Here is a 98,844-nt window from a genome sequence, read left to right on the forward strand (position 1 = left end):
ATGCGGCACTAGCTCAGCTGGTAGAGCGCGACCTTGCCAAGGTCGAGGTCACGAGTTCGAACCTCGTGTGCCGCTCCAAACACTTGCTTTAGGTGTATAAACTAAAAAATGTAATGCAGCACTAGCTCAGCTGCTTCAGGTAAGGACGCGACCTAGCGTAGTTACCAACAAATCCAGAGCTAAATATGTGATGCGGCACTAGCTCAGCTGCAGTAGGTAATCAACGCGACCTTGCGTAATTACCGACAATATAATGAGCTAACTATGGAATGCGGCACTAGCTCAGCTGGTAGAGCGCGACCTTGCCAAGGTCGAGGTCACGAGTTCGAACCTCGTGTGCCGCTCCAAACACTTACTTTAGGTGTATAAACTAAAAAATGTAATGCAGCACTAGCTCAGCTGCTACAGGTAAGGACGCGACCTAGCGTAGTTACCGACAAATCCAGAGCTAAATATTGTGATGCGGCACTAGCTCAGCTGCAGTAGGTAATCAACGCGACCTTGCGTAATTACCGACAATATAATGAGCTAACTATGGAATGCGGCACTAGCTCAGCTGGTAGAGCGCGACCTTGCCAAGGTCGAGGTCACGAGTTCGAACCTCGTGTGCCGCTCCAACTCTCCTAAATATCCTTGTTTTTCAATCACTCTAAAAAAACCTTGCAGATATAGTCTTATTCCACCAATTTTTCATAACAAACTGATTGCTTAATTTTAATGCTACGCGTAAAATACGCGCTCTTTCGGCCTTACTATTGTCGTTCCTTGCCTTACCCCGACTGGCCGAAACGGGACAAGGCTATACTAACCGTAAGGAATATCCATGCGTCATTACGAAATCGTATTCATGGTTCACCCAGACCAAAGTGAGCAAGTACCTGGTATGATCGAGCGTTATACTGGTGCTATCACTGAAGCTGGCGGTACTATTCACCGTCTAGAAGACTGGGGTCGTCGTCAACTGGCTTACCCAATCGAAAAGCTTCACAAAGCACACTATGTTCTATTGAACGTTGAAGCACCAACTGAAGTAATCAACGAGCTTGAAACTTCTTTCCGCTACAACGATGCAGTGCTTCGTAACCTAGTTATGCGTACTAAAAACGCGGTAACTGAAGCGTCTCCTCTTGCAAAAGAAGAGAAAAAAGAAGCAGCTTCTGCTTAATCGTTGTTGATTTCGGATTTGACTAACCTTTCGAGGTAATGGTGAGTAATCAGGTTGACCTGTATACCAATCAATATCTGCTTTCGGGCGTGATTTGTAAAACACCTAAATTTAGTCAAAGCCCAGCTGGGATCCCACATTGCATATTTGTTCTTGAGCACAAATCAATGCAATTAGAGGCTGACCTTACTCGAAATGCCTACGTGCGTATTCAAGTGGTTGCCAGTGGAGAACAGTTCCGAAACCAAACTGAGCATTTATACGTTGGGCAAGCATTACAAGTTCGCGGTTTTATAAATCGCCACGAGAGCCGAAATGGCTTGAGTCAGCTGGTATTGCACGCACAACATATTGAAAGAATTAATTGAGGAAATTACTCATGGCACGTTATTTCAGACGTCGTAAGTTCTGCCGTTTTAAAGCGGAAGGCGTACAACAAATTGATTACAAAGATCTGGCTACTCTTAGAAACTACGTAACAGAAAGTGGCAAAATCGTACCTAGCCGTATCACAGGTACTAGCGCTAAATACCAGCGTCAGCTAGCAACTGCTATCAAGCGTGCTCGCTACCTAGCCCTTCTTCCATACACTGACTTACACAAGTAAGCAGCTGATTACTAGTTTTTAAAAGGTGTAGAGACATGCAAGTTATTCTACTAGACAAAATTGCAAACCTAGGTAGCCTAGGTGATCAGGTTAATGTTAAATCTGGCTTCGCACGTAACTTCTTATTCCCTAAGGGGAAAGCAGTTCCTGCAACTAAATCTAACATTGAAACTTTCGAAGCACGTCGCGCTGAGCTTGAAGCGAAAATCGCTGAAGAGCTAGTTGCTGCACAGGCACGCGCTGAAAAACTAGAAGCACTAGCTGAAGTAACTCTAGTTTCTAAAGCGGGTGACGAAGGTAAGCTATTCGGTTCTATCGGTACTCGCGATATTGCTGATGCTATCTCTGCAGTAGGTGTTGAGGTTTCTAAGTCAGAAGTTCGTCTACCTCTTGGTACTATCCGTGAGACTGGCGAGTTCGACGTAGCTATCCAAGTACACTCTGACGTTACAGCTACGATCAAAGTAATCGTAATTGCTGAAGCTTAATTTTTAATTGAGCTTAAAAAAGCCGTGTATTTTTATACACGGCTTTTTATTCACTTAATTTACCTAAATGATCCCGAGTTTCGGACAGTAAAGACCTAGTTAACAGATATTCTTAATGCCGAATGCATTGAATATTAAAAATATTGGCTTTGTTGGCATCCAAATCTTAGGCTGAATTAAGTAACCCCTCGAAGAAAATCATAATAATAATCTTATTCATACCAATTTAAGGTGTGACATGGATGATCCTCTCGCTCAAAGTTTGCCTTATATCAAAAGGCAATACTGCTGTAATGTGGTGTAATAAGTTTCCTTTTTAGAAACTTTCGCTCCATGTTATGTTTACATATTATAGGTTAATCCTTTTCTTTGTCTTTTGTCTGTCATAAAGTGGAATAAAATGACAGCGCTATCAATTTAGTGGTGGAATAATTAAATGTCTGTAAATAAAGGTTTTACGCTTACGGAGCTATTAATTGCCGTTGCAATAGTGGCGATCACAGCCAGCGTGGCATATCCGTCATATGTGGAATACGTTCAGGATGGACGTCGTTCGCAAGCACAGCAGCAAATGTTGGAAATGGCGGGGGTGATTGAACGCATATACAGCCGCAATAGTGGCTACCCTGATGCGAGTTTACTTACAGATTTGCCTGAGTCTAAATTCTACACGTTTAAATATATTCCCACTGATAAACCAAATGGCGCAGTTGGGCAATACCGTAACTTGGGATATCAATATACAGCCACGCCAATAGCGGGAAAAGCACAAGCGGCTGACAGGTGTGGTGTGCTAAGTATCAACCATCTTGGTGAACAAGGACCGAAGAACAATGATTGCTGGTAATAGATATTTAGGGTTTACCTTGCTTGAGCTGCTTATTGCCATGGCAATACTTGCAATTTTAGCTTCGATAGCTGCGCCAAGTTTTATAAAGCAAATTCAGCAAGACAGACTTACGACGCATGCTAATCAACTGCAGGCGATATATCGCTTGGCCCGTAGTGAAGCGGTTCGACGTGAGCAACAGGTATCACTGGTCGTTGAGGACAGCGACTGGGTTGTGAAAACCAATGAAAATGGCCAATTGACCGAAGTGGGGCGGTTTTCTATTAAACACAGCTCGATAGAAGTGGCACTGGCCGACCAAGTTGTGCGCGAAAGTGGCGAAGTGCTGGCGACAAACAATATATTGATCACCGACAACATTACCGATACCCAGGATTATCGTTTATGTGTGCTGGTCAGTGGTCAAAGTTGGTTAGCTGAGGCGGAACAAAATTGCAGTTAAGTAAGGGGTTTTCTCTCATTGAGGTCGTGGTGTCGATGTTGGTGGCTGGGCTAATGTTGCTTGGTCTTGCTGCGACGCAGCTTAAGTCATTACAGTTTGCCTCCAATAGCTTTCAATACACGATGGCGTTAATTCATGGCCAAAATGCAATTGAGAGGATATGGCCCTTGTTATGTGAATTGCAACACAACAACGATGATATGACACTTGCTAATCCACTTATTCAACAGCTGCATCCAGCGGATAGTCGCTATACGTTAGCGCTGCCTCCGGTATATAGCAATAACATGCAGCTTACAGTGAGTTGGGAAGATAAACGGGTAAAAAACTCTGCTGAAAACCAAATTTCTTTGACTACCAGTTACCCAAATGTTGAGGATACTTGTTCTCCACCACCAGGAGGAGGCGTATGAAACAAATAAAGGGATATACCTTACTGGAACTCATGGTCGCTATGGTTGTGGGGTTAGTATTGGTGATTGGGATTGCAACGTCATACACGTCGATAAAAGAAACGGTGACGACAAGCCAACAGCTCGCAACATCACAAGAGATTGTTCGCTATACCAATCGAGTGATGATGCGCAGCATCAAGCAAACTCAGGAAATCCCTACTGTGACGGCGACCGATATTACGATCCGCCAATTGGCTGGGGTGCCCGCTTGTGATGGCAGTGTCCCCACGGCTGACTATACTGAACGCTATTTTTTACAAGATGGGTATTTAGTGTGCGATCGCGGCACGGGTGATATCAATCTTTTGAAAGGGGTAACTGGACTCGCGTTTGCAACCGGTGCCAGTGGTCAGTTAATTACAGTCACAATACAAGGTAGTAGTTTTCCGACACAATACGGTGCTGGCATACAGATGAATTTTTACGCTGGATTAGGTAGCTAATACAATGAAACAACAACAAGGTTTTACACTGGTTAAAGTGATGCTGCTCGGCGGCATGGCTAGCGTTGTGGTATTCGCTTCCCTCAAGGAAGGTGTTGTACAAGAAAGATTAAGTGGTAACTTCCAAAAAGACATTAATGCAAGATTAGTGGCTGAACAAGGGATCAGAGAATATCGTCAAAAGCTGGATGCGGCATTAAGTGGTAACCCGCAAGATGTCAATGAGCTGATAAATGGTATTAGTAAAACAGGTAGTGGAACGATCACTGATTCGCAATATCAGATCTCGGTTAATGCCAATGGCAATGAGTTTGAAATTGAAAGCTTAGGTCAGCGTCATGGTGAGCACGCGAACCATCGGCTAGTTGCGCGCTTCGAGTTACAGCCAGCAGCGAAAGAGTCCATATTCCAAAATGCGGTGACTGGCTGTAAAGGTGTGAATCTATCTGGTAGTGGTTCTGTCGATAGCTATGACTCATCGAAAGGCACTTACGAAGAAACAAAAAGCCATGATGGTGATGTACACACTGTGGTAGGCGATGCAGATGTGGTGCTATCAGGTCACTCTCCGATTAAAGGCGATGTTGAAGCATCTGGTGTGATTTACTTAAAAGGCTCTTCACCTATTTTGGGTGACGTTAGGTCAAATACCGGGGTAGATATTTCGCCGTCATCAAGCGGTATTCGAGTGGAAGGTAATGTCTACAGCCGCGGCTTTTTTACGCATAGAGGCGGCAAGATCCAAGGTTATGTGCGCGCCATGGGTGACGCGAAAATGGAGTGGGGCGCTGAGATCATCAACCAAAATGGCGATGCGTTCGATATTCAATATACTGGCAGTGGTCAATTTAAAGATACTGGCTTGCAAGTTCAAGATGGTGTGCATTACTCCGATGCTAAATTTAGAGTCGCAGATTTAGTGGTTGAGCCGGTAAAAGTGTACGATCCAGATTCTCCCGACTATGACCCTGCAAAGCCTAATAAAGAGTGTGATCCTTTGGCGTTGCCTTTTAATATGGATAGCATTATCGATCCTCGTAATCGATTCACTCCTCTAAATGTAGGCGCGCAACAAATCTTACACTTTAAACCAAAACAGGCAGTGTATGAACGTAATGGCTCGAGTGTGTATGTTGCAAAAGAGCACACCATTTATTTGTTCCAAGGGGTGGATCAAAACCTCGGCACAGCGACAGAAAAAACGCAGCTTGCATTCCCATTTAAAGGGTTGAAGTTAGGATCGGATGGCAAAATCAAGATCTCTGGTGGCGATGTGATCTGGTTGATTGATGGTGACCTCACATTAGCTGGCGATACCCACATCTGGATAGAAAAGGAAAGTTCTCTGACCGTGTTCACCACTGGCAAAGTTTCTATTGGCGCAAGTGCTAAGGTTATTGCTGAGCAAGAAGGATTAACCAAGAAGAGCAAACTGCCGGTATTTAGTGTGTATTCTTCATTTGATGGTCCTAATGGTTTTGTATTTAGCGGCGCATCGTCACTATATGCTGCTATTTATTCACCGTTAACCTCTATTCTGTTGAATGGTAGTGGTCAGTTTTATGGTACGGTTCGAGGAGCATCGATTACTGGTACTGGTGGTACAGGGATCCACTTTGACCAAGCATTAAAAAGTGCAGGTATTGGCGTACAGCCACCGGGACAAAAGCCGACATTAGTCTTTAAAGGTTGGCACTATAAACCATATCAAGTAGCAGACGAGAGCGAAGCTAAAATCGCTGAGTAACTTTCCTAAGTGGAGCATCAGGCTCCACTTTTTACTGCCAAATAAAAAAAGTAAAATTTTTTTCAACTCTTTTAAACCATTTCTGGTTTCGCCCGCGTCTAAATAAGTACTTTATAAAAAAGTAGAAATTGGCAATTGAGCGTTGGTGACTTTGTTTGTTCCATTCGATATGCGAAGATGAAGGAATCAACCCAAAGGAACAGACGCATGATAATTAATGCCAAAGAGGCATTTACACAAGAACAAACCGATGCGCTAGTGGCTAGATGCCAGCAAGGGGATCAAGGTGCATTTCGCGAACTATTTGAGCAACATCACCGTCGCGTATATGCATTATGTCTTAGATTGCTCGCTGAGCCCGCTCATGCAGAAGATGCATGTCAGGAAGTTTTTGTGCAATTGTGGCAAAAGATAGACCAATTTAAAGGGCAATCACAATTTACGACTTGGCTTCATAGTGTGACCAGTAATATTGCTATCAGTTATCTTAGAAAGCAAAAAAACTGGTTACAAAAGGTCGTAAGCTTTGAACAATCCGGATTGGATGAGCAAGGTGCTGAGCAGCTAGGAGAGCTAAATGGCCTCGATAAACTTATTGTCAGATTGCCGGAACGTGCCAGGTTGGTCTTCGTATTACATGCTGTCGAAGGGTATCGCCACGAGGAAATTGCCAATATGTTAAACATGGCCGTAGGGTCGAGCAAATCGCAATATCACCGAGCACGTAACTTATTACAGGAGTGGTACAACAATGACTAAACCATCTTTTGATGAATTTATGCATACCGCACTGAATGACGAACAGTCGCAGCCAAAGCCACAACGTGACTTATGGCAAGGCGTTGAGCGTGCAATCAATCAAGCACAACCGATACAACCGCCAAAGCAAAATAATTGGCAAAAGTTATCTGGTATTGCGGCGTGTACTATTGCGGGCTTACTCGCTTGGCAAGTCATTATGAATCAGCCTAAGCAAGACTCACTGGCTAATATTAGCGCTTTTTTTGAGCAGCAAAAACAGTCTTTACTGGTTCAATATGAAACGCAGCCAGCGCTGACTTCTGATTGGCAGACACAATTGCAAGAGCTCGAGCAGGCGGAACAAGCGATTAAGTTGTCTTTAAAGCAAGATCCTGAGAACGCTGCGCTGTTAAAAATGTTAGCTCAGGTTTATCAGCAGCAACTCGACTTAATCAATAAGGTTCACCAACCTCGTTGGCAACAAATTTAGGAGAATTAGGATGAAAGCATTAATTATTAGCCTAGCGGCGCTACCTGCGATAGTGTTCGCCGGAGAATCTATCGATAAAGAACTGTCGGTTCCTGCAAATGGTAAAGTTGTCATCGAGAATCAGCGCGGTGACGTAACGATAAAAACATGGGATAAAAACGTTTTTAAAGTGACTGGCGAGTTAGACGATAAAGCCGAGGGTTATAAACTAGAAACCTCTGGTGAGGTAACCGAGTTTATCGTGAAGATGCCAAGACGCTATAAAAGTTGGGGCGGTGGTGATGGCTCTAAACTCACTATTTACATGCCTCGTAGCAGCGAATTAAATTTTGAAGGAGTGGTAGTTGACGTTGAAGCTGCTGATTTAACTGCGGGCGCCCGTATCAAAACGGTCAACGGCAATATTAAAGCGAGTAAAATCAGCGGTAAAATTGCACTAGAAACGGTAAATGGTGATATTGATAGTCGTGACTTAGATGGCAATATTCAGTTTGAAACCGTCAATGGGGACATTGAAGATATCGCTTCGAGCGGTAAGCTAAGATTTAACGCCGTTAATGGCGAAATTAAAACGCAAACCACCGCAACCGAGCTGCGCTTAGAAAACGTCAACGGCGAAGTCGAGTTGAAGATGGCTGAGTTAAAAGACTTACGCTTATCTACCGTTAACGGCGAAATAGCAGTATATGCAGCAAAGTTACTGGACAACGCCAATATAAATATGGACAGCGTTAGTGGCGATATTGAGCTTTATTTCCCTACGGATGTATCAGCAAGATTTGAAATCAACGCGCATTCAGGCGGCCATATCACCAATGAGCTAAGTTCAGATCAAGTTAAAAAAGCCAAATATGGCCCAGCTCGTTCACTTGAGTTTGTGCTTAACGGTGGTAATGCAGATGTAGAAATCGATACCGTTAGCGGCAATATTGAGCTAAAGCGTAACTAATACGCGCTTTCATCAAATAACAAAAGGCCAGAGTTTCCCCCAAACTCTGGCCTTTTGTTATTTGCACTTATGGGTAGACAAGATACAATAGAGGGCCTTCAATTTCTCAATGTTGTGATATGGCTAAACCAGATATACAAGTCGATACCTTAAAAGTTCCACCGCACTCAATTGAAGCTGAGCAATCTGTGCTCGGTGGCTTGATGCTAGATAATGAAGCCTTCGACCGTGTTGCGGAATTGGTGGTGTCTCATGACTTTTATACCAGAACCCATAAGCTGATCTTTGAAGCGATGGAAAAGCTGGTAGAGCTTAGTCAACCTATCGACTTAATCACGATTTCTGAGAATCTAGAAAAGAACAATCAGTTAGAAACCATAGGTGGTTTCTCCTATCTTGCTGAGATTGCTAAAAACACGCCAAGTGCTGCAAACATTGATGCATACGCGAGTATCGTCCGTGAGCGTGCGGTTGTTCGTGAAATGATTGGTGTGGCGAATGAAATAGCAGAGGCTGGCTTTAATCCGGAAGGGCGAGATAGTCATGAGCTGTTAGATTTAGCTGAGAGCAAGGTATTTAAGATTGCTGAGCAGCGCACTAAAAGCACTGAAGGTCCGCAAAGTATTCACAGCATCCTAGAGAAAACTGTTGATAAAATTGAAGAACTTTACCAATCTCCACAAGATGGTGTTACCGGGGTAAGTACAGGCTACGGTGACTTAGACAAGATGACGGCAGGACTACAGCCTTCTGACTTGATCATTGTTGCAGCGCGTCCGTCGATGGGTAAAACCACATTTGCGATGAACTTGGCTGAGCATGCCGCGATGACGCAAGATAAGCCGGTACTGATCTACTCGCTAGAGATGCCCTCAGAACAGATCATGATGAGGATGCTCGCCTCACTCGGCCGTATCAACCAAACCAAGGTACGTACCGGTCAATTAGATGATGACGATTGGGCACGTTTGTCATCCACCATGGGCTTACTGATGGAAAAGGGCAAGATGTACATAGATGATGCATCTGGTCTTACGCCAACGGATGTGCGTTCACGCGCTAGACGAATTGCACGCGATCACGGTGGGATCAGCATGATCATGGTGGACTACTTGCAGCTCATGCGCGTACCGAGCCTTTCGGACAATCGTACGCTTGAAATTGCTGAAATTTCTCGCTCATTAAAGGCGCTAGCCAAAGAGCTGCAGTGTCCAGTTATCGCGCTTTCTCAGCTTAACCGTACGCTAGAACAACGTGCAGATAAACGCCCAGTAAACTCCGACTTACGTGAATCAGGCTCTATCGAGCAGGATGCCGACTTAATCATGTTTATTTATCGTGATGAAGTTTACAACGACGATAGCCCAGACAAAGGCACGGCCGAAATCATCATAGGTAAGCAACGTAACGGTCCGATCGGTAAGGTTAGGTTAACCTTCCAAGGTCAATACTCTCGATTCGATAACTATGCGGGTCCAGCAATGGACGACGAATATTAACTGTCAATTGAGTAGTGAAATGCGACTAGCGAGTGCTGAAATCGATTTAACCGCGCTGAGAGAAAACCTACAGCTAACACAAAAACTGGCGCCAAAAAGTAAGATTATGGCGGTACTTAAGGCCAATGCTTATGGTCATGGTTTGGTTAAAATAGCTCAGCATTTGCAAGATGCGGATGCATTCGCTGTGGCGAGAGTTGATGAAGCGCTCGCGCTTAGAACAGGTGGCATCACTAAACCAATTGTCTTGTTAGAAGGTTTTTTTCACCCTTCTGATTTACCCATTCTACTTGCCAATAATCTGCAAACTATAGTGCATGACATTTCTCAGCTTGAAGCGATTGAGCGTGCTAATTTAGATGCACCGCTTACTGTGTGGCTAAAAGTAGATACCGGTATGCATCGTCTCGGCGTTGAGCCTGAAGAGTTTGAAGCATTCTATGCCCGCCTTAAGCGCTCAAAAAATGTTGCTGATAAAATCCACTTAATGACACACTTTGCTTGTGCCGATGATATCAAAGACAATAAAACCGAAGTACAGCAAGTACTATTTAAGTCGTTAGTTGGCCAAAGTCACGCACCATTGTGTTTGGCAAACTCCGCGGGGATCATAGGTTGGCCAGAATCTCATGGCGACTGGATCCGTCCGGGCCTAATGCTTTATGGCGTTTCACCTATGCTTGCGCGTGTTGGCCAGCAACACGGTTTAAAGCCTGTCATGCGCTTGACCACTAAAGTTATTGCCATCAAGCGGGTAAGAGCGCATCAGGCGGTAGGTTATGGCGGACGTTGGCAATGTGAACAGGACACCTATCTTGCCGTTATTGGTGTTGGCTATGGAGACGGTTACCCCAGACACGCTAAAATTGGCACTCCAGTGGTTATTGGTAACCAGCGTTACGGCATAGTCGGCACCGTGTCTATGGATATGATCAGTGTGAATATTGGTGATAATCCTAATGGTATTCAAGTGGGTGATGAAGTAGAAATGTGGGGACCAAACCTGCCCGTAGAAGAAATAGCGCAATATGCCGATACTATTCCATATGAGCTGCTGTGTAACGTCACCCCAAGAGTAAGCTACGAATACATCGAAGGCTAAGCGCTCAGCGCCTAGCCTTTTCTGTCACCTTGAAGCGTTGCGATAACGCGTCTTGCACCACCACGGTCACGATGCTCACCGAGATAAATACCTTGCCAAGTGCCTAAATGTAAGCGGCCCTCAGAAATGGGAATGGTTACTTCACATCCTAAGGTGCTGGATTTGATATGTGCTGGCATATCGTCATCGCCCTCATAGTCATGGCGGTAGTAGCTTTGCCTCTGTGGTACAAAATGATTAAAGTGGCTTTCCATATCCATGCGTACCGTTGGGTCGGCATTTTCGTTAATTGTTAGGCTGGCGGAGGTGTGTTGTATAAACAGGTGCAGCAGCCCTATACGATAGTCATGTAATTCTGGAAGCTGAGAGATAATCTCGTCGTCTACCAAGTGAAAGCCTCGTTTTCGAGGCTTCAAGGTAATTTGTTTTTGAGTCCAACTCATAAAGTAACGTGTGCTTTTAACTATTAGGCGAGTTTGTCGAAGCTGACTTCGATATTGGCATTACCGTCAGGAGAGGTGAATGGCATAATAAGTTTAGGGCCATCACATTTATGGGTGATAGTATGGCCTGGGCCTGAAACAACAACCGGTGTTGCCATATCAAACTCGTAGCCTTTTTCGCCGAGCAGGTTTTTAGCACCGCCAGTGACCATGTTGGTGATTTCACCAACCATATCAGTGACGTCTTCATTTATGGAATCTGGGCGCTCTCCAAGCATACGCTCCATAATGGTTAGCGCTAGGTTCTCTTCAAAGGTGATCGAAAATGACCCTTTTGTCTGTGGGCCAACCATGCCAATCAGACCTGATACATCACCTTGTGCGACTTCGTCTTTCTTCACTTTTGGCTTACCCGGCGTCAATTCTGTTTGCGCCATTGTAGCCAATACATTGATTAGAGATGATAAAAAGGGGTTGATGAACTCTACATTCATATGGACTTTCCCTTACGCATTTTTAATAAATTAGTGTCGCTCTTAGTGATAAGTGTAGTGGGCTTTTTTGCTCACTGCACTTAATCTTTACATTTTTCGCAACGGCCATGAGCCTCGATGGTTTGCTCTGTAACCACAAATCCAGTCTCAGCAGCTAGGTTGTTCAGTTCATGCGAAATCGTGTTTGAGTGTAACTCTTGAACGTTACCGCAACTATCACAGATCAGTAACTGCACTGGATGTGTGTGGTCGAAGTGGTGGCAAAGCATAAACGCATTCGTACTTTCAATTTTATGGATAAAACCCAACTCAGAAAGAAAGTCTAAGGCACGATATACGGTAGCGGGTTTTGCAGCCGCTTCCGTTAACTTGAGCTCTTCAAGTAAGTCGTATGCGCCAACGCCACCTTGTTTAGAGGCGAGTAGTCTAAATACTTTTTCTCTAATAGGAGTAAATCGTGCACCACGGTTGTCACATACTTGCTTGGCTTTGCTAACTAGTAACTCTATATTCATGATTCAAAATCCTTACACTGCCTTGCAATACTAACATATTATTTTTATTAGTCTTGTGTTTACCCTGATTTATTATCTCAAGTGGATATTCGGGCGCGATGTTGCTTTTACACTTTATTTTTCTTGCTAAGAAGAGCGTTTAACTGGTTCGATCTTAGTATGGTAAAAGGTTTCAAACTGTGCTGCAGAAAGCGGCTTGCTGATCAAATATCCTTGACCAAAGTCACATTCCAGCTGCTGCAATAAACGTAATTGCTCCAGCGTCTCCACGCCTTCGGCGACTACCTTCATCGATAAATTATGCGCCATGGCAATAATGGTTTTAACTAACGCTTTAGACTCGTGAGTGGCGAGCATATCGCTGATAAAACTGCGGTCGATTTTGAGTAAATCAAAGGGGTAATGACGGAGATAGTTCAGTGACGAATAGCCCGTACCAAAATCATCCAAAGATAATTTAAACCCTAACTGATGTAATTGGGTTAAGGTCTGTTTTACCTGTGCCTGTCCTGAGATCAGTACGCCTTCTGTGATCTCCAACTCGATAAAGCGATTGGCAATCGGGATGTCTTTTACTAATAGCTCTATCTGTTTCAATAAGTTAGGATCTTTAAACTGCCTAGGTGATAAATTGATTGCGATACGGATGTCGGAGTCTACGTGTTGCTGCCATTGGTGTGCTTGGTTAATAGCAGTTGAGAGTACAAACAATCCGATGTCGATGATCAAACCGCTTTGTTCTGCGACGGGAATGAACTCCGCAGGAGAGACATTACCCAGTGTTTTACTGTGCCAGCGGAGTAAAGCTTCCGCGCCAAATACATCACTGTCTTCAATATAAAATTGCGGTTGGTAAAACACTTCTAACTCGTTTTCATTCAGTGCTACGCGCAGTGCTTCCTCAATTTCAATGCGTCGAGATAACTGTTGACTCATCTTTTGATTAAATAGACAGTAGTTGTTGCGACCATTACTTTTGGCATTGTACATCGCGGTATCAGCGCAGCTAAGTAATTCTTGGGGGGAGTTCGCGTCTAAAGGATAGATAGCAACGCCTATACTGACTGAAATATTAAAATCTTTATCGTCGACAATAATGGGATGGTGAAAAAGTTTGATGAGCATATCGGCAACAGAGGTAATGTCTGCAGTGTGCTTAAACCCTCCCATCAACACAATAAACTCATCACCACTAAGCCGTGACACGGTATCTTGCTCACGTAGCGATTGCTTGAGCCTTTCTCCTGAAGCGATGAGAATTTGATCCCCCGTTTCGTGTCCGAGTGAATCATTGATCCTTTTAAAATCATCTAAATCAATAAAAAACACTACCGCAAGCTCATCGTTGCGTTCGGCATCAAACAGTTGCTGTGCTAGCCGCTCCATCGCTAAAAAGCGATTTGGTAAATCGGTCAATGAGTCATAAAAAGCGTGATGTAAAATGACTTCTTCTTGACGCTTTTTCTCGGTGATATCTCGCACTGCGATAACTAGCTGATCTGTTCCTGGAATAGGAGATAACCGAGCTTCGAATAGCTTCGCTTGATCAGCAATTGTCAGTGGATATTCTATTTGGGTTAATTGGTGGCGCTGATTGGCAGACTTGATGGCTTGGCTAAATTGTTTAGCTGCGTGGGAGGGCAGTACCTCCGCCATTTTCTTGTTGATAAACTGCTCAGGCGACATATACAAGTCGTCTGATTTTCCGGTATGGCATTCTAAGATGGTACCGTCCGTATTGATTATAAAGAATATATCCGGTAAAGCCTCAAAAACACTATTAATAAGAGCGTGACGGCGCTGTAATTCCTGAGTGCTTTGTAATTGTTGTTGCCAGTTTTTCTCTAACGTTTGTGCCATGACATTGAATTGCTTAGCAAGGACTCCAAGCTCGCCATGTCCCACGATGTCGGCTCTACTGCTCAAAGACTTTGTGGATAATGCATCGCCTACTTGGATCAGTCTTTTGATTGGCTTATGAATGAAGTAATGGGTAAAGCTTAGTAGCGCAATAATGATGAGTATCAAAAACACCGCTAAAATACTCGCCTTCGTTATCAATTGTTGCTTTAACGAAAGAAAAACGGTGCTTACGTCATAAATAGCAACCAGCCTAACTACATCAGCGGACTCAGCGACGGGCACTTTAGGTGAAATGGGAATGGCTGCGAGAAAGTGCTGCTGATTAGGGTCAAATGCCACAATGAGGTCAAGTGTGCGTAGTGTTGCTGTCGCTTGCGCCTGACTGATAACTTGATTAAATACTTGTAGTCCAATCGCTGAGTGCTGGGTCTCGTTGATGAGCGTTTCTCCTTGAATAAGGAAGAGTGCTTTATATTTACTGTCAGAATAATAATCCTCGAGAGTCAGGCTAACTTGATTATTGTTGCCCTCCACAAATTCAGTAAAAAGATGTTTACCTAAATGAGTTAAATTTTGTCTTAGTTTTGTCTCATAGCTTTCGAGCAGCATGTCTCGTTGGCTAACATATGAAATGGAGATAATAAGAGACGAGATCACCAAGCCACAGAGTACCGTGCCCCAAGTCAGCGTTTGTTTTAAATTTATAGAAATAACCCGATTACTCATAAATAACCAATTCAATTACCTCAATCCCGATTAGGATTTTCATTTCAATGCGATTACCCAGACCGTGCTTCTTGCTCTTACGCGAATGAACGCGTTTACTATTTTCTGCAGAGTGATCCATCACTAGTGTAGTCCAGCTGCAAAAACCTGTATCAAATTTGGGCGAATATTCACGTGGTAGAGCGAGTGCTATGGCAATGGATTGTTGAGTTTTCGCATTAGGTCCAATCTCGTTTTCTTTCGCTTTGACCGCAAATGAATTGCTGTAAGCAATTTGGCTTTTTATATTGGTTAAAAAGAAAACAATAAAAGAGAAAATAATGAATAAGGTAGTTAAATGCACGCTGGTAAGTATGCTTTGTGCATCAGTAAGCTCAGCGGCTCTCGCTTATGACAGGATCACCGGAAAAGCTTTTGCTAGCCGCTCTGAGGTGATTGCAACTCAGGGCATGGCGGCAACTTCTCAACCACTGGCAACCCAAGTCGCAATAGACGTATTGAAGCAAGGCGGAAGCGCCATAGATGCTGCAATTGCAGCCAATGCCATGCTTGGCTTAGTGGAGCCTACAGGTTGTGGTATCGGTGGCGACTTATTTGCGATTGTGTGGGACGCGAAGCAACAAAAGTTATTTGGTCTCAATGCTTCAGGGCGTTCACCAAAAAGCCTTTCGCTAGCAAAGTTACAGCAGCAAGGCGATACAATTCCAAGCTATGGACCGCTTCCCGTTTCTGTGCCCGGTGCGGTCGATGGTTGGTTTGAACTGCACAACAAATTTGGCAAACTGCCAATGAAACAGTTACTTCAACCCAGTATCGACTACGCTAGAAGCGGCTTTCCAGTTTCTGAGTTGATTGCTTATTATATGCAGCGCTCGGTGTCGGCCCGTGAGCAATATTCCGGATTTAAAGAAGTGTTTATGCCAGAGGGTGAAATGCCTAAAAAGGGGGAGATATTTAAGAATCCGGCACTCGCTAATACCTATGAGTTACTTGCAGAGAAAGGCCGCGATGCTTTTTATAAGGGCGAAATTGCTAAAGAAATCGACCGTTACATGAAGGCCAATGGTGGATACTTAAGTTACCAAGATTTGGCTGAGCACCACAGTGAGTGGGTTGACCCCGTAAGTGCTGATTATCGCGGCTACACGTTATGGGAACTACCTCCTAATGGTCAGGGTATTGCCGCCCAGCAAATTCTCAATATTTTAGAAGGCTATGATATCAAGGCAATGGGATTCGACAGCCCAGAGTATATTCACACCTTTGTTGAAGCAAAAAAACTCGCCTTTGCAGATAGGGCAAAATACTACGCCGATCCAGACTTTAATGAGATACCCGTCGCGACGCTTATTTCGCAAGCATATGCTGACGAAAGGCGTGCATTGATTGATCCAAATAAAGCAGCTAAACGCGATCATGCAGGGCCTGTAGAGGGGGATACCATTTATCTCACGACAGCCGATAAAGAAGGGAATATGGTGTCGCTGATCCAAAGTAATTTCCGTGGTATGGGCTCGGGTATGACTCCAGCTAAGCTTGGCTTTGTCTTGCAAAATAGAGGCGAGCTATTTGCGTTAGATAAAAATCATTACAACGGTTATGCGCCGGGAAAAAGACCTTTTCACACTATTATTCCAGCCTTTGTCACAAAAGATGGTAAACCATGGATGAGTTATGGCGTGATGGGAGGCGCGACGCAACCGCAAATGCATGCGCAGATCCTCATTAACATGATTGATTTTGGTATGAATCTACAAGAAGCGGGCGATGCGCCTCGAATTTTGCATAGTGGTTCATCGCAACCAACCGGTGAAATCATGACTGATGGAGGGTATGTTAGTCTCGAGTCTGGTTTTTCCATGGAAACCCGTAGAGAGCTGATAAAAAAGGGTCACAAATTACAACAAGCAGTTGGTCCCTATGGCGGTTATCAAGCGATTATGCGCGATGGTAAAACTGGAGCGTACTATGGTGCATCTGAAACAAGGAAAGATGGCCAAGCAGCAGGTTACTAAAAGCCTGATTGAGTGGTGAAATCAACACGAATTGTAACAGTTAAAGCGCTTCGCTTTTTGTTATCTTGATGTAATATCATTGTTGTTAAACGGAGATTTAAGGAACAAGAACATGACAAAAATAATAACAAAGCGAAGTGCCTTGTCGACACTCGTTGCGGCGCTTTTAACTACCCAAAGTTGGGTGGTATTTGCTGACACCATTACCAATAATGTTTACTCAGAAAAGGGCTTAGCAGGCACACTAACCCAAGAAAAAATAGACGAGCAAAACTATAAAGCCAAAATTGAGTTTGGCTGGAACAATCGTCGGATCTTAATTGATGAAACCTTAAAGTTGAATGAAAAAGGACTACCCATCAATTTTAGTCTTAAAGGACGTTCTGCTTTTGGCTCCACAATTGACGAAACGTTTAGCTATAACAGAGGCATTGCGCAGTGGAAAAGTGTCAATGAATCAGGCATTAAGGCTGATGCGACACTCGATTTCTACGTACCGTCTAATAACCACCTTGCACTAGATAACGCGACGATGCGTTATGTTCTAAAAAATAATAAATACGAATTAGATGTTTACCCTCAAGGTAAAATGCTTATCGAAAAAATGAAAACGATGAAGTTAGGGGAGCAAACCGTCCATCTATTAGTAACGAGTGGCCTGAGTCTTACTCCTAATTTTGCATGGTATGACGACGATGGTAACTACTTCGCACAAAGTTGGGGGCCAATGTATGTCTTGCGCGACGGCTACACCAAAGCACAGTTCGAAGAACTTGAGGCTATCCAAAAACAAGCCGAACAGCAGCATTTAGAAAACCTCGCAAGCAAGCTGACACATGATGTCCCTGCATTACTTATTGAAAATGTTGCTGTCTTTGATGGTGAGCAGAAAAAACTGCTGAAAAACCATGATGTATTGATTAAAGGTGGCAAGATTGTCGAAATCGCTAAACATATTAAAAAGCAAAATGGCGTGGTTAGCCTTGATGGAAAAGGGAAAACCTTGATCCCTGGGCTTTGGGATATGCACGGTCATTTATCAAAAGAGAACGGTATTTTAAATATTGCGAACGGTGTTACCAGCGTTAGGGACATGGGTAACGAGCACGACAATATTATGGAAATTGAAGCGCTCTTTAACACCAATCAGGTGCTGGGCTCTCGAGTGTACCGTGCTGGCTTTATGGATAAATACAGCGAAAACTCAGCGGGCTTAAGTGTGAAGTCATTGGAAGAAGCACTCGAGACGGTCGATTTCTTTGCCGATAATGGCTATGTTCAAGTAAAGCTATATTCTTCTATCGATCCGAACTGGGTAAAGCCTATTTCTGAACGTGCGCACAGTCGTGGATTGAGACTTAGCGGTCACGTGCCTGCGTTTATGACGGCAGAGCAAGCCATTGCAAATGGCTATGATGAGATTCAGCACATTAATATGCTTTTTCTTAACTTTTTAGCTGGTGAAGAAGTCGACACCAGAACACAAAAACGGTTTTCACTGATGGGAGAGCAAGCCTCTGGCTTATCACTTGATAGTCCAGAGATGAATGCATTCATCAAGCTACTAAGTGATAAGCGCATTGTTGTGGATCCTACTGTATCTACATTCAGAAGTTTATTGATGGCAGAAGATCAAAAGATCAATCCGGAATTTGCTGCTATTTCAGAGCATATGCCAATTGCATTCGCTCGTGGTTTAAAAGGGGCTGAGATGCATGTTGATGAACAGTTTAAACTGAGCTACCAAGAGTCGGGTGAAGCAATGCAAAAAATGCTGAAAAAGCTCTATGATGCTGGTGTTCCAATGGTACCTGGAACGGATAATATTGCAGGCTTTACCTTGATCCGTGAGCTAGCGCTTTACGTTGATGCGGGCATTCCTGCGGCTGATGTGCTGAATATGGCAACGCTAGAAAGCGCCAAATTGATGGGGGTTGCACATCAAACCGGTTCAATTGCCAAAGGTAAAGTGGCAGATCTAGTGTTGATCGATGGCGATCCACTTAAGGATATTACGGCACTGCAAAAAGCGACATTGGTGATCAAAGGAGAGCAAGCGTTTAAGCCTGCTGAAATTTACCAAGCGATTGGCGTGAAGCCGTTCACTACCTCGCCTTCGCTAAAGTAATATTAAGTACATTACAAAAGTAATAGTTTGATGCTGTAAGACCAGTGTAAATAAATATAAAACTTGCACTGGTCTTACTTTAGTTATCCCAATATCAGGCTAAATTGTATTTTTGAGTTCTACCAAAAGTGTTTCTAAAACAGAGGTTTGTTCAATAAGCAAACAAATCGTTCTGACTTTCCTGTTACTACCTAATTAAAAATTCCTAAAAACGGTTCGGTGTAATCTTGTGTAATGGATAAATTTACTTTTTTGTTAATAAAGCGGTTTATTTATCAGTTTCTTGTGCTAGCCTTTTTCAGTACAGATCATGAGTCGTTGATGTGAAGCCACACAAGTTGTGTGTGATTTACCAGCTTCAGTATGGTCTTTTTTATAACTCTATTTGAGACTTTGATGTCGTCACCCTCGCGTACAAGGATGGTAAAAAAGTTGCCATATTCAAGCGTTAAAGTGACAGTGAGTGATTACAGCAATGTTGTATATATGCTGCAAGCAAATAGCAAAAGGTGCTGTTGATTAACTTGGCTCGCGGTTTTAGCGGTTAGTTAACCTTTATAGATATACCCTACAAACGTTTTCCTACTTAAGTGGGTACTGTGTTTGTTGCGGTTAAGTAATTGATTGGTTTTTTACAACGTTACTGATGGTTAACTGTCGCAAGCCAAATTGATACTGCTCGCGCTGTTGCCAAAGGAATCCCAACCAAGTTATGGGGATGGCATGAATACAAATATTGTTACTATACTCGCGGGTTTAGCGCGTACTCGATCTCAAGATATTGCCTATCAGTATTTTTACGATGAGGCGTTACCAAGTAAAACTATTTCCTACCAAGAACTGCATGAGCGTGCAGCCTCTATTGCTGAGACATTGAGTGAATATTTTGAACCGGGTGACAGAGCATTATTACTGTACAACTCTGGATTTGAATTTATTGAAGCTTTTTTTGCTTGTTTATACGCAGGGATAATTGCGGTACCGGTTTATCCCCCTAAAAAGAATCAAAATGTTGATCGTCTGCGTGCCATCATCGAAGACGCAGGTGCCAAAGGTGCGCTTACCAGTGAAAAGATCAATGAAATCGCCAAGCCATTGCTTGATTCTGAGCCAAGTCTAGCGCAGTTAGCACTATTTACTACCGATAACATTGCACTTAAATCGACCACTCAACAGTGGCCTCGTGCACAACTCCTTGGTGAGCAACTGGCATTTTTGCAATATACCTCAGGCTCGACGGGCACACCTAAAGGCGTAATGGTAACCCACGACAATATTCTTGATAATCAGGCGCTAATGAAAGAAGCGTTTGGTCACGATAGCAACTCTTCGATTGTAAGTTGGTTGCCTCATTTCCATGATATGGGACTGATTTTTGGCATTATGCACCCAATCTACATCGGTGCGACAGCGGCACTGATGAATCCGGCTTATTTCCTGCAAAAACCACTACGTTGGCTAAAACTGCTTTCACAAACCAAAGCATTAACGTCAAGTGCGCCAAACTTTGCCTATGACTTGTGTGTGGACACCGTCAAAGATGAAGATCTTAAAGACTTAGATTTGTCCCATTGGCGCTCGGCATTAAATGGCGCAGAACCAGTGCGTGCCAGCACATTAGAGCGTTTTTATCAAAAGTTTAAAGTGTGTGGCTTACAAAGAGAGAGTATCGCACCTTGTTACGGCATGGCAGAAACCACCTTATTTGCAACTGGTGGACGTCTTCTAGAACAGCCAAGGATATTACGTATTGATGCGACCAAGCTACAGCAGGGTAAAGCCGAACGAGTCGCAGATGAAGATACAGTAGATACGTTTTATGCGTTAGATGTGGCTGATGAACAGCAGCCTTATTACGCCGTATCTTCCGGCGTGAGTTGGGGCGATCATTGCATTGCGATTGTTAACCCTGAGTCTTTTGAAGCCTGCAATGATGGTGAAACCGGAGAAATTTGGGTAACTGGCCCAAGTGTAGCAAAGGGGTATTGGAATAACCAAGCGGCAACCGAGGCTACGTTTCATGCCAGAATTAAAGGTGCTGACGAGCGGGCTTATCTGCGTACTGGTGATTTAGGCTTTATCCAGCGTGGGGAATTGTTCGTTACAGGACGCGCCAAAGACGTGCTTATCTTCCGCGGTAAAAACTACTACCCGCAAGATATAGAACTTACGGTTACAGAAGCAAGCGATAGCTTAGAACAAAATGGTGGTGCGGCGTTTTCGGTAGCTTCCAATGGCGATGAAGAACGTTTGGTGATCGTGCAACAAGTTAAGCGTACCGCGCTTAGAAAGTTAGATACTGATAAGGTATTGCAGCAGATCACCGCGGCGATAGTTGAGCACCACGGCATTACGCCTTATGACATCGTATTGATAAAGCCTGGTCGCATTCATAAAACATCGAGCGGTAAAATTCAGCGCCAGGAGAATAAACGCAGTTATGTAGCCAATAATTTTGAAGTAATTGCGCGTGCCCGTGAAGAAGCTACGCCACAACAAGCTGAGGTGCCATCACCCTCGTCGTCACTACAGCAAATTCAGCGGTTATTACAAGAGTTAGTCGCACAAGAAATAGATAAGCCCGCGCGTAGTTTGGATATCGACGCGCCATTCTTGGCATTAGGTGTAGATTCGATGAAAGCGGTACGGATCTCAGGGGAATTAATGGAAGTACACGAGCTAGATCTTGAGCCTACGGTACTTTACGAATATCCCTCAATTCGCGAACTAGCCCAGTATCTAAGTCAGTTTAGTACACTTACTCAAGCTCTAGGGCAGACAGAGCTTAACGAGTCGAAAGGCGCCACTGAGCAAGCGAATAAGACGCAAGCCTCTCGCCGAACTGAAGATATTGCGGATACAGATATTGCCGTGATTGGCATGGCCTGTCGTTATCCTTCAGCAAATGGACTCAATGCATTTTGGCAGCTGTTATGCCAGCAGGGCGATGGGATCACTACGCCAGATCCTAAGCGCCAGCAGCTTTGCCCTAACCTTGAAGCTGACCGGCTCGGTGGCTATTTAGAGAATGTCGATGAGTTTGACGCAGCATTATTCGGTATCTCGCCACTTGAATCTAAGCATATCGACCCACAACATAGATTATTGCTTCAAACGGCTTATCACGCCATACAGCACGCTGGTTACCAACCCGCCACGCTCGCTGGTAGCGATATTGGCGTGTATGTTGGTATATCGCAAAATGACTACTTTTTATTGTCGCAACAACAGCAAAAAAGTACCGCGTATTTAGGCACGGGCACTGCGCTGAGCATTGCTGCAAACCGCATTTCTTATAGTTTTAATTTTACCGGCCCAAGTGTGGCAATTGATACGGCGTGCTCGTCATCGCTGGTGGCGCTTCATCATGCAATTCAAGCTCTAAGAAATGGAGAAACAAACGCGGCATTGGTGGCGGGCGTTAATCTAATTCTGAGCGATGATGTGACTAAGGCCTGTGAAAACGCACAAATGTTGGCAGCTGACGGCCATTGCAAAACCTTTTCACAGGCAGCGGATGGCTATGTGCGAAGTGAAGGTGTTGGGGTGGTGATGTTAAAGCCGCTACAACAAGCCATGGCAGACAACGACCCGATTGTTGGTGTACTCAAAGGCAGTGCAACTAATCAAGACGGCCGCAGCAATGGCATTACCGCGCCAAATAGTGCCGCGCAACAGGCTGTGATCAATGCCGCCCTTGATAATGCCAAGATGCAGGCGGGAGATATCCACTATGTGGAAACCCATGGCACGGGTACGGAGCTTGGCGATCCTATCGAGATCACAGCATTAAACCGCACGTATGGAGAGCACCATAGTCGTCATGATCCGGTTATTCTCGGTGCGGTAAAAGCGAATATTGGTCACCTTGAATCCGGTGCGGGTATTGCTGGGCTTATCAAAACGCTACTGTGTTTACAGCATGGGCAAATTCCTGCGCAGCGTTATAGTGAGGTGTTAAATCCGCATATCCCATGGCAAAAGCTCCCATTTATGGTGCCGCAAAACATGCAGACATGGTCTGTACAACAGGGTGGAATAAGAGCCGCTGGATTAAGCTCTTTTGGTTTTGGTGGTACTAATGCACATGTGATCTGCGCACAAGCGCCTGTGCCTAAACCAGAAATGCAAGCTGAAGTAACACCACCTTCGTTTTATCTATTGCCTCTGGCTGCTAAATCGAAAGCTGCATTGCAGCAACTTGTTGGTCACTATAGTGAACGATTGTCGAGTCTGACGCCTCAAGCATTTGATGACTTCTGCGCACAAAATGCCGAGCAAGTACCGCTTAAAGGTGTGCATAAAACGTTTAGTAGCGCGAGCAGAGAAGCACTTATTTCGCAACTGAATATTCCGATTATTGCCGAACAGTCTTCGGCAAATGCTGCTCCAGAAGTTGCGTTTTTGTTCACCGGACAAGGTTCGCAATACCCCTTGATGGCTCACGCTTTATATCAACACCACGCAGTGTTTCGCAGTCACTTAGATGAAATTGACAGCCTGATTGGCGAGCGCTTTGGTGCACGCCTGTTGGATGTGTTATTCGATGAAAAGCATAGTGAACTACTGGCACAAACCCGTTGGACGCAAGTGAGCTTGTTTGCCGTCGAATACAGTGTGGCAAACTTATTGATGCATTATGGAGTAAAGCCATCCCAGCTACTCAGTCATAGTGTTGGTGAGTATGCAGCGGCTTGTATTGCGGGTGTGTTCTCGCTTCGTGATGGCGTTGAGTTGATTGCAGCGCGTGGTCAACTAATGCATGAATTAGCGATAAAAGGCAGCATGATCGCCGCAAGATGTGATGAAATAACCGCACAGAGTTGCTTGAGCGAGTATCAAGGGCAAGTGGTTATCTCAGCCTTCCATGGTGAGGCTGGGGTGGTATTCTCCGGTGCTGATGAAGCAATCACTGCCCTCAGTGACGTACTTGCAGAACAGCAAATTAAAGTAAAAGCGCTGCATACTGCAAACGCTTTCCATTCTCCACTGATGAACCCCATGCTAGACGCCTTTAGGAAAGTCGCTGAACAGGTTAGATTCCAACAGCCTCGGCTGCCTTTTGTTTCGTCCATGACGGGGCAAGTAGAGACCGCACGCATTGCAACAGCTGAGTATTGGGTTGAGCAAATTATGGCACCGGTTCGCTTTGTTGACTGTGTAACTGCGCTTGAGTCACTAGAGCATGGCTTAGCGATTGAGCTTGGTCCCAAACCTATTTTGAGTGGCTTACTACAAGAAAACAGCAATAACAAAGCGCTCAATTATGCTCATGTATTGCACCCCAAAGGCGATGACAGCAAGAGGTTCGCCGAGTGTTTGGGCACATACCTCGACTTAGGCGGAGCGCTCGAATGGCAACAGGTGTATGGCAATCGTCCGAGCGCTAGAGCGAGCTTGCCGCAATATCCATTTGATTGCAGCTCATACTGGATTTTTGGTACTGAACAATCACAGCCCGAAGCTCTGACTGTGGTGGATACAAGTGACCGTGATGCTCAGATCCGCAGCTTTGTGCTCAATACCCTAGCGGGACTCTTGTCGATGCCCGCTGATGCTATCCAAACCAACCTCCCTTTGCTAGAAATGGGGGTTGATTCGTTGATGATCATGCAGGCCGTTAGAGTATATGAGCGGGAATTCGGTTTAGAGTTTAGTGTTCGTCAATTTTATCAAGAGCTCAGCGATGTCGATAAGTTAGTGGCCTATATTCAAAGCCATAGTGATTATCTCAAAGTGCCGCAAGGTCCTCTGCAAGCTGGCAGTTTGCCATCACCTGTATCGATAACGACTGATACGCCAAAAGGGAGTGCAGTAGAGGCTGACAACCACACGCTTGTCGCTATCTATCAGGCGCAATTGCAGGCGGCAAGCACAGTGACTAACGCTGAAGCGAGAGCTGCGTTAGAAGCTGTGGTGGGGCAGCAATTACGACATATACAGGGCGCGAAAGTTGAAAGCAGTGCTGTCACCTCGACAGCAACCTTGGTATCAAAACCCCAGCCAAGCAGCGCCCAATCTGTATTACCAGGCGCACAGCAAAAACAAGTGCAGCGTGCCAATAGCAGCCCAGCCATACGCCAACATCTTGCTGCATTGAGTGATGCTTACATTGCGAAAACGCACAGTTCAAAAGCGCTAGTGAGCGAATATCGCGGACGCCTTGCGGATTGCCGAGCATCGGCAGGTTTTAGACTGTCGAGCAAAGAGCTACTTTATCCGGTGTTCTCTAAGCGCTGTGAGGGCGCATATATCTGGGATATCGACGACAATCGCTATATTGATATCACTATGGACTTTGGTACTAACTTATTTGGTCATAATCCTGACTTTATCAAAGCAGCACTGGCGCAACAGCTTGAAGCCGGGATGCAACTTGGACTTGCAAGTCCTGATGCGCCTGAGGTTGCTGCACTTATCTGTGAGCTGACTGGGCTTGAGCGGGCATCGTTTTGTAACTCTGGTACAGAGGCGGTCATGACGGCGCTACGCTTGGCAAGAACGGTGACCAAACGCGATAAAATTGTTCAGTTCTCAGGCGCGTACCATGGTCACTATGATGGTACTTTGGCAACTGAGTCGCCAGAGCAAGGCGTAGAGGCAATGTGTGCCGGAGTGCGTTATGGCGCAATCGCCGATAATCTCGTTTTACCTTATGGTGATGATGAAGCACTAGAGGTTATTACCCGAGAGGCACAACATATTGCCGCGGTGATTGTTGAGCCGGTACAAAGCCGTCACCCTGAAAATCAGCCTTGGGCGTTTTTACGAAAACTACGTACGCTTACCGAAGCGCATGGTATTGCCCTCATTTTTGACGAAATGATCACTGGCTTTAGAGCACATCCAGGTGGCGTTCAAGGCTTGATAGGGGTTAAGGCCGATATGGCAACCTACGGCAAAATCGTCGGTGGTGGTATGCCTATCGGTGTGGTCGCAGGGGCCGCTACCTATCTTGATGCCATTGACGGAGGAAATTGGCAATACGGAGATGATTCTTACCCTTTGACCGATACTACCTTCTTTGCCGGGACTTTCTGCAAACATCCAATGACCATGGCGAGCGCCAAAGCAGTGTTGCAAGCTATTAAGTCGCAAGGTCCGGCGTTACAACAAGGGATCAACGACAAAACCGCGGCATTTAAAGCACATCTCAATGCGTTTTTTGAAACCCATGACGTACCCATTCGAATAGAAGCGTTTGCATCATTATTCCGTTTTCGCTTTTCGCAAAATCTTGATGTGTTCTTTTATGAAATGCTAGAGCGCGGTGTATTTATCTGGGAAGGACGAAACTGCTTTTTCAGCGCCGCCCATACAGATGAAGACATTGCAGCGGTGATAAACGCAGTTGAAGCTAGTGTACTTAGCTTAAAACGTGCGGGTTATTTTGGTGAAGTGAGCCCAAGTGATGACGATGCTGCATTTCCACTTAGTCATAGCCAGCAGCAGCTATTAGCGATGGCGTTGACCTCTAGCGAAGGGGCGAGTGCATATCAATTACAAGCGACAGTAAAGCTCTCAGGTAAGCTCGATTTAGCGCGGCTGAAGCAAGCCGTTAGCGCGGTCTGCCGCGACTTCCCAATCTTGCGTTTTGGTGTCGATAGTGACCGCTTAATGCAATATTGCCGAGTGGAACAAGCCGAGTTGCATGTTGAGCCATGGAGTGAGGACGACCAAGTAACATTGCAAACGCGGTTATCCGCGCTGCGTTATCAACCATTTGACTTTGCAAAAGACCCACTTTGTAGAGTGACGCTGTTGAGTGATGGCAAAGCGCAGCACTATTTAAGTGTGGTGGCCCATCATGTGATCTGCGATGGGCTTTCACTACAAATGGTATTGGCAGCAATCGCTGAGCGCTACAATCAAGATGCAAAACAAAATGAGGTGGCAAGCCGAGCTGTCTCCTTTAATCATTACGTTGATAGCCTGCAGGCATATTCGCATTCACCGGAAGCTGCAAAAAACCAAGCTTTTTGGCACCAGTGCTTAGCGAGTTCAACACCACTTGCGCTGCCAAAATCAACGACGGTGAGCGTGGCTTCATACCAAGTTAATCAGCTCACATTACCCATTTCATCGAGTGCAATCCGAAACACTGAGACCCTTGCTCAATCTTTGCGTTGTGGGCAATTTGCAACCATGCTTGCACTTTATTGCTTGTGGCTACACAAGTTAAGCGGTCAGGCGGTAATAAGTGTAGGAGTGCCGGTATCAGATAGGCAACGACTGGCATCGCAGTTTGAGCCTGAGTTACTCGACCAAGCCTTACTGGGTTATTGCACCAATATCTTACCCATTGTGGTGGATATAGCAGGCCTTAGCACTATCGGTGAGCTGGTACAGCGGGTGCAAAATACTTTACTTGATGCCTTTGATCACCAAACTCATCCGTATGCAAGGCTTGCCGATGATCAGCTAATTCTACCTAGCACTTTGTTTAATCTAGATAAAGTTACCACTTTGCCGAGTTTTAATGGGCTAGAAGTTGAAGTGCAGCCAAGTGTAGCTAAATTTGGCCAATTTGAACTGACGACAAATATGACCTGTGTTGCGGGGCAGTGGTCACTGTTAGTGGAATATCACACGGCGAAATTTGATACTGAATTAATGACCCAGTATGTGGCTAAGTTTGTCCATTTGCTGTCGCAGGTTCAAGGCAACACACCGATAGGGGCTCAAAATGAGTTGATACAAAGTAGTGATGATGTGTATCGATTGGTTGAGTTACCGCTACAGCAAGAGAAATCGGTTAAGGTCGCGACGAGTTTTGTTGAAACTTGGCAGCACAATGTGTCGCGTTGCAGTGCACGTACGGCACTGGTAACGGATGATGTGAGTCTCAGTTATGAGGCGCTAGATACGCGTGTTAACCAGCTCGCTCACTACTTGATGAAGCAGCAGGTAACGCCCAATAGTATCGTGGCGGTGGCATTACCACGCAGGGCGGAGCTGTTGATAGCACTCATGGCGGTGATGAAAGCTGGAGCGGCATTTTTACCGCTTGATTTAACGTTCCCCGATGAGCGTATCGCGCATATCTTAGAGGATGCCAAAGTGAGTGTTGTGCTGTGTGATGCCAGCAGTGCAGAGTCTGCGTTATTCAATCTCGGTCGTTTCAAACGAGTCTGTATGGATAGCGATGCAGAAGACATTGCCAAAAGTTCGACTCGCAGCCCAAGCTTGCTAATTCAAGCTCAGCAGCGTGCTTACGTCATTTATACCTCTGGTTCCACGGGGTTACCCAAGGGCGTTGAAGTCAATCACGGGGCATTTGCTAATCTGCTTGCATCTATGTGTCGTGAGCCGGGGCTGGTGGCGGATGACCGCTTATTGGCCATCACCACGGTGGCGTTTGATATTGCCTTGCTAGAGTTGTTTGGGCCATTACTGGTTGGTGCGTCTGTGGTGCTGGCAAGTGATGAAAGTATTAGCGATCCTGCTGTGCTTGGCGCGCTTATCGAGCAGCAACAGGTAACTGTGATGCAGGCAACGCCAACGTTATGGCAATTACTGCTAAATGCGGCGCCAGCATGTACCTCTGGCATCAAAGTATGGAGTGGCGGTGAGTCTTTACCTCAGGCACTGGCCGCGCAGTTACTTAGTCACAGCAAAGCGGTTTATAACTTATACGGGCCAACCGAAACCACGATTTGGTCGGCGGTGGCACATATCGACAATGCCGCAGAGGTAACCATTGGTAAAGCGATACAAAATACCAGCTTATTTGTGCTCCCTACCGAGTGTCATGGTGAAGGGTTGCCTTTACCCGATGGCGTATGGGGTGAGTTATACATTGGTGGTAGTGGTGTTGCTATGGGTTATTTACATCAAGCGGAGCTGACCGAGCAGCGTTTTATCAATCATCAATTTACAGCTTCCATTAGCCGCCGCTTATACAAGACGGGAGACAAAGCGAGGCGTTTAGTTGATGGCCGCTTTGAAGTAAAAGGACGCTTAGATAATCAAATTAAACTCCATGGTCATCGTATAGAGCTTGGCGATATTAGCCATCATTTGGGGCGGATACTCAATACTAGTGAAGTCGATGTTTGCGTGCAAACACTAGAAACTGGCCCATGTCTGTGTGGTTATATGATTGATGATGGTGAGCTATCAACCGAGTGGTCTTCGCCTCGGCTGCGCCAAGCGCTCGGTGAATGGTTACCAAGTTACATGGTGCCTGAGCATTTTGTTTGGTTAAGTCAATGGCCGATGACACCAAATGGTAAGCGCGACCGAAAAGCACTACCAATGCCTGCTGTTGAGCCAGTATCAGAAATATGCACGTTGGCTCCTCGCACTGAAACAGAAAAACAGCTGCATCAACATTATATAGCGCTTCTCCCTGTTGAGCAGTTGGGCGTCACAGCACGTTTTGTGGATAGCGGCGGCAATTCGGTGATTGGTATGCAGTTGGTATCGAGACTCAACCGAGCTTTCAATATTAAATTGACCATTGGCGACATCTTTGAGCACGCCTGTATTGCAGAGCTTGCTGAGTGTATAGAAGCGCTAAAACAAGCTCATGATGCTATTTCGGTGGAGACGCAGACTCCAAACGTAGAGAAAGTCAGTGATATTGTGAGCGACCGAGATTTGAGTGCTGCGCTAAGTGATAAATCTATGACGGAGATGGACTTGTAATGATGGAAAACTTTGCAATGAAACAGTGGTTAGATGAGCTGGACCGTCAACAGATTTATGTTTATTTACAGCAAGATAAATTAAAACTTAGAACACCGCTTGGGCAGGTGCCTGAGGGTATTCTGGATAAGATAAAGGCGCACAAAACTGCGCTTATCACCTACCTTCGAGGACAGCAAAAGCAATCTGCTGCGCTCTCGGCAGCACAGCAAAGAATGTGGTTTATTGATAAATATGAAGGTGGCACTGCTGCATACAACATGGCTGGGCTAGTTCAATTATCGCAGCCATTTTCAGTCACGGACATTGAACAAGCATTGAGCCGCTTAATAGCTAAGTACGATATTTTGAGAGCACGATTTATCACGGTGCAAGGGAAGGTCGTGCAGCAAATTGAACCTGCTGAAGCGATGAAAATTGCTGTGATGACCGTGGATGAAGAAGCACTACCCAATCAGCTACCAGAGTCGATTAAACAGGCTGTGCGGTATCAGTTTGATCTTGCCAGCGAGTCGCTGCTGCAAGTGACGGCTTTAGTGAGTAACTCTCACACTGATTGCCGCTGGTTACTCGTTAACATGCATCATATTATTAGTGACGGCTGGAGCGTGATTGTGTTTATCAACGCACTGCTGTATGAGCTATCGGAGGCGTGTGTTGAGCTTCCCGATTTACAGTATGTTGATTATGTGCACTGGGAGCAACAATTAAGACAATCCCCAGACTATCAACAACAATTGGCTTATTGGACTGAGCAGTTAGAGGCATTTACACCGTTTGAATTGCCTACCTGCTATCCAAGAAAAAAAGAAAAGCAGTACCAAGGTGACACGGTTCGTTGTTCGTTTAACGCAGAACAAATACAACGATTAGATCAAGCTTGCCGCAGCGATGGCGTAACACATTTTACCGCCTTGCTGGGCGTGTTTTACATCTTGCTTTATCGCTACAGTGAGCAAACCGATATTACCTTAGGGGTGCCGGTTGCAAATCGTCAGCAAAGCGAGTTTGAAGCTATGCTTGGCTGCTTTATTAATACCTTGCCACTGCGTATGCAGATAAACGGCCATCATTCCATGAGTGAGGCGATTAAGGCGCTGCAATACAAAGTATTGCAAGGGCTTAGTAATCAAAACGCTGCCGTGGAAGACATCATTGAAGCGCTAGAGCTACCCAAATCCGCCGCGCATTCCGCCTTGTTTCAAGTGTTATTTAACTACAATAGTGTAGCCAGTAGTAAGGTGTCGGTAAATAACCAATTAGAAGCCGAGTTAATTGCCCTAGATAATGGCACAGCGAAATTTGACTTAACCCTATCTGTTGATGATACAGATGATGCCCTTGTGTGTGACTTTGTTTATGCAACAGGGCTTTATGACCATGCGCTTATTCAGCAATTTGCCGATGATTATTTGGCACTCGTCCAGTGTTATTGTGCTAAAGAGGCGCTGCCGATTGACGACTTAGTGCTCAAATCAACGAACGTACCTATAAAGGCGGCGGATATCAATCACAACATCAGCCAGCCGATGCTTGTGCCGCAAGCAATCAGAGATATAGCGCAAACTCAAGGTGAGGCGATTGCAGTGGTTGTGCCAAGCACCAATGGCGAAGCATCGCGGGCCCTAACGTATCAGCAGCTACAATCTCAAAGCCTACAAATTGCCAACAACTTAGATGTTCCAGCGTCAATCATTGCGCTGATAACAACGGGCGATATGAGTGACATTGTCACTATGCTTGGTGTAATGCAAAGTGGCCGTGCGTATTTACCTATTGATGGCAATATGCCCACTGCCAGAGCGCTACAAATGCTAGCGCAAGCTGAGTGTAATACAGTGGTGGTAAGTGTCGAAACACCCCTTTGCCAAGCGCTACGAGAAGCTGACATCAGAGTGCTTACATATAGTGAGCTGAGCCAAAACAAAGGAGCGCCGCAGCAAACTTATTCACCAAGTTTTGATGATAGCGCGTATGTGTTGTTTACTTCTGGTTCTACTGGTGTGCCCAAAGGGGTTGAGATCAGCCATGGCGCGCTGAGCCACTATTGCAGCAGCATCGCGGCGAGATTGAGTTACAACCAAGATACGCGAGCGGGCGTGGTCACAGGACTTGCCACGGACTTATGCTTAACGACTGTGTATCCGGTGCTTACTCAGGGCGGCACTGTGGTACTCACTCTTGCAAACCAAGCGCCAGAACCTGCTGAAATCGCAGCCAAGTTAGTAGCTGAGCAAGTTAATTTGATTAAATTAACTCCTTCTTTTGCCGCGGTGCTTTTGCCTCAGCTTGCTGAGCAAAAGCCCGCTATTTCGCAGTGGGTGTTAGGTGGAGAAGCATTGGGTGAGCAGCTTGTTGATAGCATTCGCGCGCTGACGCCAGCGGCGCGTATTTTCAACCATTATGGACCGACGGAGGCTTGTGTTGGAGTGGTTTGTCATGAAGTGACAGACAGCAGGCTAACCGGCCACAGTTATCCGATCGGTACGCCGTTGGCACATGTTACCACCTGCGTACTCAACAAACAGGGGAAGCCAACACCCGCAGGCATGCCCGGAGAGCTCTATATTGGCGGGCCGAGCCTCGCCAAAGGGTATATAAATGCGCCTTCAGAGACCGCAGCTCAGTTTACAAGTAGCTTGCAACATAGTGCCCAATGCGTCCGTTTTTATCGCAGTGGTGATAGCGTTAGGCTGAATGCGAGTGGCGAGCTTGAATTTCTCGGTCGAATTGACAAACAAGCGAAAATTCGCGGTTACCGCGTTGACCTTAATGAAATAGAAGCTGCACTGTTAGCGCTTGATGAGGTAACGCAGGCAGCGGTCGTGGTGCGTAAGCTCGGCAAACAAGATGCTTTGGTTGCTTTTGTGGTAAGTGTTGATGGCAGCCAGTGCGCCGTAACCAATCTGCGCGAGGTGATCCGCCAAGGCTTGAAGCGTGGCTTGCCTGAGCCGATGATCCCAAGCTGGATAGAGCTTTGCCAGCACTTACCCACCTTGAGTAATGGCAAGATAGATCGCCAACAATTACAGTCTTTGGCATTAACTTCTCAAAGCCAAAGTAGTGAGGTGACAAGTGTGTTGCAGCGACAGTTAATCACACTCTATCAAACCTTAACGGGCGCACCAGAAGTGGGGCTGCACGATAGCTTTTTCAGCATCGGTGGTCACTCTTTATTGGCAATGCAATTACTCAATGAACTAAGAGCCCAGCTCTCGGTGGAGGTGAGCTTAAAGCAACTGTTTGCCAATCCTAGCGTATTTGAACTAAGCGAGATGTTGGCTAACTCTCAGTCTCAAGCTTCATTACCAAGTCTACAACCTGCACCACCACAGCCCAATTATCCTTTGTCATTTGCACAGCGGCGCTTGTGGTTTGTAGACCAACTGCAAGGGCACAGCAACCAGTATAACCTACAGGGTATATTCCAATTGCAAGGTAAGCTGAATACTGAAGCCTTAGAGCAAGCCTTTATTGCTGTGATTAAGCAACATCCAGTCTTGGCGTTTAATTATCATCAAAATGCGCAAGGAGAACCGCAGCAAAGCATTAACCTTGATGCTCTATTTACCTTGATTAAGCACGACTGGACAGATAAATCCGATGAGCAACAAGCACATGCGTTAGAGCAGGCTATCGCAGAAGATTACGCAACCAGCTTCGATTTAAGCCGTGATTTAATGCTGCGCGCCAGTCTTTATCAACAACAGGCGATGCAGGCTACGCTTGTGATCACCTTACATCATATCGCGGCCGATGGTTGGTCTATTGCGTGTTTGAGTGAAGCGTTAGGACAGGCTTACAAAGCTGCTCTCAGCGGCGAAACCTTAGCGCTACAAGAGCTGCATTATGTTGATTACGTAATGTGGCAACAGCAGCTGGAACAGGGGGCGTTATGGCAACAGGAGCTCGACTATTGGCGTATGCAATTACAAGGTCTGCCCAAGGTTCATGAATTACCGCTAGATTGTAGCAGAGAAGCAAAAACCTCTTTGCGTGGCGCCTTAGTGATTGAGCCTATACCTGCGGCGCTGGTCAGTGCACTTCGAGCGTATCAAACTCGTTCAGGGCAAACCTTATTTGTGTTACTGCAAACGCTATTTTCATTGTGGTTAAGCCGCTTTTCTCAACAGCGCGATGTGGTTGTTGGTACGCCGGTATCAGGACGTCACCTTAAAGCATTTGAAAGTATGATTGGTAATTTTATCAATACCTTAGTGCTTAGGAGCGAATGGAGTGAAGACACCAGTTTCACGCAGGCGCTACAGCAAACTCAAGGCTTACTCAACGATGCGTTGCAACATCAACATATTCCCTTCCATGTGTTAGTGGATGAGCTAGACATTGAACGCTCAAGCGCCCAGCACCCGCTGCATCAAATCGTGTTTCGGGTAAATAACCAGGTAAATGAAAACCTTACGCTAGCACAACTGGAAGTGACGCCGTGCCAAAGTAAAGTACGCGGTGCCAAACTAGATTTAGAAGTTGCAGTGATAGACGAGGGCGATGTACTCACCGTTGAATGGCTTTATGACAGCAATTTGTGGCAAGAAGCGAGTGTAGTTAGTTTCCATCGGCAGTTTTGTTATGTGTTATCGCAGTGTCTTGCAGAGCCAAATACTCCGTTGTCAGCATTGTCATTGTGGCCCGCTGAGCAGCAGTTAGCGCTATTAAAACAGCAGCAAAGTGTTGCGGTAGAAGTGACAGAGCAACAGCCATGGGTGACTCAGTTTAGTCAGGCGGCTCTTCAGACTCCACTACAGACTGCGGTGCGTATGGGAGAGTCCACTTGTAGTTATCTCACCTTAGAAAAATGCGCGAACCAACTTGCTAATAGCTTATTAGAAATGGCATTTGCCGAGCAAAGTCGCATTGCTATTTTACTGCCGTCTTCAAGTTACATGGTGGCTGCGGTACTGGCAATATTAAAAGCGCGCCATACCTATGTGCCCATTCACCATGACACGCCAACCGATACCTTAGCCTACATCATGAATGATGCAGACATCGTATTGACGCTGGCGCTAAGTGAAGATGCCGAGCGCTTGATTGAAGCCGGTAGTGACTTTTTGTTGCTTGATGATTTGTTCGAAGCCGAGGGTAACTTTGCGTTTTACGATACCTGTTTGCAGGCAGATGAAGACGCGGCAGCATTTAACGAGGCCGAGCTTGCCTATGTTATTTATACCTCAGGTTCAACTGGGCAGCCAAAAGGGGTGCCTATTAGTCATGGCAACCTCAATAATTATCTGCGCTTTGCGTGTCAGCGCTACCTTCCCCAATCCGGAGGCATAACCAAGGCAGTGCTCAGTACACCGCTGGCATTTGATGCGACGGTGACCGCCTTAGTGCCTATCTTAATGCGAGGCGGTGAGCTTGAGTTGCTCCCCACGGGCGCTGAATTGTTGCCTGCCTTACAAGTGCAGATTTTTGCAGCCAACGAAGCCAAGTTATTCAAGTTAACACCGGCGCACCTACGCGCGGTATTTGCATTAAGTGACGCACAAACTCGCAGTGATATTGCCCACCGATTTGTGGTTGGCGGTGAAGGGTTGAGCGCAGCTTTGGTTGATAAGCTGATGGATAAGCTCCCTAACGCCCAGTGGATAAACGAATATGGCCCAACAGAGGCAACAGTCGGCTGTAGTATCTATGCTGTAAGCCATGAGTCGCGCCACTTGTTAGCGAGCCACGAAGAAGTGCCTATTGGTCATGCTATCGATAATATGACACTTGCGGTAGTCGACGAGTTTGGCGAACTGGCTTTACCTAATATGCCCGGAGAGCTTTGGCTCGCGGGAGATGGGGTGTGTGAAGGCTATATTAATCTGGCGAGTGTGACGCAAACACGCTTTGTTGAGCAAGCAGTGCCTGCGTCTGGTACTTCAAGCTTGCGTTGGTATCGCAGTGGCGACAAGGCAAAGTGGCAGGCGAACGCGCGCGGAGAGGCTGACTACCTTTGTTATTTGGGGCGGTTAGACGAACAAGTAAAACTGCGAGGCTACCGTATTTCTCTTGTGGCAATCGCCCATCAAATCGACGCGTTGGCGCAAGTAAAAAGCTGCGCTGTGAGTGTTGATGAAGCACAAGAAAGCCTAGTGGCTCATGTGGTTTTAAATGGTGAGGCTAAGCTCACACTTGTGCAGTTGCGCCAAGCTTTATCGCAGTCGCTGCCCAGTTACATGTTACCTGCCGCACTGGATATCGTTGCTGATCTTCCACTGACTGCAAACGCAAAAGTAGACAAGCAAGCATTACAGCTTGCCTATCAGGCACAGGCGAAAAGCCAAGAGGTCGCCGAGGTAATTGATGGATCTAAGCTCACAGACATACAGCGTTATTTACTTGAGTTATATCGTGAGCTACTACCGAGCCCAGTACAGAGTATTAACGATAGTTTCTTTGACTTAGGCGGGCATTCGCTGCTTGCCATAAAAGTGATCAGCCGAGTGCGCAGTGAGCAGCGGCGCGATATCACCTTGCCACAACTCTTTGATGCGCCAAGTATTGCAGCGTTTGCTGAAGTGATAACCGCAAGTTCGATGATTGCGCACAGCAATACCATTGAGCCGGTATCAAGAGCCCAAGCGTTACCTCTGTCTTTTGCTCAGCAGCGTTTGTGGTTAATCGATCAGTTACATGAGCAAAGTCTGCAATACCATATGCCAGCGAGCTATTGGTGTGAAGGAGCCTTAGATATTGACGCTTTAACACAAGCGTTAAGCGCGATTGTTGCACGTCATGAAGTGCTCCGTACGGTCATCGTTCCTGCAAGTGGTGATCACGGTGCTGTGCAGCAAGTTCGTGCCCAAGTAGCTTGTCCTGTGGAATTAGTAGATTTGTCTGGGCTGAATACCACCGAGCAACAGCAGCGTTGGCAAACATTACAGCAGCAATCGCTCAGCAAGCCTTTTGATTTATGCCAAGACACTATGCTGCGCGTGATCTGTGTACAGCTTAGTCACAACCGATTTGGACTCTTGTTTAACATGCATCACATTGCCAGCGATGGTTGGTCGATGGCGCTGCTTGCCAAAGAATTTGTGGCGTTTTATCGGCACTTTAGTGAAGCGCCAGCGTATCCGTTGCCAGAGCAATACGCTAAACCGCTAGCGGTGCAGTATGCAGACTTTGCCTACTGGCAGCAGCAACAGCAAGATAGCTATCAGGCAGATCTTTCTTATTGGCAAACTCAGTTACAGCAGTGTCCTGTTGTTCATGAATTACCGCTGGACTTTGAGCGACCACAAGTTCAGTCCCTTGATGGTGAATGCATTCGTCATACTCTTACAACGTCGCAAGTTGAGGCGATAAAAGCGCATTGCCAAGCACAAGGGGTGACCTTGTATATGTGGTTGCAAAGTGCCTTTTCGCTGTTGATGCTTCGTCTTAGTCAAACGCAGGATATTGTAATTGGCTCACCCATTGCCGGACGTGAGGTAAAAGAGTTAGAGGGGTTACTGGGCTGCTTTGTGAATACCTTGGCTATTCGCGCTCGCAAAGTGGGGTCGCCGTCATTTAACGACTGGCTAAGTGAGCAAAAACAGGTGATCTTGGAAGCCTTTGCCCATCAGAGTTTACCCTTTGAGCAGCTTGTTGATGCCATTAATCCACCGCGCAGCTTAGCGCATGCACCCGTATTACAAATACTCTTTGCACTACAAAATAACGAACAAAGTGACTTCAAGCTACCTCATCTTAAAATCGAGCAACAGCTTGATCTTAAGCCTGCAATGAAGTTCGACTTAGAAGTCAATGCACAAGAATCTGGCAGTGAGATCGCAGTGCAGTGGAATTATGCCAAAGCCTTGTTTAAACACACCAGCGTAAAGGCGATGGTTGATGCTTTTGTAACCTTAATTGATGCTGCGCTGAAAAGCCCTGAGCAAAGCGTAAATACCTTACCATTAGTTGAGACTAAAGCACTCAGCGAGCTAGGGCTTGCCACGCAAGCACAGCCCCAATCTCCTTGGTTTATCAGCGATAAAATACGAGACTTTGCTCAGCATAGTGCACAGCAAAATGCTGTACGAGATATGGCTGGCAAGCGGTTAAGTTTTGGCGAATTGGAGCTACAAAGTAACAAGCTAGCGCGTTACTTGATTGAACAAGGCGTAACGGCAAGGTCGCAGGTCGCAATAAACTTAGCGCCAAGCTGTGAGCAAGTTGTGGCACTGTTGGCAATCTTAAAAGTCGGGGCCGTGTATGTGCCGCTCGACCCCAATGCACCGAGTCAGCGTCAGCAATATATATTGCGTGACAGTAAAGCGACTTGTCTTATCACCACCTCAGCGCTACTTTCAAACAGCGCAGATCTTAGCTGCCGTTTGGTGCTAATGGACATCGCACCGCATTGGCAGAACATGCCTGTAGAGGCGCTAGCGCCATTAAGTGATATTGATGCGCCTGCTTATATGATTTATACCTCTGGCACTACAGGGCGACCCAAAGGTGTGGTGATCAGCCATCGTAATCTACACCTTTACCTTGAGCATGTTAGCCACAGTTATCTCCAAGGCGATATACACGAGAGTGTTGTCAGCACGCCTTTAGCGTTTGATGCGACAGTAACGAGCTTATGGGGCGCGCTGGTTAATGGCCTTGGAGTTGTATTATTGAATGATGGCGAGCAGTTAATCACAGAGCTTAGTGCGTGTTTGGCGCGTGATGAGGCGCTGCTGTTTAAGCTGACACCAGCCCACTTGCAAGGCGTGCTGGCGCGATTACAACCGAGCAATGCTGCGCACCAAATTGTGGTGGGGGGAGAAGCCTTATCTAGCAGCGTGGTTGCTCAAGTTGGGGCACTGCTGCCACAGGCTCATTTTTATAACGAATATGGCCCAACAGAAGCAACGGTCGGTTGTTGCGTGTATCGCTGTAACGGCCAAGATGCAGTTTCGCTTGCACAGCAATCGCAGCGCTTTGTGCCAATCGGTAGCGCCATTCAGGGCACTCATTTGGTGGTATTAGATCAGCATCAACAGCCGGTGCCGATGGGCATGCCCGGTGAGCTATACATTGCAGGCGATAATGTGGCTCAGGCGTATTTTGGGTTGCCTGAGCTCAGCGCCAGTAAATTTGTGTCATTGACATTGATGAATAACTCGCAGCGTTATTATCAGACGGGCGACCAAGTACGCTGGCTGCTAGATGAACAGGGCTGCCCTAGTGTGCTGCAGTTTATTGGTCGTCGAGACAACCAAGTTAAACTGCGTGGCTATCGCATCGAACTTGAAGAAATTGCGGCTCAGCTTGAGCAACTAGATGCAGTGCAACAAGCACATGTGTTACTTAACGAAAGTAAAGATAACTTACAGGCCTGTGTGGTGCTAACTACACCATCGCACAGTGATGCCATTTATGAGCTTGAACAGACGCTACACACTCAGATATTAGCCTCGTTAGCAGAGGTCCTACCAAGTTACATGTTGCCTTACAAGCTGTATGCACTGGCTGCTATGCCGCTCACCAATAACGGCAAAGTAGACGCAGGAGCGCTTGCACAACTGGTGCAATCGCAACAGGCGCAAGTGCTTACAGCACCTTTAGCTCCTATGACTGAACTACAAACGCTGCTGGCAGAAATTTTTGCTCAAGTGCTCAATACTCAAGTTCGAGATATTAACCGTAACTTCTTTGAGTTAGGAGGGCACTCTTTATCAGCAAGCCAAGCGGTTGCCTTAATTGAACAGGCGCTTGAGGTGCCTATTACCTTAAAAATATTGTTCGAGCGGCCAAGCGTAAGCGCACTTGCAACTTGGTGTGAGATCCATCGTGCAGCCAAAGCAGCAGACGAAAACGGTCAGTCTGAGGAGATGTTTTTGTGATGAATGAACAACAAAGACAGATAGAGGCTTTGATCGCAGAAGCATTAGCAGCTGGCGTGACCTTGTATGAAAAAAACGGTGGCTTGGCATTTAAGCAAACCGCTGGGTTTCCTCCACAGTTAAAACAGCAGGTGGTTGAATATAAATCAGAGATCATTGCCTACTTTCAGCAGCAAAGCCGTGATGTGGCGAACTCACCGCCGCACATTATCCCGCAGCCAAGCGCGGGGAAGGACTTACCGCTGAGTTTTGCACAGGAAGGGCTGTGGTTTATAGAGCAGTTGCAAGGCAGCAAGCAGTATTATATGCCCGCCGAGTTTTTGTTACGCGGCGAGCTTAATATTCAAGCAATGCGCAGCACCGTACAAGATGTGCTGCAGCGCCACGAAATACTGCGCGCTAAGTTTGTAAAAAATGAACAAGATGGCCAACCCCAGCTGCAAATAACGGATGATATTAGTGCGCCGCTCGAGTGGCTTGATGCCAGTGTAGTACCTGAGGAAACACGGCAAGCCTATATTACTTCACACCTTGAGGCCCATCAGAATAAGCCTTTTGATTTGGCTCATGATTGTTTGCTTCGCGTGCTGGTGGTGAGTGATGGCGATGAACATCACCTTGCATTTAATATGCATCATATTGTCTCTGACGGGGCGTCAATGGCGCTACTTGCACAAGAGGTAGAAGCTGGCTATTGCAAACACATAGGCGCATCTTATACACCGCTTGCAACTATGCAGGTGCAATATAGTGATTTTAGCCAGTGGCAGCGAGCACAGCTAACGCCAGAGCGCATCGAGGCACCTCTGGCGCAACTAAAACAGCAATTTAGCGAATTAGCGCCGTTGCAGTCATTGCCTTGTGATTTTGTCCGTCCTGCGGTGCAGTCGTTAACGGGGAAAGTATATCGCCAAGCGCTCGATGCGTCGTTATTTGCAGCGATATCGACTCAGGCGAAGTCGCTCCAGCTCACACCCTTTATGTGGCTGCTCAATACCTTTATGTTGTTTATCGCAAGGCTTACGCAATCGCAGCAGGTGGTTGTAGGCACGCCAGAGCATGGCCGTCATCACCCCGAATTAACGCCATTAATCGGCTTGTTCGTTAATACCTTAGTGATGCAAGCAAAGCTCGAAAGTGATATGCCATTTAGCCAATGGTTGCAGCAACAAAAAGACCTCAACCTAGCGGCGTTTGAATACCGCGATATTCCTTTTGATAAAGTAGTTGAAGCGGTTGGCGCTCCACGAGATTTAAGTCACCACCCGCTAGTACAAATATTATTTACACTGGAAACCCGTGATGGGCGCGCTTTTACGCTTCCGGGATTATCGGTTCAAGAAGTGCAAAAACAACAGGCAGACAGCATAGCGGTAAAATGCGACTTAGAACTCAATGCCGTAGTTGATGAGCAGGCACTTTATTTACATTGGAAGTTTGATAGCCATCTTTACACAGCAGAGACCATCAAACATTGGGCGGATTGCTTTCACACGCTGCTTCAAGCTTGTGTTACAGCCCCTCATACCGCCGTTGGTGAACTTGCGTTACTGAGTCAAAAACAGCAACAAGCTTTAATAACTGGCGCTCAATGCCAAGCGGCAATTTGGCCTAAGCAAGACACCATCACCAGTTTATTCACGCGCTACGCCGAGCGCTTTGCCACACGCACTGCCGTGCAAGATAGCACGACTGTGCTGAAGTATCGTGAGCTTAACGAGCGAGTCGATGCGTTGGCGATAATGCTGTTACAGAAAGGCGTCACGCCACGAACCATGTTGGTGGTGAGTGTATCACGCAGCGTTGAGATGATAGTGACCTTGCTGGCAGTACTTAGAGTTGGTGCTGCCTACGTGCCAGTAGATCCCGACTACCCGCAAGAACGCATTGAGTATATTTTGGGAGACGTGCAAAGCCCATGGCTACTTTGTGATAACGCCACTCAGGCACAGTTTAGTCAGCTTTCATACCAGCTAATTAATGTGTCACAGGCAGAACATCAGGTCAGCCGCGAAGCTCTCAAGCTGCTTGATGCTATTCAGATTGAGCCGCAAGACTTGGCTTATATGATCTATACCTCTGGCACCACAGGACGACCAAAAGGCGTACAAATTGAGCACCGTCATGTGGTGCGCTTACTTCGTGTTGAGCCCAACTTATTCGATTTTAATGAGCAAGATGTTTGGACCTTGTTTCATTCCTTTTGCTTTGATTTCTCTGTGTGGGAAATGTATGGCGCGTTACTCTTTGGTGGTCGTCTTGTGGTTGTGGATAAAGCGACTACGCAAGACACCCAAGCTTTTGCTCAGTTGTTGGTTGATGCTCGTGTTACGGTCTTAAATCAAACGCCAAGTGCGTTTTACGCGCTACAAGCCACGCTACTTAATGACAGTCAGCTGGCGAGCCAATGTGCAGTGCGGTACGTCATTTTTGGTGGTGAAGCGCTGCAGCCAAGTAAGCTACAACCTTGGGCACAGCACTTACCAAATTGTCAGTTAATCAATATGTATGGCATTACCGAAACCACGGTACATGTTACGTTTAAGGCGCTGGAACATACGGATCTGACGCTTGGCACCAGTAATATAGGTCGTGCTATTCCGACCACCAGCTGCTATGTACTCGATGACAAGCAAAGGCTCTTGCCGCAAGGTGCCGTGGGCGAGTTATACGTAGGTGGCGAGGGGGTTTGTCGGGGGTATTGGCAACGTGACGAATTAAACGCGACCCGCTTTATTCAAAACCCATTTAGTGAAGCACCTGATCAGCGATTATATCGCTCGGGCGATCTCGTGCGCTTAATGGCCAGCGGAGAGCTGAGTTATATTGGTCGAATTGACGACCAAGTAAAGGTTCGGGGTTATCGCATTGAATTAGGCGAAATTGAAAACCAGTTGCGCCACCATCCCGAAGTGGCTGAGGTCACAGTGCTGTTAAATCGGCAAAACCCAGAAAATGTCTGGATCTGCGCCTTTGTGGTGTTACACAAACAGGTCGAGTTCGACGACATCACTTTAGTCATGCAGCAGTTTTTAAAACAAAATTTACCCGACCATATGTTGCCTGCCAAAGTGCAAGCGGTGGCAGCCATGCCACTGACCAGCAATGGCAAAGTAGATAAAAAAGCACTATTACAGCAACTTGATACAAGCTTTAACGAAAGCACTTATGAAGCACCGATTGGCGAGCTTGAAACCCAACTTGCAAGCTATTTTGCCGAGATACTGCAGCGCGAGTCAGTTGGTCGTTATGACGACTTTTTTAGACTCGGCGGGCACTCGCTACTTGCTGCAAAACTGGCAAATCATATTCGCAAGACGCTGCACATTGAGTTACCGCTGCAAGCGATTTTTACGCACCCTACAGTACAAGGTTTAGCGGCTGCACTTGAAAAGCAAGACGCGCAGCTAAGTGCTATTGCTGTGGTGGATAAAACCAATGGCGTAGCGTTGTCTTTTGCTCAGCAGCGTTTATGGACATTAGATCAAATGCAGCAGGGCAGCCAGCAATATCAAATTCAAGCGTTATTGGCGTTTTCAGGGGAGCTTGATCTGAGCGCATTCGAGCAAAGTTGGCAAAAAGTGCTGTCACGGCATCAGGTGTTGCATTCGGCTATCACCAACACTAATGATGGGCCTAAACAGCACCTTGTGGCTTTGCCTGAGCATTTTGTTACGCTCATTGACGTCTCCACACCATCACCGCTTTGGCAAACTGTGGTTTGGCAGCGCGCGGTACGGGACGACCAAGCGCAGGGTTTTGATCTTAGTAAAGATCTAATGATCCGTGCAACTCTGGTTCGATTCTCATCAGGCTATCATCGTCTTATCGTCAATATGCACCATATTGCTAGTGATGCTCAGTCTGTTGAAGTATTAATGCGAGAGCTGACGCAATTTTATGCCCATTACGCCCAAGGCTGTGAACTTACCGATGACTTGATTGCGCCACCTGAGGTGCAATACGCGGATTATGCCCATTGGCATCGAGCACAGTGCCAAGGCGCGCAGCAAAGTGCAGACATGGCATTTTGGTCTGCGCACCTTGACGATGCGCCGCCACTGCATCAATTACCGCTCGATACGCCGCGTGGGCAGGCCGTGAACAATAGCGCGCAAGCATTTACTGAGCAGCTAAGCGCGGAGACATGGCAACGGCTACAACAGCATTGCCAGCGCTTGGCAATAACCCCGTTTATTTGGTTACATAGTGTGTATGCGGTGGTGCTTGCTAAGTTTAGCCAAGTGGATGATATTGTGATTGGTGCGCCATTTTCAGGGCGGCATCACCCACAAGTGGAGCAGTTGATCGGCTTTTTCGTCAATGCCTTGCCAATTCGCGTGAAGGTCGATTGGCAGCAGAGTTTCAGTCAGCTACTCGACATACAAAGAGAGCAGATTGAGCAAGTACATCAACATCAATCACTTCCCTTTGAGCAGCTCATTGACCATCTTGGTGTTAGCCGAGAGCTGAGTCACCAAAGTGTTTTCCAGTTGAGTTTTGCGTTTAATCCCGAGCCACAGCACACACCAGAGTTTGTAGGTCTTAGCACGGAAGTTTTAGCGTCGGAAAACGTGCGTGCCAAGTTTGATCTAGAGCTCAGTGCAACAGAAAGTGGGCAAGGGTTGCGATTGCATTGGCTATACAACAGTGGACTATTTGAAAAAGAAACTGTGGCTAGCATTGCAGAGTGTTTTAACGTTGTGATCGCGCAGTTACTCGCGCAACCTGATTGCGCACTTGTGGATATAAAACTTTGCAAGGAGCAGCCGCTAGAGAATCATGCGATTTCAGGTAAATCAGCGCCGGAACACTTTGAGCAGTCAGTGCTTGAGCAAATTGAGCGAAATCTGGCTGTGCCCACACAGGCCAAACAGATAGCGGTAATTGATACCGGCTCGAAGCAAACTTTAAGTTATGGTGAGCTCAATGGAAGAGCTGCGGCATTGGCGGCGCTGTTATTAAGCGAAGGGCTCCAGCCCGAGCAACCTGTATTGATCGCGATGACGGGTAGCGCAGATCTCATTGTGGCGATGTTGGCTGTGTTAAAAGCGGGTGGATGTTATGTACCAGTTGACCCTCATTACCCTCAAGCGCGAGTCAATTACATCGCTAAAGACAGCGGTGCAGCGCTGGTTTTAACAAAGTGTGAGTTTGCCGCTCGCTTTGAGATAGCTGAGTTAGATGATAATCACCTTGAGGCTGAATACTGCTCCCCACATGTCATTTGTGTTGATGACGCCGACGTGCAAGCGCGCCTTGCGGCAATACCACTACCTCAGCAGTTCCCAAAAGTTAAAGCGGAGCAGCTAGCCTATGTGATTTATACCTCTGGCACGACTGGTAATCCTAAAGGCGTGATGATAGCCCATCAAGGGTTGGCGAATTTATGTGGTTGGCACCGACGAGCTTTTGCGGTGGATAATCATAGCGTTGCGAGTCAAACCGCCAACCCCGCCTTTGACGCGGCAACATGGGAAATTTGGCCTTATTTATGTGCTGGCGCGAGCCTCGTGTGTGTGACAAAAGCGGTGCTACAGTCACCGGCCGAATTAACAGCCTGTTTCAATACACACCAAGTCACGCATAGTTTTATTGCAACGCCAATCGCTCAAGCGCTGCTCACTGAGTCTTTGTTTAACCCGCAAAGCTTGCGCTATTTATTGGTTGGCGGCGATAAACTCGGTGCGCTTCAAGCAAAAGAATACGGATTTACCTTAGTCAATAACTATGGACCCACCGAAGCCTCGGTGGTCGCGACTTCAGGTGTGGTTGAGTTTGACGGAAAGGTGCCAGATATCGGCTTGCCCGTCGACAATAGCCAGCTATTTATTTTAGACCCACAACTGCGAGCTGTGCCTCCAGGGATGATCGGTGAGTTATACGTAACAGGGGCAGGACTTGCCAGAGGGTATTTACATCAACCACAGCTTAGTGCTGAGCGTTTTATTGTGCTACAAGTCTCTCCCTCGCACACGGTGCGAGCCTATAAAACGGGAGATTTGGTTCGCCTGCTTAGCAACGGCCGTATAGCCTATATGGGGCGTAACGATGGACAAGTAAAACTGCGAGGTTATCGTATTGAACTGGCCGAAATTGAACAGCAAATTGGGCTGCTATCGAGCGTACAAGAATGTGCGGTTCAGATAACCACAAGCGCGTCAGGGCAGCCACAGTTGCAGGCATTTGTGGTAACAACAACTGAGCCTCAAGTGCTTCAAGCCCAGCTAAAGGAAAGACTACCAAGTTATATGGTGCCAGAGCATTTTGTCATGCTCGCAAGGCTACCTTTGACACCGCATGGCAAGGTTGACCATCGTGCCTTGGCAACACTTGGTAAAACTCAACAGATTATCACGGTAACCGAGCAGAGCGCGGTCACACCACAGGCTAACAGCGTCGTAGCTCAGTTACTGGCGATTTATCGGCAGGTATTAAATACACCATCCATGACCGCTGAAGATGACTATTTTGCTTTGGGCGGCGACTCTATTTTGAGTATTCAAATCGCCAGTAAAGCCAAAGCACTCAAGCTACCAGTTAGTGCTACCGATGTGTTTACCTATCCCAGTGTTTCGGCACTTGCAGCAAGGTTTGCCCAGCAAGATATTCACCTGCCTATGAGTAAAGCAAGGCAGCCATTGGTTGGTCAACTCGATAAATTACCAATTCAGCATTGGTTCTTTGCTCAACAATTTGCCAACCCCAGTCATTGGGATCAGAGCGTGCTGGTGAGTGTAGATAAGTCCGTCACACCAGCGCAGCTCATGCAAGTGATAGGGTACTTGATAGCTCAGCACGATGCGCTACGTTTGGTGGTTGCGGATGAAAATACCCTATTTGTACGTGATGGCATTGATATTCAAAAGGTATTTACGGCGCATACACTTGAGCGTGAAGCATGGCAAGCTGAGCTGAGCGAGTTCAGTGAGCAAGTGCAGCAAGGCTTTGCGTTTACTGGCACGCCACTGTTTAAAGCGGTGCTATTTGTTACACCTGACAGTGAGGCCAATAATCGCTTGCTGTTTAGCGCGCATCACTTGCTAGTGGATGGCGTCTCTTGGCGTGTGTTACTTGAAGATGTGAACCAGCTACTACAGCAGCAAATAAACAATGTGCCGTTGGAGCTTCCTGCCGCAAGCGCGAATTTGGCTGAACTTGCCGATTTTTATCGCGAACTTGCAACCAATAAGCGCGATTTGCGCAAATGGCAGAAGGTGGCTGCACTGGCTGAAAGCTCACACTTATTGAGTCTTAAAGATACAAGCACGACCCCAACCATAGCGAAAGTTCGCCACACATTGTCAGCAGCGCACACCCGTGCGCTACTGGGATCCGCCAACACCAGTTATGGTACGGCGGCGCAAGCATTGCTGCTCAGTGCACTTGCCTGGTGTGCGCAAAAGCGTGGTGCAGGCAGTGAAGTGATCATGCTAGAAGGGCATGGTCGCGAGTTACTGACGGAGGCACTGGACAGCAGCCGAACCATTGGCTGGTTAACGGCGCTTTATCCAATGCAGTTATTTAGTAATGGCAGCCGCTTGCATGATGTTATTTGCAGTATCAAGGCTGAGCTTGAATGCGGCAGTAAAGTCGCCAGTAGTTATGGTGCAGCGCGGTATTTACACCCAGAGCCAAACGTTCGCTCATCGCTTGAGATTGATACCCGAGGCTTACTGTTTTTCAACTATTTAGGCCAGCTAGATACAGTTATTGAGCAACAAGGTTTGCTGGGAGACGCTCGTGAGTCGACTGGCACTTTGGTTGCAGCGTCAAACCTCAGTTACTTTGGAGCGCAGCTAACGGCGGCGGTCGTGGATGGTAAACTGGCGTTAACGTTAGAGTTTGACAGCCAGCGCTTGGCATCTGAAGCAGCGGAACGATTAAGTAAAGAGATACTCGAGAGTCTAATTCAGGTCATCGAGCATTGCCAATCCCAGCCTCAACGTCATTACACAGTCAGTGACTTTGCACTTCTCAGCGGCATTTCTGAACGGCAGTTACAGCGCATACTTGGGCAGGTTGAAGGGGAAGTTGAGGATATTTACCCTCTAACTGGTTTGCAGCAAGGCATGTGGTTCCACAGTCAAACTGCACGTGAGGCGCACACTCAAAGCACGCAACCTTACATCGAGCAAACCAGCTTATTGCTACAAGGTTGTGTGGATATTGAGGCCTTGAGTTACGCTTGGCAGCAATTGATTAAACAGCACAGCATATTACGCTCGGCCTTTATAGACGTTGCTGGCGAGCCGCTGCAAGTGGTCTGTAAACATGCCGATGTACCGCTGAATCTGGTGCAGAGTGTCGCTATTGCAGATGCGCAATCGCATGTGGTGAAATCACAGGCCGCGGTGGAGCTTGCCGAGCCGCTTAGGCTTTCACAAGCGCCTTGTATGCGATTGAGGTTAATTGCTTTTGAGGATGGCAATGTTGGGGTGGTTTGGACTTATTATCATCTCATCATGGATGGCTGGTCGCTGCCGGTGTTATTTGCTGAGTTATTGGCATTTTATCAAGCCCGTTGCCAAGGTGAGTTACGCCCCATTGTGGTAGATAATTTCCGCGATCATATCGAATATTTGCATACGCATGTTGACCGCGACGAAGCGTTTTGGCGGGAGTATTTGGGTGGAGTTACCACGCCCACATTACTCAGCGAAAAGGTACTACATACTGAAAATAAAGCGGCTGGTGTTAAAGAACTTAGTGTGACTTTACCGCAATCGCTGCAAGATGCCGTGACTCGCTTTACAAGCGAGCAAGGACTTACCGTCAATCAGTTTATCCAAGGGCTCTGGGCTTATTGGGTGGCAAATTGCTGCAACGAACCGTATGCCTTATTTGGTCAAACCATCGCGGGTAGACCTACAGCGCTTAGTAGAATGGCGCAGCGCGTTGGCTTGTATATCAATACGCAAGCGGTCCATGTAACGATAGATCAAAATGCGCGTGTGCAAGATTACCTGCAAGCGGTGAAATCGCAGCTTACGGCATTGGCGCAGCACCCGCATACACCACTGACACAAGTTCATCAGTGGTCGGGTATTGAAAACGACAGTCCATTGTTTGATTGCTTGTATGTTTTTGAAAATTATCCGCAAGATCCGTTACAAAATAGCGCTGCGCTGCCATTTATCGCAACAACCTTAAGTGAAGTTGACGAAACGCACTATCCATTGACCTTTGTGGTCGGCGTAGGGGCCGGTTTATCGCTCACGCTGAGCTATCAGCAGCAATGCTTTGATGAAGTGTTTATCGAGCAAAGCCTTGCGGCGATGCAGCAGCTGATGTTAGCTGCGACACAACGGCCAGAGCAAACACTCGGAAAATTGTCTTGGCAGCCTCAACACGCGCCGTACAGCAAGGCATTGCCTCTGCCTACTTTTGCACTGACGCAAGCGGCGAAATATCAAACGCCAAATTTACCTATTCAGCAATTGTTTGCTCAAGTTGCTGCTGAATTTCCTGAGCATATTGCTATTCGTGAATATAGTACCGCCTCTGGGGAGGCACGCTGTTATCGCTATTCACAGCTGGATAAAGACGCCAATCAGCTCGCCTATTACCTTGCTTCACGACTAGAGCCGAGTACATCCCCCGTTATTATTGGTCTGTGTCTAGAGGCGAATTACCAGCTTATTGTGGCTATGCTTGCGGTGCTCAAATTGGGCGCAGCTTATCTACCAATTGCACCAACACTACCCGAGTCTCGACGTCGTTTGCTGTTGCAAAATGCCAATGCAGCCATGTTGGTTACCAAAACAGAATATTGGCAGGGTAGCTCGGAGCAGGTGGTGCCTCAAGTCGATTTAGATAGTATTCAGGGCGCTTTGGCTGAGCAGCCTAGTCGTTGCTTTACTGCGCCATGCCAGATTGACGACCTCTGTTATGTAATTTACACCTCGGGCACCACGGGCATGCCAAAAGGGGTGATGGTGGAGCATGCCAGTGTCGTTAATTATGTGCAGGCATTAGCTTCGCAATATGCGATTACGCCAAGCGACAATTACCTGCAATTTGCTAGCATGAGCTTTGATGTGTTTGCGGAAGAAGTCTTTTGTACTTTACTTCGTGGCGCAACCTTAGTGATGGCACCGACAGACGACATGTTGGACCCCAACAAGTTGGCGCAATTAAGCCAAGATGCCGAGTTAACATTGATGAGTTTGCCAACAGCGTATTGGCACCAACTTGCAGCGACTTCAGTCACCTTGCCAACCTCGCTGAGGATCATCACCATAGGTGGCGAGCAAATGCAGATTGCCGCGCTCACCGATTGGCAGCAGCGCTATGGCGACCGTATTCGAATTATTAATGCCTATGGCCCGACTGAAGCAACCATTTCTGCAACCCTTAATGATGTCACACACTTCAGCGGTGCACGCGTGCCGATCGGCCAGTCCGTTGCGGGTTTGTCTTTATATTTACTTGATGAGCAGCTTCGAGCGGTGGCCACCGGTGTGGAAGGGGACTTATACATTGCAGGTATTGGCCTTGCCAGAGGCTATCTCAACGACAAAGAAAAGACGCAGCAGGCCTTTATCATTGAGCCAAATAGCGGCCAGCGACTTTACAAAACTGGCGATCGCGCTTGCTGCTTAGCCTCAAATGAATTGCTGTATCTAGGTCGTGGTGATGACCAAGTTAAAGTGCGCGGTTACCGCATCGAATTGGGTGAGATTGAGCGGCAACTTCAGCTGTTAGACGAAGTTGCTGCGTGTGCTGTGGTGGTGCGTGAAGATAGCAGTAACAACGCGCAATTAGTGGCATTTGTGCAGCCAACACAGCATACGGAAGTGGGTGATGCTGCTTTGCGAGCGCAATTACGCGCAGTACTACCCGCTTACATGGTCCCTGAGTTGTTTCAATCAGTTAGTCAACTTCCGCTGACAACGAACGGCAAAGTAGATCGCAAACAGCTCATTGCGCTGGCCGGCTCATACACTCCGCCTCAACCCTTGCGGCAAGAGGCTAAACTGGAAAGGCTTACACCACTACAAACTCAATTAGCGCAGCAGTTTGCCTGTCGTTTGCAGTTGGATGGAGTGTGCCTTGACGATAACTTCTTTAATTTAGGTGGTCATTCGCTATTAGCGATGCGTTTAGTGGGTGATATTAATCAGCACCTACAACTCAATTTGCCACTGTCGGCACTGTTTGAGCATCCGACTGTGCGTGGGCTCAGCCAGTATATTCAAGCATTGAGAGATGGTCTTGGCGAACGCGATAGCAAACCTCAATCGCTTGAAACCTTAGTGTGTTTGCAAGAGGGCGAGCTTGGTTTTACACCTGTGGTATTGATTGCGGGAGCGGGGGGTTGGTTAATGGCATTTCATGCGTTAGTGAATGGGCTTGATAGCCGTATACCCGTTTATGGCTTGCAGCCAGAGGCGCTTGCCGAGGAACCCGAGACGCTAACCTCGATTAGGCACACCGCAGAGTATTACTTGAGTGTATTAGCAGGCGCTGAACTTGGTGAGCAAGTGCATTTGGTCGGACATTCTTTTGGCAGCTTTATTGCCTATCAACTTGCCACTTTACTTGAGCAACAAGGTCGAATTGGCTGTTTGGTAACTGTGATTGATACGCCTGTACCGAGCAGCCCAACGCTTAACTTAGATGAAGCGCAAATCGCACAAATGATGCTGGATAATCTGGTGGCGTTTTTCCGCCTTAGTGTCTCTGATGCTGAAATCAGTGCCTATAAGCAAGGTGATGCTTCAGCACGCATTGCCTATCTCAATCGCTGGATACATCAAGCTGGATTTAATTTTAGTGATGCGCATCTACGCCACTTTCAACAAGTTTTTAGTGCCCAGCTGCGAGCAAATATTGAGATGCCGTCTATGCTTAGCGACACCCTAATCTGCGTTGTAAAAACGCAGCAAACGCAAGAATTTGAAGGCCGTCCTGTGAATAAAGACATGGGATGGAAACCATTTAGTCACTCTCTCTCTTGTTATGAAGTCAAAGGAGATCATTTGTCCTGCCTGCAAGCCGAGCAAGTAGGACAGTTGGTTAACATAATTGAGCGCAACTATGTGTTGCACTAGCAAAAGTACATACTTTTAAGGATGGGAAAACAATGGATCACGCACTTTCTTTGGAATTGGATCCGACAACGATTGCAGCAGACTCTCGGATACATGACTTATCTGAGGTTAAACAAAGCGGCATGGCATGGGTGAAAAACCACGTTCAAGACGTGAATAACTGGGTTGAGCGAGATGGTTTTGCATTGCTTCGTGGCTTAAATATTGTGAGCACGAATCAGTTTAGCGCCATACTTGAGACCTTGTTTGGTGAGCGCTTAAGCCAGTATGTGTATCGCTCTTCGCCACGAACGGCACTGAACAACAATATTTACACCACCACGGAATATCATGCCGATCAAGTGATCCTGCAGCATAACGAAAATGCTTACTCCAATGTTTGGCCGATGCGAATGGGCTTTTTTTGTGTGATCCCAGCAACCACGGGTGGGTGCACACCACTTGCCGACAGCCGTGAAGTATATCGTCGTATTCCCAGTGAATTAAGAGACAAGTTTGAGCGTTTAGGTGTGCAGTACGTGCGCAATTACGGTGATATCGACCTACCTTGGCAAGAGGTTTTTCAGACCGAGAGTAAAGCCGAGGTTGAGCAATATTGTCGAAAAAATGAAATCGAATTTACTTGGCTTGATGATAAAAGGCTACAAACCAAGCAATGGCGTCCGGCGGTCATGCGTCATCCAAAAAGTGGTGAAAAGGTTTGGTTTAATCAAGCTCACTTGTTCCACTGCTCGAGTCTAGATAATCAACTCAGTGCACAAATGCGTGACAGTATCGGCAGCGAATTTTTACCTCGTAACGCCTTTTTTGGTGATGGTAGCGAAATAAGTGACCAAGACATCAAGCTTATCAATCAGGTTTATCAAGACCTCACTTTCGCTTACCCGTGGCAAAGAAACGACATTTTGCTGCTGGATAATATGCTGTTTACTCATGGCAGAGAGGCCTATACAGGCACTCGTAAAGTACTAGTTGGCATGGCAAATATCGCGTCAGCATAACTAGTTGGTACTCATTCCGATGAAAGTCGGGCAACAACATTTGTTAGTGGTTACGTGGTTGGCAATGTAAGGAATGAAAAAATGAAATGGCTAATACAACTACGGCTAAGAATGATGATGCTATTTTGCATCACCTTAGCACTGGCTTCTTGTTTGCAGAAAAAGAGCGTCGCGGATAATCACACTATTATGCCTAATCAATTAGAAATGATAGAGGCGGTGGTGAAAGAATATTGCGATGCCAACCTATTCTTTGGCACGGTTTATATCACCTCGGTTGATAAAGTGGTGTACCAGTCCAACTGCGGACCACAAAACATGCAATATGATGTTGATAACAGCGTTAAGTCCAAGTATCGCATCGGCTCCAATACCAAAGCGTTTTCGGCCGCTATTTTAATGAAGATGTTAGATGGCAAGGACTTACGGCAGGAAACCATTGGCGATCACTTGCCTTGGTACCCAGATAACCAATGTGCGGATGTTTCGCTACATCATTTGCTTACCATGTCGTCTGGGATCAATAACTACAGCGACAACGAAGCCGTATACGATAATTACGGTTGGCGGCCTTATTTATATAATTCGAGTCTAGACCTTAACGGTCCGGAAGATTTTAGTAATCGCTTTTGCACCTGTGGTGCCGAAGCGGGGCAAAGTGGCACACCGTCATTTACGCCCGGCAGTAAGTATGAATACAGCAACTGTAACTACTATCTTATTGGTAATATCATCGAGCAATTAGCGGCCGGAAAACAAGGCAATATCGGTCGTGAGTATTGGTTTGCCAATATCGTTCAAGAGCAAATTCTAAATCCGCTTAGCATGACGGACAGCGGCTCTTACAGTGCGATTGGTGTCTATTCAAATATGACCACAGGTTATATTTATAATCAAAACCAATACTTATCGCTTGCCAATGGCCGTCCACCAGCTACAGGTGGACCTGCACCTTACGAAGACATTTTAGTGAATCCATATAGCAACCCATTAGTGCTGTATTCAGCTGGAGATTTGTATTCCACAGTGGAAGACATGCATAAATGGGATCAAGGCTTGTATGGCACTCAAATCTTAAACGATACCCAGAAACTAGCGGCCTTTGCTCCATACTCTAACACTGGTAGCAGCGACGAGTGTGAATACTATGGCTATGGTTGGTTTGTGACTTATGTCGACCCAAACCAGTACGGCAAAGTGGCAAATTGCCCCGAAAACCCAGCCGATGCAAATCTCAGAATGTATGAAAAATTTTTACAGTACTCTGGTAGTTATCCCTATTCATGGGTGACCAGTTTTACTCGTTTACTGGAACGAGATCAAAGCATCATGGTGTTTAGCAACTATGTGAAAGAGGGGATTGAGTCAGATTGTATCGCCAAGGAGATCCGCAACATTATCTTCTATAGTGATAAACACCGTACTGAGCAATGCCAGCAAGATTTGAATCAGGCATAACGCGGTAGGGAAAAATACCGAGCTTTCGCGCTCGGTTAAACAAATTAATAGAACGCCTGCAGTAGGTGGCAACGTTTCGCTCAGTTGTATTTGTGACACTGTGCAAATCCTTGGTTGTTCTTAGGTTTACTTCTTCATCATGGATGAAGGCGGTAAAACTCAGAGTTGAATAAGTGCAGCTTGTTTGATTTTGGGTACTAGGGCAAGTGCCAATATGGTGCTTGATGAGTTCGACAACTGTTTAAATAAATCATAGAGGATGAATTATGGCAGTGACAAAAACAGCGAAGGATGACAAGGCGAGCGACGCTCCAGAACAACAGGAATCACAACTTGTTGCTGATGAAGACAGAGCAGCCGTTGCTCAGCTGATTGTCGACAAATACACAAAATGGTCGTTTGGCTCTGGGTTTATTCCCGTTCCTGCGGTTGATTTAGTGGCGTTGACAGGGATCCAAATGAAGATGATAGGCGAAGTAGCAAAAGTCTATGGTCAATCATATGGTGACAACAAGCTGCGTGGCACAGTAAGCGCATTGATCGGCGGCTCTTTTCCACAAACCTTAGGGGGCGCGGGACTAAGCAGCTTTTTGAAGGCGGTTCCTGTACTTGGCACGTTAAGCGCAATCGCATTTATGCCAGTTGTGTCTGCGGCATCAACACACGCAGTAGGCGCAACTTTTGTTCGACACTTTGAAAATGGCGGCACGCTGATAGACCTGAATCTAGCAAGTATGAAAGGGGATATCGCAGACATCGCAGCTAAGTATCGTGCAAATAAAGGGAATGCGGACGCAACAGCTACAGCGGAAAAAGCCACAGTATAACCGATACTGGCTGACATAAACCGGCAGGCAACTGCTGGTTTATTCTTCGCACCAAATTTATCAACAACTTGGAGAAAATTATGCTTATCGCTTTATATTTAGTGTTATGCATTTTAACTGGTTATTGGGGACGAAACACCTTTGCCGGACCTGTGGGCTTCTTTTTAATTTCGTTGATGTTTACGCCTATTGTTGGCTTGATCATTTTACTAGTTGGGCAAAAGCGCAAGCCCACAGAGGTGAATGACGAGGAATGAGATCTTACATTGCCGGTAAAACTGGGCGATTTATAAATATAACTTAATGTTTTAATGCAATATTTATTTAAATCCAACAGGCAGTTTTGATTTTTAGGGACTATGCTAAGTAGCATGCGCGGGCGGTAGCCCAATAACAATAAAAGATAATAACAATGGTATTGTACGAATTAATTCGCCGACATATTCAGATAAAGAAAAGGACCTTTATTGCACTGGGGTGCATTTCTGGTTTGGCCAACGCGTTGGTGCTTGCGCTTATCAACAACGTAGCTGCCAATATCTCTGATATTAATAAAGAAAATCATATTCTTTACTACTTGGTGCTATTTACACTGACGATTGCAATATATGGTTGCACTCAGCAAAGATTGATGACTAAAGCCGCGCAAATGGTGGAGCGTGCTATAGATAAATTGAGAGTCGATCTGTTTGAAAGCATTCGTCATACCGAGCTGTCAACGCTAGAGAAAATTGGTAAAGAGCGGATCTTTAATACCATCAGCAAAGAACTACAGACCATATCTCAGTCGGCGCAGCTGTTTGTGATCATAGGTCAATCCATCAGTTTGGTGTTTTTCACATCTCTTTATATTGCCTGGCACTCTTTTGTGGCTTTTATGGTTATCTCGACACTGATTTTGGTCGGAGCCAGTATTCACCGATTACGCGCCAATGAAATCCAGCGCAACATGCGCATTTCTTTTGAAAGCGAAAACCAGCTTATTCAACGCTTATCTGACTTGCTCGATGGCTTTAAAGAAGTAAAGCTCAGTGAGCCAAGAGCGGAAGATTTAGAACATGAGTACCGCCGTGATTCGAATCGTGCAAGGCGTGCAAAAACCAAAACCCAAACCTTGTTTGCGACCGACTTTATTCTGTCGCAAATCACCTTTTTCGCAGCGACAGGCGCTATGGTGTTTATCGTCCCTATGCTCTCTGACGTGTATACCGATGTGGTCATTAAAGTTACCACCGCATCGCTATTTTTAATCGGCCCTATTACCAGTATTGTTGGTGGGATCCCTGTGTTCACCACCGCAACAGAGGCGGCGCAAAACGTCTTAGCATTGGAACGCGATTTAAAAAATGTCCAAGATGAGCAAGAGACTAAACGACCTGAACCGAGTGAAAGCCTAACTTCATTTAGTGCCATCACCTTAGCGGGGGCGTTTTATCAACATCAGAAAAAATCGAGCGATCGTCCGTTTGCCGTGGGGCCGGTGGATATCACCTTTGAGCAAGGAAAAACCACTTTTATTACCGGTGGTAATGGTAGCGGTAAAACAACGTTTATACGGATGTTGACTGGCCTTTATGAATTACAGAGCGGACAAATTCTTTTGAATGGCAAAGCGGTTACGGAAGATAATCGCCTTGCTTATCGAAGCCTATTCACAGCCGTTTTTGCGGATTTTCATTTGTTCCAGCAGCTCTATGGTATTCGTGATTTGAGTACTGAAGAAATCGACGAATGGTTGGACTTTTTAGAGATGCGCGCCAAAGTGGGTATTCAAAATGGGGCGTTTAGCACCATAGATTTATCATCAGGTCAGCGCAAGCGCTTAGCGCTTTTGAGTACCATTTTAGAAAATCGTCCTATTTACATCTTTGATGAGTGGGCGGCAGATCAAGATCCTATCTTTAGGCGAAAATTCTACGAACAAGTGTTACCTCGTTTAAAAGCGCGTGGTAACACCATTATTGCCATCACCCATGACGACGCCTACTTCCATTTGGCCGATGTGCACTTAAAAATGGAGGAAGGTCAGTTGTTAGCACACCACGACAGTGAAAGTAATGGAGTACCATCATGAACATTAATATTTCAGGGGATTTTGCCTTACTCGTCGCCGGCGGCTTAATACTGGCACTGATCCTATCTAATTTGCTCATGCGGGTGTTAAAGCGTTACAAGCCCAAGTGGCATAAGCGTATTTTGTCTTGGCGTTTTCGCGCTGGTGTAACGTTACTTATTCTACTGTTTATTGCCGTTGCATTGGTCAAAATCATTTTTATCAAGGTAGACTCAGGTCAAGTTGGAGTACTGTGGAAGCGCATTGGCGGTGGTACGTTCGTAGAACATCCATTTTATGAGGGCACGGTGCTAGTTTATCCTTGGGATACATTGACGATTTATTCGAGCCGATTCCAAACCGCGACTACTCAGGTACATGCGATCACCTCTGAGGGCCTGCGGATCCAGCTTGATATCACCGTACGTTACCGTCCTGTAGTGGAGCATATTCCCTATCTACATAAATTAGTTGGAGAGGATTATTTAGATGAAATGGTGATCCCTGAGGTTGCCTCTGCGGTGCGCATGATTGTATCTGACTATACCGCGGAGCAAGTCTATGGTCATCAGCGTCTAGAAGTTCAGGCTCGGCTATTGAATACGGTGTTAAAGGAGCTACAGCTGCAAGAAAAAACAATTCTTGAGCAAGAGAAAAGCACGATGCAAGGGCATAACTTAGTGAACCTTGACGATATGCTTATTCGGCAGGTGGATGTGCCAGATAAAGTACATAACGCAATTATTTCCAAAGTGAATCAGATGTACTTAAATCAAGAGTATGAAATGCGTTTAGAAGTAGCCAAAAAAGAAGCAGAACGAAAAAAAACCGAAGCGCAGGGGATAGCCGACTTTCAAGAAACGGTGAGTGGTGGGATCTCTGAAACTTATCTAAGATGGCGCGGCATAGAAGCAACCATAGAACTGGCGAAGTCTAATAACGCAAAAGTGGTGGTAATAGGCAGTGGTAAAGATGGCCTACCATTGATCTTAAATACGGAGGGCAGCACATCCGCTTTGCCTGCCTCGGTTAACCCAAATGCTACGGATCCACAAAGCCAAGAGCCACAAACGCCTAATGCGACTAAATCTAAGTAAGGAATAGTTACATTTTCAGTGTCACGGACTACACTGTGGCGATAAAGGAAAAGAGAAGGACAACGAAAATGCAAATTGATTTACATCATGGCATGACGTGGGTGGTCGCACGCGCGGCGGGATTCACCGACCAAGAGGCTGAAATTATTGCTCACGCGGCACAATACGTAGATGATGCAACAAACTATGGTCACATCAAGTTTGATAACGGTGCTGCTTATGAGCGCATCGCAACCGCTCATAAAATGCTCGATTATAAAAACCTAGACAGCTTAAAGAATATGAAAGTGTGGGTACCTTTTCATTTCCTACCGGGTAATGGCGGTTTACCTGCTGGGCAAAATCCGTCGGGCACCTTTATTCAAAAGCTAGTGTGTAAGCCACATTCCCATGTAGCAAAAGATATGGTCGCTGAGTGTATTGCAGATAAGCATAGACCTTATGGACTGCACCGCCTTGGTATCACCTCTCATGTCTTTATTGATACTTGGGGCCACCAGGGATTTGCTGGCATACAGCATGAAGTCAATGAAGTGACTGAAATAATGGACTTGAATGGTGAAGCAGAAGAGACTTGGCGCGAGCGAATAAGCGAATACTTTTCTGGTGTTTTTCAAGATGATATTCCAAGTTTAGGACATGGGCAGGCGCTTTCTCACCCTGATCAGCCTCATCAGCAGTGGAGTTACTTCAACGGATTGGGCGAAAAAGTAGTGCGAGATAATCCAAGCGATTTTCTAATCGCAGCCGATGAGCTTTGCAAGGTCTATCAAGACTATCGAGGCGAGGCTACAAGTGGCTTGAGTGAGTCATTAAAGCAAGAAATAGCGCAGTGCTTTGCTGAATTTGATATGGATGATGGTGAAGAACGTCATCAACTGTGGCTTGATGCCATCGAAGCTAACCGATTTGGGCTTGGAAGTTATACCCTAACTTACATTGCCAAAGGTGAGGGGTCGTGGAAACACCAAGCGCTAGGAACAACCCGTGCTAAAGGTGACGACGATAGCTATTCATTTCGCAGTGAATTCTTAACTTCTAACTGGAAGTATTTTCACGATGCAGCTAAAAAACATCGCCTCTGTATCATTGATGATATTCTGCCCAAATACGGAATTTGTGTGAGCTAAACTTCAGTAAAGTAAGTGCAGCTAGGCTGCACTATTCTTGTGTTTAAAATAGCTCGGAAGAAAGCTCACGGGATTGTGAGTTTTGGTTTATATGCCAAGTTTCGACAAGGCGAGTCGTACCACCCGAGTTTTTACAAATTAATTCCGTCACCAGCACTTTATAAAAACCACTGTATTTAGCCTCACCGACAACATTCAAGACATCACTATAAAATCCACCTTGATGTCTTTCATTGAAAAATTCTGGGTTACCACTGACGTAGTTGGTTTTACGGCACTGGCCTTGGTGCGAGTTGTTATTAATATTAATCAAGCCGGTATATTGAACATCCGCAAAATACCCTGGGCCATTGCTCGGTGTTTGCCAATCAGCCACTGTGATTTCACTGTGCCATACAACGGTGGGAGCCTTGGGTATCTTGTGATAAACAACCGCCTCTTCACCTAAGGGTAAGGTGCAGCTGAGTTTAACCGACTTTTCTGTCAGCTTATGCTCCGCAGGCAGTGGGCCAGAAATAAAGGGCGCGTTGAATGTGAGAGGAGCAATCAAATCGCCGGTTTGTGTATTAACCACTTCAAATTGATGGCACTCATCCGCCGCTAAGCCGCCCGTGAGCGCATTAAAGTACTCAGTTGTGCCTGCACGAGCTGAGATAAAATCAACAGGTGCGCCCTGATACTGTGAATGATCTCCCGCACCATCCTGATCATAAAATACCTGAGTAGCCAAAACAGAAGTTGAACTACAAGCCAATGCCATCGCAAGTAGTCGAGTGTTGAATGTAACCATATATTTTTCCTTTACAGTTGTGTTTGTTTTTTATTCAGTCTCAATATAAGGTAAATGTAACTTCATGCAACTTTTGGATTTTTCTGGTTTTGGCAACTATCTATTTACTGCAATCGCTATCTGTATTGGTACGTGATGTGGATATAAATACTTAGAGTTTAGCCAACGTTAGATGAATGGAGTTCAAGTGGGTCGAGGTTCGAGTCATCTGAAGCTTTGGGACAATAAAGGTAGTCTAAATGCAATGAAGTCAATTTTGACCGAGTTGTCGAAGGAGGAGAAGTTGTGGCGAATAGCTTTATTTTATAAAAGGATGACAGCTGGAGGAGAATAGGCTAGCTTAAAGTTGTTTGAACCAAGAGTTGGCTTTCCTTGGTTCAAAATACCCTAAAATACAGTTTGGATTGATTATGCATAGCTGTATGTGATTTCTTTCTCGAAAACCTGCACCATCATATAAGTGGGAGCCTTCAGGAAACATACCTCGAACAGAATCAATGAAATTAGGATGTTTTTGGATTTTTCTTTTATTTTCAGGAGCCGAATGATTCGTTAATTTCAGGTCTTCAGCGATAAGGTCATTATTTAATTGCTGTAAGCGTAGCATTACTTTGCAATCAAGTTCGCGGACGTAGGTGATATCTTCAGAGATAACTCGATTTTTTGGTAGCGGCTTACCAACTTTGTCGAGTTCATTTTTTAGTATTTGGTAGGTAGTTGCGACTTTGTTGATATCTTGGCTATCCAGAAGATCGACACAATGTCCTAGCTTGATAAATGCTCCAATAACAGTAGGGTTGTCAATGCTGTCTTTATTTTTAGCCCAATCTAGAGCTCTCTCGTAATCATTTTCCCAAAAGTATATACCATGACCTAACCAGTCATAGTCATTTTCACTTTTGGCGATCGAGGAACCGTTCTTGATGACTTCATCAAAGATTTTTTGGTCACATCCGTGAAAACCAACAACTACACCAGGAGATATATACATCTAGGCCGAAATTTTATCTAGCAGTTCACCCTGTGCGTCTAAAATACCAGCTCTTTGTAAGGAGTCTGTAATAGCATCTACAGAAATGTTAGTGGCCACAGTTGAAGCCTGAGGGTGGCTGACAGTGCGACGCACTCTGTGTCCCCGACGAGTTCTTGGGTTTAGTTCTTTAGCTCGTGACTCTAGTTCCGCCTGTAAATCAAACATTGCTTACCTTCAAAAAATATTTACTACTTTTCATTCTACCCTAATTGACGATATCGTCAATTTACCACAATACATTGAAAGTTTATGGTACTTGTTATGTCACCTTTGCTTATAGCTTTTTTCAATGAGCAAGCTTATGTATGCTCAGCATATTACATGTTTTAAGAGAGATAGTACCGAGTGAATTCGGTTAGTAGTTAATAACGTGGAAGAGTAAGAAAAATGGTGGCCCCACCTGGACTCGAACCAGGGACCTAACGATTATGAGTCGTGCGCTCTAACCAACTGAGCTATAGGGCCATTTTGTGTTGTAAGTGCTCATTAAATTCATCCATGAAGCAATATCCTGTCGGCGTCCTGCCTCCATCTCATCAAGCTGCGAAGCGGTGCTTCGGTCTTGATTCGCCCAACTGAGCTATAGGGCCATTTTGTATTTTTGCGCGTTATATTCGTCCATGAAGCTTGGTTCCGGTCTCGGATTCAACGCTCAGGGTCGCTGCGCTAATATCCCTTTGCTTCCTCGACGTAAACTTTCTTTGAAAGTTTACCCAACTGAGCTATAGGGGTGTTTGCTGTAGTAATTTAAAGGTAAATCACTGAAAGCGCAGGCAGTATAAAAATTTTTAACAGGCTTGTCACTATTAAAACGTGAAAAAGTCGGGGCGAATGGATTGATTGCTCAATAATAAGACAATGTTGTAGCGGTGAGGGTGTTGCGCTGTGCGGATCATTAAAATGGCGAGGTAAGTATTAGTCTGGTTTTACAGTGTAAAAAATAGAGTCACTTAAAATTCGGGTTGGATTTTTGCTGTAAACACAAGATGAGCAAGCAGTAACATTTGCTGGAAGTAGGGCAGAGATAAAAGAAGCCGGCAATTGGCCGGCCTCTTTTAGGAGAACGAATTAGGTTATTGGTGCATGCCTAGTTTTTTCTCTAGGTAGTGGATATTTGTGCCACCGTTTTGGAAGTTCTCGTCTGACAAGATCTTCTTGTGCAGCGGGGTATTGGTTTTAATCCCGTCAATCACTAGCTCATTCAGTGCGTTTTTAGCACGAGCGATCGCAACATCACGGTTCTCACCATAAGTGATTAACTTACCGATCATCGAGTCGTAATGTGGCGGTACTGTGTAATCAGCGTAAATATGGCTGTCCCAACGGATCCCAAGGCCACCTGCTGGGTGGAAGCGTGTAATTTTACCCGGTGAAGGGATAAAGCTCTCTGGATCTTCTGCGTTAATACGGCACTCGATTGCGTGACCACGGATCACCACGTCTTCTTGTGTGATAGAAAGCGGTTGGCCAGCTGCAATCTTAAGTTGCTCTTTGATTAAGTCTACGCCAGTGACCATTTCTGTTACTGGGTGCTCAACCTGAATACGGGTGTTCATTTCAATGAAGTAGAACTCGCCGTTTTCGTATAAGAATTCAAACGTACCTGCACCACGATAACCAATCTCGATACACGCACGAGTACAGCGATCACCAATGTATTTACGCATTTCTGCTGTGATCCCTGGTGCAGGTGCTTCTTCCACTACTTTTTGGTGACGACGCTGCATTGAACAGTCGCGCTCACCTAGGTGGATTGCATTGCCTTGACCGTCAGCGAGTACTTGAACTTCGATATGGCGTGGGTTTTCTAGGAATTTTTCCATGTAAACCATGCCGTTACCGAAGAACTGCTTCGCTTCTTGTTGTGTTAAGGCGATAGAGTTTGCAAGTTCTTTTTCGTTGCGAACGACACGCATACCACGACCACCGCCGCCGCCTGCCGCTTTGATGATAACTGGGTAGCCAATACGCTTAGCGATCTGCATATTGCGGTCGTTGTCATCAGTCAATGGACCATCAGAACCTGGCACGCAAGGTACGCCTGCTTTTCTCATCGCTTCAATTGCCGATACCTTATCACCCATTAGGCGAATAGTGTCGCCCTTTGGACCGATAAAGATAAAGCCACTTTGCTCAACTTGGTCAGCAAAGTCGGCATTTTCAGAAAGGAAACCGTAACCTGGGTGAATAGCAACCGCGTCTGTGACTTCTGCCGCTGCGATAATACGAGGAATATCAAGGTAGCTTTCGCTTGCCGCAGGTTTTCCGATACAAATGGTTTCATCTGCAAGAAGAACGTGTTTTAGGTCGCGGTCAGCTGTTGAGTGCACAGCAACCGTCTTAATACCTAGCTCCTTGCAGGCACGCAATACGCGAAGTGCAATTTCACCTCGGTTTGCAATGACTACTTTATCTAACATAACGTTGACCTTCTGCGTAATTATTCGATGATGAATAGCGGTTGGTCGAATTCTACTGGCTCACCGTTTTCAACTAGGATTGCTTTCACTACACCAGCTTTGTCTGATTCGATCTGGTTCATCATCTTCATGGCTTCAACGATGCAAAGTGTGTCGCCAACATTTACTTTTGAACCTACTTCAACGTATGCCGCTGCTGTTGGAGAAGAAGCGGTGTAGAAAGTACCAACCATAGGAGACTTAACTTGGTGACCCGCAGGTGTGCTGCTTTCTGCTGGTGCTGCTTCTACTGCTGCAGGAGCCGCCGCTGGTGCTGCTGGTGCAGGTGCCGCTGGAGCTGCCATGTATTGTTGAGGTTGTGCATAAACTGGTGCACTGCTGTGGCGATTGATACGTACTGACTCTTCACCTTCAGTGATTTCTAGCTCTGCAATACCTGATTCTTCTACTAGCTCGATAAGTTTTTTGATCTTGCGAATATCCATACAATGACCCGCCTGTTAGTTAATTTGAGTTATTTTGTTTTCGCAATTGCGCTAACGCTGCATCAAGTGCAGCACGATAGCCCAACGCGCCTAATCCACATATCACGCCTTCCGCCACATCAGAAAAATAAGACTTGTGACGAAATGGCTCTCTGGCGTACACATTGGTGATGTGTACTTCATAAAAAGGGATGTCCACACTAAGTAAAGCGTCTCGAAGGGCAATGCTCGTATGGGTAAATGCGGCGGGATTAATGATAATCGCATCGCATTGTTCATATTGAGCGTGAATAGCTTCGATTAGCTGCGCTTCACTATTACTTTGAATGTGTGACAAGCTGACTTGCTGTGCTTCTGCATATTCAGTTAATGCGTCAACAATTTCGTTGAGAGTCTGCGTGCCGTACTTGTGCGGCTCACGGCGACCTAGCATATTTAAATTAGGGCCGTTTACTAATAAAATCTTTAATTTTGCAGACATATTACGCGAACTTCCTTTAACTAAAGCATTAGCCAAAAATTTAGACTGTATGGCTTGTTAACTTAAGCCGAATTCCAGCAAATAGCAAATATTTCTCCATTTCGTGGAGTATTATAGAGAGTTCGAGGTAAATAGCAGCAAAATACTGGTCTAATCAGAAGGGAAGAGGGGGCAAGTGTGCTTGCCCCTAAAATGGTTACTTTGCGTCCTGCTTGGCCTTTTCTAGATGGGCAGCAAAGTCTTTTGCATCTAAGAAGCCTGTGATGCGGTGTGCTGGCATCTCATTACCTTGGCTATCAAAGATTAAAATAGTCGGTAAACCAAACACCGTAAATGCTTCCATGATCTCTTGGGTGTTGTCATTGGCTTTGGTCAAGTCGAGCTTTAATAGCTCATAATCTTTGAACTGTGCTTGTACTTCAGGTTTCGGGAAAGTGTATTTCTCAAACTCTTTACACGCGACACACCACTCTGCGTATAAATCAACGATAGGCACTTTGCCTTTTGCATTGGCCTCAGCAACGGCGACTTTAAGCGCGGCTAAGTCAGGTAGTAGCTTAAACTTCTGCTCTCCGGTAACGGTCTCGGTTTGAGTCGATGCAGTACTTACAACAGCTGTAGGTGCTGGAAACAAGCTTGTTTTTAATGCATATAAGCCAACGATAAACAGGGTGACCGCAAAGCCCCACAATGTGGTTTTACCTTTGCCTGCCTGTAATTGGCTTTGCCAATAATGCAAGTAGAGTGCTGTCGCTACGGCGAGCCCACCGGCAAGTGAGATAATCACTGTCGCATCGAGTATGCGCTCTAAAAGGATAAGCGGTACGAAGAGCATCACAAAACCAAATAGCGTTTTGACCTGATCCATCCAGCCTCCTGCTTTTGGCAGTAATTTTCCACCTGAGGTACCTAGCAGTAATAGCGGTAGGCCCATGCCCAAGCTAAGGGCATATAGCGTTACCGCGCCCACCACATAATCACCGCTTTGCGCGACAAATAATAGCGCGCCAGAAAGTGGAGCCGTGGTGCAGGGCGATGCAATAAGTCCAGAAAGCACACCCATAATGAATACGCCCCAGTAATTGCCGCCTTTTTGCTTGTTACTGAGCTGAGTGAGTTTATCCATCATGCCGCTAGGCAAACGAATTTCGTAAACCCCAAACATAGATAGCGCGAGTGCGACGAACAATATACTAAAGCTGATAAGTACCGCTGGATGCTGCAAGTAGCCTTGAATTTGGCCACCGAAATACGCAACGACTAACCCAAGTGCAGCGTAAGTGACCGCCATACCTTGCACATAAACAAAAGACAAACTGAAGGCTTTTTTAGTCGAAAGGCCTTGTTGACCGGCGATGAGGCTCGACAAAATTGGGAACATCGGGAATACACAAGGGGTAAACGCAAGGCCAATACCAAGGCCAAAGAACGTCAAAATATTCGCAAGTAAGCTGCGCTGCATTAACTGCTCAGTGAAAGACAAATTATCGTCATCCACAGGCGCGCTTTCGCTTTGAGCTTCTGCTTTTGTCTCAGGTGCTTTTGTTTCAGGAGCTTTTGTTTCAGGAGCTTTGGTTGGTGTGGTCTTTGGCTTTTCTCCTGCAATCGTGCTTAACGGCACTTCTACAATTTCTGGCGGGTAGCAAAGTCCAGCTTCGGCGCAGCCCTGATAGCGTATTTTTACGATTGCACCTTGCTCGATATTACTGAGCTTAGAGATAACAGATAAGTTATTAAAGTAGACTTCAGTGCGACCAAAAAACTCATCTTCAATCATCTCCCCTTTTTCAAGCTGTGGCACTTGGATGTCGGCTTGTTTGGCGATAATTTGAAGATTCTTCTTATATAAGTAATAGCCGTCGGCGATGTCCCAACCTACAAACAAGGTGTTGCCTTGCTGGTCAAAATCGAACTTGAATGCTTCTTTTACTGGTAAAAAAGTCTGTTGTTTAGGAGCCAGTAAGCTGTCTAGCACCGCATTGTTTGCTTGCGCGGGAAACCACATCAGCAATGAGAAAAGAACTACTAAGAGTCGCATTACAATAATACCTCGTCCATCCATTTGAAATAAGCTAAGTTGCCGCTAGTGACGTCCACGACTTGAATTTCTGGGACATCATAACTGTGTAAGTCGCGAATAGCGGTCATCACTTGCTCTAGTTTTTCGGATTTTGTCTTGATTAACAGCTTGGTCTCTTGTGTATGTTCAACCTGACCTTCCCAAACATAAATAGATTCCACTGCCGGGATTAGGTTCACACAAGCTGCAAGTTTTTGCGTTACAAGTTGCGTTGCAATCTTACGCGCTTCTGCAACCGAATCGCATGTAGATAAGACGAGTTTATATCTTACGCCCATTGCCATTTCCATTTTAGGGTTAGTAATGGCATCTTAGCGGATAGCTCCTCTTTTCTAAAGCGTCTTACTTGTATCGCTTGAATTAAGACCTTTGCACCCATATTTATCTTTCGTAGATTTGGAGAAAGTATGTTTAGATTCTTATTTATTTTGTTTATCGCTATTCCGATTATTGAAATTGCTTTGCTGATCCAAGTTAGCGAGGTGATAGGCGGTTTTGCTACCATTGCGCTTGTAATTGGTACCGCCATTTTAGGGGCAAGACTGGTTAAACAGCAGGGTCTTGGCGCTTATGTCAACGTACAGCAACAGATGTCTCGTGGGCAATTGCCTGCACAAGATTTATTTACCGGTTTGTGTGTGATCATTGCCGGTGTGCTATTGATGACGCCTGGGATCATGACTGATGTATTAGGTTTTTTACTGTTAACCCCAGCCGTTAGAAAAAGACTGGCGCAGTCGCTTTTAGCTCATGCCACCGTAAGAGTGCAAACAGGCATGCACTCAGGTCAGTCACCGTTTGCTAATCAATCACGCGACGAGCGTGCGGATCAGCAGGAAGAAATTAGAGATCCATTTAAAAATCAATCGAGTAGAAATTCTTCTACAACGATTGAAGGCGAATACGAAAGAAAAGACTAAATTTTTTTGGTTTTTTCTCTTGGGTTTTAATTTGCCCATCCCCATAAATGAAAGCAATTAAAATTGCGTGTGTTAACCACAACCTGTGGATGTAACACCGCCTTAAAAAAGCATTATTTCTGTCATTGTTCAGAAACTGTTAGGAGAACTATATAAATGAACATTCGTCCTTTACATGATCGCGTCATTGTTAAGCGTCTTGAAGAAGAAACAAAGTCAGCTGGCGGCATTGTGTTAACTGGTTCTGCAGCTGAAAAGTCTTCACGTGGTGAAGTAGTTGCAGTAGGCAACGGCCGCGTGTTGGACAATGGTGAAACTAAAGCACTACAAGTAAAAGCTGGCGACACAGTGTTGTTCGGCTCTTACATCGAAAAAACTGAAAAGATCGAAGGTCAAGAGTACCTGATCATGCGTGAAGATAACATCTTAGGCATCGTAGAATAATTAATACTTTTTAGTTTAATCGACAACAGAATTTAAGAGGAATTTATAACATGGCAGCTAAAGAAGTTCGTTTTGCAGGTGACGCTCGTACAAAAATGCTAAAAGGCGTAAACGTACTAGCAGACGCAGTAAAAGTAACACTAGGTCCTAAAGGCCGTAACGTTGTTTTAGAAAAGTCATTCGGCGCACCAACTATCACTAAAGACGGTGTATCTGTTGCGAAAGAGATCGAGCTTGAAGATAAGTTCGAGAACATGGGCGCACAAATGGTTAAAGAAGTTGCGTCTAAAGCTAATGACGCAGCGGGTGACGGTACTACAACTGCAACTGTTCTTGCGCAAGCTATCGTGAACGAAGGTCTTAAGTCAGTTGCTGCGGGTATGAACCCAATGGACCTTAAGCGTGGTATCGACAAAGCAGTTATCGCTGCTGTTGAAGAGTTAAAAACGCTTTCAGTGCCTTGTTCAGACGCAAAAGCGATTGCACAAGTTGGTACGATTTCAGCTAACTCTGATAAAGAGATTGGTGACATTATTGCAGAAGCAATGGAAAAAGTAGGTCGCGAGTCTGGTGTTATCACTGTAGAAGAAGGCCAATCACTACAGAACGAACTAGATGTAGTTGAAGGTATGCAGTTTGACCGTGGTTACCTTTCTCCGTACTTCATCAACAACGCTGAAAAGGGCCAAGTTGAGCTAGATAACCCACATATCCTTCTAGTAGACAAGAAGATCTCTAACATTCGTGAACTTCTTCCTACACTAGAAGCTGTTGCTAAAACAAGCAAGCCGCTACTAATCATTGCTGAAGACCTTGAAGGTGAAGCGCTGGCAACTCTGGTTGTAAACAACATGCGTGGTATCGTGAAAGTTGCTGCGGTTAAAGCACCTGGCTTTGGTGACCGTCGTAAAGCAATGCTACAAGATATCGCGACACTAACTGGTGGTACGGTTATCTCTGAAGAAATTGGCCTTGAGCTTGAGAAAGCTACGGTTGAAGACTTAGGTACAGCTAAGCGCGTGGTTATCACTAAAGATGATACAACTATCATTGACGGTGCTGGCGAGCAAGAAGCAATCGATGGTCGTGTATCTCAGATCAAAGCACAAATCGAAGAAGCAACTTCTGACTACGACAAAGAGAAACTACAAGAGCGCATGGCAAAACTTGCAGGCGGTGTTGCAGTAATCAAAGTTGGCGCAGCAACTGAAGTTGAAATGAAAGAGAAAAAAGACCGCGTAGAAGATGCACTACACGCAACTCGTGCAGCGGTTGAAGAAGGTGTAGTACCTGGTGGTGGTGTTGCGCTAGTTCGCGTAGCGAGCAAGCTTGAATCGCTAACTGGTGACAACGAAGACCAAAACCACGGTATTAAAGTGGCACTTCGTGCGATGGAAGCGCCACTTCGTCAAATCGTTTCAAACGCAGGTGACGAAGCATCAGTTGTGGTTAACGCAGTTAAAGCTGGCGAAGGTAACTACGGTTACAACGCTGCAACTGGCGAATACAGCGACATGATCGAAATGGGTATCCTAGACCCAACTAAAGTAACGCGTTCTGCACTTCAGTTCGCAGCATCGGTTGCTGGTCTTATGATCACCACTGAAGCGATGGTTGCTGAAATTCCGAAAGAAGAAGCTGCTGGTCCAGATATGGGCGGCATGGGCGGCATGGGTGGCATGGGCGGTATGATGTAAAAACATCATCTCCTAAGCACTACACGCTTTAGAAAAACCCTAACAGTTTGATGTTAGGGTTTTTTTATGTCTGAAATTTGCTAAAGCGTCATCATTTTTGGGGGATAAAGTGGGGGGGATCGATTTAACGCCCATGTGTTGTAAAAAATGTGCTTTGTGCTGTTTCACACAAATAGACTAGTAGCAGCAACATGCTTAGGTGGGCTAACAAACCGATGTATAACAGCCATAAAATCCAACACAATATGATAAAGTAAAATAGGAATACTACCGATACTAAGGCAGTACAAAAAGGAGCTTTTATGACTATTCATTTTAATATCCATTCGGCGTCATTACATTCGTTTGAGAACGATTTACCCTAATTTCGGTCTTACTAACTATAAGCTAACTTGAACGCTAGCAATTGTGATTCCTTAAGAGTGCTTTAACTTTGTTTTTAATAGCTCCGAAAACCTACATTGCTTTTGAGAAAGCACTGATCTAGGGTGGAATAGTATTAGTGAACTTAGTTTTTCATTCAGCTAGCCAACTTTTGTGTACAGCTTTAGGTTGGTTATGTAAATGTAGTCAAATGTCACACTGCGTAAAAGGGTGTGATCTTGCTTTACTTCGCACAATGAAGGAGTAAGGTGATGGTAGAGTTTGAAGGAGATCCAAAGATGAAAACACAAATTGCAATACTTGCTTTATTTATGACTCCCTTGTTTGTCAATGCAGGTGAGGTCGCTGTGACTTGGAAGGACTTTAAAGAGTATCGCGATGTTAGACCAGGAAATGAAACGCGAGGTTCATTTCATAAGCGGGTTGAAAAGCAATTACAGAAGCACCTAGAAGAATTAGCGACTAGATTACCCGAGGGCTACAAGCTCGCCATTACCTTTGATGAGATAGACCTTGCTGGTGATGTTCATTACGGCACTACTGATATTCGGGTGATTAAACCAATCCATTTCCCCCGTTTTGAAATTAGCTATAAGTTAACAGATAAATCTGGTAAAACCATCTCAGAGGAAAATGGCGTGACGTTAAAAGATATGTCGTTCATGGATAGAATCAAAAGAGGCATGGACGAATCTTTTTATTATGAAAAGCGTCTTTTAACTGACTGGTTTGAAGATGACTTGATGAAAAAAGTTAGTTAATTAACCGGCATTAGCCTTGAGATAAGCTTACACGCAGCGGCCAAGCTGCGTGTTTGGTTAACTAGTTGGCTATTTAAATGTAGCCAGTAGCTGTAGTAAGGATTGTAACTTTTTGACAACCAGTGCGAGTTTTTGCTCGTCAATTTCTTCAGTTGTCGATAGGCCTTCAACGTCGGCTGCAACATCCAAAACATACGGTTTAAAGCGTTTTGCTTCAAACGTAAACCCCGCTTCTTCTGTAAATAACGCTTTAAACTTACCGTGACCTTGCTGCTGCAATTCATCGAGTTTTTTATCAGCATCCAGCGCTTGGCGGTATATGATTTTGAGATTTTCATTAAGTTGTTCGATAACGGCTTGCATGGTCATTCCAAACAGATTTTCAAAGCTCCATATTTTAAGGGTTTAGGGATTAAATGTCAGGTAGTAAGTTGGCAATAATTTCCTTAAACCACACTTGGCTTAAATTGTGTCGTGTCTTATCCCAGTTCGCTTAATTAAGTAGTCTATTTTTAAAGCGAGAAAATCTTGTCGATAACCAGACGAAAATTTTGCTATTTAACTTGAATTCGGGATAAGAAGTAAGTTAATTCAATAATTTAAAGGTTGCAGTATCACTCTAGCCAGAAGTTATTTCTAAATAACCTGAGGTTTGGATAAGGAATGAACTAACTAATTGTTTTTAAACACACATTAAATTATCCCCTTATCTAGCCAGAGAGTTTTAAGGATAACTAGACGAATTTACGCACCAATAGCTGGCTATTGGAAGTGAATTCAACGCAGTTAGCGCTAAAGCTGGCTGCTAGAAAGGCATTAATTATCCGCAGCTCAGGTTAAATACAAGGCAAATTTGTGCGTCAATAGCTGGCCTATTGCAAGCAAATTTAACGCAGTAGTAGTAAGGGATAACAACTGCTAGAGAACAAGTTGTTATCCCGAGTTCAGGTTATTTAGTTCTAAATGAGAAATTTTTAACGCAGTTAGCGTCAGATTTACTCCTTCAAATGGAGCCCGTAGTAAGGCTACTTGGTACTAATCTTGAGGTTAGGCTGCGTACCACACTTAATAAAGCATATCTCGTTGTTTCTCAGACAACTCATCGTGATCTTTGAATTGGCTTCTATATTCTTTTGGAGTAAGTCCTGTTATTCGCTTAAATGTCCGCCTAAATTGGCTGTCATCATTATAACCTAAGTTATCGCTCACGACGTTGATTGTTTGTGATGTCAAAACTAAGAGCTCGCAGGCGCGATTAATCTTGATTTGCTCTATTAATTTTAGAACGGTCATGTTGAGCAGCGTCTTGACTCTTCTTGCTAGTGTTCGCTCAGTTAAGTTCAAATGGTCTGCAAGGTTTGATACAGATAGGTCGCATGCGAGTGTCTTATCAACCCAATGAAATACTTTTTTCAATAACGGATCGTCAAGATAAACCAGATCCAAGTGCCTAAAGGGCAAATAGTCTAAATGTGGTCGAGGTAGTACTAAAAATTTGAATACATCTCGCGCAACACTTTCTTCGAATTTATGTCGCATAAGATTATGGAATATTTGTAAATAGCCATTGGCGCCAGAAGTTGTGGCGTCACCATCAGGGTGATAAATACACGCTAAATGATTATTCCATTTTACTTTAGAAAAGCGTGAAGCCGCTTGATCCGTTAACCACCATGTAATCGTGGCTTTCGTTTGATTTAAGCGCCCAGACTCCGCGTGTAATGCGACGCCGGTGCAATATGACCAAACTTGCGTTTCGCTTGGTAACTTTTTTAGCTCGTTAATTAATCGCCCATAGGTAATAGGCAAGCAATGGAGATCAGTACTTCCCCAAAAGCCAGGTAATAATATCGCGTCGTATTGATAGTCATTGATAACGTTATCGACGTTGAGCTTGATGTTGTGTGCGCATGTGACTTCAGTTTTCTCTAAGCCTACCCAAGATACCTCAAATGCGGGTTGAGATAGCCGGTTATTAACGGTCTCTAATAAGTCTAAAAAGTAAAATAATCCTGCAGGCATGCAATGTGGGTATAAAAAAAGCCCAATCCTTATCATTGTCAGAAACTGTCCGTATTTGGTCCAATTATGCAATGATACCACGTTTACGTTTTGCATACAATTTGGGGTGTAATGTTAATTTAGTGTGATTTTAATCCGACAGGGGAGTTCTATTTTGAGCATTGAAACTCAAATTGCATCTCAGCCAAGCAAAATGAAACGCTTTACTGAGTTGCTGATACGTTTTCGATATGTGGTTACGCTGATAGTCGTCGCCATTTGTATAGCCACAAGTCTTGGACAAAGCAGGGTTGGCTTTAGTAGTGACTACAGGTACTACTTTGGTTCGCCATCACCTGTGATTGCTGCGATGGATGAATTAGAAAGTGATTATGCACTTTCCGATAGCATCTATATTTCTATTAGCCCTAAGTCTGGGGGAACTGTATTCGACAAAGCTGTGCTATCTGCTGTGTTACATGCAACGGAAGAAGCTTGGAAAGTTCCTTATGCGACGAGAGTTGACTCATTGAGCAATTATCAAAATACAGTAGCAAATGATGATGATCTTACTGTCGCGCACTTATTTAAATCTGAAAGTGAATTAATCGGCTCTAATATTGATTACATCCGTCAGGTTGCGCTTGCTGAACCTATGTTGGAAAACCGTATTGTTTCTCAAAATGGGGAACATACAGGTGTCAATGTGGTGCTAACGCTTCCTGGTAAGTCGCCTATGGAAACTTCTGAGGCCGTATCTGCAGTGAGAGAATTGGCTCAAGAGCTTGAAGCTCAGTACCCGGTAGAAGTTCGATTATCTGGCGTACATATGCTAAACCACGCTTTTGCTGAGATAGGTATGCAAGATATCGTGAACATCATGCCTGTTATGTATATGGTGATGTTGGCAATATTACTGGTGTTATTCCGCTCTGTATTGCAGGTATTAATGACAGTTGCAATAGTGCACTTATCGACTATTACAACTATGGGAATTGTTGGCTGGCTTGGTATCCCGCTTACTGCTCCATCTTCAATTGCCCCGACTATTATTCTGACATTAGCAGTTGCTGACTCTGTTCATATCATAATGAGTTTTGTTATTGCAAAACGCCGTGGTGTGAGCAATGCCGAAGCAATTAAAGAGTCAATGTCGGTTAACTTCTTGCCAATTTTACTGACTAGTTTAACAACGATTATTGGTTTCGTTGCCTTGAACTTTGCTGATGCACCTCCTTACCATGACTTAGGCAATATTACAGCGATTGGTGTATTTATTGCGTTTGTTTTATCGATCACATTATTGCCTTGCTTACTGTATATTTTACCAAATTGGATTAAGCAAAAAGAGCAAGATACGAAATTTTCAGATAAAATTTGGGCAAAACTTTCTCACTTTATTGAAAGTAAATATAAGACCGTCATTATTATTTTCTCTGCATTAACTATTGCTTTTATGATCCCTATTCCAAATCTTAAATTAGATGATAGATGGGTTGAGTATTTCTCTGACAAAACACAGTTTAGAAATGATGCAGACTTTGTTCAGAAAAATGTAACAGGGTTATACAGTATTGAGTTTAACCTTCAGTCTCTAGGCTCTCAGGGAATTAGTGATGCTGAATATTTAAATACGCTAGATGATTTTGCGAAATACTATCGTAGTTTTGATAACGTTTATAATGTGAGCGTCTTGACCGATACCATGAAGCGATTAAATAAAAACCTTCATGGTGATGATCCAAGCTTTTATCGTATACCTGAAAATAAAGAGCTCGCTGCGCAATACTTACTGTTATACGAAATGTCATTACCATACGGTCTAGATCTAACCAATCAGATCAATATGGATAAATCTAGCTCAAAGGTAGTCATTACGATGAAAGATGTTTCAACTAATGAGCTAAGAGAGGCGGCAGCTAAAGGCGAAGCATGGTTAAAAAATAATGCGCCAGCTTATATGCATGCAATCGGTTCAGGCGCTACGGTGATCTTTGCTCACCAGTCTGATGTGAATATTCAAGGAATGGTCACAGGCACATTATTATCCCTCATTATGATTTGTATTGTCGTATTTATTGCAATGCGTAACATCAAATATGGCCTTATTAGTGTATTACCTAATGTATTACCAGCGATCTTCGCGTTTGGTGCTTGGACGCTGTTAAGAGGGCAGGCCGGAATGGAAGTTTCTATTGTGGTGTCTGCAACTCTGGGTGTCATTGTCGATAACTGTGTTCACTTCATGATCAAATACTTGCGTGGTAAAGAGCAATTTAACCTTGCTCCTGCCGATGCTATTAAATACGCGTATCAAAATGTGGGTAATGCCTTGCTATTTACGTCAGTTACGTTAATTGCAGGTTATACCGTACTAACGATGTCTTCTTTCTCGTTAAATAGCTCTTTAGGTTTGATGTCTGCGTTAACTGTTGTAGCAGCTCTATTAGTCATCAACATTTTACTTCCAGCGATCATTTTGTTTGTTGACCGTGCCGAGCAACGAGCTGCAGATGAAAGATTAATCAACGCGCAACTAGCATCATAAGGAGAAATAATATGCTGAATTTAAAAAAGGTTTTTGTGGCAACTAGCTTACTAGCTAGCTCGACACTCACATTTGCAGCGAGCGATGAAGATAAAGGACTACAACTTGCCCAGCTGGCAGATCAAGTGGATTCTGGTTGGGTAGATCAAACTGTTGATATCACCATGACGCTGCAAGACAGAGCGGGTAATCAAAATATCCGTAAGGTTAGAAATGAGATGCTTGAAGTTGAGGATGATGGAGACAAAAGTTTGGTGGTATTTGATACCCCATATGATGTGAAAGGTACTGTGATGCTGTCGTTTAGCCATAAGGTTGGAGATGATGATCAGTGGCTTTACTTACCAGCGCTTAAGCGAGTAAAGCGTATTTCGTCTAGTAACAAGTCAGGCCCTTTTATGGGAAGTGATTTTGCATACGAAGATATGAGTTCACAAGAAGTTGAAAAGTATACCTACAAGTTTATCCGGGAGGATGAATTTGAAGGCCAAGCGGTCAATGTTGTTGAGCGTACTCCGGTATATGAAAACTCAGGGTATTCAAAACAGCTTGTTTGGTTGGATAAAAAGCGCACGATACCGCTTCAAATAGAATATTTTGATCGTAAAGGGAGTGCTTTAAAAACTCAGCATTTTAAAGGCTATCAGCTTTACAACGAGAGATTTTGGCGCGTTGACGATTTGCTGATGGTGAACCATCAAAAGGGCACGCAAACTACGATTTCTTTTGATAATTATAATATTAGCCAAGGAGTACGATTGACGAATTTTGCACAAGCAAACTTGTCACGTATTAGGTAAAAAATGATTGGCTGAGTGAGTGTTCACTCAGCCAAGCAGCAAAGGATTAGAGATGAAGTTAATAATGATGCTGTTAGTCGGTGTGTTAACCACCTTTGCTTGTATTGCGGATGTGGACATTAGAGGAACTGCGAATTTCAGCCAGCGACAATATACGGATGCGCAACCAGAGCACCATGAGAGTCAATCTTTGATTTTTATTGAGCCTGAAATATACCTGCCAATCAATACAAATTGGAGTGCACTTGCCAAACCTTATGCGAGGTACGACAGCCTCGGGGCCGCAAGACATCAGTTAGATTTTAGAGAGCTTAATCTGAGTTACATTAATGGTAACTTTGATGCAAAGATAGGAGTGAGTGAGGTATTTTGGGGCGTTACTGAGTCCCAGCATTTAGTTGATATTGTGAACCAGACCGATGTTTTAAGTAGTATTGATGGCGAAGATAAGCTCGGTCAGCCTATGCTACAACTCAATTGGCTTCATGGCAGCGGTTCGCTGCAAATGTTTGTAATGCCATACTTTAGAGAGCGAAATTTTGCTAGCAAAGTACAGCGTTTACATCCTGATGTTGTCATTAGTTCGCAGTCTAAATTTGAAGATAGCCAAAAAAATAGCCATACAGATTTCGCATTGAGAGCGACAAATTCTTTTGATAGTTGGGAGCTTGCCGCTTCATATTTTATTGGTACAAATCGTACACCGAGCATGCTACTTGAAAATGGCCACTATACACCTTATTACAGCCAACTTACCCAGTATGGATTGGAAGTTCAGGGGGTTTTCGGCGGATGGCTGGTTAAGAATGAAACCATTTATCGAAAAGGCCTACATGATTGGGCTATCGCGCATACTAGCGGTTTTGAGTACACACACGCAGGTGCTTTAGGTCAAGCAGATTTAGGTTATTTGGTTGAATATAGCTTTGATGAATTAGATGAAAACAGCACTTCCAGTTTTCAGAATGACGCCTTTTTTGGGGTTCGAGTTGCAATAAATGACGTTTCTGGGTCTGAGTTATTGATCGGTGCCATTCATGATATTGATGCGCATCACTGGTCGATGTTTAGAGTCGAAGGTAGTACACGAATTACTCCCGCTTTGAGATTAAGAGGTGAGATATGGGTCGGGGATGAAACCAGAGAAAACGATCCGTTTTTTAGCACGAAAAAAGATGACTTTATTCAGCTAAGTATTGAGTATTATTTTTAAATATTCATTATTTAAATGAATATCCTGCAATATTAGTTATTTTCACTTTTAAAATTTCCCTTTTGATTTTTGCCCCTTTTTAGGGGCTTTTTTGTTTGTGATTAACATAATAAATATTTTGTAACAAAGTTGTTTATTGTGTTTATATCTTGTGTCAATAATTGGCTGGTTTTGGTCGGTAATTGCCATAAAAAAGGTTCTACGAAAACATACAATAATTCTATTATTTATTTAATGATGGAACCAAAATGGAGTATTTAAATAAACTGGTTAGTTCGATAAATGCGCCAGTCTCAATATCGAATCTACAGCTCAACAATCGAGTTGTGATGGCACCTATGACTCAGGAAAGCTCTGTAAAGCATATTCCTGGTAAGGTGCAAGTCGAACACTACGGACAAAGAGCAAAGCATGGCGTTGGTCTCATCATTACAGAGGGAACCGTTATTCCGCATGCATCTGCTAATGGACATTTCAACGTCCCGCTTATGTATTCGGAATCCGCACTGTCGGGTTGGCGCAAAGTGGTTAATGAAGTGCACCGCTTTGACAGTAAGATCTTTGCGCAGCTTTGGCATGTCGGTGGTGTAAGAGAAGCTGCAATGCCACCTGAAGTTGGTGTACCTGCAGTTAGCCCCAGCGGACTCTCAGCGCCAAATATACCAAATGGCAAAAAGCTAACCATCAAGGAAATTGACGAGGTCATTGCTGCGTATGCAAATGCTGCCAAGAATGCGCAGCTTTGCGGATTTGATGGTATTGAAATACATGCTGCCCATGGATACTTGATCGATCAATTCTTATGGCAAGTGACTAACTTACGAAGTGACCAATACGGTGGTGGGGCAAAAAACCGTTATCGCTTTGCTGCCGAGGTTGTGACTGCTATCCGTGATGCGGTTGGTCCCGACTTCACAATCGGTTTCCGTTGGTCTCAATGGAAGATCCAGAATTTTTCAGCGCGTGTTTTCCAATCACCAGAAGAATTAGCTCCTTTCTTGCAAACAGTTTCCGAGGCCGGTGTGGATGTTTTTCATACGAGCACAAGAAGGTTTTGGGAGCCTGGATTTGAAGGCAGTGAAAGGACACTAGCAGGCTGGACAAAAGCGATTACACAAAAACCTTGTATAGCCGTTGGGGGAGTCGGACTTGGTAATGACTTCTTGCTCGGTGGGCCGTCAAGCGCCAGTCAACATGTTTATGAAAGCTTGATCCGGGGACTAGAAGAAAATGAGTTCGACTTGATTGCAGTAGGTCGAGCGCTACTCGCAGACCCTGCGTGGTTTTCAAAATTAAATCAAAGAAGTACGCAAAATAATAACCATGTTTTGGCTTAGCGATATTTTCGCTAAAGCGCCAAGCATTGGATGAAATAAGTTTATAAGGACTGAGATTTATGTCAAACCAGAATGTAGCGGAGTTATCCCGTCAGATACTGCAACTCGTATTTCGTGAGCGAAAGTTGGTAGAGTCCGAAGTTTCGCAAGCGGACGAGATCCATGAGTATTTAAGTGAAGATGAACTGTATCCTCACTTAGATAAAATAGAGCGGATGGTCGCGAAGGGTGAGCCGATAACAATGGTATTACCGGCCTATCCGGGAAAATCACCAAATCGCAATAAAACATTAAGTAAATACCCGGATTTAGCCGAGAAGCATTCTATCGATATGCTTCATGTACTTTGCGACAGAATTGAAAAAATCTATTCGCCGGGTGTAAAGGTATTAATTTGTTCCGATGGGTATGTGTTCTCTGATCTTGTACGGATCCCCGATACAGACGTACATAGCTATACCGAGGCTATCAAAGAATATTACGCCAGCAATTATCCTACCCAATTCGATTTTTACGACATTAAAGATGCCTTCCCCGAAATAAAATGTTTAGACGCGATGCGAGAAGAGTTAATGATCCGCTATGGTGAGTCATTGGTTAGTTTAACAAATCGCTCGCAAAGCGAAAAAGAAACTCGCTCCATGTATCAAGGAATAACTAAGTTCTTATTTGAGGATTTTCTTGGTTTAGTTGAGTTTGCTGGGGTGAGTAAAACTCAGGTACAAAAAGCGGCTAAGTCTACGGCCTTAAGGGTAATACTTCGAAGTAATGCTTGGAGTAAGTTGCTAGAAGTGAGATACCCAGAAGCCTTGAGATTATCTATTCATCCACAATTTAGAATTTCGCAAAAAATCGGTATCAAACTCGCTAATTCAGCAGATTGCTGGCGCACACCATGGCACTCAGTCGCGGTACTGAAAAAGGATCAAATTCACCTTGCTCACAGAAATATGGTGAGCGAAAGCAGTCACCGATTGATGTTTAGTCAAGGAGCGCCAAGTCATTATGTTATGTCTTGGGAAAATGGAGCTGCAGCGCATGTATAAGCTCGCAATTTTCGATCTGGATGGCACCTTGATTGACACGCTCAGCAGCATCACCACTAGCGTCAATATTTTGCGCGGAAAAGACGGTCTTGACGCGGTGGAGCAAGATGTTGTTTTACCATTTATTGGTAAGGGAAGTGCAAACATGCTGCAAGCACTGTGCGGAGCCTCTACTGGATCGTTACATGAGACTGTAGCTGCATACAACAAAGTATATGACGACAACCTATTCACTCAGCTCACTGTTTATCCCGGCATAGTGCAGTTACTTGAAAGCTTGCATGCACAGGGAGTGAAAACCGCAGTTGTAACCAATAAATATCACCGTCAGGCGCTGGATGTATTGGAGTACTGCTTTAAGCATTTCGCATTCGATGCAATTCAAGGTGTCGCTGATGAAGCGCTCAAAAAGCCGAATCCTACTCAGACTTTAAGGCTTATTGAAAAGCTTAGCGTTCAACCTAATGAGGTGGTGTTTATTGGTGACTCTGAAGTCGATCAGCGCACGGCACAGGCCTCGAATATTGATTTCAGGTTTGTTACTTGGGGGTACGGCGTAGCAGAGCAGCTTAAGCTTAAAGCCGATGAAATTGTGAGTTCGGCTACAGAATTACAAAAATCAATTTTAGGAAGTGTTTAAGAGAACATCATGGAAATTTACAATTACATAAAAATAAACGATAAGGTTGCATTAGCAGGTCAGCCATCAGCACATGAGTTTGAAGTGTTGATAGCAAATGGTGTGAATTGCGTTATCAATATTGCACCATATGACGAGCGTTATTCTATCGAGAATGAAGCTGAGCTAGTTGAAAAGCTCGCTGCGACATATATTTATTACCCAATTGATTTTGCGAACCCAACTCTTGCCGACTTTGCGAAAGTAGAAGCATTGCTGTTGGATAATCAAGATAACAATGTGCTATTACATTGCGCTGCCAACTACCGAGCTTCGCTGTTATTTGGGCATTTTGCGATCCGCCACTTAGGCTGGAGCCGAGCAGAGAAAAATGCCTTAATCAATCAGATTTGGTCATTAGATGACTTCCCTGCTTGGAAGGTTTTAGATGAAAAACTAGAGGCTGGGTTAAATGATGATATTAATACTCGGGTAGCTGATGTTATCGAAAAGTACTTAGTACAAACTGGTGACGGTTTTGCAAAGCAGGGTCGAGCTGAGCTCGCAAAAGCCATTGCGGCATTTACGAGCCAAGAGCAAGCAGTGCAACTTGTGCTACCTGGGTTTCCTTGCAAATCACCAAATATAGATGCGAAATCATTTTCTAACTTACCAGATTATGGTGAGGTATTGGCCTTAGAGCGGATGCAGTCTTTGTGTGATGATATCCAAGATATTTATCCAGTTGGCGCGAAATTAACCATTATTAGTGATGGCGCAACTTTCTCAGATCTTGTTGGTGTCGATGACGCTATTATGCAGGAATACAATGCGGCATTAAGAACGTTAACCATAACTCATGACATACAATGGGCAGATTTAACCGATTTATGTCAATTAGAAAAAGCAAACTCAGAGTATGACTCTGCTTATCTAAGAAAGCAGCTACTTAAGAATTTAACGACGAATCCCAGAGCACTACAAAATTATACTGACAAGGTTAAAAAAGATGCGCAGCTTCGCATCGAACATGATGACTTATGTAGCTACCTATATAACGATGTTTGTCTTGTACATCTCTCGCAAAATGATAGAGACGATTACTTAGCAAGCATATGCGATAAAGCCTACGAGATGATGTTTCGAGGAAAGGCGCTGACGCATAGCATCAATGAACGATTCTCAAACCATATCCGTTTATCAACGCACCGATACGACAATACAGGGCCAAAGTTTACTATCGCTTTATCGGCGAACAATCAACAAGTGCTAGCACCTTGGCATGCTGTTCCTGTGATGCGTTTGAATGGCAATGTCGAGTTGATGCCTCATGCAACGGCTAAAGAGCTCAATGTTGCTAATGTGACTTTCGAAAATAGCAACTGGATGTATATTGAAGTTTCAGAAGCGCGCTTTACAGCAATACAATTTGAAGTGCTGAAGTCACCGCGTTTCGGGCTGAGAATAAACCTACCTTCGGATATGACCTATCAAGAGTTGTCGCCTCAATTCCTCACGATGTTAAGTCAAGAGTTTGGTTTTGTTTTACTACCAAATGCAGGCCTTGAAGAAGAGCAGGAATTAGTCGAGTTAACCGCGCCTTTTGGTGAGATTTATCAATGGCAGTTTGGACCAGTTCACGTGGTGAAGCCTGAAGAAAAACCTCATGGATTTGTTCACTCCATTGAAAAAACACCATTACATTGGGATTTGAGTATGTTACCGCTCGATCATGAGCGTGTTATTGATAATGAGCGTTTCTACGCATCAACCTTTTTACTTTACTGTAAAACCGCTGCGCAGCCCGGCGAAGGGCAAACAACGATTGTTGACAGCCGTAATGTGTTGAAGCTCGCTGGTCGAAAAAAGGTGAGAGAGTGGCAAGAAACAGAAGTTATCTATTCCACAAAGATGACTTATTTTGGTGGTGTGCCGCGCGTTTATCCTTTGGTGTTTGAACACCCTAAAAATGGTGAGTTACTGCTGCGTTATCAAGAGGGTAGCGACTCTCAATTGCAAACTTTTGAACTGAGTTCAGAGCAACTTGAAAGCAATGCATTTAATGCGCTGATCTCTGAAGTCAACGCCTTGTGTTATGACGAGCGCTGCATGATTGCCCATGACTGGCAGGATGGCGACTTAATCATAGTAGACAATCATTACACCCTACACGGAAGGTTGCCCATGACGGAGCTTTCGATGAATCGTGAAGTGTGGCGAGTACAGGTAATTTAAGGAATATATAAAATGAATAACACAATGACATTTGAACAAATAGATAACAATATTGATGAAATTATTAATCAAATAGCTGCGGCGAGTGCAGACATTGAAGCACTGAGAAGATTACCAGAAAGCACGGTTAGTCTGCTCAAAGAGACCGGTGTATTCAGTATGGCGATGCCAAAATCAATGGGAGGCGCTGAGCTGGATCCAATCAGTCAAATTAAATTGATTGAGAAAATATCTCGAGCCAATAGTGCGGCAGGGTGGTGCACTATGATCGGTTCAGACAGTGGTTACTTTGCAGCAATGTTACCCCAAGAGCTGGCAACAAAAACCTATCCAAACCCTCATGTCATCAGTGGTGCAGCTCTATCACAAACGGGTAAAGCGCGTAAAGTTGCGGGCGGTTATATGGTAAGTGGTCGTTGGCCCTTTGTCAGTGGTTGTAATAATGCTGAGTGGTTGATTGCGGGTTGTAAGGTGTATGACGGTGAAGACATGGTGTTACTAGAGGGAGATATTCCGCAAACACTGCAATGCTTTTTAAACATGTCAGATCTTGAAATCCTTGATACTTGGCATGTGATGGGGCTTCGGGGCACTGGCAGTAATGATGTCGCGTTGCAGCAAGAGATATTTGTGGCAGAGGAAATGACGTTTAGCTTCCAGCAACCAAGAAGTTTTCAGGATGGAGCGCTTTATCAATTCCCAATGGCCTTCATGTTTAATTTCTCTGCTGTACCGCTTGGGGTGGCACAATCTGCATTAGACTTTTTCCTTTCGGAGGCAAATAAGCCAACAAGGCAAGTACATCAGGCAGGGCAATTTTTAAAAGGCCGAGCATTAAAAGATGAGTCTTTTGTACAAGGTGCAGTTGGCGAAGCGGCAACTAAACTTAGAGTGTTAAGAGCATTTTTGTATCATGAAGTTGAGCAAATCTGGTCTTTATTGAAGCAAGGTGAGATGCCTTCTCCTGTGCAACAGGTGGCCTTTTTAGCCGCTACCACTGAAGTATTTAGTGGCTGCCAAGAGATTGTAGAAACGTTAGTTAAGTGTCGTGGTGGTTCGGCGGTTTATCAGGGAAACCCATTAGAGCAAGCGCTTCGAGACATCGTCACTATGAATCAACACGCCATGACATCGCCGCGTAATCAACATCAATTGGGGAGAGCCTTACTTGGTGTTCCTCCAGAGCAAATCTTACTTTAAAGGGTGCAACCCGTATCCTTGATACGGGTCATCTCCTACACTTGTTAAAGAGCAAGGAGCCACGAAATGAATTCGTTAGAAAACTACTTTTTTCCTTACCGCGAAGGAATTATTGGTACAGAGCACAAGGTTTCTAGAAATAATCAGAGCAAGTCTTTAATTTATGCGGATTGGACGGCTAGTGGGCGATTATATGAGCCAATTGAACGCTATATAAATCAAGAGCTAGGGCCTTATATTGCCAACACCCACACTGAATCCAATGAGACTTCTCGGGTGATGACTAAGGCATACCATGAGGCGCAAGATATTATAAAAGCGCATGTTAATGCGGATGAAAATGACATCTTATTGTTTACTGGAAATGGGTCAACAGCGGCTGTAAATAAGTTGCAGCGTTTAATGGCATTGAAAGGACCCCGTGTTGGTGCCGAGCCCCTTCCTGTGGTTTTTGTTACACATATGGAGCATTACTCAAATCACGCTTCATGGCTGGCATGTGAGGTCGAAGTGGTTGTTATTCCTGCAGCTAAAGGTAAGCCAGCATCAGACTTAGCTGCCTTTAAACGTTTATTATCTGCATACGAGGGGCGTAAGATCATTGGTGCATTTAGTGCGGCCTCTAATGCATCGGGTGTATGTACACAACTCAGTAGCTTAGCGGCTTTAGTACACCAATATGGTGGTGTTTGTATTGCCGATTTCGCCGCCGCAGCCCCGTACCTTGAAATCAATATGCATCCAGAGCGGGACGAGTGTCGCTTAGATGCGGTTTTTTTCTCCCCACATAAGTTCTTAGGCGGTCCCGGTGCTTCAGGTGTGTTGATATTTAATAAAAATCTATATCAGCTAAATACGCCAGACCAACCTGGTGGTGGTACAGTGGAGTCCGTAGATAAACAGGGTAATCCCACTTACATTGCAGACATTACACAAAGAGAAGATGGTGGAACGCCTGGTACATTGCAAGCTGTTCGTGCCGCTTTGGCCGTGGTACTAAAGGAAAAAATGGGAGTGAAAAATATTCTTGCAAGAGAAAAAGAACTCAGGTTTTTACTTGCACAGCAGTTACGAGAAATTTCAGGCCTTCATATTGTTGAAGATCATCCAGTTGAAAAACTGGGTATTATTTCCTTCTTTGTTAATAACCTAGACCACAATGACATTGCTGAGGAGTTAGATAACCAATTTGCTATCCAAGTTCGAGGTGGAATCTCTTGTGCAGGTTATTATGCACATCATATTTTTAAGAAGGAATTTGAAAAGCTTGGATGTGGTGTAAAAAGTGCGACGCCAGCAGGCTGGGTAAGAATTTCGTTACACCCAACAATGACGACAGCAGAAATCAATGAAATCGGCACTGCCGTTAAGGCTGTTGTTGAGCAGCTAAAGTCGAGTAAAAAAGCTAGTAGTAAATTGAGCGCAGATAAGCTGATGGTTCTTCGTGAGGTGGAACTATTTTCGCCTACAATAAACTGGAATAAACAGAGTGAAGGAGTAGCAGTTGGTGTTTAACCTTTATTTTTTCGTTATTATGGATGATGAAATAAGTTAAAATTTATCCTAAAGGTTTAGTTTTTTACGCCGATAACTAACCTGATCCATCAAAAAGTCAGGTAATCACTTATGAATATTTCCGGAAGTAACCTACCAGCTATGTCTGGAGCTGGTCAAAGCGGTGAAGTATACAGCGCCGTTTTGGCAAAAAAGCAACAGAAAGCAGATGGACAAGCCGCGCTTGCTTTAATTGAATCTGCGGGCAGCAGTGCAGCAGCACAAACGCCAGCTAAATCAGTGACAGCAACGCTAGGCAACAACATCAATACATACGCGTAAGCTTATGTCTGATGGCACGTTGTCTTCGGCATGTCCGATAGATATGTGCAAAGCAATCGGTGCTAGGGTCATTAGCACCGATTTTTTGCTATTTTAGTCTAGTAAATTTAAGTCGATCGGCGTTTTACTTGGCTGACCACCAATTTCTCGCACTAATTTAGGCACCAAGAATCCCGGCAGCACTTCCAAAAGCTCAGCCATTATCGCCTTGGCTTCACGCTCTTCTACATCAAAATGACTAGCGCCTTCTACCTTATCGAGTAAATGCAAATAATAAGGCAGTATATCTGCGTCGAATAAGGCTTCACTCAATTGGGCTTGGGTTGCAACATCGTTATTAATTCCTTTAAGTAGCACAGCTTGGTTTAGCAAGGTCACATTGGCTTGTTTAAGCCTTTGCATTGCCGCTTTAAAAGTATCATCGATTTCATTTGCATGATTAATGTGGTTTACCAAAATCACCTTTAAATGACTCTTTGCTAAACGTTGGCACAATTCCTCGGTTACTCTCGCTGGGATCACTACCGGTAAGCGGCTGTGAATACGTAAACGTTTGATTTGTGGTATAGCCTCTAATTGTTCTAGCACCCAAGCTATCATGTCATCTTTGGCCATCAGCGGATCACCGCCACTTAAGATCACCTCATTGATTTCAGGATGGGCGCGCAAATAATCAAATACTGGCTCTAAGGTGCGTTTGTTGACCTGATTATCCTGATAGGGGAAGTGGCGTCGAAAACAGTAGCGGCAGTTGACCGCACAACCGGTTTTGAGCATGAGTAATACCCTAGAGTGGTACTTATGTAACAAACCAGGTACAGGTGCGTCTTGTTCTTCGAGTGGATCTTTACTAAATCCCGCTTCAGTTAAATATTCCTGATGTACAGGTAACACTTGTAATAGTAAGGGATCATGACGATCTCCGTGGCGCATTTTAGCGATAAATGGGCGAGGTACTCGCATAGGAAACAAGCGCTTAGCTGCAAAGTCTCGTGCATCAAATTGGTCATGCAACCCCAAGATGTTGAGTAGCTCTTGTGGGTCAGTGACAACATTTGCTAATTCTTTTTGCCAGTTAGTCTGCAAATTTACTTCATTTATTTGTATCATTAGCAGGTTAATTACTCGAATATACGTAGATTAGAGGATACGATGGCGAATTATAGCACCAACGAGTTCAAGGGCGGCCTAAAAATTATGATGGACGGCGAGCCTTGTTCTATCTTAGAAAATGAAATGGTCAAGCCTGGTAAAGGACAAGCGTTTAACCGCGTTAAAATCCGTAAGCTTATCTCAGGTAAAGTACTAGAGAAAACATTTAAGTCTGGCGACTCAGTGGAAGGCGCAGACGTAATGGATACTGATCTAGCGTATTTATACACTGATGGTGAGTTCTGGCATTTCATGAACAACGAAACATTTGAGCAGATCGCAGCTGATGAAAAAGCACTTGGCGATAGCGTAAAATGGTTGGTTGAAAATGACGTATGTACTATCACACTGTGGAATGGTAACCCAATCGCAGTAACACCACCTAACTTTGTTGAGCTTGAGATCACAGAAACAGATCCAGGCCTGAAAGGCGACACTGCGGGTACTGGTGGTAAGCCTGCAACCCTAAGCACAGGTGCTGTTGTTCGTGTTCCTTTGTTCGTTCAAATTGGTGAAGTGATCAAAGTTGATACGCGTAGTGGCGAATACGTAAGCCGCGTAAAATAATAGCGTAAAGCAATTTACGATGTTTAATAAATCCCAGCATGTTGCTGGGATTTTTTTGGAGTAAACAATGACGGTGAACAATTGGCAGCCAAGTGCAACGATAGAGACGCTTAGGCAAAGGGCTGCAATTTTAGCGAAGATACGGCACTTTTTTGCTGCTCGTGATGTGATGGAAGTCGACACGCCGAGCCTTTCTCAAGCCTCAGTGACCGACCCTCACTTAGATACTTTCCATACTCGATTTGTTGGCCCAAATCACAGCCAAGGTTTGCCTTTATTTTTACAAACGTCACCCGAGTATGCGATGAAAAGACTACTTGCCGCAGGCAGTGGTGCGATTTTTCAATTATGTAAGGCTTTTCGTAACGAAGAGTCTGGGCGTCATCACAATCCAGAATTTACGATGTTAGAGTGGTATCGTCCGGGCTTTGACGAGTTTGACTTAATGGCGGAAATCGATGAGCTGATGCAGATGTTATTGGACTGTCCTGCTAGCGACTCAATGACCTACCAACAAGCCTTTGTGACCCATCTTGGATTTGACCCTTTAAGCGTGTCGCTGACGGAATTGAAAGCGCACGCCAATAAATACGGTTATGGTGATATTGCAGCTATCGAGAATAATCCAGATACTCTACTGCAATTGCTATTTTGCATGGAAATTGAGCCTAAAATCGGTCAGCAGCAACCTTGTTTTGTTTATCACTTTCCGGCATCGCAAGCGGCACTGGCAAAACTTAACCCGAAAGACAATCGCGTTGCAGGGCGTTTTGAGCTCTATTATCGCAACATGGAACTGGCCAACGGATTTAACGAATTGACGGATGCGGTAGAGCAAAGAGCGCGTTTTGAGCAAGATAACCAGCTCAGAGCTGAGATGGGATTACATCCAGTGCCGGCCGATGAGCGGTTATTGGCTGCACTTGACGCAGGCGTCCCCGATTGTGCTGGTGTTGCACTGGGAATAGATAGGCTAGTCATGCTGGCGCTAAACAAAGCTAGCATCAGCGAAGTGCTCACATTTGATGTTTCGCGGGCTTAGCGCCGCGAAACAAAGCGAGTAAGTTCTTTTTGAGTGGTTTCTGTGAGCTTTTGGGCACTTTGGCATTCAGCTAATGCGCCGTCAATTTGTGATTTAGACTGCTGACCTAGCTCAACAATTTGTTGCACTGCTTGATGGGTATGTTTTTGTGTTTCTTCAAGTTGGTGTACCGCACTAACGATTTCTTCTAATTGCGCTTGATTGCGTTCAAAGTCATCACTCATCGAAATAAAGCCTTGAGAGGTATCACTGATGGCTTTCTCTGCTGAGCTTGAATGAGAAATCAATTGTTCTGATTCTTGATTGGTTTCACCGACCAGCACGTTCATTTGATTGATAAAATCGCTGATCTGGCGGGTGGCAGCATTGACCTTGACCGACAGCGCACGAACTTCATCGGCAACCACTGCAAAGCCACGCCCAGCTTCACCTGCTCGAGCTGCTTCAATTGCCGCATTGAGAGCAAGCAAGTTGGTTTGGTCGGAAAACTCTTCAACCATTTTTAGAATGTTGCGAATATTCTCACTATTTTCTTTTAGGCCTGAAACCGTCGATGAAAAGTTACCTAGTAGCGTGGTGATTTGTTTTACTTCAGCGACAAGCTTAGTTAGCGACTGTGATGAACCGCGAACAAAGTGCAAGCTTTCGGTATTGGCCTGATAAACTTGATCGGTATTGTGCACAATACTTTGTAAACTGTGGCTGACCTGATCGGAAGCGGCAATAATCGTGTCACCTTGGCTCAGCTGCTGCTGTCCATACTTTGCGGTACTTTGCATGGAGCTGGTGATATCGCGGTTGCTTTGTGTCGCCGCAGCGGCACTTTCGTATGTTTTTTCCAATAAGAGACTAAGGTGGGTGGTAAAGGTGTTGTACTGCTCGCTTAAATCTCTAAATTCGTCATAAGTGAATTGTGGCAGTTTCGCATCTAAGTTACCGTTTTGGCGATTAACACGCTCCAATGACTCTTTCATCGCTTGTACAGGTCGTACGATTAAAAAGCGCATATAGAAGATGGTAAACGCAAACGCGGCAAGGATCACAATAGTGATAAGCCAAAACAGTCCCATACTCGCACCGGAGTGAGCAAGTTCAGAATACAGCCAAACCAAGCTAATAACCTGAAATAGGAGTAAAAAGCCTAAATTGCCAACAATTTTACGAGAAAGGGTATAGAAAAACGTCTGTTCTACAAAATTATAAATGCGCATATATAAACTCATATTGGGCTCATCATTGTGCCACTTTATTTGTCTCAGTATAGATGAGCTAAATGGAATAACAATGCTAAAGCGATCAAGCAGTTACTCAATTGGGGTGGCGTAGGCGCCAATGCCCTGTAAATACATTTTGGTTTGGCATGGAAAGTTAGTGAAAATACCATCCACCCCGAAATCTAGCATCATATCTATGTCTTGCTGTTTATCGACTGTATAAGCAAATACCTTTAATCCGCGAGATTTTGCGTCCAACACATATTCATGATTAATAAAGTTTTTGTCCATATGAATGCTGTAGGCATGGAGCGATTCGGCAAATTGCGCATAATGAATTGGAATAGAAGCGGTTAACGCGCCAATTCTTACCCAAGGTAATTTTTGCTTTAGCCACAATAGTTGATGATGGTCAAAAGAGGAGATGAGTAGCTGCTCTCTGGTGATCACGCCTTGCTGGATATGTTCTTCAATATAGGTAACGAATTTATCTAGGCCAAAGGTATGCTTTAGTTCTAAATTGATATCTGTCTGTTTGCCTATCGTGGCGAACACTTGCTGCAAGGTGGGAATTGATTGCCCTTTACCGGCATCAAGCGTGGCAAGGTAGGCTTGAGTTTGTTCATTAACTCTACCCACGCCGTTGGTGGTTCTGTCTAGCCAAGTGTCGTGGATAATGGCGTAATCATCCGCGCAACTTTGCACATCCAACTCAATACCATCAACGCCAATATGGAGAGCCGCTTCTATTGCAGCAAGTGTATTTTCTGGATAGCTGCCACTGGCTCCACGGTGCGCTAAGACTTGAATCATGCTTTTTTCCTTGTAATAGACCAAGTTTCAAAACAGGCTGCACTAACTACCAACAACCCGCCAAGTAATGTTGTAAGTGTCAACGTCTCGTGTAACAGAATATAAGCTAATAGCGTTCCATACAATGGCTGTAAACAAGAAATTAACCCAGCAGTGGTGGCAGATAAATAACGTAGGCTAGAGGCAAACAAGGCATGTGGAATTGCCGTAAATATTGCTCCTGCAAGCAAGATTAACCAGAGGTTTTCTGTGGATACTTGCTGAATTGGCACTTCCACAAATGCTAACAGCATGAGACATGCAACAAGCGTTTGATAAAGCATTGTGTGTGGGCCGCTATAGTGAGAAAAGAAGCGCTTTTGGAGCAAGTTGCGTAGCGCAAAGAGTGCGCCTGAGAATACGCCCGTAATAATCCCCAAGGTAACTTGGTTGCCAAGATTCGCTTCTGGTACTAACAGATAGATACCAAATAACACCGCGCTCGCACTGATAAAATCTTTTAGCTGTACACGGCTGCGAGTGAAAAGTGGCTCTAAAAAAACGGTGATCACGGGGTAGGTGAAAAAGGCAATGATCCCAACTGCAATTCCCGCCATTTGCATGCCTGCAAAGTAAGTCACCCAATGGAGTCCCACGATGACACCAAGAACTAAAGCCGTTAGATAATCTTTTTTGTGTATTAATTTTATCGGCTGCCGTTGTATTTTGAGTAACAGTAGTAGCACAACGAAAGCAACGGCGGTACGGTAAACGGTGATATCCAGTGCTGAGAGTGAAATTAATTTTGAAAATAATGCTGTTCCACCAAATAATAAAACGGCACTATGAAGCGAGAGTAAAGCGGACTGTTGTGGGCGCATATTGAATATTAGAACTGTTTTTTAGCAGTCTATCATTTAATCGCTTTGAGATGACAAGATTGTTGACACTTGTCACTCAACATTCTGCGCTTAAACGTAAATAATAATAAAAAGAGTGAATCAGAGAAGCTTGTGTCCATTACCACAGAATTTACCCTAGTTGAGAAACGGCGCTCACTTTGGAATGCCGGACCCCTTATATTTTCAACCTTTTATTTTTTCCCATTGATATTTAACTGGGCGCAATTGAGTGTAGTGAATATTGCGTTGCAAGTTGTTGTGTACCTTAGTTTTGTCGTGCTCTATTGGCAGAGTATTACAAAAACGGGCAATGCGTTGGTGATGAATTTAGTGCTGATGGCAGGGCTTTGTGTCGCAGGTAGTTGGGTGACGACCGGGACGAGTTCGTTATTTGGCTTTATTGCTTTTTTCTGCGGTTTTAATTTTCTGCCTCGCTATAAAATCATTGCGATGCTGGTCATCATAGCGTTGGTATTGCTAACGGCTAAATTTATCGCGACCCAGCAAACGGTTTATTTCTTGATGCCTGCACTGTGTGTGGCATGTGGACTCTTTATTTTTGGTTGGATGTCACACCGAGAGCGAGTACACAAAGAGTTGCAGAGGCAAAGTGAAGAGGAGATTAAGCGATTAGGCGCCGTGGCTGAGCGAGAGCGTATTGCGCGCGACCTACATGATTTACTCGGTCATTCACTCAGCTCGATAGCATTAAAAGCGGAGTTGGCGAGTAAATTTGCTGCTGCAAATGCATTAGAGCAAGCGCAATCAGAAGCGCAGCAGGTTGCAGACTTAGCGAGAGAAGCACTAAGCGAAGTGCGCCAAGCCGTCACTGGCTACCATCAGCTAGCGCTTGATGCTCAGCTGCACATTTTGGCTTCAAGGCTAAAAGATAAGGGCATTGCCGTAACGCTAGAATTGCAGGCGGTCACTTTAGATAAAGTAAGCGAAGCCTGTTTGTGCTTTTTTGCTAAAGAAATATGCACCAACATTATTCGTCACAGCGATGCTGATAAGGTTTGCTTCACACTGCGGCAAACTGACAATAATGTCTTTGTAGAAATTAAAGATAATGGTTCTATCGAGTCCATAAAAGAAGGAAATGGTTTAATGGGGATCCGTACCAGATTGAAAGAATGTGGTGGCCAATTATTTTATCATACCGAACAGGGCGGATACTTTAAGGCGGTACTAGGGGAAGCAGGATGATCAAAGTTTTTATTGTTGAAGATCAAGCATTAGTAAGAGGGGCTATCGCGGCATTATTGAGCTTAGATAGAGAGATAGAAGTGGTTGGCGAAGCTGAAAATGGTCAAGTTGCAAAGGAAAAGTTAGCAAAGTTAACGCCTGATATCGTGCTAACGGATATTGAAATGCCACAAGTCACTGGACTTGAGCTTGCTCAGCACTTACAACAAAAAATGCCAGACACAAAAGTAGTTATCATGACGACCTTTTCTAAAGCGGGTTATATTCGTCGCGCGATCACTTTAGGGGTAAATGGTTTTGTATTAAAAGAAGCTCCAAGTGAGTACTTGCTATCAACGCTGAAAAAGGTCATGAACGGGTATAAGGTTATTGACCCAGAGCTTGCGTTGTACGCTTTGGAAGATGCTGATCCACTTACCGATAAGGAACGCAAAGCGTTACGTTTAGCTAGTGAAGGATTAAAAACCGCTGAAATCGCAGGACAGCTATTTTTGAGCGAGGGAACGGTAAGGAATTATTTATCCGATGCTATCGCAAAATTACATGCGACAAACCGGGTAGATGCAGCAAGAATTGCTAAGCAAAAAGGATGGCTGTAACTAGGTGTAATAGCATATATCCAGTTAATACTTCAAAATAATGCTGTGCGGTAATATACTGCACCATTCGCCAAGTAATAATAATGTATTAATTTTGAGTGCAATAATGGATCCTAAATTACTTATTCAAGTTACCGCAATAACGACTGTGGTCTGTACAGTTTTTATGGCCGTAAACTGGTTTATTAATAAAGGCCTACCAGGCACTCGAGATTGGCTTATTTTCATTGCGCTCACTGCAATTGGATGCGGCCTGTTGGCCGCCTATACACTTCCCATTACGTTCTCAATTTTTATTCCCAATCTCACTATCGCATTTGGGCTTTTTTATCTGGCTCGTGGTGTTGATGCGTTTTTTAGTGTGAAAAGTAACTATATGCCTTGGTATGTATTAGCTGCATTGGGTATTCCCAGTTTTACTTACTTTTTGTACGTGGATTTTAATTTTATCGCTCGCGTCGGGATCAACTACTTAGTCTGGGCAATGGCGATGATTTATTGTCTACGGGCTCTGAATAAAGGACAAAAGTTATTATCGAAGGAATTTAGTGCAGCACATTGGGCGTTTGGCCTGTCGTGCTTGAGCTTACTAGCCGTGTTTACTTTTAGGTTGGTCATGCTTGGTGGCTACTCGGTGACAGATAGCCTTGTCTCGGCAAATTGGGTTAATCAGTTTTTTGCTGTCTCTGTGAGCACGATGCCGCTGCTGTTGTGTTTTTCTTTATGCCTGTTATGTAGCAGCCGTCGTGAAAAAGAACTCTGCCTGTTAAAAACTGCTGCTGAGCACTCAGCGCAAGTAAAAGGACAGTTTTTAACGTTATTAAGTCATGAACTGAGAACACCACTAAACGCCATTGTTGGTCATGCAGAATCACTTAAAAAAGTGCCGCGTGAGCCCAATCGCCATGCTCAATTATGCGATGTAATCGTCCACGCCGCGATGTCGATGTCGGACTTAGCCAATCAAGTATTATTGCAAGCGAAAGGGGAATATGCGGCGCAAAATCGCGTGCCTGTCTCGCTTTATAGTCTTTCGCAAGAGTTAGTTCGCCTCTTACAGCCGCTGGCATTGGCTAAAGGGTTGAGTTTGAGGGTGGAGGTTAAAGGCCTGTATCCACAGGACGTTCATGTTGTCGAGCAAGATACATTGTCCTTGGTACTTAGAAATCTGCTCTCGAACGCGATTAAGTACACAGATAAAGGCATTATTACGCTGATCCTTGAAGGTACAAGTCGCGCTGAGGATAAGCAAACTATCCGCTTTGCAATTAAGGATACAGGAAAAGGACTGACTGAAGTACAAATGGAAAAGATCTTCGAGCCCTTTGTCACATTAAACGCCGAACAATCCATCTCGCAAAGTGCAGGGTTTGGATTGGCGTTATGCAAGCAACTGCTACAAGGGCTAGACTCTGAGCTTAACGTCGACAGCAAGCTTGGTAACGGCACTGTGTTTAGCTTTGAGTTAGATTGCCAGTGTAGTGATTCACCGTTACAGAGCACAGAGTTTAATACAGAGAAGCTAGCACTCAATGTGCTTGTTGTTGAAGATAATCCCATGAATATTGATGTGATCAGCACCTATTTAAACGATATGGTGAGTGAGTTTTCTATTGCTAAGTGTCTTGCAGAAGCTGAAGTCGCGTTATTAGAACACAATTTCGATATTATTCTGTTAGATATGCGACTGCCTGATGGTAATGGTCTTGAGTGGTTTAAAGAAGGCTTCAACGAAATTGGCTTCACCTCCAGCGTTAAGGTGATAGCGTTAACGGGTGATGGCGATCCTGAATTAAAAAGGCGATGCCTCCGAGCTGGCATGCAGGACTGTTTAACTAAGCCTATCATGCCAAGCCGTTTATATGCGGCACTGGAATGTGCGACTGTAAAAACAACGTCTCGCTTGGAATGTAAGACTTTGATTGATCAATCAAGATTTGTGGATCTCGCAAACCGTGAAAGTTCAGGTGTGCTGGCGACGAAGTTGATGTATTTAGCCGATCGATTTGAGTACGAAATTGCGCAAATTAAAGGGCTCACAGAGTTGAATGTAACTGACTTAGCCGTTGATAAACTTGCCTACATTGAAAATGAAGCGCTGGAGCTTGGCATGGTGAATTTTGCCGAGCTTGTTCAAGCTGCAACCGCGCAGCTAAGTTACTCGGAAGAGCAAGTTGATTGGGACGGTCTTGCTATGGTTGCTAGACGCTCAGTTGAGCGTTTATTAGAACTTCATGCCCAAATTGCAACACTGGAGTCGGTATCAAATTCAGTGGTTAATCTATCTGCATAAAAAGATTCATCGATCTTGGCCTAGGTCATTAGGCTATTTTGGGTTAAAATAACAGCATAGCTTATTTAACAAGACAGTAATGCCAAAACAGGATCCCTATCTCGATAGAGAACAGCAAAAATACGACAATCCAGTACCTAGTCGCGAATTTATCTTAGAACACATTAAAAGCGCGGCCAAACCACCTTCTTTCTCTCAATTGTGTAACGATTTAAAAGTGCAAGACGAAGAACGTCAAATTGCGCTTAAACGCCGCTTGCGCGCAATGGAGCGAGACGGTCAACTGCACTTCAATAAATTTAAGTGTTACACCATTCCAAGTGATGATGGTCTAGTTAAAGGCCGCGTTGTTGGACACCGTGACGGCTTTGGCTTTTTAGAAGTCGAAGGCGAACCCAAAGATTGGTTTATCACTAAGTATCAAATGGAGCGCGTGCTGCATGGCGATTGGGTGTTAGCGAAGGCTGGCAGCCGAGGCTCAGGTGGTAAGGTGGAAGCGCGCATTGTGCGGGTACTTGAAAAAGAGCGTGCACCAGTCGTCGGTCGTTATTTTGTTGAGTTTGGCATGGCAGTCGTGGTGCCAGAAGACCCGCGTATTACTCAAGATATCATCATCGTACCAGGCCAAGAAAATGGTGCTCGCCATAATCAAATGGTGCAGGTAGAGATCACTCAAAGCCCTAGCAAACAAATGAATGCAATGGGTAAAGTACTTGAGGTGCTCGGCGATCATATGGCACCTGGTATGGAAATTGAGGTGGCACTTCGCAATCATGACATTCCTCATGAGTGGCCAAGTGAAGTAGAAGCACAAGTTGCAAATCTTGGTGAGTTTGTTGAAGAGTCAGCAAAACAAGGCCGAGTTGACCTGCGCGATTTACCGTTAGTGACCATAGATGGTGAAGATGCCCGTGACTTTGATGATGCCGTATATTGCGAGCGTAAAAAGTCAGGTGGTTGGCGTTTATGGGTTGCTATTGCGGATGTGTCTCATTATGTAGGTAAAGGCACTGCGCTTGACAAAGAAGCGATTGAGCGTGGTAACTCAGTGTATTTTCCTGAGCAAGTTGTGCCAATGCTACCTAAGGTGCTATCGAACGGTTTATGTTCATTGAATCCTAAGGTAGACCGTTTATGTATGGTTGCGGAAATGACCGTGTCCGAAGCGGGTCGTTTGTCTGGCTACCGTTTTTACGAAGCCGTGATGAACTCTCACGCTCGTCTTACTTACACCAAAGTCCATGCGATTTTACAAGGTGACGAAAAGCTCAGAGCGGATTATCAGCCTCTTGTGCCTCATCTGACCGAGCTCCATAACATGTATATGGCGCTGAAGGCTGCAAGGCAGGAGCGTGGCGCGATTGAGTTTGAAACCCTAGAAACGCGCTTTGTATTTAATGCCCATCGAAAAATTGACTCTATCGTGCCTGTGGTTCGTAACGATGCCCACAAGCTGATTGAAGAGTGCATGATCTTGGCGAACGTGTCAGCAGCAAAGCTGTTGGAAAAACACGAAGCCCATAGCTTGTACCGTGTTCATGATGAGCCAGACCCTGAAAGGTTGAGCCAGTTTAGGCAATTCTTGCAAGACTTGGGTATTGAAAGCCAATTACCTAACGATCCGTCGCCAGAGGAGTTGACCCAAGCGCTTGAGTCATTGGGAGATCGTCCTGAAAAAGAATTGATCCAAACCATGCTACTGCGCTCAATGAAGCAAGCGGTATATCAGCCAGAAAATATTGGCCACTTTGGTTTGGCATTAAAAGCCTATGCACACTTTACCTCACCTATTCGCCGTTATCCGGATCTGGTGGTACACCGCGCAATCAAAGGCATTTTACAGCAGCAACAACAGCCAGTAAGTGGCGCTTACATCTACAATGAAGATGAAGTGAAACAACTAGGTGAGCAGTGCTCGATGACAGAGCGCCGCGCTGATGACGCCACTCGTGAAGTCGCTGATTGGCTTAAATGTGAATTTATGCAAGATCATGTTGGCGATGAATTTACCGGTGTGATCTCATCGGTCACCAACTTTGGATTATTTGTGAGGTTGGACGACCTGCAGATTGACGGGATGATCCATGTTAGCAATTTAGGGCATGAGTACTTCCACTTTGATGGTGCAAAGCAGTGTTTGATTGGTGAGCATAGTCGCACAGTGTTTAGACTCGGCGATAAACTTACCGTTGTGGTCGCTTCAGTTAGCTTGGATGATCGTCGCATCAACTTAGCTTTAGCTGAAGAAGGTCAGCAAGACAGGTATGCGAGGCGTCGAAAATCGCCAAAAAGCACAGCAAGTAGTGTTCGTGAGCAGCTAAAAACGGGTAAAATCCCGGGAGTTAAGCGCCGTGACGGTGAAACGTCTGGTCGCGATAAAGATAATAAAGGCGATGACAAAGCCAAAAAGCGTAAAAGAACGACCCCTAAGGGTGAGCTCAAACAGGCGAAAAAGGCAGGCACGCTGAAGTCGAAGAAAAAATCGACGAGTAAAAAAGCCAAAGCGGCAAAGGGCAAAGCAAAACGCCCAGGTAAGAACGAAAGAAATCGTAGCAAAAAAGCGCAATAGATTATAAAGCGGGAGCTTTAACGTGAGTAACGAATTAATTTTTGGCTTTCATTCAATCGAAGCCATTTTGAATAACGCGCCGGAGCGCTTTTTAGAAATTTATGCACTAAAGGGACGTGAAGATCAGCGTTTAAATCAAGTCGTAAACGATGCCCGTAAGTTTGGTATTTCAGTGCAGTTTATGCAGCGCAAAGCGCTTGATAACAAAGCGAATGGTGAGCAACATCAGGGCATTATTGCCAATGTTAAAGCGGCGCGTGCATACAATGAAAAAGATCTTGATGAGATCATTCAAAGAGAAACCACACCATTTTTCTTGGTACTTGATGGGGTAACGGATCCTCATAACTTAGGTGCGTGTCTGCGTAGTGCTGATGCAGCAGGTGTGCATGGTGTTATCGTACCAAAGGATAAGTCTGCAAAGCTAAACGGCACTGCAAGAAAAGTAGCGTGTGGCGCTGCAGAAACGGTTCCGCTTATCCAAGTAACCAATCTTGCTCGCACATTGCGTGATATTAAAGAAGCCGGTGTGTGGGTTGTGGGTACTGCAGGTGAAACCGATACAGCTGTTTTTGATGCAAACCTGACTGGACCTATGGCCATTGTAATGGGCGCTGAAGGCGATGGCATGCGCCGTTTAACTCGAGAGCATTGCGATGAGCTGGTTAAGATCCCGATGGTAGGTAGCGTGTCTAGCTTAAATGTATCGGTTGCGACCGGTGTATGTTTATTTGAAGTGTTAAGACAGCGCTCAGCGCTTTAATCACTTAATAAGCGCCGGCTTTCACGGCGCATCTTCAACAGCTTTATCAACGTAAAGAGCTCGCAAGGTAAACTTGCTTATATGGACTCCTCCAATTGTACAAGCCACTTTTAGCATTATTAGTGTGATTGCGTGCTTATATCCGGGCTCTTGA

The 98,844-nt window shown here is 44.9% G+C and carries 66 protein-coding genes and 4 tRNA genes; 50 read left to right on the plus strand and 20 right to left on the minus strand.

Annotated features, from left to right (window positions below):
• Positions 1-2: 2 nt before the first annotated feature.
• From BB427_RS14105 to alr, 17 genes are all read left to right on the plus strand, one after another.
• Positions 3-78, plus strand: a tRNA-Gly gene (locus BB427_RS14105).
• 193 nt (positions 79-271) lie between these two features.
• A tRNA-Gly gene (locus tag BB427_RS14110) sits at positions 272-347 on the plus strand.
• A 194-nt stretch (positions 348-541) separates the two neighbouring features.
• Positions 542-617: transfer RNA gene (locus BB427_RS14115), tRNA-Gly, on the plus strand.
• A 206-nt stretch (positions 618-823) separates the two neighbouring features.
• Complete coding sequence (gene rpsF / locus BB427_RS14120) at positions 824-1,165, plus strand: 30S ribosomal protein S6 (protein ID WP_010368810.1); 342 nt, start codon at positions 824-826, stop codon at positions 1,163-1,165.
• A 38-nt stretch (positions 1,166-1,203) separates the two neighbouring features.
• Entirely contained in the window at positions 1,204-1,533 is a 330-nt protein-coding gene (priB, locus tag BB427_RS14125) for a primosomal replication protein N (protein ID WP_010368809.1), read from the plus strand.
• Between the two features lie 11 nt (positions 1,534-1,544).
• Positions 1,545-1,772 carry a 30S ribosomal protein S18 gene (gene rpsR / locus BB427_RS14130; RefSeq protein ID WP_002962753.1) on the plus strand — a complete coding sequence of 76 codons (228 nt, stop codon included), beginning with the start codon at positions 1,545-1,547 and terminating at the stop codon, positions 1,770-1,772.
• A 35-nt stretch (positions 1,773-1,807) separates the two neighbouring features.
• Positions 1,808-2,260 carry a 50S ribosomal protein L9 gene (gene rplI / locus BB427_RS14135; RefSeq protein ID WP_010368808.1) on the plus strand — a complete coding sequence of 151 codons (453 nt, stop codon included), beginning with the start codon at positions 1,808-1,810 and terminating at the stop codon, positions 2,258-2,260.
• A gap of 436 nt (positions 2,261-2,696) precedes the next feature.
• On the plus strand, positions 2,697-3,107 hold the full coding sequence (locus BB427_RS14140) for a type IV pilin protein (RefSeq protein WP_069021351.1): 411 nt from the start codon (positions 2,697-2,699) through the stop codon (positions 3,105-3,107).
• Positions 3,094-3,552: a GspH/FimT family pseudopilin gene (locus tag BB427_RS14145; RefSeq protein ID WP_069021353.1), complete on the plus strand. Its 459-nt coding sequence runs from the start codon at positions 3,094-3,096 to the stop codon at positions 3,550-3,552. Before BB427_RS14140 ends, BB427_RS14145 begins: the two co-directional genes overlap by 14 nt.
• The gene (locus tag BB427_RS14150) at positions 3,543-3,965 is read left to right on the plus strand and encodes a type IV pilus modification PilV family protein (RefSeq protein WP_069021355.1); all 423 of its coding nucleotides are present in this window, start codon (positions 3,543-3,545) and stop codon (positions 3,963-3,965) included. The genes BB427_RS14145 and BB427_RS14150 overlap by 10 nt, the downstream gene beginning before the upstream one ends.
• A complete protein-coding gene (locus tag BB427_RS14155; RefSeq protein ID WP_069021356.1) occupies positions 3,962-4,450 on the plus strand; it encodes a PilW family protein in 489 nt (162 codons plus the stop codon). Before BB427_RS14150 ends, BB427_RS14155 begins: the two co-directional genes overlap by 4 nt.
• A 4-nt stretch (positions 4,451-4,454) precedes the next feature.
• Positions 4,455-6,197, plus strand: a complete 1,743-nt coding sequence (locus BB427_RS14160; RefSeq protein WP_069021357.1) for a DUF7305 domain-containing protein — start codon at positions 4,455-4,457, stop codon at positions 6,195-6,197.
• A gap of 207 nt (positions 6,198-6,404) precedes the next feature.
• Complete coding sequence (locus tag BB427_RS14165; protein WP_010368802.1) at positions 6,405-6,956, plus strand: RNA polymerase sigma factor; 552 nt, start codon at positions 6,405-6,407, stop codon at positions 6,954-6,956.
• On the plus strand, positions 6,949-7,428 hold the full coding sequence (locus BB427_RS14170) for a hypothetical protein (protein ID WP_045987985.1): 480 nt from the start codon (positions 6,949-6,951) through the stop codon (positions 7,426-7,428). Before BB427_RS14165 ends, BB427_RS14170 begins: the two co-directional genes overlap by 8 nt.
• A 10-nt stretch (positions 7,429-7,438) precedes the next feature.
• Complete coding sequence (locus tag BB427_RS14175; RefSeq protein WP_069021359.1) at positions 7,439-8,377, plus strand: DUF4097 family beta strand repeat-containing protein; 939 nt, start codon at positions 7,439-7,441, stop codon at positions 8,375-8,377.
• Between the two features lie 119 nt (positions 8,378-8,496).
• On the plus strand, positions 8,497-9,876 hold the full coding sequence (gene dnaB, locus BB427_RS14180) for a replicative DNA helicase (RefSeq protein ID WP_017217222.1): 1,380 nt from the start codon (positions 8,497-8,499) through the stop codon (positions 9,874-9,876).
• Between the two features lie 19 nt (positions 9,877-9,895).
• Entirely contained in the window at positions 9,896-10,978 is a 1,083-nt protein-coding gene (gene alr, locus BB427_RS14185) for an alanine racemase (RefSeq protein ID WP_069021360.1), read from the plus strand.
• 11 nt (positions 10,979-10,989) lie between these two features.
• On the opposite strand, the gene BB427_RS14190 is transcribed toward alr, so the two are convergent.
• From BB427_RS14190 to BB427_RS14210, 5 genes are all read right to left on the minus strand, one after another.
• Complete coding sequence (locus BB427_RS14190; protein WP_069021361.1) at positions 10,990-11,421, minus strand: secondary thiamine-phosphate synthase enzyme YjbQ; 432 nt, start codon at positions 11,419-11,421, stop codon at positions 10,990-10,992.
• Positions 11,422-11,444: 23 nt separating this feature from the next.
• Entirely contained in the window at positions 11,445-11,915 is a 471-nt protein-coding gene (locus BB427_RS14195) for a chemotaxis protein CheX (protein ID WP_010607100.1), read from the minus strand.
• Positions 11,916-11,995: 80 nt separating this feature from the next.
• The gene (gene zur, locus BB427_RS14200; protein ID WP_039494096.1) at positions 11,996-12,430 is read right to left on the minus strand and encodes a zinc uptake transcriptional repressor Zur; all 435 of its coding nucleotides are present in this window, start codon (positions 12,428-12,430) and stop codon (positions 11,996-11,998) included.
• Between the two features lie 126 nt (positions 12,431-12,556).
• Positions 12,557-15,019: an EAL domain-containing protein gene (locus tag BB427_RS14205; RefSeq protein ID WP_254663639.1), complete on the minus strand. Its 2,463-nt coding sequence runs from the start codon at positions 15,017-15,019 to the stop codon at positions 12,557-12,559.
• Positions 15,012-15,362 (minus strand): hypothetical protein, encoded by a 351-nt coding sequence (locus BB427_RS14210; protein ID WP_069021363.1) that lies wholly within the window; start codon positions 15,360-15,362, stop codon positions 15,012-15,014. The genes BB427_RS14205 and BB427_RS14210 overlap by 8 nt, the downstream gene beginning before the upstream one ends.
• Here BB427_RS14210 and ggt point away from each other — a divergent pair.
• From ggt to BB427_RS14265, 12 genes are all read left to right on the plus strand, one after another.
• On the plus strand, positions 15,340-17,034 hold the full coding sequence (gene ggt, locus BB427_RS14215) for a gamma-glutamyltransferase (RefSeq protein ID WP_069021365.1): 1,695 nt from the start codon (positions 15,340-15,342) through the stop codon (positions 17,032-17,034). The two genes, BB427_RS14210 and ggt, sit on opposite strands and share 23 nt — an antisense overlap.
• A 112-nt stretch (positions 17,035-17,146) precedes the next feature.
• Complete coding sequence (locus tag BB427_RS14220) at positions 17,147-19,162, plus strand: amidohydrolase family protein (protein ID WP_069021367.1); 2,016 nt, start codon at positions 17,147-17,149, stop codon at positions 19,160-19,162.
• A gap of 723 nt (positions 19,163-19,885) precedes the next feature.
• Complete coding sequence (locus BB427_RS14225; RefSeq protein ID WP_069021369.1) at positions 19,886-29,812, plus strand: hybrid non-ribosomal peptide synthetase/type I polyketide synthase; 9,927 nt, start codon at positions 19,886-19,888, stop codon at positions 29,810-29,812.
• A 17-nt stretch (positions 29,813-29,829) separates the two neighbouring features.
• Positions 29,830-39,639, plus strand: a complete 9,810-nt coding sequence (locus tag BB427_RS14230; protein WP_254663640.1) for a non-ribosomal peptide synthetase — start codon at positions 29,830-29,832, stop codon at positions 39,637-39,639.
• On the plus strand, positions 39,639-51,695 hold the full coding sequence (locus tag BB427_RS14235) for a non-ribosomal peptide synthetase (protein ID WP_069021372.1): 12,057 nt from the start codon (positions 39,639-39,641) through the stop codon (positions 51,693-51,695). Before BB427_RS14230 ends, BB427_RS14235 begins: the two co-directional genes overlap by 1 nt.
• A gap of 32 nt (positions 51,696-51,727) precedes the next feature.
• On the plus strand, positions 51,728-52,696 hold the full coding sequence (locus BB427_RS14240; RefSeq protein WP_069021373.1) for a TauD/TfdA family dioxygenase: 969 nt from the start codon (positions 51,728-51,730) through the stop codon (positions 52,694-52,696).
• 81 nt (positions 52,697-52,777) lie between these two features.
• Positions 52,778-54,154 carry a serine hydrolase domain-containing protein gene (locus BB427_RS14245; protein ID WP_069021375.1) on the plus strand — a complete coding sequence of 459 codons (1,377 nt, stop codon included), beginning with the start codon at positions 52,778-52,780 and terminating at the stop codon, positions 54,152-54,154.
• Positions 54,155-54,420: 266 nt separating this feature from the next.
• Positions 54,421-54,981, plus strand: coding sequence for a YcjF family protein (locus BB427_RS14250; protein ID WP_010607109.1), 561 nt, complete (start codon positions 54,421-54,423; stop codon positions 54,979-54,981).
• 80 nt (positions 54,982-55,061) lie between these two features.
• Complete coding sequence (locus BB427_RS24510; RefSeq protein WP_017217212.1) at positions 55,062-55,238, plus strand: hypothetical protein; 177 nt, start codon at positions 55,062-55,064, stop codon at positions 55,236-55,238.
• 155 nt (positions 55,239-55,393) lie between these two features.
• Complete coding sequence (locus BB427_RS14255) at positions 55,394-57,055, plus strand: cyclic peptide export ABC transporter (protein ID WP_069021376.1); 1,662 nt, start codon at positions 55,394-55,396, stop codon at positions 57,053-57,055.
• Complete coding sequence (locus BB427_RS14260; RefSeq protein WP_069021378.1) at positions 57,052-58,131, plus strand: prohibitin family protein; 1,080 nt, start codon at positions 57,052-57,054, stop codon at positions 58,129-58,131. Before BB427_RS14255 ends, BB427_RS14260 begins: the two co-directional genes overlap by 4 nt.
• 68 nt (positions 58,132-58,199) lie before the next feature.
• The gene (locus tag BB427_RS14265; protein ID WP_069021380.1) at positions 58,200-59,261 is read left to right on the plus strand and encodes a DUF6765 family protein; all 1,062 of its coding nucleotides are present in this window, start codon (positions 58,200-58,202) and stop codon (positions 59,259-59,261) included.
• Positions 59,262-59,304: 43 nt separating this feature from the next.
• Here the strand turns inward: BB427_RS14265 and BB427_RS14270 are convergent, their stop codons facing one another.
• The 9 genes from BB427_RS14270 to cutA all read right to left on the minus strand — a co-directional run bounded on the left by BB427_RS14270 (position 59,305) and on the right by cutA (position 66,828).
• On the minus strand, positions 59,305-60,051 hold the full coding sequence (locus BB427_RS14270) for a hypothetical protein (protein WP_069021381.1): 747 nt from the start codon (positions 60,049-60,051) through the stop codon (positions 59,305-59,307).
• Positions 60,052-60,391: 340 nt separating this feature from the next.
• Entirely contained in the window at positions 60,392-61,042 is a 651-nt protein-coding gene (locus BB427_RS14275) for a hypothetical protein (protein ID WP_069021383.1), read from the minus strand.
• Entirely contained in the window at positions 61,043-61,249 is a 207-nt protein-coding gene (locus tag BB427_RS14280) for a hypothetical protein (protein WP_069021385.1), read from the minus strand.
• 223 nt (positions 61,250-61,472) lie between these two features.
• A tRNA-Ile gene (locus tag BB427_RS14285) sits at positions 61,473-61,549 on the minus strand.
• Positions 61,550-62,157: 608 nt separating this feature from the next.
• On the minus strand, positions 62,158-63,504 hold the full coding sequence (gene accC, locus BB427_RS14290) for an acetyl-CoA carboxylase biotin carboxylase subunit (protein WP_069021387.1): 1,347 nt from the start codon (positions 63,502-63,504) through the stop codon (positions 62,158-62,160).
• A 20-nt stretch (positions 63,505-63,524) separates the two neighbouring features.
• The gene (accB, locus tag BB427_RS14295) at positions 63,525-63,989 is read right to left on the minus strand and encodes an acetyl-CoA carboxylase biotin carboxyl carrier protein (protein ID WP_069021388.1); all 465 of its coding nucleotides are present in this window, start codon (positions 63,987-63,989) and stop codon (positions 63,525-63,527) included.
• Between the two features lie 19 nt (positions 63,990-64,008).
• Entirely contained in the window at positions 64,009-64,470 is a 462-nt protein-coding gene (gene aroQ, locus BB427_RS14300) for a type II 3-dehydroquinate dehydratase (protein WP_069021390.1), read from the minus strand.
• A 196-nt stretch (positions 64,471-64,666) separates the two neighbouring features.
• Positions 64,667-66,508: a protein-disulfide reductase DsbD gene (locus tag BB427_RS14305; protein ID WP_069021392.1), complete on the minus strand. Its 1,842-nt coding sequence runs from the start codon at positions 66,506-66,508 to the stop codon at positions 64,667-64,669.
• On the minus strand, positions 66,508-66,828 hold the full coding sequence (cutA, locus tag BB427_RS14310) for a divalent-cation tolerance protein CutA (protein ID WP_069021394.1): 321 nt from the start codon (positions 66,826-66,828) through the stop codon (positions 66,508-66,510). Before cutA ends, BB427_RS14305 begins: the two co-directional genes overlap by 1 nt.
• A gap of 129 nt (positions 66,829-66,957) precedes the next feature.
• On the opposite strand from cutA, the gene BB427_RS14315 reads away from it, so the two are divergent.
• The 4 genes from BB427_RS14315 to BB427_RS14330 all read left to right on the plus strand — a co-directional run bounded on the left by BB427_RS14315 (position 66,958) and on the right by BB427_RS14330 (position 70,756).
• Positions 66,958-67,470, plus strand: coding sequence for an FxsA family protein (locus BB427_RS14315; protein WP_069021396.1), 513 nt, complete (start codon positions 66,958-66,960; stop codon positions 67,468-67,470).
• A 156-nt stretch (positions 67,471-67,626) separates the two neighbouring features.
• Entirely contained in the window at positions 67,627-67,914 is a 288-nt protein-coding gene (locus BB427_RS14320) for a co-chaperone GroES (RefSeq protein ID WP_010368755.1), read from the plus strand.
• Between the two features lie 50 nt (positions 67,915-67,964).
• Positions 67,965-69,611, plus strand: coding sequence for a chaperonin GroEL (gene groL / locus BB427_RS14325; protein ID WP_017217202.1), 1,647 nt, complete (start codon positions 67,965-67,967; stop codon positions 69,609-69,611).
• A gap of 635 nt (positions 69,612-70,246) precedes the next feature.
• The gene (locus BB427_RS14330; RefSeq protein WP_069021398.1) at positions 70,247-70,756 is read left to right on the plus strand and encodes a DUF3016 domain-containing protein; all 510 of its coding nucleotides are present in this window, start codon (positions 70,247-70,249) and stop codon (positions 70,754-70,756) included.
• Between the two features lie 69 nt (positions 70,757-70,825).
• On the opposite strand, the gene BB427_RS14335 is transcribed toward BB427_RS14330, so the two are convergent.
• Both BB427_RS14335 and BB427_RS14340 read right to left on the minus strand, forming a co-directional pair.
• Positions 70,826-71,119: a hypothetical protein gene (locus BB427_RS14335; RefSeq protein WP_045987966.1), complete on the minus strand. Its 294-nt coding sequence runs from the start codon at positions 71,117-71,119 to the stop codon at positions 70,826-70,828.
• Between the two features lie 702 nt (positions 71,120-71,821).
• On the minus strand, positions 71,822-72,778 hold the full coding sequence (locus BB427_RS14340) for a GlxA family transcriptional regulator (protein WP_010368740.1): 957 nt from the start codon (positions 72,776-72,778) through the stop codon (positions 71,822-71,824).
• A 154-nt stretch (positions 72,779-72,932) separates the two neighbouring features.
• Between BB427_RS14340 and BB427_RS14345 the strand changes: the two genes are divergently transcribed.
• The 10 genes from BB427_RS14345 to BB427_RS14390 all read left to right on the plus strand — a co-directional run bounded on the left by BB427_RS14345 (position 72,933) and on the right by BB427_RS14390 (position 85,591).
• The gene (locus tag BB427_RS14345) at positions 72,933-75,305 is read left to right on the plus strand and encodes an efflux RND transporter permease subunit (protein ID WP_069021400.1); all 2,373 of its coding nucleotides are present in this window, start codon (positions 72,933-72,935) and stop codon (positions 75,303-75,305) included.
• Positions 75,306-75,316: 11 nt separating this feature from the next.
• Entirely contained in the window at positions 75,317-76,105 is a 789-nt protein-coding gene (locus tag BB427_RS14350; RefSeq protein WP_069021402.1) for an outer membrane lipoprotein-sorting protein, read from the plus strand.
• 52 nt (positions 76,106-76,157) lie between these two features.
• Positions 76,158-77,318: a hypothetical protein gene (locus BB427_RS14355; RefSeq protein WP_069021404.1), complete on the plus strand. Its 1,161-nt coding sequence runs from the start codon at positions 76,158-76,160 to the stop codon at positions 77,316-77,318.
• A gap of 248 nt (positions 77,319-77,566) precedes the next feature.
• A complete protein-coding gene (locus tag BB427_RS14360) occupies positions 77,567-78,655 on the plus strand; it encodes an oxidoreductase (protein WP_069021406.1) in 1,089 nt (362 codons plus the stop codon).
• A 59-nt stretch (positions 78,656-78,714) separates the two neighbouring features.
• Entirely contained in the window at positions 78,715-79,701 is a 987-nt protein-coding gene (locus BB427_RS14365) for an isocyanide synthase family protein (RefSeq protein WP_045987960.1), read from the plus strand.
• On the plus strand, positions 79,694-80,341 hold the full coding sequence (locus tag BB427_RS14370; protein ID WP_254663641.1) for an HAD family hydrolase: 648 nt from the start codon (positions 79,694-79,696) through the stop codon (positions 80,339-80,341). Before BB427_RS14365 ends, BB427_RS14370 begins: the two co-directional genes overlap by 8 nt.
• Before the next feature lie 9 nt (positions 80,342-80,350).
• The gene (locus BB427_RS14375) at positions 80,351-82,555 is read left to right on the plus strand and encodes an L-tyrosine/L-tryptophan isonitrile synthase family protein (protein WP_045987958.1); all 2,205 of its coding nucleotides are present in this window, start codon (positions 80,351-80,353) and stop codon (positions 82,553-82,555) included.
• A gap of 12 nt (positions 82,556-82,567) precedes the next feature.
• A complete protein-coding gene (locus BB427_RS14380) occupies positions 82,568-83,755 on the plus strand; it encodes an acyl-CoA dehydrogenase family protein (protein ID WP_069021410.1) in 1,188 nt (395 codons plus the stop codon).
• 66 nt (positions 83,756-83,821) lie between these two features.
• Positions 83,822-85,270, plus strand: coding sequence for an aminotransferase class V-fold PLP-dependent enzyme (locus BB427_RS14385; RefSeq protein ID WP_069021412.1), 1,449 nt, complete (start codon positions 83,822-83,824; stop codon positions 85,268-85,270).
• A 111-nt stretch (positions 85,271-85,381) separates the two neighbouring features.
• The gene (locus BB427_RS14390) at positions 85,382-85,591 is read left to right on the plus strand and encodes a hypothetical protein (protein WP_010368721.1); all 210 of its coding nucleotides are present in this window, start codon (positions 85,382-85,384) and stop codon (positions 85,589-85,591) included.
• 93 nt (positions 85,592-85,684) lie between these two features.
• On the opposite strand, the gene epmB is transcribed toward BB427_RS14390, so the two are convergent.
• Complete coding sequence (epmB, locus tag BB427_RS14395) at positions 85,685-86,701, minus strand: EF-P beta-lysylation protein EpmB (protein WP_069021414.1); 1,017 nt, start codon at positions 86,699-86,701, stop codon at positions 85,685-85,687.
• Between the two features lie 42 nt (positions 86,702-86,743).
• On the opposite strand from epmB, the gene efp reads away from it, so the two are divergent.
• Positions 86,744-87,310 (plus strand): elongation factor P, encoded by a 567-nt coding sequence (gene efp / locus BB427_RS14400; RefSeq protein WP_017217199.1) that lies wholly within the window; start codon positions 86,744-86,746, stop codon positions 87,308-87,310.
• Between the two features lie 67 nt (positions 87,311-87,377).
• The gene (gene epmA, locus BB427_RS14405; RefSeq protein ID WP_069021416.1) at positions 87,378-88,352 is read left to right on the plus strand and encodes an elongation factor P--(R)-beta-lysine ligase; all 975 of its coding nucleotides are present in this window, start codon (positions 87,378-87,380) and stop codon (positions 88,350-88,352) included.
• Here epmA and BB427_RS14410 read toward each other — a convergent pair.
• The 3 genes from BB427_RS14410 to BB427_RS14420 all read right to left on the minus strand — a co-directional run bounded on the left by BB427_RS14410 (position 88,349) and on the right by BB427_RS14420 (position 91,239).
• Positions 88,349-89,563: a methyl-accepting chemotaxis protein gene (locus BB427_RS14410; protein WP_069021418.1), complete on the minus strand. Its 1,215-nt coding sequence runs from the start codon at positions 89,561-89,563 to the stop codon at positions 88,349-88,351. The genes epmA and BB427_RS14410 overlap by 4 nt on opposite strands.
• A gap of 93 nt (positions 89,564-89,656) precedes the next feature.
• A complete protein-coding gene (locus tag BB427_RS14415; protein ID WP_017217196.1) occupies positions 89,657-90,379 on the minus strand; it encodes a glycerophosphodiester phosphodiesterase in 723 nt (240 codons plus the stop codon).
• A complete protein-coding gene (locus BB427_RS14420; protein WP_045987952.1) occupies positions 90,376-91,239 on the minus strand; it encodes a DMT family transporter in 864 nt (287 codons plus the stop codon). Before BB427_RS14420 ends, BB427_RS14415 begins: the two co-directional genes overlap by 4 nt.
• Before the next feature lie 255 nt (positions 91,240-91,494).
• On the opposite strand from BB427_RS14420, the gene BB427_RS14425 reads away from it, so the two are divergent.
• The 5 genes from BB427_RS14425 to rlmB all read left to right on the plus strand — a co-directional run bounded on the left by BB427_RS14425 (position 91,495) and on the right by rlmB (position 98,690).
• The gene (locus BB427_RS14425; RefSeq protein WP_254663642.1) at positions 91,495-92,466 is read left to right on the plus strand and encodes a sensor histidine kinase; all 972 of its coding nucleotides are present in this window, start codon (positions 91,495-91,497) and stop codon (positions 92,464-92,466) included.
• Complete coding sequence (locus tag BB427_RS14430; RefSeq protein WP_010605828.1) at positions 92,463-93,065, plus strand: response regulator transcription factor; 603 nt, start codon at positions 92,463-92,465, stop codon at positions 93,063-93,065. Before BB427_RS14425 ends, BB427_RS14430 begins: the two co-directional genes overlap by 4 nt.
• A 106-nt stretch (positions 93,066-93,171) precedes the next feature.
• Complete coding sequence (locus BB427_RS14435) at positions 93,172-95,358, plus strand: ATP-binding protein (protein ID WP_069021422.1); 2,187 nt, start codon at positions 93,172-93,174, stop codon at positions 95,356-95,358.
• A gap of 79 nt (positions 95,359-95,437) precedes the next feature.
• Positions 95,438-97,927 (plus strand): ribonuclease R, encoded by a 2,490-nt coding sequence (gene rnr, locus BB427_RS14440; RefSeq protein WP_069021424.1) that lies wholly within the window; start codon positions 95,438-95,440, stop codon positions 97,925-97,927.
• 22 nt (positions 97,928-97,949) lie between these two features.
• Positions 97,950-98,690, plus strand: coding sequence for a 23S rRNA (guanosine(2251)-2'-O)-methyltransferase RlmB (rlmB, locus tag BB427_RS14445; protein WP_010368698.1), 741 nt, complete (start codon positions 97,950-97,952; stop codon positions 98,688-98,690).
• Positions 98,691-98,844: the final 154 nt, after the last annotated feature.

The organism is Pseudoalteromonas sp. BMB, from assembly GCF_001709235.1.
Taxonomy (GTDB): Bacteria; Pseudomonadota; Gammaproteobacteria; order Enterobacterales; family Alteromonadaceae; genus Pseudoalteromonas; species Pseudoalteromonas maricaloris.

What these genes read in the sequence shown, in the direction of transcription:
- dnaB (WP_017217222.1), top strand. Translation starts at nt 8,497, where the DNA reads ATGGCTAAACCAGATATACAAGTCGATACCTTAAAAGTTCCACCGCAC.
- BB427_RS14165 (WP_010368802.1), top strand. Translation starts at nt 6,405, where the DNA reads ATGATAATTAATGCCAAAGAGGCATTTACACAAGAACAAACCGATGCG.
- BB427_RS14255 (WP_069021376.1), top strand. Translation starts at nt 55,394, where the DNA reads ATGGTATTGTACGAATTAATTCGCCGACATATTCAGATAAAGAAAAGG.
- accC (WP_069021387.1), bottom strand. Translation starts at nt 63,504, where the DNA reads ATGTTAGATAAAGTAGTCATTGCAAACCGAGGTGAAATTGCACTTCGC.
- rplI (WP_010368808.1), top strand. Translation starts at nt 1,808, where the DNA reads ATGCAAGTTATTCTACTAGACAAAATTGCAAACCTAGGTAGCCTAGGT.
- BB427_RS14435 (WP_069021422.1), top strand. Translation starts at nt 93,172, where the DNA reads ATGGATCCTAAATTACTTATTCAAGTTACCGCAATAACGACTGTGGTC.
- BB427_RS14225 (WP_069021369.1), top strand. Translation starts at nt 19,886, where the DNA reads ATGAATACAAATATTGTTACTATACTCGCGGGTTTAGCGCGTACTCGA.
- BB427_RS14390 (WP_010368721.1), top strand. Translation starts at nt 85,382, where the DNA reads ATGAATATTTCCGGAAGTAACCTACCAGCTATGTCTGGAGCTGGTCAA.
- BB427_RS14280 (WP_069021385.1), bottom strand. Translation starts at nt 61,249, where the DNA reads ATGTTTGATTTACAGGCGGAACTAGAGTCACGAGCTAAAGAACTAAAC.
- BB427_RS14175 (WP_069021359.1), top strand. Translation starts at nt 7,439, where the DNA reads ATGAAAGCATTAATTATTAGCCTAGCGGCGCTACCTGCGATAGTGTTC.
- alr (WP_069021360.1), top strand. Translation starts at nt 9,896, where the DNA reads ATGCGACTAGCGAGTGCTGAAATCGATTTAACCGCGCTGAGAGAAAAC.
- BB427_RS14260 (WP_069021378.1), top strand. Translation starts at nt 57,052, where the DNA reads ATGAACATTAATATTTCAGGGGATTTTGCCTTACTCGTCGCCGGCGGC.
- BB427_RS14320 (WP_010368755.1), top strand. Translation starts at nt 67,627, where the DNA reads ATGAACATTCGTCCTTTACATGATCGCGTCATTGTTAAGCGTCTTGAA.
- BB427_RS14170 (WP_045987985.1), top strand. Translation starts at nt 6,949, where the DNA reads ATGACTAAACCATCTTTTGATGAATTTATGCATACCGCACTGAATGAC.
- priB (WP_010368809.1), top strand. Translation starts at nt 1,204, where the DNA reads ATGGTGAGTAATCAGGTTGACCTGTATACCAATCAATATCTGCTTTCG.
- BB427_RS14415 (WP_017217196.1), bottom strand. Translation starts at nt 90,379, where the DNA reads ATGATTCAAGTCTTAGCGCACCGTGGAGCCAGTGGCAGCTATCCAGAA.
- BB427_RS14340 (WP_010368740.1), bottom strand. Translation starts at nt 72,778, where the DNA reads ATGCCTGCAGGATTATTTTACTTTTTAGACTTATTAGAGACCGTTAAT.
- BB427_RS14375 (WP_045987958.1), top strand. Translation starts at nt 80,351, where the DNA reads ATGGAAATTTACAATTACATAAAAATAAACGATAAGGTTGCATTAGCA.
- BB427_RS14145 (WP_069021353.1), top strand. Translation starts at nt 3,094, where the DNA reads ATGATTGCTGGTAATAGATATTTAGGGTTTACCTTGCTTGAGCTGCTT.
- epmA (WP_069021416.1), top strand. Translation starts at nt 87,378, where the DNA reads ATGACGGTGAACAATTGGCAGCCAAGTGCAACGATAGAGACGCTTAGG.
- BB427_RS24510 (WP_017217212.1), top strand. Translation starts at nt 55,062, where the DNA reads ATGCTTATCGCTTTATATTTAGTGTTATGCATTTTAACTGGTTATTGG.
- BB427_RS14195 (WP_010607100.1), bottom strand. Translation starts at nt 11,915, where the DNA reads ATGAATGTAGAGTTCATCAACCCCTTTTTATCATCTCTAATCAATGTA.
- BB427_RS14240 (WP_069021373.1), top strand. Translation starts at nt 51,728, where the DNA reads ATGGATCACGCACTTTCTTTGGAATTGGATCCGACAACGATTGCAGCA.
- zur (WP_039494096.1), bottom strand. Translation starts at nt 12,430, where the DNA reads ATGAATATAGAGTTACTAGTTAGCAAAGCCAAGCAAGTATGTGACAAC.
- BB427_RS14350 (WP_069021402.1), top strand. Translation starts at nt 75,317, where the DNA reads ATGCTGAATTTAAAAAAGGTTTTTGTGGCAACTAGCTTACTAGCTAGC.
- BB427_RS14245 (WP_069021375.1), top strand. Translation starts at nt 52,778, where the DNA reads ATGAAATGGCTAATACAACTACGGCTAAGAATGATGATGCTATTTTGC.
- accB (WP_069021388.1), bottom strand. Translation starts at nt 63,989, where the DNA reads ATGGATATTCGCAAGATCAAAAAACTTATCGAGCTAGTAGAAGAATCA.
- BB427_RS14160 (WP_069021357.1), top strand. Translation starts at nt 4,455, where the DNA reads ATGAAACAACAACAAGGTTTTACACTGGTTAAAGTGATGCTGCTCGGC.
- BB427_RS14275 (WP_069021383.1), bottom strand. Translation starts at nt 61,042, where the DNA reads ATGTATATATCTCCTGGTGTAGTTGTTGGTTTTCACGGATGTGACCAA.
- BB427_RS14385 (WP_069021412.1), top strand. Translation starts at nt 83,822, where the DNA reads ATGAATTCGTTAGAAAACTACTTTTTTCCTTACCGCGAAGGAATTATT.
- BB427_RS14235 (WP_069021372.1), top strand. Translation starts at nt 39,639, where the DNA reads ATGAATGAACAACAAAGACAGATAGAGGCTTTGATCGCAGAAGCATTA.
- BB427_RS14315 (WP_069021396.1), top strand. Translation starts at nt 66,958, where the DNA reads ATGTTTAGATTCTTATTTATTTTGTTTATCGCTATTCCGATTATTGAA.
- ggt (WP_069021365.1), top strand. Translation starts at nt 15,340, where the DNA reads ATGAATAAGGTAGTTAAATGCACGCTGGTAAGTATGCTTTGTGCATCA.
- BB427_RS14380 (WP_069021410.1), top strand. Translation starts at nt 82,568, where the DNA reads ATGAATAACACAATGACATTTGAACAAATAGATAACAATATTGATGAA.
- BB427_RS14140 (WP_069021351.1), top strand. Translation starts at nt 2,697, where the DNA reads ATGTCTGTAAATAAAGGTTTTACGCTTACGGAGCTATTAATTGCCGTT.
- BB427_RS14220 (WP_069021367.1), top strand. Translation starts at nt 17,147, where the DNA reads ATGACAAAAATAATAACAAAGCGAAGTGCCTTGTCGACACTCGTTGCG.
- BB427_RS14330 (WP_069021398.1), top strand. Translation starts at nt 70,247, where the DNA reads ATGGTAGAGTTTGAAGGAGATCCAAAGATGAAAACACAAATTGCAATA.
- BB427_RS14355 (WP_069021404.1), top strand. Translation starts at nt 76,158, where the DNA reads ATGAAGTTAATAATGATGCTGTTAGTCGGTGTGTTAACCACCTTTGCT.
- efp (WP_017217199.1), top strand. Translation starts at nt 86,744, where the DNA reads ATGGCGAATTATAGCACCAACGAGTTCAAGGGCGGCCTAAAAATTATG.
- rpsF (WP_010368810.1), top strand. Translation starts at nt 824, where the DNA reads ATGCGTCATTACGAAATCGTATTCATGGTTCACCCAGACCAAAGTGAG.
- rnr (WP_069021424.1), top strand. Translation starts at nt 95,438, where the DNA reads ATGCCAAAACAGGATCCCTATCTCGATAGAGAACAGCAAAAATACGAC.
- BB427_RS14305 (WP_069021392.1), bottom strand. Translation starts at nt 66,508, where the DNA reads ATGCGACTCTTAGTAGTTCTTTTCTCATTGCTGATGTGGTTTCCCGCG.
- BB427_RS14420 (WP_045987952.1), bottom strand. Translation starts at nt 91,239, where the DNA reads ATGCGCCCACAACAGTCCGCTTTACTCTCGCTTCATAGTGCCGTTTTA.
- BB427_RS14360 (WP_069021406.1), top strand. Translation starts at nt 77,567, where the DNA reads ATGGAGTATTTAAATAAACTGGTTAGTTCGATAAATGCGCCAGTCTCA.
- BB427_RS14155 (WP_069021356.1), top strand. Translation starts at nt 3,962, where the DNA reads ATGAAACAAATAAAGGGATATACCTTACTGGAACTCATGGTCGCTATG.
- aroQ (WP_069021390.1), bottom strand. Translation starts at nt 64,470, where the DNA reads ATGTCTGCAAAATTAAAGATTTTATTAGTAAACGGCCCTAATTTAAAT.
- BB427_RS14205 (WP_254663639.1), bottom strand. Translation starts at nt 15,019, where the DNA reads ATGAGTAATCGGGTTATTTCTATAAATTTAAAACAAACGCTGACTTGG.
- BB427_RS14335 (WP_045987966.1), bottom strand. Translation starts at nt 71,119, where the DNA reads ATGCAAGCCGTTATCGAACAACTTAATGAAAATCTCAAAATCATATAC.
- BB427_RS14270 (WP_069021381.1), bottom strand. Translation starts at nt 60,051, where the DNA reads ATGGTTACATTCAACACTCGACTACTTGCGATGGCATTGGCTTGTAGT.
- rpsR (WP_002962753.1), top strand. Translation starts at nt 1,545, where the DNA reads ATGGCACGTTATTTCAGACGTCGTAAGTTCTGCCGTTTTAAAGCGGAA.
- groL (WP_017217202.1), top strand. Translation starts at nt 67,965, where the DNA reads ATGGCAGCTAAAGAAGTTCGTTTTGCAGGTGACGCTCGTACAAAAATG.
- BB427_RS14265 (WP_069021380.1), top strand. Translation starts at nt 58,200, where the DNA reads ATGCAAATTGATTTACATCATGGCATGACGTGGGTGGTCGCACGCGCG.
- BB427_RS14365 (WP_045987960.1), top strand. Translation starts at nt 78,715, where the DNA reads ATGTCAAACCAGAATGTAGCGGAGTTATCCCGTCAGATACTGCAACTC.
- BB427_RS14370 (WP_254663641.1), top strand. Translation starts at nt 79,694, where the DNA reads ATGTATAAGCTCGCAATTTTCGATCTGGATGGCACCTTGATTGACACG.
- BB427_RS14230 (WP_254663640.1), top strand. Translation starts at nt 29,830, where the DNA reads ATGAAACAGTGGTTAGATGAGCTGGACCGTCAACAGATTTATGTTTAT.
- BB427_RS14430 (WP_010605828.1), top strand. Translation starts at nt 92,463, where the DNA reads ATGATCAAAGTTTTTATTGTTGAAGATCAAGCATTAGTAAGAGGGGCT.
- BB427_RS14410 (WP_069021418.1), bottom strand. Translation starts at nt 89,563, where the DNA reads ATGCGCATTTATAATTTTGTAGAACAGACGTTTTTCTATACCCTTTCT.
- epmB (WP_069021414.1), bottom strand. Translation starts at nt 86,701, where the DNA reads ATGATACAAATAAATGAAGTAAATTTGCAGACTAACTGGCAAAAAGAA.
- BB427_RS14250 (WP_010607109.1), top strand. Translation starts at nt 54,421, where the DNA reads ATGGCAGTGACAAAAACAGCGAAGGATGACAAGGCGAGCGACGCTCCA.
- cutA (WP_069021394.1), bottom strand. Translation starts at nt 66,828, where the DNA reads ATGGGCGTAAGATATAAACTCGTCTTATCTACATGCGATTCGGTTGCA.
- BB427_RS14190 (WP_069021361.1), bottom strand. Translation starts at nt 11,421, where the DNA reads ATGAGTTGGACTCAAAAACAAATTACCTTGAAGCCTCGAAAACGAGGC.